General features: G+C 68.3%; 86 protein-coding genes (1 of these 86 only partly in view). 46 read left to right on the top strand and 40 right to left on the bottom strand.

From position 1 onward, the window contains the following. From AC1DYK_RS09545 to AC1DYK_RS09430, 24 genes are all read left to right on the top strand, one after another. On the top strand, nucleotides 1-216 hold a 216-nt coding region (locus AC1DYK_RS09545), incomplete at its 5' end, for an alkaline phosphatase PhoX (protein ID WP_478166054.1). Between the two features lie 636 nt (nucleotides 217-852). Beyond that, nucleotides 853-1,926, top strand: coding sequence for a sigma 54-interacting transcriptional regulator (locus AC1DYK_RS09540; protein ID WP_478166053.1), 1,074 nt, complete (start codon nucleotides 853-855; stop codon nucleotides 1,924-1,926). A gap of 308 nt (nucleotides 1,927-2,234) precedes the next feature. Next, on the top strand, nucleotides 2,235-2,534 hold the full coding sequence (locus AC1DYK_RS09535; RefSeq protein WP_478166052.1) for a hypothetical protein: 300 nt from the start codon (nucleotides 2,235-2,237) through the stop codon (nucleotides 2,532-2,534). A gap of 18 nt (nucleotides 2,535-2,552) precedes the next feature. Next, nucleotides 2,553-4,202 (top strand): phage tail sheath family protein, encoded by a 1,650-nt coding sequence (locus AC1DYK_RS09530; protein ID WP_478166051.1) that lies wholly within the window; start codon nucleotides 2,553-2,555, stop codon nucleotides 4,200-4,202. Nucleotides 4,203-4,217: 15 nt separating this feature from the next. Continuing rightward, nucleotides 4,218-4,742 (top strand): phage tail protein, encoded by a 525-nt coding sequence (locus AC1DYK_RS09525; RefSeq protein WP_478166050.1) that lies wholly within the window; start codon nucleotides 4,218-4,220, stop codon nucleotides 4,740-4,742. A gap of 23 nt (nucleotides 4,743-4,765) precedes the next feature. Next, nucleotides 4,766-5,476 (top strand): hypothetical protein, encoded by a 711-nt coding sequence (locus tag AC1DYK_RS09520; protein WP_478166049.1) that lies wholly within the window; start codon nucleotides 4,766-4,768, stop codon nucleotides 5,474-5,476. Continuing rightward, on the top strand, nucleotides 5,473-6,171 hold the full coding sequence (locus AC1DYK_RS09515) for a hypothetical protein (RefSeq protein WP_478166048.1): 699 nt from the start codon (nucleotides 5,473-5,475) through the stop codon (nucleotides 6,169-6,171). The genes AC1DYK_RS09520 and AC1DYK_RS09515 overlap by 4 nt, the downstream gene beginning before the upstream one ends. Then, complete coding sequence (locus AC1DYK_RS09510; protein WP_478166047.1) at nucleotides 6,168-7,505, top strand: Pvc16 family protein; 1,338 nt, start codon at nucleotides 6,168-6,170, stop codon at nucleotides 7,503-7,505. Before AC1DYK_RS09515 ends, AC1DYK_RS09510 begins: the two co-directional genes overlap by 4 nt. Further along, the gene (locus tag AC1DYK_RS09505; RefSeq protein ID WP_478166046.1) at nucleotides 7,502-9,424 is read left to right on the top strand and encodes an ATP-binding protein; all 1,923 of its coding nucleotides are present in this window, start codon (nucleotides 7,502-7,504) and stop codon (nucleotides 9,422-9,424) included. Before AC1DYK_RS09510 ends, AC1DYK_RS09505 begins: the two co-directional genes overlap by 4 nt. A gap of 79 nt (nucleotides 9,425-9,503) precedes the next feature. Then, on the top strand, nucleotides 9,504-9,782 hold the full coding sequence (locus tag AC1DYK_RS09500) for a hypothetical protein (RefSeq protein ID WP_478166045.1): 279 nt from the start codon (nucleotides 9,504-9,506) through the stop codon (nucleotides 9,780-9,782). Then, nucleotides 9,779-11,605 (top strand): eCIS core domain-containing protein, encoded by a 1,827-nt coding sequence (locus AC1DYK_RS09495; protein ID WP_478166044.1) that lies wholly within the window; start codon nucleotides 9,779-9,781, stop codon nucleotides 11,603-11,605. The genes AC1DYK_RS09500 and AC1DYK_RS09495 overlap by 4 nt, the downstream gene beginning before the upstream one ends. Nucleotides 11,606-11,613: 8 nt before the next feature. Then, the gene (locus tag AC1DYK_RS09490) at nucleotides 11,614-13,092 is read left to right on the top strand and encodes an eCIS core domain-containing protein (RefSeq protein WP_478166043.1); all 1,479 of its coding nucleotides are present in this window, start codon (nucleotides 11,614-11,616) and stop codon (nucleotides 13,090-13,092) included. An 11-nt stretch (nucleotides 13,093-13,103) separates the two neighbouring features. Then, nucleotides 13,104-13,226 carry a hypothetical protein gene (locus tag AC1DYK_RS09485; RefSeq protein WP_478166042.1) on the top strand — a complete coding sequence of 41 codons (123 nt, stop codon included), beginning with the start codon at nucleotides 13,104-13,106 and terminating at the stop codon, nucleotides 13,224-13,226. Nucleotides 13,227-13,236: 10 nt separating this feature from the next. Next, the gene (locus AC1DYK_RS09480) at nucleotides 13,237-14,451 is read left to right on the top strand and encodes an eCIS core domain-containing M35 family metalloendopeptidase (RefSeq protein WP_478166041.1); all 1,215 of its coding nucleotides are present in this window, start codon (nucleotides 13,237-13,239) and stop codon (nucleotides 14,449-14,451) included. Continuing rightward, nucleotides 14,448-15,107 carry a CIS tube protein gene (locus AC1DYK_RS09475; protein ID WP_478086239.1) on the top strand — a complete coding sequence of 220 codons (660 nt, stop codon included), beginning with the start codon at nucleotides 14,448-14,450 and terminating at the stop codon, nucleotides 15,105-15,107. The genes AC1DYK_RS09480 and AC1DYK_RS09475 overlap by 4 nt, the downstream gene beginning before the upstream one ends. After that, nucleotides 15,107-15,481 (top strand): LysM domain-containing protein, encoded by a 375-nt coding sequence (locus AC1DYK_RS09470; RefSeq protein ID WP_478166040.1) that lies wholly within the window; start codon nucleotides 15,107-15,109, stop codon nucleotides 15,479-15,481. The genes AC1DYK_RS09475 and AC1DYK_RS09470 overlap by 1 nt, the downstream gene beginning before the upstream one ends. Further along, nucleotides 15,471-16,610 (top strand): hypothetical protein, encoded by a 1,140-nt coding sequence (locus tag AC1DYK_RS09465; RefSeq protein WP_478166039.1) that lies wholly within the window; start codon nucleotides 15,471-15,473, stop codon nucleotides 16,608-16,610. The genes AC1DYK_RS09470 and AC1DYK_RS09465 overlap by 11 nt, the downstream gene beginning before the upstream one ends. Before the next feature lie 13 nt (nucleotides 16,611-16,623). Beyond that, nucleotides 16,624-17,133 (top strand): phage baseplate assembly protein V, encoded by a 510-nt coding sequence (locus tag AC1DYK_RS09460; RefSeq protein ID WP_214701682.1) that lies wholly within the window; start codon nucleotides 16,624-16,626, stop codon nucleotides 17,131-17,133. A 10-nt stretch (nucleotides 17,134-17,143) separates the two neighbouring features. Then, nucleotides 17,144-17,464 carry a hypothetical protein gene (locus AC1DYK_RS09455; RefSeq protein WP_478086246.1) on the top strand — a complete coding sequence of 107 codons (321 nt, stop codon included), beginning with the start codon at nucleotides 17,144-17,146 and terminating at the stop codon, nucleotides 17,462-17,464. A gap of 5 nt (nucleotides 17,465-17,469) precedes the next feature. After that, the gene (locus AC1DYK_RS09450) at nucleotides 17,470-17,835 is read left to right on the top strand and encodes a GPW/gp25 family protein (protein ID WP_478086248.1); all 366 of its coding nucleotides are present in this window, start codon (nucleotides 17,470-17,472) and stop codon (nucleotides 17,833-17,835) included. Then, complete coding sequence (locus AC1DYK_RS09445; RefSeq protein WP_478166038.1) at nucleotides 17,832-20,318, top strand: putative baseplate assembly protein; 2,487 nt, start codon at nucleotides 17,832-17,834, stop codon at nucleotides 20,316-20,318. The genes AC1DYK_RS09450 and AC1DYK_RS09445 overlap by 4 nt, the downstream gene beginning before the upstream one ends. Beyond that, nucleotides 20,315-23,284: a putative baseplate assembly protein gene (locus tag AC1DYK_RS09440; RefSeq protein WP_478166037.1), complete on the top strand. Its 2,970-nt coding sequence runs from the start codon at nucleotides 20,315-20,317 to the stop codon at nucleotides 23,282-23,284. Before AC1DYK_RS09445 ends, AC1DYK_RS09440 begins: the two co-directional genes overlap by 4 nt. A 640-nt stretch (nucleotides 23,285-23,924) precedes the next feature. Next, entirely contained in the window at nucleotides 23,925-25,511 is a 1,587-nt protein-coding gene (locus AC1DYK_RS09435) for a hypothetical protein (RefSeq protein ID WP_478166036.1), read from the top strand. 10 nt (nucleotides 25,512-25,521) lie between these two features. Then, entirely contained in the window at nucleotides 25,522-28,944 is a 3,423-nt protein-coding gene (locus AC1DYK_RS09430) for a DUF6519 domain-containing protein (RefSeq protein ID WP_478166035.1), read from the top strand. 95 nt (nucleotides 28,945-29,039) lie between these two features. Here the strand turns inward: AC1DYK_RS09430 and AC1DYK_RS09425 are convergent, their stop codons facing one another. From AC1DYK_RS09425 to urtA, 8 genes are read right to left on the bottom strand one after another with little or no spacing between them, the layout of a single operon-like run. Next, entirely contained in the window at nucleotides 29,040-30,083 is a 1,044-nt protein-coding gene (locus tag AC1DYK_RS09425; RefSeq protein ID WP_478166034.1) for an aliphatic amidase, read from the bottom strand. Between the two features lie 10 nt (nucleotides 30,084-30,093). Next, entirely contained in the window at nucleotides 30,094-30,435 is a 342-nt protein-coding gene (locus AC1DYK_RS09420; protein ID WP_478086258.1) for an FmdB family zinc ribbon protein, read from the bottom strand. A gap of 16 nt (nucleotides 30,436-30,451) precedes the next feature. Next, nucleotides 30,452-31,684 (bottom strand): formamidase, encoded by a 1,233-nt coding sequence (gene fmdA, locus AC1DYK_RS09415; protein ID WP_478156419.1) that lies wholly within the window; start codon nucleotides 31,682-31,684, stop codon nucleotides 30,452-30,454. Nucleotides 31,685-31,721: 37 nt separating this feature from the next. Further along, nucleotides 31,722-32,411 (bottom strand): urea ABC transporter ATP-binding subunit UrtE, encoded by a 690-nt coding sequence (gene urtE, locus AC1DYK_RS09410; protein WP_478086262.1) that lies wholly within the window; start codon nucleotides 32,409-32,411, stop codon nucleotides 31,722-31,724. 23 nt (nucleotides 32,412-32,434) lie between these two features. Continuing rightward, nucleotides 32,435-33,178 carry an urea ABC transporter ATP-binding protein UrtD gene (gene urtD / locus AC1DYK_RS09405; protein WP_478156420.1) on the bottom strand — a complete coding sequence of 248 codons (744 nt, stop codon included), beginning with the start codon at nucleotides 33,176-33,178 and terminating at the stop codon, nucleotides 32,435-32,437. A 13-nt stretch (nucleotides 33,179-33,191) separates the two neighbouring features. Further along, nucleotides 33,192-34,391, bottom strand: coding sequence for an urea ABC transporter permease subunit UrtC (gene urtC, locus AC1DYK_RS09400; RefSeq protein ID WP_478166033.1), 1,200 nt, complete (start codon nucleotides 34,389-34,391; stop codon nucleotides 33,192-33,194). A 46-nt stretch (nucleotides 34,392-34,437) separates the two neighbouring features. Next, nucleotides 34,438-35,352 (bottom strand): urea ABC transporter permease subunit UrtB, encoded by a 915-nt coding sequence (gene urtB / locus AC1DYK_RS09395; RefSeq protein ID WP_478085940.1) that lies wholly within the window; start codon nucleotides 35,350-35,352, stop codon nucleotides 34,438-34,440. Nucleotides 35,353-35,392: 40 nt separating this feature from the next. Continuing rightward, nucleotides 35,393-36,658, bottom strand: coding sequence for an urea ABC transporter substrate-binding protein (gene urtA / locus AC1DYK_RS09390; RefSeq protein ID WP_478166032.1), 1,266 nt, complete (start codon nucleotides 36,656-36,658; stop codon nucleotides 35,393-35,395). A gap of 253 nt (nucleotides 36,659-36,911) precedes the next feature. On the opposite strand from urtA, the gene AC1DYK_RS09385 reads away from it, so the two are divergent. Beyond that, entirely contained in the window at nucleotides 36,912-40,301 is a 3,390-nt protein-coding gene (locus AC1DYK_RS09385; protein ID WP_478166031.1) for a hybrid sensor histidine kinase/response regulator, read from the top strand. Further along, nucleotides 40,285-41,178 carry a response regulator gene (locus AC1DYK_RS09380; RefSeq protein WP_478166030.1) on the top strand — a complete coding sequence of 298 codons (894 nt, stop codon included), beginning with the start codon at nucleotides 40,285-40,287 and terminating at the stop codon, nucleotides 41,176-41,178. The genes AC1DYK_RS09385 and AC1DYK_RS09380 overlap by 17 nt, the downstream gene beginning before the upstream one ends. Nucleotides 41,179-41,273: 95 nt before the next feature. On the opposite strand, the gene AC1DYK_RS09375 is transcribed toward AC1DYK_RS09380, so the two are convergent. The 17 genes from AC1DYK_RS09375 to AC1DYK_RS09295 form a co-directional block, all read right to left on the bottom strand. Further along, nucleotides 41,274-41,441 carry a hypothetical protein gene (locus AC1DYK_RS09375; RefSeq protein ID WP_478166029.1) on the bottom strand — a complete coding sequence of 56 codons (168 nt, stop codon included), beginning with the start codon at nucleotides 41,439-41,441 and terminating at the stop codon, nucleotides 41,274-41,276. Between the two features lie 13 nt (nucleotides 41,442-41,454). Continuing rightward, a complete protein-coding gene (locus tag AC1DYK_RS09370; protein ID WP_478085948.1) occupies nucleotides 41,455-41,682 on the bottom strand; it encodes a CDGSH iron-sulfur domain-containing protein in 228 nt (75 codons plus the stop codon). A 145-nt stretch (nucleotides 41,683-41,827) separates the two neighbouring features. Further along, nucleotides 41,828-46,663 carry an NAD-glutamate dehydrogenase gene (locus AC1DYK_RS09365; protein ID WP_478166028.1) on the bottom strand — a complete coding sequence of 1,612 codons (4,836 nt, stop codon included), beginning with the start codon at nucleotides 46,661-46,663 and terminating at the stop codon, nucleotides 41,828-41,830. 126 nt (nucleotides 46,664-46,789) lie between these two features. Next, a complete protein-coding gene (locus AC1DYK_RS09360; protein WP_478166027.1) occupies nucleotides 46,790-48,424 on the bottom strand; it encodes a D-alanyl-D-alanine carboxypeptidase/D-alanyl-D-alanine-endopeptidase in 1,635 nt (544 codons plus the stop codon). A gap of 15 nt (nucleotides 48,425-48,439) precedes the next feature. Further along, nucleotides 48,440-49,654 carry a M23 family metallopeptidase gene (locus AC1DYK_RS09355; RefSeq protein ID WP_478166026.1) on the bottom strand — a complete coding sequence of 405 codons (1,215 nt, stop codon included), beginning with the start codon at nucleotides 49,652-49,654 and terminating at the stop codon, nucleotides 48,440-48,442. 12 nt (nucleotides 49,655-49,666) lie between these two features. Then, complete coding sequence (locus AC1DYK_RS09350) at nucleotides 49,667-51,226, bottom strand: D-alanyl-D-alanine carboxypeptidase (RefSeq protein ID WP_478166025.1); 1,560 nt, start codon at nucleotides 51,224-51,226, stop codon at nucleotides 49,667-49,669. Nucleotides 51,227-51,532: 306 nt separating this feature from the next. After that, entirely contained in the window at nucleotides 51,533-51,955 is a 423-nt protein-coding gene (locus AC1DYK_RS09345; protein ID WP_478166024.1) for an FHA domain-containing protein, read from the bottom strand. Nucleotides 51,956-52,182: 227 nt separating this feature from the next. Further along, the gene (locus AC1DYK_RS09340; RefSeq protein ID WP_478166023.1) at nucleotides 52,183-52,935 is read right to left on the bottom strand and encodes a glucose 1-dehydrogenase; all 753 of its coding nucleotides are present in this window, start codon (nucleotides 52,933-52,935) and stop codon (nucleotides 52,183-52,185) included. An 11-nt stretch (nucleotides 52,936-52,946) separates the two neighbouring features. Next, on the bottom strand, nucleotides 52,947-54,380 hold the full coding sequence (locus tag AC1DYK_RS09335; RefSeq protein ID WP_478166022.1) for an aldehyde dehydrogenase family protein: 1,434 nt from the start codon (nucleotides 54,378-54,380) through the stop codon (nucleotides 52,947-52,949). Nucleotides 54,381-54,391: 11 nt separating this feature from the next. Then, nucleotides 54,392-55,480: an isopenicillin N synthase family dioxygenase gene (locus AC1DYK_RS09330; protein WP_478166021.1), complete on the bottom strand. Its 1,089-nt coding sequence runs from the start codon at nucleotides 55,478-55,480 to the stop codon at nucleotides 54,392-54,394. Between the two features lie 69 nt (nucleotides 55,481-55,549). Beyond that, entirely contained in the window at nucleotides 55,550-56,797 is a 1,248-nt protein-coding gene (locus AC1DYK_RS09325) for an ABC transporter substrate-binding protein (RefSeq protein WP_478166020.1), read from the bottom strand. Nucleotides 56,798-56,860: 63 nt separating this feature from the next. Continuing rightward, on the bottom strand, nucleotides 56,861-57,196 hold the full coding sequence (locus AC1DYK_RS09320; protein ID WP_478166019.1) for a hypothetical protein: 336 nt from the start codon (nucleotides 57,194-57,196) through the stop codon (nucleotides 56,861-56,863). A 3-nt stretch (nucleotides 57,197-57,199) separates the two neighbouring features. Next, nucleotides 57,200-58,063 (bottom strand): ArgK/MeaB family GTPase, encoded by an 864-nt coding sequence (locus tag AC1DYK_RS09315; protein ID WP_478166018.1) that lies wholly within the window; start codon nucleotides 58,061-58,063, stop codon nucleotides 57,200-57,202. A gap of 134 nt (nucleotides 58,064-58,197) precedes the next feature. After that, the gene (locus AC1DYK_RS09310) at nucleotides 58,198-59,325 is read right to left on the bottom strand and encodes a CaiB/BaiF CoA transferase family protein (protein WP_478166017.1); all 1,128 of its coding nucleotides are present in this window, start codon (nucleotides 59,323-59,325) and stop codon (nucleotides 58,198-58,200) included. A 149-nt stretch (nucleotides 59,326-59,474) separates the two neighbouring features. Then, entirely contained in the window at nucleotides 59,475-59,891 is a 417-nt protein-coding gene (locus AC1DYK_RS09305; protein WP_478166016.1) for a cobalamin B12-binding domain-containing protein, read from the bottom strand. Beyond that, a complete protein-coding gene (locus AC1DYK_RS09300; RefSeq protein ID WP_478166015.1) occupies nucleotides 59,888-61,510 on the bottom strand; it encodes an acyl-CoA mutase large subunit family protein in 1,623 nt (540 codons plus the stop codon). Before AC1DYK_RS09300 ends, AC1DYK_RS09305 begins: the two co-directional genes overlap by 4 nt. Next, nucleotides 61,507-62,262, bottom strand: a complete 756-nt coding sequence (locus tag AC1DYK_RS09295; RefSeq protein WP_478166014.1) for an enoyl-CoA hydratase/isomerase family protein — start codon at nucleotides 62,260-62,262, stop codon at nucleotides 61,507-61,509. The genes AC1DYK_RS09300 and AC1DYK_RS09295 overlap by 4 nt, the downstream gene beginning before the upstream one ends. Before the next feature lie 204 nt (nucleotides 62,263-62,466). Here AC1DYK_RS09295 and AC1DYK_RS09290 point away from each other — a divergent pair, with 204 nt between their 5' ends. Next, complete coding sequence (locus tag AC1DYK_RS09290) at nucleotides 62,467-63,219, top strand: IclR family transcriptional regulator (protein WP_478166013.1); 753 nt, start codon at nucleotides 62,467-62,469, stop codon at nucleotides 63,217-63,219. Nucleotides 63,220-63,408: 189 nt separating this feature from the next. On the opposite strand, the gene AC1DYK_RS09285 is transcribed toward AC1DYK_RS09290, so the two are convergent. The 7 genes from AC1DYK_RS09285 to AC1DYK_RS09255 are packed head-to-tail and all read right to left on the bottom strand — an operon-like array spanning nucleotide 63,409 to nucleotide 70,549. After that, the gene (locus AC1DYK_RS09285; protein WP_478166012.1) at nucleotides 63,409-63,936 is read right to left on the bottom strand and encodes an N-acetyltransferase family protein; all 528 of its coding nucleotides are present in this window, start codon (nucleotides 63,934-63,936) and stop codon (nucleotides 63,409-63,411) included. 54 nt (nucleotides 63,937-63,990) lie between these two features. Beyond that, a complete protein-coding gene (locus AC1DYK_RS09280; protein ID WP_478166011.1) occupies nucleotides 63,991-64,776 on the bottom strand; it encodes an IclR family transcriptional regulator in 786 nt (261 codons plus the stop codon). Between the two features lie 13 nt (nucleotides 64,777-64,789). Further along, entirely contained in the window at nucleotides 64,790-65,977 is a 1,188-nt protein-coding gene (locus AC1DYK_RS09275) for an MFS transporter (protein WP_478166010.1), read from the bottom strand. 7 nt (nucleotides 65,978-65,984) lie between these two features. Next, on the bottom strand, nucleotides 65,985-66,968 hold the full coding sequence (locus AC1DYK_RS09270; protein ID WP_478166009.1) for a Bug family tripartite tricarboxylate transporter substrate binding protein: 984 nt from the start codon (nucleotides 66,966-66,968) through the stop codon (nucleotides 65,985-65,987). A gap of 17 nt (nucleotides 66,969-66,985) precedes the next feature. After that, complete coding sequence (locus AC1DYK_RS09265; protein WP_478166008.1) at nucleotides 66,986-68,677, bottom strand: thiamine pyrophosphate-dependent enzyme; 1,692 nt, start codon at nucleotides 68,675-68,677, stop codon at nucleotides 66,986-66,988. Next, nucleotides 68,674-68,853: a DUF2783 domain-containing protein gene (locus tag AC1DYK_RS09260; protein ID WP_478166007.1), complete on the bottom strand. Its 180-nt coding sequence runs from the start codon at nucleotides 68,851-68,853 to the stop codon at nucleotides 68,674-68,676. The genes AC1DYK_RS09265 and AC1DYK_RS09260 overlap by 4 nt, the downstream gene beginning before the upstream one ends. Then, nucleotides 68,846-70,549: an FAD-dependent monooxygenase gene (locus AC1DYK_RS09255; protein WP_478166006.1), complete on the bottom strand. Its 1,704-nt coding sequence runs from the start codon at nucleotides 70,547-70,549 to the stop codon at nucleotides 68,846-68,848. The genes AC1DYK_RS09260 and AC1DYK_RS09255 overlap by 8 nt, the downstream gene beginning before the upstream one ends. A gap of 156 nt (nucleotides 70,550-70,705) precedes the next feature. Here AC1DYK_RS09255 and AC1DYK_RS09250 point away from each other — a divergent pair, with 156 nt between their 5' ends. Continuing rightward, a complete protein-coding gene (locus AC1DYK_RS09250) occupies nucleotides 70,706-71,872 on the top strand; it encodes a homogentisate 1,2-dioxygenase (protein ID WP_478166005.1) in 1,167 nt (388 codons plus the stop codon). Beyond that, complete coding sequence (locus AC1DYK_RS09245) at nucleotides 71,869-73,035, top strand: alpha/beta hydrolase (RefSeq protein WP_478166004.1); 1,167 nt, start codon at nucleotides 71,869-71,871, stop codon at nucleotides 73,033-73,035. The genes AC1DYK_RS09250 and AC1DYK_RS09245 overlap by 4 nt, the downstream gene beginning before the upstream one ends. A gap of 46 nt (nucleotides 73,036-73,081) precedes the next feature. Here AC1DYK_RS09245 and AC1DYK_RS09240 read toward each other — a convergent pair whose 3' ends face one another. Together AC1DYK_RS09240 and trxC are read right to left on the bottom strand one after the other, a co-directional pair. After that, nucleotides 73,082-73,645, bottom strand: a complete 564-nt coding sequence (locus AC1DYK_RS09240) for a hypothetical protein (protein WP_478166003.1) — start codon at nucleotides 73,643-73,645, stop codon at nucleotides 73,082-73,084. 106 nt (nucleotides 73,646-73,751) lie between these two features. After that, the gene (gene trxC, locus AC1DYK_RS09235) at nucleotides 73,752-74,189 is read right to left on the bottom strand and encodes a thioredoxin TrxC (protein WP_478166002.1); all 438 of its coding nucleotides are present in this window, start codon (nucleotides 74,187-74,189) and stop codon (nucleotides 73,752-73,754) included. 138 nt (nucleotides 74,190-74,327) lie between these two features. Between trxC and AC1DYK_RS09230 the strand changes: the two genes are divergently transcribed. Beyond that, nucleotides 74,328-75,263, top strand: coding sequence for a hypothetical protein (locus tag AC1DYK_RS09230; RefSeq protein WP_478166001.1), 936 nt, complete (start codon nucleotides 74,328-74,330; stop codon nucleotides 75,261-75,263). Nucleotides 75,264-75,416: 153 nt separating this feature from the next. On the opposite strand, the gene AC1DYK_RS09225 is transcribed toward AC1DYK_RS09230, so the two are convergent. Then, nucleotides 75,417-76,121, bottom strand: a complete 705-nt coding sequence (locus AC1DYK_RS09225; protein WP_478166000.1) for a TetR/AcrR family transcriptional regulator — start codon at nucleotides 76,119-76,121, stop codon at nucleotides 75,417-75,419. Nucleotides 76,122-76,222: 101 nt separating this feature from the next. On the opposite strand from AC1DYK_RS09225, the gene AC1DYK_RS09220 reads away from it, so the two are divergent. The 10 genes from AC1DYK_RS09220 to AC1DYK_RS09175 all read left to right on the top strand — a co-directional run bounded on the left by AC1DYK_RS09220 (nucleotide 76,223) and on the right by AC1DYK_RS09175 (nucleotide 97,651). Further along, complete coding sequence (locus AC1DYK_RS09220) at nucleotides 76,223-78,370, top strand: alpha/beta hydrolase fold domain-containing protein (RefSeq protein ID WP_478165999.1); 2,148 nt, start codon at nucleotides 76,223-76,225, stop codon at nucleotides 78,368-78,370. After that, the gene (locus tag AC1DYK_RS09215; protein ID WP_478166056.1) at nucleotides 78,367-80,091 is read left to right on the top strand and encodes a long-chain-fatty-acid--CoA ligase; all 1,725 of its coding nucleotides are present in this window, start codon (nucleotides 78,367-78,369) and stop codon (nucleotides 80,089-80,091) included. Before AC1DYK_RS09220 ends, AC1DYK_RS09215 begins: the two co-directional genes overlap by 4 nt. Nucleotides 80,092-80,171: 80 nt before the next feature. After that, a complete protein-coding gene (locus tag AC1DYK_RS09210) occupies nucleotides 80,172-81,404 on the top strand; it encodes an ABC transporter substrate-binding protein (protein WP_478165998.1) in 1,233 nt (410 codons plus the stop codon). Nucleotides 81,405-81,810: 406 nt separating this feature from the next. Next, complete coding sequence (locus AC1DYK_RS09205) at nucleotides 81,811-83,355, top strand: TolC family protein (protein ID WP_478165997.1); 1,545 nt, start codon at nucleotides 81,811-81,813, stop codon at nucleotides 83,353-83,355. Then, nucleotides 83,355-84,134: an efflux RND transporter periplasmic adaptor subunit gene (locus AC1DYK_RS09200; protein ID WP_478165996.1), complete on the top strand. Its 780-nt coding sequence runs from the start codon at nucleotides 83,355-83,357 to the stop codon at nucleotides 84,132-84,134. Before AC1DYK_RS09205 ends, AC1DYK_RS09200 begins: the two co-directional genes overlap by 1 nt. A gap of 55 nt (nucleotides 84,135-84,189) precedes the next feature. Further along, nucleotides 84,190-90,207, top strand: coding sequence for an Ig-like domain-containing protein (locus AC1DYK_RS09195; protein ID WP_478165995.1), 6,018 nt, complete (start codon nucleotides 84,190-84,192; stop codon nucleotides 90,205-90,207). Continuing rightward, complete coding sequence (locus AC1DYK_RS09190; protein ID WP_478165994.1) at nucleotides 90,204-91,595, top strand: efflux RND transporter periplasmic adaptor subunit; 1,392 nt, start codon at nucleotides 90,204-90,206, stop codon at nucleotides 91,593-91,595. The genes AC1DYK_RS09195 and AC1DYK_RS09190 overlap by 4 nt, the downstream gene beginning before the upstream one ends. A 6-nt stretch (nucleotides 91,596-91,601) precedes the next feature. Beyond that, nucleotides 91,602-93,704 (top strand): site-2 protease family protein, encoded by a 2,103-nt coding sequence (locus tag AC1DYK_RS09185; protein WP_478165993.1) that lies wholly within the window; start codon nucleotides 91,602-91,604, stop codon nucleotides 93,702-93,704. Between the two features lie 115 nt (nucleotides 93,705-93,819). Continuing rightward, on the top strand, nucleotides 93,820-96,399 hold the full coding sequence (locus tag AC1DYK_RS09180) for an ATP-binding protein (RefSeq protein WP_478165992.1): 2,580 nt from the start codon (nucleotides 93,820-93,822) through the stop codon (nucleotides 96,397-96,399). Between the two features lie 232 nt (nucleotides 96,400-96,631). Beyond that, nucleotides 96,632-97,651, top strand: coding sequence for a helix-turn-helix domain-containing protein (locus AC1DYK_RS09175; protein WP_478165991.1), 1,020 nt, complete (start codon nucleotides 96,632-96,634; stop codon nucleotides 97,649-97,651). A gap of 125 nt (nucleotides 97,652-97,776) precedes the next feature. On the opposite strand, the gene AC1DYK_RS09170 is transcribed toward AC1DYK_RS09175, so the two are convergent. From AC1DYK_RS09170 to AC1DYK_RS09160, 3 genes are all read right to left on the bottom strand, one after another. Next, complete coding sequence (locus tag AC1DYK_RS09170) at nucleotides 97,777-98,598, bottom strand: ABC transporter permease (RefSeq protein WP_478165990.1); 822 nt, start codon at nucleotides 98,596-98,598, stop codon at nucleotides 97,777-97,779. Between the two features lies 1 nt (nucleotide 98,599). Continuing rightward, entirely contained in the window at nucleotides 98,600-99,448 is an 849-nt protein-coding gene (locus tag AC1DYK_RS09165) for an ABC transporter permease (RefSeq protein ID WP_478165989.1), read from the bottom strand. Nucleotides 99,449-99,542: 94 nt separating this feature from the next. Further along, nucleotides 99,543-100,571: an ABC transporter substrate-binding protein gene (locus AC1DYK_RS09160; protein WP_478165988.1), complete on the bottom strand. Its 1,029-nt coding sequence runs from the start codon at nucleotides 100,569-100,571 to the stop codon at nucleotides 99,543-99,545. A gap of 314 nt (nucleotides 100,572-100,885) precedes the next feature. On the opposite strand from AC1DYK_RS09160, the gene AC1DYK_RS09155 reads away from it, so the two are divergent. The 4 genes from AC1DYK_RS09155 (at nucleotide 100,886) to argE (ending at nucleotide 104,202) form a co-directional block, all read left to right on the top strand. Beyond that, the gene (locus AC1DYK_RS09155; protein ID WP_477650555.1) at nucleotides 100,886-101,299 is read left to right on the top strand and encodes a RidA family protein; all 414 of its coding nucleotides are present in this window, start codon (nucleotides 100,886-100,888) and stop codon (nucleotides 101,297-101,299) included. A 6-nt stretch (nucleotides 101,300-101,305) separates the two neighbouring features. Beyond that, nucleotides 101,306-101,977 carry a DUF1028 domain-containing protein gene (locus tag AC1DYK_RS09150; protein WP_478165987.1) on the top strand — a complete coding sequence of 224 codons (672 nt, stop codon included), beginning with the start codon at nucleotides 101,306-101,308 and terminating at the stop codon, nucleotides 101,975-101,977. A gap of 65 nt (nucleotides 101,978-102,042) precedes the next feature. Then, complete coding sequence (locus AC1DYK_RS09145; protein WP_478165986.1) at nucleotides 102,043-103,002, top strand: LysR substrate-binding domain-containing protein; 960 nt, start codon at nucleotides 102,043-102,045, stop codon at nucleotides 103,000-103,002. 42 nt (nucleotides 103,003-103,044) lie between these two features. After that, nucleotides 103,045-104,202: an acetylornithine deacetylase gene (argE, locus tag AC1DYK_RS09140; RefSeq protein ID WP_478165985.1), complete on the top strand. Its 1,158-nt coding sequence runs from the start codon at nucleotides 103,045-103,047 to the stop codon at nucleotides 104,200-104,202. Nucleotides 104,203-104,205: 3 nt separating this feature from the next. Here argE and AC1DYK_RS09135 read toward each other — a convergent pair whose 3' ends face one another. Both AC1DYK_RS09135 and AC1DYK_RS09130 read right to left on the bottom strand, forming a co-directional pair. Beyond that, nucleotides 104,206-105,348, bottom strand: a complete 1,143-nt coding sequence (locus AC1DYK_RS09135) for an alpha-hydroxy acid oxidase (RefSeq protein ID WP_478165984.1) — start codon at nucleotides 105,346-105,348, stop codon at nucleotides 104,206-104,208. Nucleotides 105,349-105,354: 6 nt separating this feature from the next. Next, nucleotides 105,355-106,605: a flavin-containing monooxygenase gene (locus tag AC1DYK_RS09130; RefSeq protein ID WP_478165983.1), complete on the bottom strand. Its 1,251-nt coding sequence runs from the start codon at nucleotides 106,603-106,605 to the stop codon at nucleotides 105,355-105,357. A 276-nt stretch (nucleotides 106,606-106,881) separates the two neighbouring features. Between AC1DYK_RS09130 and AC1DYK_RS09125 the strand changes: the two genes are divergently transcribed. Together AC1DYK_RS09125 and AC1DYK_RS09120 are read left to right on the top strand one after the other, a co-directional pair. Continuing rightward, the gene (locus tag AC1DYK_RS09125; protein WP_478166055.1) at nucleotides 106,882-108,030 is read left to right on the top strand and encodes an ABC transporter ATP-binding protein; all 1,149 of its coding nucleotides are present in this window, start codon (nucleotides 106,882-106,884) and stop codon (nucleotides 108,028-108,030) included. 50 nt (nucleotides 108,031-108,080) lie between these two features. Continuing rightward, nucleotides 108,081-108,090 carry the beginning of an NAD(P)H-quinone oxidoreductase gene (locus tag AC1DYK_RS09120; protein ID WP_478165982.1) on the top strand. 968 nt of this gene lie beyond the right edge of the window, so only the first 10 of its 978 coding nucleotides appear in the window; it begins with the start codon at nucleotides 108,081-108,083; its stop codon lies off the right edge, out of view.

Raw genomic sequence — 108,090 nt, 5'->3', positions numbered from 1 at the left:
TCCGAGGGTGCGAGCTTCGTGTTCGCGCGCCACAACGTGAACCTCAGCGCCGATCAGATTGCTTCAGCCGGCAAGATGGTCGCGCCGGGCGACTACCGCAACAGCGAGTTCTGCGGGGCCTGTTTCGATCCGGCGGGCAAGGTGCTGTTTGTGAACGTGCAGTCGCCCGGTATCACGTTCGCGATCTGGGGGCCTTGGGCACGCGGCCCGCGGTGATGTCGCTATCGGCTTGGCGCGGAGCAAGCGTGGGCTCATGCTTTTGATTGCCCATCGTTTCCGTTGTCATCGAGCCCTTCGTGGGGCAAGAACGCAAGGTCGCTTCGCATCGACCTTGCAAAGATGCGGCGAAGGCCGCGCATCGCGCAGTCGAAAGTTTTAACTTCTTCATTCGTCCGTCATGTCCGCGAGTCTGGCTGGGACGTTCATCGTTCAGCGTCTTCTCACGCCACTAGTTCGTTTGATAGATGCGCGATTCAAGCTGTCGACGGATGATGGGCGCGCTTCGTTGGATTCGCGGTGAATCGTGTCGGTGGGTCTGGTGCTGGATTCGGGATTGCAGCGAACACGATGCTGCACGGGGCAGTCAGCGCCGACGTGGTTCGCGCCACCGTGTGGGTCACGCGGCGTTGGCGGGTCCTTGCGCTACCGAGGGCGCGGGACCTTGCGCACCGGTCCGCCATGGCCATGCGAGGGAACGTAGGCGTGTGCTGTCCAAAGTCATGACATGTGGCCGACCACTCGATCCGGGAGGACGCGAACACACCACAGGCTTGTCTTGGCCCGCGAAGGATTCCGCCAATCTGTGAGCGACTCCGGGATTGGCCAGGGCAACAGATGGAGGAGGGAAACCGAATGCACACCAACAACTCTTCACGCCCGGAGACGGTAGCTTGTTCGGAAGACGAGGGGTGCAACGACGCTGGCGCGGCGCTGGCGCAGAATCTTGTCGGCCACAGCCCTCGCTTTCGCGAAGCCATGGAGCTGGTGAAGCTGTACGCTACATGGAACGCGCCGCTGCTCATCGCCGGCGAAACCGGCACCGGCAAGGAGTTGGTCGCGCGCGCCGTTCACTACCAGAGCCAGCGCCGGCACCGCCCTTTCATCCCGGTCAACTGCGCAACGCTGCCCGACACGCTGGTCGAGAGTGAGTTGTTCGGCCACACCCGCGGCGCCTTCACCGACGCCAGTCATGCGCGCCAAGGACTGGTACACCTCGCCGAGGGCGGGACGCTGTTCCTGGATGAGATGGAAGCGCTGTCGCCACGCGGACAGGGCGTGCTGCTGCGCTTCCTGCAGGACTCCAGCTACCGTGCGCTGGGCGGCAGCCAGTTGCACCACGCAGACGTGCGCATCGTCGCGGCCTCCAATGTCGACCTGCATGAGAAGGCGGCGGCACGCAGCTTCCGCGACGACCTGCTGTACCGGCTGGACGCCTTTCGCGTCAATCTGCCGCCGCTGCGCGAGCGGCTTGACGACCTGGCCCTGCTGGTGCCGCATCTGCTGGCCAAGGCGGCGCGGCAGACCAGTGGTTTGGCACGTCGTATCAGCGATCCGGGACTGGCATTGCTGCGTGCCTACGACTGGCCGGGCAATGTGCGCCAGCTGGAACACGTGCTGCTCAAGGCCCACGTGGTCTGCCAAGGGCCCGAGGTCGGGCTGGCCGACCTGCAGCGATGCGCGCCCGAACTGGCCCAGGTCGACGTCGCCGCCGTCTACGCCGACGGCACGCTTGCGCATTCGCTGCGCGCGGCCAAGCGCGCGGCAGCCGACCTGGTCGAGCGCCAATTCATCGAGGACTGGCTGTCACGCACCGCCGGCAACATCAGCGAGGCCGCGCGGTTGACTGGCATCGAACGAGCCTCGCTGAGCCGTCTTGTCAAGAAATACGGCGTCAAGGCACAAGCGCCCTCGATCGGCAGCGCTTAGGCCCGCCTCCCCTCCCCTCCCCGCTCCCGCATCCATCCACCCACCGGTGGATGGAGACTGCGTACCGCTCGCGCGCACCATGTCAACGCTCGCACACCCGTGTCGGCTCCGACACACCCCCGCGATCGCTGCGGACGACGCTCGGGGAACGGGGCGCGCAGTGGCCCCGAGGCTCGACGAAGCCTGTGCTTTCGAATGCACAGCGACGTCAACGCCCTCGCAACAAAGCCCAATCAAATCAAGTACTTGCACTCGCGACGCGGATGGCACGCTTGCTGCAAGCAGCAGCGCGTGGGGGGTGCTCTCGGATGGCCCGGCGCAACGACATCGATGCGGTGACGGAAGCGATCGCAGACCTGCGCCGCTACATGCGTGCGCATCCGCAGGCCTGCGACACGATCGCGGGCATCGCAGCCTGGTGGTTGCAGCCGCGGATGGTGTGGTCTTCGCCCGATGTCGTCGGTGCGGCACTGGCCGCACTGGTGGGCAATGGTGAGGTCGAGTGCGTCTGCGGTCCGGACGGCCAGACGGTGTACCGCGCCGCCCGCCCGGCGGGCGGGCAGCGAGGGATTGCAGGTGGAGCCACCAGGCTCTTGATCGTCAATTGATGATGAATTGGGGGATGTATGCCCAGTGCCCTGAGTTACCCAGGCGTCTACGTGGAGGAAGTGCCCAGCGGCGTGCGCACCCTGACCGGTGTGGCCACGTCGATCACGGCCTTCGTCGGCCGGGCCGCCTCCGGCCCCACCGGCGAACCCGTGATGCTGACGAGCTTCGCCGACTACGAGCGCCGGTTCGGCGGCCTGGTCGCGGACTGTCCCATGTCCTATGCGGTGCGCGACTTCTACCTGAACGGCGGCGCGCTGGCGCTGGTGGTGCGGGTCGTCGGCACGGCGGCTCCGCCTGCGCCACCCGGGCCACCGCCCCCGCCGGCGCCAGCCCCAGCCCCAGCCCCAGCACCAGCCCCAGCACCAGCACCAGCTGCGGCTGCAACCCTCACGCTGCCCACGGGCCTGACGCTCACGGCCGCCAGCGTGGGCGCCTGGGGAAAGCGACTCTCGGCCAAGGTGGACTACGACACCGACAGCCTGTCTGGAACCGACACCACGCGCTTCAACCTGATCCTGCGCTTCCAGCCGCGGCAGGACCGCGACGAATACGTGTTCGAGACCATCGGCTCGGTCTCCACGACGCTCGCCAACCCGCGCTACCTGCCGCTGGTGCTGGAGCGCGAATCCACGCTGGTGCGGGCGCTGGGCGCGGTGCCGGCMGCGCGCCCGAGCCCCACGCCCGACTGGGTGGTTGCCACCGGCGGCGAAGACGGGCCGCCACTGCGCGCCGACGACGTGCTGGGCAGCGCTGCGAGCCGCACCGGCATCCACGCGCTGGCCAATGTCGACCTGTTCAACCTGCTGGTGATCCCGCCACTGGCGCGTGACACCTCTGCCCTGCCGTCCACCTACACCCCGGTGCCGGCCAACGTCTGGCAGGGCGCGCTCGCGATGTGCGTGGAACGCCGCGCGATGCTGATCGTCGACCCGGATCCCGCCTGGGGCGCCTCCGCGGCCAGCGCTGTTTCCAACGCACAGGCCGGCCGCAACGCGCTCGGCTTCAGCGGCACGGCCCCACGCAACGCGGCGCTGTACTACCCGTGCCTGCGCATGGTGGACCCGCTGCGCGACAACCGCGTCGACACCTTCATGCCCAGCGGCGCGGTGGCCGGCATCATGGCGCGCACCGACGTCGCACGCGGCGTCTGGAAGGCACCGGCCGGGCTCGATGCCGGGCTCAACGGCGTGCAGGACCTGCAGGTCAACCTGAACGACCTGCAGAACGGCCAGCTCAACCCGCTGGGCATCAACTGCCTGCGCTCCATGGGCGTGAACGGCCGCGTGGTGTGGGGCGCGCGCACTTTGCGCGGTGCCGATGCCAGCGCGGACGAATACAAGTACGTGCCGGTCCGGCGGCTCGCGCTCTTCCTCGAAGAAAGCCTGTACCGCGGCACGCAGTGGGTGGTGTTCGAGCCCAACGACGAGCCGCTGTGGGCGCAGGTGCGCCTCAACCTCGGCGCCTTCATGCAGGGCCTGTTCCGCCAGGGCGCATTCCAGGGCGCCTCGGCACGCGACGCCTACTTCGTCAAGTGCGACAGCCAGACGACCACGCAGGCCGATATCAACCTGGGCGTGCTGAACGTGATCGTCGGCTTCGCGCCGCTCAAGCCCGCCGAGTTCGTCGTCATCAAGATCCAGCAGATGGCCGGCCAGATTCCAACCTGATCGAGGAAGAACGACATGGCACAGTTCAGCGTCAACGCCACCCGCTTCGACCCCTACAAGAACTTCAAATTCCGCGTCAAGTGGGACGGCCGCTACGTGGCCGGCATCTCCAAGGTCGGCGCGCTCAAGCGCAGCACCGAGCCGGTGGAGCACCGCGAGGGCGGCGATCCGTCGTCCACGCGCAAGTCGCCGGGCCGCACCAAGTTCGAGGCCATCACGTTGGAGCGCGGCGTCACCCACGACGTCGAGTTCGAGCGCTGGGCCAACAAGGTCTGGAACTTCGGCTCCGGGCTGGGTGCCGAGGTGTCGTTGGCCAACTTCCGCAAGGACCTGATCATCGAGGTCTACAACGAGGCCGGCCAGCTCGTCATCGCCTACAAGGTTTTCCGCTGCTGGGTGTCGGAGTACCAGGCGCTGCCGGACCTGGACGCGAACGCCAACGCCGTCGCGATCCAGACCCTGAAGCTCGAGAACGAGGGCTGGGAGCGCGACTATGACGTGGTCGAGCCGGCCGAGCCCACCTTCAACGAACCCGCCTGAGCGAACCCGACCAAAGGGTGGCGATGCGCGCGCTGGCCGGCTCCGAACTGCTGTCGCTGTGGGAGCGCGGCGCCAGCCGCCATGCCCTGGACCGCAGCGCGCTGCTGGCAGCCGCTGCCCGGCCCGACTGGCCTGCCGATGGCATCGTCGACCTGCCGTTGGGCGAGGTCAACGCCAGTCTGCTGGCGCTGCGTGCGGCCTGCTTCGGCCCGCAGATCGACGGACATGCCGACTGCCCGCGTTGCGGCCAACGGCTGGCGTTTGCGCTGGATACGCGCGAGTTGCTTGCATCCGTCCCTGACAGCGATTCGACCTCGTGCGACGTCGAGGTCGCCGGCTTGCGCCTGCGTGCGCCCAGCCTGCGCGACCTGGCGGCCGTGGCGGCCGAGGCGGATGCCGAACGCGCCGCGCGCCAGTTGCTGGCGCGCTGCACCTTGGCCGGCGATGCCGCGCAGGTGGACGATGCGATGCTGCAGGCCGTCGAAGAACGGCTGGATGCGTTGGACCCGCAGGCCGATTTGGCGCTGGCCCTGCAGTGCGTGGCCTGCGGCCATGCGGACCTGGTGCAGGTGGACGCCGGCCAGCTGCTGTGGGACGAGATCGAGGTGCGCGCGCAGGTGCTGCTGCACGAGGTGCATCAGTTGGCCAGCGCCTACGGTTGGAGCGAGGCGCAGATCCTGGCGCTGACGCCGGCGCGACGGGCCAGTTACCTGGCCATGGTGGGGGCTGCATGACGGGCCTGCTGCACCGCCTGGCCGCACGCGCCGCCGGCACGGGCTGGACAGTGCGATCGGACGTGCGCCTGCCGTTCGGTGCGGCCGGCTTGGAACTGGCGCAGGACCAGGCACCCCCGCTGGTGGATGCGGCTGCGCCCGAAAGCCGCGCGCGAGGTCGGCTTCGACCCGAATCGGCCGTTTCCGCCGCAGCCGTCCCACGACAAGCCGTGGCGCCACGCGCGCAAATCCCGGTCGTCGCAGCTGAACCCGGGCGGCCGCAGCTGCCTCAGGCCCATCAGTCCCCGTCGCCGCTCATGCCGGCGGCGACGGCACCGCCGAGGCATGCGCCCGACGCGTCCGCTGTTGCGGGCAAGGGCTCGGGCATCCCGTCCCTCGCGCTCCTCCACACGCCCGCGCGCGCGCAGTCACCGCCGCCCCGGTCCCACCACGAAGACCCTGCGCCGCTGTTGCCGACCCGGCCGAGCACCGCAGGCCACGCAGCGCCCCTGGCCCAGACCGTGCGGAGCCCGGCGGCCTTCGCCCTCCGGCCGGCACCGCAGGCCGGCGCCAACCAAGAGACCGAAGTCCACATCCACATCGGCCGCATCGACGTGACGGCTCTGCACGAAGCGCCCCGACCCAAGGCCCGGCCGCGCGAGCGCACCCAGCCGGTGTCGCTCGACGCCTACCTCGCCGCGAGGAGCAAGCCATGAGCACGGCCCTGGCCATCGCCGGCGTCAGCGCCGTGCTGCGCGACCTGCTCAACGACGGGCTGGTCAACCGCAACGTCACCGGCGTGCTGGGCTCCAGCGTCACCGTCAGCCTGCTGGCGCCCGACCGCGTGGTGCCCACCGGTGGCTCCGAGGCCTCGCAGCTCAACCTGTTCCTGTATGGCGTGGCGCCCAACAGCGGGTGGCGCAACGAGGCCCTGCCCTCGCGCGATGGCGCCGGCCGCGCACGTCTCACGAACCCACCGCTGGCGCTGGATCTGCACTACCTGCTCTCGGCCTACAGCGCGGGCGAGCTGCATGCCGAGATCCTGCTGGGCTATGCCATGCAGCTGCTGCACGAGATGCCGGTGCTCACGCGCGAGGCCATCCGCACGGCGCTCAACCCTTCGCCCGCCACCGGCGCCACCTTGCCGCCGGCGCTGCGCGCGCTGTCCGACTCGGGCCTGGCCGAACAGGTGGAACTCATCAAGATCACGCCGCAGCACCTGAACAACGAAGAGATGTCCAAGCTCTGGACCGCGACACAAAGCCATCTGCGCCCCAGCATGGCCTACAGCGCCTCGGTGGTGCTGATCCAGGCCCAGCGCCCGGCGCGCACGCCGCTGCCAGTGCTCACGCGCGGCCACATCGACGCGGGCACTGGACGCGAGACCGGCATCGCGGTGCAGTCGAGCCTGCGGCCCAGCGTGCCGGTGCTCGTGAGTGCCGTGCCGCCATTGGGCCAGCCGGTGGCGGCCATCGGCGACACCGTGGCGCTTTCGGGCAGCCTGCTGGACGGCAGCCAGCGCGAAGCCTGGCTGCGCAACGACCGCTTCGACATCACACGGATGCTGCCGGTGTTGGCCGAGGCGCCCGACCGCCCCGCCGCGACCGTGGCCGCCTTTTCGCTGGCCGGCCAGCAGGCCGAGCTGCCGGCCGGCGTGTACCGCGTGAGCGTGCGCCTGACCAGGCCCGATGCGCAGAACGAGGACCGGCTGCACGAGTCCCACCCGCTGCTGCTGACACTGGCGCCTCGCATCACCAACCTGCCGCAGACCGTGGCGCGCGCGGGCAACGGCTCGGCCAGCGTCACGATCCAGTTCACGCCGGACCTGCACGCAGGCCAGCGTGCTGTCCTGGTGCTGGGCGCGGCCGAAGTCCCGCCGCAAACGGCCGGTGCCACACCGAATTCGCTGGTCTTCGTGATCCCCAACGCGGCCGTCGGCGTGCACCTGGCGCGGCTGCGCATCGACGACATCGACAGTCCCATCATCGACATGGACTTCGAGCCGCCGGAGTTGCCACGCTTTCTGGACCGCACCGTGGAGATCACGTGAACGCACCCGACCGCCTCTTCGACTGGAGCGGCGCCAACCAGCGCGTGCTGGTGGCGGAGTTCGCGCGGCTGGCGGCCCTGCTGGGCGAAGGCACACAGGATGCGGTCGAGGCCGAAGCCGCCGCGCTGCGCGCTGCCATGCCGGTACCGGCCGCGATCGACACGCTGTGCTCGCTGTTCGGGCTCAGCGCGTTCGAGCGCGACCTGCTGCTGCTGGTGGCCGGCGTCGAGATGGACGCACGCATCGCCGCGCTGTGCGCCGAGGGCAACGGCCAGACGCATCGTCCCTGGGCCAGCTTCGGGTTGGCGCTGGCCGTGCTGCCGCAGCCCCACTGGAGCGCCATCGCGCCGCACGAAGCGCTGCGCCGCTGGCGCCTGTTGGAGATCGACGAAACCACCGGCATCAGCGGCGGACGGCTTCGCATGGACGAGCGCGTGCTGCACTTCATCGCCGGGCTGAACGCCCTGGACCATCGTTTGAACGCGCTGCTTCAGCCGCCGCCGCCTGCAGGCGTCATGGGGCGGGACCAAAGGGCCGCGGTCGCGCAATTGCTGGCCCGGTTGCGCGGCACCGCCGGCCGCCTGCCCGCCGTCGTGCTCGACGGCGACGATGCCGCCGGCCAGCTTGACGTGGCCGTCGCCGTCGCCGCCGGACTGGGCGCCGGCCTGTACCGGCTGCGCACGGTGGACCTGCCCGTGGCCGCCGCCGAGCAGGCGGCCTTCACCACGCTGTGGTCGCGCGAAGCCGCGCTGCTGGGCTGCGGCCTGTTGATCCACTGCGAGGAGCGCGAGGCACTGGGGGCCGTGACGCGCCTGCTGGAACGGATGGACGGCCTCGTCTTCGTCATCGGACACGAGTTGGCGCTGGACGGCACGCCGCAGTGGCGCTACCACATCGCGCGACCCGAAGCCCCTGAACGCCTGCAGCTATGGCAGACCGCACTGGCCGGCAAGGCTGCGGCGCTGGGCACGGTGGTCGACACGCTGGCCACCCAGTACCGGCTCGGCGCGCGCCGCATCGAGCAGATTGCCGCGCAGGCACGCGGCGACGATCCGGCTGCCGACGCCGCCGCGCTGCACGAGGCCAGCCGAGGCCCCGCCCATGGCATGCCCGGCCTGGCCCAGCGCATCGATGCGCGGGCGCGCGGGTCCGACCTGGTGCTGCCCGAGGCCCAGCAGGCCGTGCTGCGCCAGATCGCCAGCCACGCGCGCCACCGGCTCACGGTGCATCACCAATGGGGCTTCGCCGCCCAGGGCGCGCGCGGGCTGGGCATCGCCACGCTGTTCTGGGGCGACAGTGGCACCGGCAAGACGCTGGCCGCCGAAGTCATCGCCTCCGAACTCGGCCTGGCGCTCTACCGCATCGACCTGTCGGCCGTGGTCAGCAAGTACATCGGCGAGACCGAGAAGAACCTGCGCCAAGTCTTCGACGCCGCCGAGGAAGCCGGCGCGATTCTGCTGTTCGACGAGGCCGACGCGCTGTTCGGCAAGCGCAGCGAGGTGAAGGACAGCCATGACCGCTACGCCAACATCGAGGTCAGCTACCTGCTGCAGCGCATGGAGGCCTATGGCGGCCTGGCGATCCTGACGACCAACCACAAGGCGGCGCTGGACAGCGCGTTCCAGCGCCGGCTGCGCTTCGTCGTGCACTTCCCCTTCCCGGACCAGGCGCAGCGCGAGGGCATCTGGCGGGCCGTGTTCCCGGCCGGCGCACCGCTGGACGCGGACATCGACTTCACCAAGCTGGCGCGGCTGAACGTGGCCGGCGGGACCATCCGGAACATCGCGCTGGCGGCTGCCTTCCTGGCCGCCGAGGCCGGCACGCCCATCGGCATGGCCACGCTGCTGCAGGCCGCGCAACTGGATGCGGCCAAGCGCGACAAGCCGTATTCGGATGCGGAAACGCGGGGGTGGGCATGAGAGCGTTCCCCCACCTGGGCAGCAGTCGACCGTCGGGCGGCACGGCCTGCAACCCCTGGGCGGCGCCCGAGGTGTGGCCATGAGGCGCATCGTGCTGCACATCGACCGGCTGGTGCTGCGCGGGGTGGACCGCGGCGACGCCGCCGCCGTCTCCGCCGCGCTGCAGGCCGAACTGCAGAGCCTGCTGGGTCCGGGCGGCGCCGGCACGCTGGCCACGCAGCGCGGCATGGACGCGCTGCAGGCCGGCCGGGTGCACCTGCCGCAGGGCGCGGATGCACCTGCCCTGGGCCGGGCGGTCGCCGCGCGCGTCGCGGGCGTGCCCGGTCCGGCCAAGCCGCCGGGCGGAGGCCCCTCATGAACACGGCCCTCGCACTCGCCGCACCGCAGGCCCAGCCGCGCCGGCGCGCTGTGCTCCAGCGCAAGTGCGCCTGCGGCCAGGCGGCCTCCAACCTGGGGCCGAAGTGCGAGGACTGCCAGCGTCGCCAGTTGTTCGGCATCGGGCCCGCGGCCCTTCCCGACGCGGGCGCACCAGGCGATTTCGGGCCGGGGCAGCCGCTGGACGGCACGACGCGCCGCTTCTTCGAAAGCCGCTTCGGCCACGGCTTCGGCGACGTGCGCATTCATGCCGGCGACAGCGCCGCGGCCACGGCCCGCGCGCAGAACGCCCACGCCTTCGCCAGCGGGGGCGACATCGTGTTCGCGCGCGGCCGCTACGACCCGGCTTCGCCCGCCGGCCAACGCCTGCTGGCGCACGAGCTGACCCATGTGGTGCAGCAGCGCACGGCGCTGGCCGCGGCCACGCCATCAGGCGACGCGGACGCGGCCGAGCAGGAGGCCGAATACAACGCCGCGCGGCTGCACACGGCCCAGCCCCTGTTCGCCGTGCAGCGCGCGCCGGCGCTGGCGCGGCAGGCGGCCGGCGCAACCACCGTCACGGTGGACGCACCGACGGGGCCGCCCGGCTGCACGCTGGACCAGCACCATGCCATCGAACCCGCGGTGCATGGCGCTCAGAGCCGGCTGCAGCGCACGCTGAACCGGCTGGATGCCTACATCGCCGTTCCGACCGATGCCGCCAACCAGGCGGTGGCCGCCGCGCTGACGCGGCATTTCCGACGCGCAGACCCCGCACTGGCGGGCACGGTGCGCCAACGCATCGCCGGCATCCGCACCGACATGGTCACGCGCGATCCCTTCCCGGTCGAATGCCACGACGCCGGCGACGCCTCCTGCGCCAACAGCGGCGCCTACGTGCGCAACGACAGCGAACTGGTGTTCTGCCCCGCGTTCTTCACCGGCAGTCTGCCCTGGCGCATCAAGGCGCTGACACACGAGATGGCGCATGCGCTGGCCGGACTGGACATCAGCGACCGCGCCTACCGCAACGACCGCTTGCTGCCGCAGTTGACCACGGCCGAGGCGCTGGACAATGCCGAGTCCTACACGATGTTCGTGAGCGAAGTCGATAGCGGGCGCCCGGTGCAGGGCGCGCCACCGCAGGACCGGACCGAGGACTGCTCGCGCCGCAATGCGCCGCTGGTGCGCCAGGCCATCGCGCGCGCGCAGCGCTGGAACCGCGACGCCGAGGTCATCGCCAACGACCCGGACCAGGCCATGCTGAACGCCAGCGCGCCGTTCTTCACCACGCACCTGGGCAATGCCACGCCGGCCACGCGCAACACGGCGCGGCGCGTGCTCGGCAGCATGGTGGTGCGCCTGCGCTCCAGCCTGGACGTGCGCTGCGACAACACACCCGCAGCCGAATGTGGTGCCAGCCGGCATGCCTACAAGGGCGCGACCACCAGTGCCGGCGAAGGCGCGCTCACGGGCATGGGCATCGGCGCGGGGGTCGGCCTGGCCGGCGGCTTGGCCGGCGCCATCGGCCTGTGGGCCACCGGCGCCGGAGCCCTGGCCGGCCTCGGCGTGCTGGCGCTGGGTGGCCTGATCGGCATGGCCCTGGGCGCGGCGATCGGCGCCATCGTCGGCGCGGCGACCGCGCGCGACCAGATCCGCCTGTGCCCCAGCTGGGCCGGACTGCCCAGCATGGAAGATCGCACCGAGGCGCTGCTGGCCGCGGCCTACGAGACCTATGGTGGCCTGGACGCTGCCCAGGCGGCCCGCCACGCGGCGTTCGCGCGGGCCGTGCACCAGAACTGGTGGCCGGCGCCGCCGGCCATCTGAGACCCGCCATGGACACGCGCCGCCAACTCCTGCCCGCCAGCCGCACCGACGTGGCGCATGGGGCCATGCGTCCGCAGGCTGCCCGCCCGACCGAAGAGGCCGGAGTGCCCCTGCCGGCACCGCTGCGCGAAGGCGCGCAACGGCGCTTCGGCGCGGACTTCAGCGCCGTGCGCATCCATGCCGGCCCCGGCGCGGCCGCCTCGGCCCAGGCGATGGGTGCGGCCGCCTACACGCTCGGTCGCGACATCGTCTTCGGCGCCGGCCGCTGGCAACCGCAACACGCGGCCGGCCAGCGCCTGCTGGCACACGAACTGGCGCATGTGCTGCAGCAGTCGCGCGGCGGCCCCGCCACGGGCGACGCCGAGGCCCGCGCCGCTGGCGCGGCCGACCAGTTGCTGCAGGGGCGCTCCGTGGCGGCCCACGGCCTGGGCGGCGCGCCGCCGGCGCCGCAGGCCCAACCCGAGGCCGCGGCCGACGCCTTCTCGCCGGTCGAGAGCGCGCCCTTGCCGCTGTCCGGCGTGCTGCCGCAGACGCTGACCGCCGTGGCGCTCGAGCTCGGCGAGCCCCTCACCAAGGACAACCCCAAGCTCGCGCAGATCGCCGCCGCCAGCCACGCCCAGCCCGAGGCGCGCGTGCGGCTTTCGGCCAGCCTGACCGAGGGCAGCCAGAGCAGCAGCGCGCGCCAGGACAGCGAGCGCGCGCAATTGAACAGCCGCATGCGCCAGGTGCGCGACGCACTGCGCCAGTTGGGCGTGGACACGGCCAGCGTGGACCTGGAGTCGGCCACTGCGTTCTCGGCCTCGGCCCGTAGCCAGGTCGAGGTGGCGGTGCGCAAGAGCGGCGCGCGGCTCGTGCCCTTGCGGCCGCCCGACCCCGGCATCGGGCCCGAGCTGCCGCCCGAACAGCCGGCCGCCGGCCCGTCGCTGAATCTCGATTTCGAATTCGGCCCCGTCAAGGTGTCGCTGCCCAAGGAGGTGCGCGCCAAGCTGCCGTTCGCGCTGCGCAAGGGCTACAAGCTCACGCTCGACCTGTCGTACGAGGTGCCGGCCAAGTTCGGCCTGCAGATCATGCTGGACGGTCTGCCCCACGTTCGCGTGGGACTCAAGGGCGGGGCCGAGGTCGAACCCAAGAGCGGCGCGGCCGTGGCCTCTGGCGGCCTCGTGATCGAGACCAGATCCACCATCTGCAACGCCGCAGATCCCGGCGAGACGCGCGAGAAGATCAAGACGGCCGGCGAGAAGCTCAACAAGGCCGCGCGCGAGTTCGAGACCGCGGTGCCGGACGACAAGCTAGGCAAGGCGATCGACATTGCCAGCGCCATCGGCGAGATCTACGGCGCCGTGGAGGAGGCCAAGGCCAGGTGCAAGCAGGTGCCGCGCGTCAGCGTGGAGTTCGGCGCCAGGAAGGTGCTGGCCCCGGGCGACGAGACCGACCCCACCAAGCGGCCGTCGGACTACGTCGGCGGCACCTTCACCTGGCATTTCTGAGCGCATCACCCATGAAAACCGTCAATGCCAAGTTCCCGCAGCCCGACGTGTTCTTCGGCGTCTCGGACGACCTGGCCGAGTCGGCCGGGTCCAAGGCCGAAGCGCTCAAGGTCGTCTCCGCCCTCAAGCCCTGAAAGGCGCGCCATGCCACTGCACCGCCCTGCCTCCCGCAAGCCAGCGTCCCGGTCCCCAGGACCGGCCCTGCGCCTGCAGCGAAAGTGCGCCTGCGGCGCCGCGGCCGGGCTGGCCGGCAGCTGCCCGGACTGCGCGCGCAAGAAGATCCTGGGGCTGCAGACCCAGCTGGTCGTCGGCGCTGCCGACGATGTCTACGAGCGCGAGGCGGACCGTGTGGCGCAGCAGGTGCGGGTCGGTCCGGCCTCGCCTGGCGTGGACGGCCGGGCGACGCCGCGAATCCAGCGCCTGAGCGCGGCGCCCGACGCCGGTGCCATGGAGACACCGGTCAGCGTGGACGAGACGCTGGCCGCGCCCGGCAGCGCGCTGGAACCCGGCCTGCGCCAGGACATGGAAGGGCGCCTCGGCCACGACTTCTCGCAAGTGCGCGTGCATGCGGACGCACGTGCCGACGCCTCGGCGCGCGAGGTGCAGGCCAATGCCTACACCGCAGGCCGGCACATCGCGTTCGCGGCCGGGCGCTACGCGCCGCAGACCGCCGAAGGACGGGGCCTGCTGGCGCACGAGCTGACCCACGTGGTGCAGCAGGCGGGCGGGCAGGCCCAGGGGCTGCAGCGCGACACGAAGGACAAGACGCCGCCACCGGCCAAGATCGTGCCGCCGGTGGAACCGAACAAGACGCAGAAGAAGCTGATCGACGACGCCCGCCGTGCCGCCGCGATCCGCACGCAGCGCGCCCTGTTCCGCGCCAGCGGCGTCGAGGGCACCGAGGCGCTCATGGAAGCCAAGGCGCTGGCGCGCATCAAGTTCGACTGGGCCGACCCCAACATGGAGCAGATCAGCGACGTGCTGCGCGGCATGGGCGGTGGTGTCGGCACGGCCGACATCAAGGTGGCCGGCCCGGGCGATCCGGAATGCGGTACCCGCGCGGGCTATGTGCGCGGCTTTCGCCAGCCCATCGTGCTGTGCGCGGCCTTCTTCGCCAAGGGCACCACGGACGAGAGCCGCATCCGCACCCTGATCCACGAGATGGCGCACTTGCAGCGCGTCGGCAACGCCGACGGCACGGAAAGCTACTTCCCCATCTTCGACTGCGAGTCGCCCGGCGTCTTCGAATCGGCCGACGCGTGGGCCAACTACGTCCACTGCCTGTCGGGCGAAAAGCCCGATGCCAATGTCGTGCCGCGCTCCAAGCCCGGCGGCGCCAAGCCTGGGAAGAAGAAATGACCGGCTTCTCCAACTCCCCCCAACTCATCAAGGGCGGCCTGGTCCTGATCGACCCCGAGTCGGCCAAGGTGCAGCGCGTGATCTCGCTGCAATACAACGCCGATTCGCTGACCCGCAAGCTGCAGGCCCAGACCACCGGCGGCGACGCTGCCGACCGCGCCGAGCCCACGCGCTTCAAGGGCCCGCCGGTGGAGACCATCAGCTTCGAAGCCGACATCGACGCCACCGACCAGCTCGAGTTCCCGGACCAGAACGCCAGCACCATTGCCCATGGCATCGCGCCCCAGCTCGCGGTGCTGGAGTCGCTGCTGTCTCCGGGCTCGACCCAGTTGCAGCGGGTGGACAGCCAGGCCAACTCCGGCACGCTGGAGATTGCGCCCATGCTGGCGCCGCTGATCCTCTTCGTCTGGGGCAAGAGCCGCATCGTGCCGGTGAAGCTGGCCGACTTCTCGATCACCGAGGAAGCCTTCGACCCCGCACTCAACCCGATCCGCGCCAAGGTCTCGTTCAGCCTGCGCGTGCTGTCGGTGGACGACCTGGGCTTCTCGTCCAAGGGCGGGTCGCTGTTCATGACCTATCTGCAGGGCAAGGAGAAGCTGGCGGCCAAGGTGCAGCCAGTGTCGTTCTCCACGCTCGGCATTGGAGGAATCTCGTGATGGTCGATCCGATCCAGGCCTTCATGCAGGCCAACGGCCTGGCGCAACCGGCCTTCGCGCCCGACAGCCGCTACCACGGCCTGCCGCTCGCGCAGACCACCTTGGCGGATGGCCGCGAGGTGGTGTTCGTCACGCGCCGCTTCCTGCCGCCGCCGGAGAACTTCGCGCGCCTGGCCACCGCCACCGTCGTGGCCGGCGACCGGCTCGACACCCTGGCCGCGCAGCACCTGGGCGCGGCCGAGCAGCACTGGCGCCTGGCCGACGCCAACGGTGCGATGCTGCCCGAGGCGCTGGTGGCCGAGGTCGGCCGCCTGCTGGCCATCACCTTGCCCGAGGGCGTACCTGCCCTGGGCGGAGCGGGAGATGTTCGCTAAGGGCATCCAGCTCACCCTGATGATCGGCCCGATCGTGCCGGTCCCGGTGCCGCGCGTGGTGACCGACGCGCTCGAAAGCGTGGAGGTGCGCACCGCCACCGGCAGCGCGAGCGGCTTTCGGCTCACCTTTTCGATCACCGCGCGTTCCGAGCTGAACACCATCTTCCTCTTGGCCGGCGTCAACTCGACGCCCGTCACGCCGGCGCTGCGCGTGCTGCTGGTGGTCACGCTCAACGGCCAGCCGCAGCCGCTGTTCGACGGCGTGATGACCAACGTGCAGCTGGAGCCCGGCGGCCAGGGCCAGCCCGGCAGCCTGGTCGTGACCGGCGAGGACCTGACCAAGGCGATGGACAAGCAGGACTGGAGCGGCCTGCCCTTCCCCGCCGTGCCGGTGGAAGGGCGCGTGGCGCTGCTGTGCGCCAAGTACACGCCCTTCGGTTTGATCCCCATGATCATCCCGGTGCTCTTCCCCGACGTGCAGATCCCGATTGACAAGATTCCGGCGCAGCAGGGCACCGACCTGGCCTATATCCAGGAACTGGCGCGCCAGGTGGGCTACGTGTTCTACGTCGAGCCGGGCCCGACGCCGGGCACCAACATCGCCTACTTCGGGCCCGAACTGAAGATCGGCGTGCCGCAGCCGGCGCTGAACGTGGACATGGACGCGCTGACGAACGTCGAATCGCTCAGCTTCAGCTTCGATCCCGAGAAGGGCGTGCTGCCCATCGTGTTCATCCAGAACCAGCTCACCCGCGTCCCCATCCCGATTCCGATTCCCAACCTGAACCCGTTGCAGCCGCCGCTGGGCGCGCTGCCCACCTCGCTTTCCAACATCAAGTTCATGAAGGACACGGCCAAGATGAGCCCGATGCGGGCGATCTCGGCCGGCCTCGCGGAAGCCGCCAAGTCGCAGGACTCGGTGAGCGGCAGCGGCACGCTGGACGTGCTGCGCTACGGCCGGCCACTCAAGGCGCGCGGCCTGGTCGGCGTGCGCGGCGTGGGCATCGCCTACGACGGGCTGTACTACGTGAACAGCGTCACCAGCACCCTGAAGCGCGGCGAGTTCAAGCAGCGCTTCGAACTCACGCGCAACGGGCTGGTGTCGATCACCCCCAAGGTCCCCGTCTGAAGGAGCAGCGAAAGTGCCCGAGAAGTTCTACGGCAAGTACCGCGGCATGGTGCTCAACAACATCGACCCGATGCAGATGGGCCGGCTGATGGTGCAGGTGCCCGACGTCGGCGGCGTGATGCCGTCCACCTGGGCCATGCCCTGCGTGCCGGTGGCCGGCATCCAGAACGGCATGTTCGCGCTGCCGATGATCGGCTCGGGCGTGTGGATCGAGTACGAGCAGGGCGACATCGACCACCCGATCTGGGTCGGCTGCTTCTGGGGCAGCGCAGCCGAGGTGCCGGCGCTGGCGCGGCTGACGCCACCGGCCGTGCAGGCCATCACCATGCAGACGCCGCTGCAGAACGGCCTGACCATCAGCGACCTGCCCGGCCCCAGCGGCGGGATCATGCTCAAGAGCGCGACCGGTGCCACGCTGATCGTCAACGACACCGGCATCTACATCCAGAACGGCAAGGGCGCGTCCATCGTGATGACCGGTCCCACGGTCACGATCAACGCCGGCGCCCTCACCATCGTCTAGGCGCAACACCATGTCCGGCCCCCTCCTCCACCTCGGCGCCACCGTGCTGTGCGCGCATGGCGGCCAGGCCACGCCCAGCGCGCCGGTGCCGCGGGTGCTGGTTTCGGGACAGCCGGTGACGACGCAGGCCGCGCCCTACCTGGTGGCCGGCTGCGCCTTCTCGCCGCCGCAGGGCAACGGGCCCTGCGTGACGGCGCAATGGATCGTGGCGGCCACCCGGGTCTTCGCCGCCGGCCAGCCGGTGCTGCTGATGAGCAGCCAGGCCATCTGCGCGCCCACCGGCACGCCCTTGATGCCGGTGGCGGCGCAGACCCGTGTCATAGGGATGTGAACACCATGGACACCGACATCGGCTTTCCCCTGCGCATCGACGGCCGCGGCCGCAGCGCGACCGTCTCGCGCGAGGCGCACCTGCGCGACCTGATCGAGCAGCTCCTTTTCACCGTGCCAGGTGAGCGCGTGAACCGGCCGGACTTCGGCTGCGGCCTCATGCAGCTCGTGTTCGCGCCCAACAGCCCCGAGCTCGCCGCGACGGTGCAGGCACTGGTGCACGGCGCACTGCAGCAGTGGCTGGGCCACCTGATGCGCATCGACGAGGTCAGCGCCGAGAGCGAGGACGCGACCCTGTCGGTGACGGTGCGCTACACGGTGCTGGAGACGCAGCAGAGCGGTCAGGCGCAGTTCAGGCGGGAGGCCCCATGAACAGCCAGTACCTGTGCAGCAACCCCGGCCGCATCGCCGCCCTGCGCGAGGCCGCGCTGGCGAACCCGCCGCGCGCCTTCAACGGCATCGAGTACCTGGAAGTGGTGCACGGCGAACCGCGGCTGATGCTGCACTTCGTGCACGACCTGGCCTTCGCGCCGGCCGCGCCGCTCGCGGCCACCAACATCGAGATCCGCGGCGGCGTGCGGGTGCGCAACCCGCAGGCGATCGGCGTGTCGGCCAGCGGCGACGTGCTGACGGTGGAGCTGGACGACATCGGCGACTTTTCGCGCTACCAGTTGCGGCTGGTCGCCTCGGCCGGCTCCGACGCGCCGCCGGCCGGCATCGACCCTGCCCTGGCGCAGATCGCCTTCGGCTTCAAGGTCGACTGCCCCAGCGACTTCGACTGCCGCGTGGAAGACGACTGCGCGCCGGTCCAGCAACGCGCACCCGACATCGACTACCTGGCACGCGACTACCAGAGCTTCCGCCGCCTGGTGCTGGACCGGCTTTCGGCGCTGATGCCCCACTGGAAGGAACGCAGCCCGGCCGACCTGATGGTCACGCTGTCCGAGGCGCTGGCCTTCCGCGCCGACGAGATCGCCTACTTCCAGGACGCGGTCGCCACCGAGGCCTACCTGGGCACCGCGCGCCAGCGCGTCTCGGTGCGGCGGCACGCGCGCCTGCTGGACTACGCGGTGCACGAGGGCTGCAATGCGCGCGCCTGGGTGGCCTTCGAGGTCGACATCGCTGCTGCTGCCGACGGCCAGACGCTCGCGGCCTGCGACAGCACCACCGGCCTGGACGGCACCCTGCTGCTGACCCGCGCGCAGGGCGCGCCCCGGCGGCTGGGTTCTCCCGCCAGCGCGCAGGCGCTGGTCGCGGCCGGTGCGCAAGCCTTCGAGCTGCTGACACCGCTGAGGCTGTTCAGCGCCCACAACGACCTGCGCTTCTACACCTGGAGCGACGAGGCCTGCTGCCTGCCGAGCGGCGCCACGCGCGCCTTCCTCATCGACGACCCGGCGAACCGGCTGCGCCTGCGCGCGGGCGACCTGCTGCTGCTGGAGGCACGCGCCGGCACCACCAACGGCCTGCCGCAGGATGCCGACGCGCAGCAGCGCCACGTGGTCCGCATCACGCGGGTCGACCCCGAGGCGGACAAGGATCGCGCTCCCTCTGCGCAGCCGCGGCGCGACCCGGTCACCGAACAGCCGTTGGTCGAGGTGCACTGGCACGCCGAGGACGCATTGCCCTTCGACCTGTGCCTGTCGAAGGTCATCGATGGCGTGCTGGTGCGCGACATGGCGGGCGCCTGCGCCAACATCGCGCTGGCCGACCACGGCTACAGCGCAACACGCCCCGAGCCCCTGGTGCCGGTGCCCGGCGGCCGCGTGCCGCGCTATCGGCTGGCGCAGCCGACGCTGCTGCCGTGGACGCGCCAGGGCCTGGTGCGCAACGCCAGCGGCGAGGCGATGCTGGTGGACCCGTCCACCAGCGCCACCGCCGCCCTGCGGCGCGACCTGGCGGACACGCGCGAGGCAGTGCTCGTGGCCAGCGACGGCGACGACCGCCGTTGGAACGCACGCCGCGACCTGCTGCAAAGCGGCTCCCATGCCCCGGAGTTCGTGGCCGAGACCGAGGCCGACGGCCAGGTGCTGCTGCGCTTCGGCGACGGCGTGAACGGCCTGCGTCCCGGCGCGGCCGAGGCCCTGTCGGCGCGGGTGCGCACCGGCAACGGCAGCGCCGGCAACGTGGGCGCCGATGCGATCGCCCATGTGCTGTGCCCCTTCGACGGCATCGCGCGGGTGCGCAACCCGCTGCCGGCCAGCGGCGGCGTGGACCCGGTGGCGCTGGCGCGCGCGCGCATGGACGCGCCGCAGGCCTTCCGGCGCCAGGAGCGCGCAGTGACGGCCGAGGACTATGCCGAGGTCGCCATGCGCGACGGCCGCGTGCAGCGCGCCGTCGCCACGCGCCGCTGGACCGGGAGCTGGCACACCATGTTCATCACCGTCGACCGGCGCGGCGCCGAGGGCATGGACCCCGCCTTCGAGGACAGCCTGAGCGCCTTCATCGACCGCTACCGCCTGGCCGGCCACGACGTGGAGATCGACGCCCCGGCCTACGTGGCGCTGGACATCGCGCTGCATGTCTGCACCCGGCCCGGCTACTTCCCGGCCGATGTGCAGCGCCGCCTGCTGCAGGTGTTCGCCACCACGCCCGGTGGCTTCTTCCACCCCGACCGCTTCAGCTTCGGCGAGCCGGTCTACCTGAGCGCCGTGATCGCCGCGGCGATGGCTGTGCAGGGCGTCTCGCACGTGGAGCCGCTGCGCTTCCAGCGCCTGGGCCGGCTGCCGGACGGCGAGATCGACGCCGGCCGCATCGCGACGGCACGGCTGGAGATCGCGCGCCTGGACAACGACCCCAACGCGCCCGAGCACGGCCGCATCCAGTTCGAGGTGCATGCGGCGGAGGAAACAAGATGAGCAGCGAAGACCTCCCCCTCGACGGCTGCCACTGCTGCGAAGGCCAGGCCGAGCCCGGCACCATCTACAACGCGCCGGGACTGCCCGCGCTGGCCTGGCGCATCGACAGCCAGCCCGGCTTCTACCAGCGCATGCTGGCCCGCCTGCCGCTGTGGGGGCTGCCCGGTCAGCTGGCGACCGCGCCGCGGCCCCTGGGCCAGCTTCGCACCCGCGAGCCCGACGACGCGGCCATCGCGCTGGTCGATGCCTCGGCCTGCGTGGCCGACGTGCTGACCTTCTACCAGGAGCGCATCGCCAACGAGGGGTTCCTCCGCACCGCCACTGAACGCCGCTCGGTGCTGGAGCTCGCGCGTGCCGTCGGCTACGAGCTGCGGCCCGGCGTCGCCGCCAGCGTGCACCTGGTCTTCACGGTGGAAGACGCGCCCGGCGCGCCGGGCGTGTGCACCATCGCGGCCGGCGCGCCGGTGCAGAGCGTGCCGCCGCAGGGCAAGCTGCCGCAGGTCTTCGAGACCGGCGAGCCGATCGTCGCGCGCGCCGAATGGAACGCATTGCGCCCGCGCCAGACCCGGCCGGCCGACCTCGCCGTGTTGGGCCCCGACGGCGCGCTGCGCCTGGCCCTGCTCTACCCCGCCGGCAGCCTGCCGGCCGATACCATCGGCCTGCATCCGGATCTCTCCAGCGGCAACCTGTACCGGCTCGACCCGGACCTGCCCGTGGAGCCGCGGGTGGACGCCCAGGAAGTGGCCCGCATCTACCTGTCCGACCAGGCCAGCGGCGTGCAGGCCGGCGAACTGCTGCTCTTCGTCGGCAAGAAGGGGCTGGAGCTGAAGCACCTGGTGCTGCGCGCGCTGGAGGTCGAGGACGAACCGGCCCTGCGCCGCGTACGCGTGGCGCTGGAGCCGCTGCCCGACCCGAAGACGCCCGCGGCGCCGCCGATGCTCGTCTGGCTGGTGCCCACCGTGTCGATGTTCTACGGCGGCTACGCGCAGGCGCAGGTCGAAACCGTGCCTTTCACCACCACCGACCTGGGCCCCGCCATCACCAGCAAGAGCTGGAAGGAGAACGAGCTGCAGGCCATGATCGCGATCCAGGGCTGGAGCACCACGCAGCTCGTCCAGACCATCACGGCCAGCGTCCAGCCCCCGGCCAAGCCGAAGTCGCCCGAGGCCGGCGCCTTCAGCTTTGCGCAGCGGCTGGGCTTCTTCGGGCACAACGCGCCCAAGTGGGGCTCGCTGCCGAAGATCAATCTCCGCGATCCGGACATCTACAAGGACGGCTGGGACGACCAGGATCCGATCACCTCCCCCACCGGCACGCTGGACGCCAGCCGCAGCATCTGGACCGACTCGCAGGGCAACCCCAACATGGAGAGCCTGGTCCTGCCGCCCTGTCACGCGCTGCTGGAGCGCCCGGTGCCCAAGCTCGCGCCCGGCAGCTGGATGGTCTTCGACGCCCCCAGCGAGAAGGCCACGGCCTATGCCTTGTTCGATGCGCGCGAAGTCTCGCGCGCCGACTACGGCCTGTCGGCCCGCGCCACCGCGCTGCGGCTGGCCGACAGCAGCGGCCAGCCGATGGCGGAGGCGCCGGAAGAGGCCTTCCTGTTCCGCGACACCACGGCCCACGTCGTCAGCCGGCGCCAGCCCCTGGCCGAGTTGCCGATCGAGACCCCGGTGGAGCGCGACAACAAGCGCATCGAGCTGTCGACCATGGTGCTGGGTCTGACGCGCGGCCAGCCCCTGGCCTTCGTCGGCCCGCGGGCCGACCTGCCCGGCGTGGATGCGGCCGAGATCGCGCTGCTGGACGAAGTGGAGCACAGCGCCGGCCGCAGCACGCTGGTGCTGCAGAAGGCGCTGGCATACAGCTATCAGCGCGAGAGGCTGCAGATCCACGCCAACGTGGTCCGCGCCACGCACGGCGAGAGCGTGCAGGAGGTGCTGGGCAACGGCGACGCGAAGGAGAGCTTCCAGCGCTTCATGCTGCGCAAGCCGCCGACCACGCACTTGACGGCCGCCTCGGCCAGCGGCGTGAAGAGCACACTGGAACTGCGCGTGAACGGCCTGCTGTGGACCGAACGCCCCTCGCTGTACGGTGCCGCGCCCGACGAGCATGTGTTCACCACGCGCATCGACAACGAGGCGCGCATGAAGGTCCTGTTCGGCGACGGCCGCAGCGGCGCGCGCCTGCCCAGCGGCCAGATGAACGTGCAGGCGCGCTACCGCAGCGGCATCGGCCCCGACGGCGAGGTGGCGTCGGGCACGCTGACCATGCTGCGCGCCATGCCGCTGGGCCTGCGCGGCGTGAGCAACCCGCTGCCGGCCAGCGGCGCCCAGAGGCCCGAGAAGCTGGAGGACGCACGCCGCAATGCGCCGCTGACGCTGCTGGCCTTCGAGCGCGTGGTCTCGCTGTCGGACTACCAGGACTTTGCGCGCGCCTTCCCGGGCATCGGCAAGGCGCGCGCCGACCTGGTGTGGGTCAACGGCAGCTCGCGCGTGCTGCTCTCGGTGGCCGGCGCCACCGGCGGCGTGCCGGGCGAGGAGGTGATGGACAACCTGCAGAAGGCCATTGCCAGCCTGTCCGACCCCTCGCAGGCCTTCGTGCTGGGCGCCTCGGTGCTGCGCTACTTCCGCTGCACCGCACGCGTGTCGATCGACCCACGCCACGAGGCCGACACGGTGCTCGCGGCCTGCAGGGCGAAGCTGCAAGGCGCATTCGGCTTCGACGCGCGAGACCTGGCGCAATCGGTCACCGCCGCCGAGTTGCTCGCACTGCTGCACCAGGTCCCGGGCGTGGTGGCAGTGGACCTGGAGGTGCTGCAGCCCTACGGCGAAGCCGCGGCCGCCGCCGGCAACGGGCAGTTCGTGCCGGCCTTCGGCGCGCGCTGGGACCCGGTGGACATGGCGATGCGGCCGGCCGAACTGATGCTGCTGAACCCCGCGGCACTCGAACTCGTGAAGGCCACGCTATGAGTCTCCTCACCCCCGAACGGCTCTACCAGCTGCTGCCGGTCATCCACCGCCTGCGCGACGCCGAGCGCGGTGCGCCGCTGCGGGCGCTGCTGGCCGTGATCGAAAGCGAACTCGAGGCGGTGGAGGCCGACACCGCGCGCCTGTACGACAACTGGTTCATCGAGACCTGCGACGAATGGACCGTGCCCTACATCGGCGACCTGCTGGGCGCGCGGCCGATCCGTCCGGTGCCCTCGGCCGGCGTCAGCACGCGCGCCTGGGTCGCCAACACCATCGCCTACCGCCGCCGCAAGGGCACGGCGCTGGTGCTGGAGCAACTGGCGCGCGATGTCACCGGCTGGCCCGCAGCGGCGGTGGAGTTCTTCCAGCGACTGGGCACCACCCAGCACATGAACCACGTGCGCCGCGCGCCCACCGCCACGGCCTGCGTGCGCGACGCCGCGGCGGCCGAGCTGGCGCAGGCCTCGGCCGGCGCCTTCGACCCCTTTGCCCACACGCTGGAGGTGCGCAACGCCGACACGCGTGGCGGCCGCTTCAACATCCCCAACGTGGGCCTGGCGCGCCGGCCGACTTCATCAGCGCACGCGAGGCGCAATCAGGTGGCTGGTGGCACATGCACCCGGCGGGCGTGGACGCACCGGTGTTCAACCGCCCGCCCACCGAGACCGGCAGCGGCGCCATCACCCAGGCTGCGCGCGAGGAACACACCCCGGCCCCGCTGCGCCCGCTGGCACTGCATGCCGAGCTCGTGCGGCTGCGCACCGAACAGGCCGAGCCGGCGCCGCGCTTCATGACCGAGCGCGATCCGGTGCTGCGCTGCTTCGTGCGGCTCGCCGGCGAGACGCTGCCGGTGGAGGTGCCGCGCGAGGACATCTGCATCTGCGAGATCCCCGACACCGTGGAACTGGCCCAGCCCACGCCGCGCGTGCCGGCGCTGGACCTGCTGCGCGGACGCATCGCGTTCCCGGCCGCGCTGGACGTGAAGGAAGTGTGGCTGCATGCGACCCATGCCAGCGTGGCCGACATCGGCGGCGGTCCCTACGATCGCGGCGCCGCACTGCGCGCGGCCAGCCGCGCGGCCGACGAAAGCCGAAGCGGCTTCTTCGACCCGCAGGTCTGGCAGGTGGGCGTGTCGCACCTGCTGCCCGCGGGCGGCATGCTGTTCCCCACCCTGCGTGCCGCCGTCCAGGCCTGGAATGACGAGCCGGCGGGGCGCACCGGCGTCATCGTGGTGATGGACAGCCTGACGGAGATCGACGACGACCCGCTGGAAATCCGGATCCCCGAAGCCTCGCAACTGCTGGTGGTCGCCGGCCAATGGCCGCTGCAGCCCATCCCCGACGCGCCGCCCGGCAGCATGGCGCGCGTGGCCGGCCGCTTCGAGGCCCGGCAGGTGCGCGCGCATTGGCAGGGCCTGCTGAAGGTGAGCGGTACCGCCGACGCCGACGCGTCCGACCCGGGCGCGCTGTTCCTGCACGGGCTGCTGCTGCAGGGGCCCCTGCAGGTGTCCGGCCGCCTGGGCCAGCTGGAGCTGGCGCACTGCACGCTGCTGCCCGACACGGTGCAGGGCACGCAGCACCTGCAGGTGGGCGTCGACAGCCCGCGCCTGCAATTGCGGCTGCTGCAAAGCCTTTGCGCACCGGTCACCGTGGCCGGCCCGGTGCGCGGGGTGGAGGTGGCCGACAGCATCGTCGGCCTGGGCCTCGCCGACGGCGCTTCGGCCCCGGCGCTGGACGCGCCCGAGGCCGCGCTGGACCTGCAACGCACCAGCTTCTTCGGCGGCGTCAACGCGCTGTCGCTCAATGCCAGCGACTGCATCTTCGACGCACCGGTGCTCGCCGAGCGTCGCCAGGTGGGCTGCGTGCGCTTTTGCTACGTGCCCCCTTCCTCGCAGGTGCCGCGGCGCTACCGCTGCCAGCCGCAGCTCGAGAGCGAGACGCGCATCGCCGACCTGCCCGCCAACGCCACGACCGCCGAAAAGGACGCGGTTCGCGCCGAGGTCGAGGCTACGGTGCGGCCGCTCTTCGTCTCGCGCCGCTACGGCGACCCGGCGCTGGGCCAACTGGAACTGCGCTGCGCGGCGCAGATTCGCACCGGCGCGGCCAGCGGCGCAGAGATGGGCGCCTACGAACACCTGCAGCAGCCGCAGCGCGAGGCCAACCTGCGCGATGCACTGACCGAATACCTGCGCCTGGGCCTGGCCGCCAGCGTGCATTTCGCCAATTGAGGAGGACACCATGAAAGCCGATCTCTCCCGCGAGACCTTCGAGCCCGGCGCGCACTACACCGCCGTGCGCATGCAGCAAGGCCGCGTGATCACCGATGCGGATTTCAACGAGGAAGGCGACATCACCCGCCGCCGTGCCGAGTCGCTGGCCGAGGACGTCATCGGCCAGAGCGGCGCGCCGGCCGAGAACGCCGGCTTCGCGCTGTCGGCCGGCATGGTCGCGCTGGCGGTGCATGCAGCCGATGCCAACAGCGTGTGGATCGCCGGCGAAGACGGCGTGCTGCTGGTCAGCACCAATGGCGGCGCGGCCTGGACCGTGGCCGCCACCGGCAGCACGCGGCACCTGCGTGCCATTGCGCGCGCCGCCAACACCGGCTGGGCCGTGGGCGACGGCGGCACCGTGCTGCGCACCAGCAACGCTGGCAGCACCTGGACCGTGCAGAACGCCGGCAGCCTGCAGCATTTGCGCGGCGTCGCGGTCTTCGATGCCCAGCACGCCTGGGCCGTGGGCGACGGCGGCCTGGTGCTGCGCACCGTGGACGGCGGCGCCAACTGGACGCGCCACGCCAGCGGCGTTCAGCGCCTCTACGCCGCGGCCTTCGCCAACGCGCAGGAAGGCCTGGCCGTGGGGCCTGGCGGCGCGATCGTGCGCAGCAGCAACGGCGGCGCGGGATGGACCCGCGTGCAAAGCGGCAGCAGCGCCACCTTGCGCGCGGTGTCGCTCGCCGGTGGCCAGGCCTGGGCGGTGGGCGACGGCGGCACCGTGCTGCGCAGCGCCGACGGCGGCGCGACCTGGACGACCGCCACCAGCGGCAGCACCTCGCGGCTGCGCGCGGTGCGCTTTCGCGACGCCAACAATGGCTGGATCGCTGGCGAGGACGGCGCGCTGCTGGTCACCACCAATGGCGGCGCCACCTGGACCGCGCAGACCGTGGCCGGCGGTCCGGCACTGGCTGGCCTGTCGGTGGCCGGCACGGAGCAGCCCTGGCTGGTCGGCGGTGGCCAGGCCTGGCGCGTGCAAGCCACCGGCGCCGGTGCGCCTGCGGCGCTGCCGGCGGCGAGCCTGCGCATCGGCGCGGGCCGCTACTACGTGCAGGGCCAGCTCTGCGAATGGGAGCAGGCCGCCTCGCTGGCCAACCAGCCCGACGGCGGCGTGCCGGCACGGCTGCCGGCCGGCACGCACCTGGTCTACCTGCGCGCCTGGCAACGCCATGTGAGTGCGCTGGAGGACCCGGGCATCCGCGAAGTGGCACTGGGCGGCCCCGACACCGCCACCCGCGCGCAGCAGGTGGCGCAAGTGCGCACGCTGGCGCTGCCGGTCCCGGCCAACAACGCACCCTGGCACTGCGGCGCCGACGTGGCCGCCTGGAACGCCCTCACCGCCCCGCCCGCCGCCCGGCTGGCCGCGCAGGCCGAGCCCGAACTGGCGTCCACCGGCGTCTGCGAGATCGCCGCCACGGCCGGCTACCGCCGGCTGGAGAACCAGCTCTACCGCGTGGAAATCCACTCGGTGGACGCGGCGGGCGCCGCCACATTCAAGTGGTCGCGCGAGAACGGCTCGGTCAGCTATGCGGTGCAGGAGATCAGCATCGACGCCAACCGCACCACGATTCGCCTGGCGGCACGCGGGCGCGATGCCAACCTGGACCTCACCCTGCACGACCGCGTGGAACTGGTCGACGACGAGGCCGAGCTGCAGGGCCGCGCCGGACAACTCTTCGACTACCTGCAAGACGGCGACGATGCGCTGGAACTGGTGCTGGATGGCGTGCCCACCGGCACGCTGGGCCAGGACCCGGCGCGCCACCCCGTGCTGCGCCGCTGGGACCACACGCCCGCCGTGGCCGGCGAGCACGCGCTGGCGGTGGAGGAAGGCGACTGGATCACGCTGGAGGATGGCGTGCAGATCCGCTTCGCACCCGGCGGCAGCTACCGGCCGGGCGACTACTGGCAGATCCCGGCGCGCACCGCGACGGCCGACGTGGAATGGCCGCGCGACAGCGACGGCGAACCCGTCGCCGAGCCGCCGGCCGGCGTGCGTGACGGCTGGGCGCGGCTCGGCCTGGTGACGGTGGACGCCAACGGCCTGGTCACGGCCATCACCGACTGCCGCGACCTGTTCCCGCCGCTCACGAAAATGACGCAACTGCTCTACGCAGGCGGCGACGGCCAGAACACCACGCCCGGCGGCGCGCTGCCCGAGCCGCTGCGTGTGCGCGTGATGCGCGGCGCGCTGCCCGTGCCCGGCGCGCGCGTGCGCTTCACGGTCGAGGCCGGGGCCGGCAGCGTGGGCAACCCGCCGGCCAGCGGCTTCGACGCCACCTGCAACGCCCAGGGCCTGGCCGAATGCCCCTGGCGGCTGGGCACGCCGCAGAACCAGCGCGTCCGTGCGCATCTGCTGACCAGCGGCGGCAGCCCGGTGGCCGAGCAGGTGCTGGTGTTCGCGGCCACCGCCACGACGCCGCCCACGGCCGGGGGCGGCGGTTGCGAGGTCACGATCGGCAAGGGGGGCGACTTCCCCGAACTCAGCAGCGAACTGCTGGAGAAGTTGCTGGCCGCGCGGCCCTCGCTGTGCATCTGCTTCCTGCCAGGCACGCACCGACTGGAGGCCGGCCTGACGCTGGATGCGCCCTCCACGCAGCCGGTGCGGCGCCTGTCGTTGCACGGCTGCGGCCCCACCGCGGTGATCGTGGCCGCCGCCCCGATCGCCCTGGCCGGCCTGGCCGCGCTGGAACTGCGCGATCTGCATTTGCAGCTCAGCGAGCGCGGCATGATCGCGTTGACCAACAACACCCAGGTCGAGCTGGACGGCGTGAACGTGGTCGGCAAGAACGACAGCCCACTGCCCTGGCTGGCCGTCGGCAGCACGCGCGTGCTGCGCATGCGCGGCTGCACGCTGCCGGCGGCGGTACGGGCGGCCGCGGTGTTCCAGGACATCACCGGCCTGTGCGAGATCACGCACTGCCAGTTCGCGGGCGACGTCGCGTTCTACGGCATTCCCGACCCCGAGGTGCCGCGCGACGCGCTGCTGCGCGCGCTGCAGCCCGGTGATTTCGAGGTCCAGCCCGGCGTCGGCCAACTGGTGTTCGCGAGCAACCTGCTGACGCGGCTGACGATGGGCATCGAAACCATCAAGCTGCTCACCGCGAAGCGGGCCCGCGGCCTGTTCCAGACGGTGGTGCTGCAGGGCAACACCTTCACGGCCGACATGGTGCTGTGCGCCGGGAACTTCATGAGCGTCAGCGGCAACCACTTCACCGCCACCCAACCGCGCTCCAGCACCTACGGCATGCTGATCGCGCGCCGCGCCGCCGCAAGCAGCAACGTCGGCGAGCTGTTCGGCGACAACGCGACACTGTGGTTCCTGGTGACCAAGGGCGAGTTCCGCGGCGCGGCGAACATGGTGTTCACGATTCCGCAGTCGCTGTCTTAGGGGTCGGCAAGCCTTTGATTTTCTTGGGACTGCCGTTCGCTTTCACCCCTACCAGGGCTCCTGCGTAATGCGCCAGGATTCGAGCGGATCCGGCATCAGCGGTGCACGCCGGCCGTGTCTTCGTTCGGGATGCCCACGATCGGCGCCTCCGCGGTGCCGACGGTGCTGCGGGTAAAGGACTCGACCATCTCGCGCGTGCCCTGTGGATCGGCGATCCACTTGGCATAGAAGTCGTAGGGGCAGTCGGCCACGCCCTTGTCGCCCTCGCGGGAGTTGATCAATCCGGTGTAGCCGCGGTGAACCAGCTTGAAGAGGTGGTTCTCCGACTGGCCGTGCTTGCGGAAGTCGCGGATCAGGCTCTTGCTGAGCGCCGCGTACTGGATACCCATTTCCTCCTCGCCGCATTCGCCGAGCGTGCGGCCGTCGAAGCCGATGATCGCCGAGTGGCCGAAATACGAATAGACGCCGTCGAAGCCCGCCGCGTTGGCGACCGCCACATAGGTGTTGTTGGCGAAGGCCATTGCCTTGCTGATGAGGATCTGCTGCTCCTTCGCCGGGTACATGTAGCCCTGGCAGCGCACGATCAGCTCGGCGCCCTTCATCGCGCAGTCGCGCCAGATCTCGGGATAGTTGCCGTCGTCGCAGATGATGAGGCTGATCTTGAGCCCCTTCGGCCCGTCGCTCACATAGGTGCAGTTGCCCGGATACCAGCCCTCGATCGGCACCCAGGGCATGATCTTGCGGTACTTCTGCACGATCTCGCCCTGGTCGTTCATGAGGATGAGCGTGTTGTAGGGCGCCTTGTTCGGATGCTCCTCGTGGCGCTCGCCGGTGAGGGAGAACACGCCCCACACCTTCGCCTTGCGACAGGCCTCGGCGAAGATCTCGGTCTCGGCGCCGGGCACGGTGGCGGCGTTCTCGTACATCTCGGCGCTGTCGTACATGATGCCGTGGGTGCTGTACTCGGGAAAGATCACGAGGTCGAGGCCAGGAAGTCCGGACTTCATGCCGACCACCATCTTCGCGATCGCACGCGCGTTGTCGAGCACCTCGGCACGCGAGTGCAGGCGCGGCATCTTGTAGTTGACGACCGCGACACCTACGGTGTCCTTGCTGCTCGAGATATCTCCATGAATCATGGTGCTGCTCCTAGTGGCTGATCATCCAGGGCCGTTTGGTCGGAAAGGTCTTGGCACCGTTGGGCGCGGTCACCGTCGCGCCACGCTTGGCGCCACTGCAGCAGCCGCAGCCCGAGGGATGCCTGAGCCGCGCGTAGTCGCCCGAGCGCTTCGGCTCGTGCGCCGCACGCTCGTTGACCGCGATGGCGCGGCGCGTGCCGTCGGCCATGAGCGCCAGGCGTGGTGCGCCCGACATCACGCGCGGCGAGGCGCCGCCGCAATCCGGGCAGTCCGCCGGCAGGTCGCGCTGGCTCACGCTGCGCAGTGCATCGAAGCCGCCGCAGTCGTCGCACCGGTAGTCGTAGGTCGGCATGCTGCTCGCGCTCCGGTCAGGCAAGGTCGGGCGACAGCGGCATGTCGATCTTGCCGTCGATGAACCTGGTCGGCCCGTTGGCGTTCGGATTGATGTCGAAGTCGAAGATCTGCGTCGGCAGCCAGAGCGTGGCGCAGGCATTCGGGATGTCGACCACGCCACTGATGTGGCCCTGCACCGGTGCGGTGCCGAGGATCGAATAGGCCTGTGCGCCGGAATAGCCGAACTTCTTCAGGTACTCGATCGCGTTCAGGCATGCCTGGCGGTAGGCCACGTGCACGTCAAGGTAGTACTGCTTGCCCGCCTCGTCCACCGAGATGCCCTCGAAGATGATGTAGTCGTTGTAGTGCGGCGTGATCGGGCTCGGCTTGAAGATCGGGTTCTTGATGCCGTACTTGGCCATGCCGCCCTTGATGAGCGTGACTTTCATGTGCACCCAGCCCGCCATCTCGATGGCGCCGCAGAAGGTGATCTCGCCATCGCCCTGGCTGAAGTGCAGGTCGCCCACCGACAGGCCGGCGCCGTCGACGTAGACCGGGAAGAAAACCTTGGAGCCGCGCGAGAGATCCTTGATGTCGCAGTTGCCGCCGTGCTCGCGCGGCGGCACGGTGCGTGCGCCCTCTGCGGCTGCCTTGGCCCTGGCCTCGCCGGTCATCTTTCCCATATGGGCGGTGCCGGCCGAAGGCGGATTCGCCAGACCGGGCACGCGATCCGGGTCGGTCGCGATGAAGTCGATCTCGCGCTTGTTCCACATGTCGAGCATCGCCCTGTCGGGCAGGCAGCCGATCAGGCCGGGATGGATCAGTCCCGCGAAGTTGACGCCCGGAATGTGGCGCGAACTGGTGAACATGCCCTTGAAGTCCCAGATCGATTTCTGCGCCTCGGGAAAATGATCGGTGAGGAAGCCGCCGCCGTTCTTCTTCGAGAAGAAGCCATTGAAGCCCCACAGGCTGTCCTGCTTGGCGCCGATGTCCAGGAGGTCGACCACCAGCAGGTCGCCCGGCTCGGCCCCCTTCACGCCGACCGGGCCCGACAGGTAGTGCACCGTGGTCAGGTCGATGTCGCGCACGTCGTCGGCGCTGTCGTTGTTCTTGATGAAGCCGCCGGTCCAGTCGAAGGTCTCGAGGATGAAGTCGTCGCCCGGGTTCACCCAGCAGGCCATCGGGATGTCCGGGTGCCAGCGGTTGTGGATCATCTCGTTCTCGGTCGGCGATTTGGTCAGGTCGACCTTGATCAGCGTGTCGGTCATTTGCAATGGCTCCTGGGGTGGTTGTCGAAAGGGGAGTTCAAACGGAGAGATAGGCCTTGATGTGGTTCACGTCGGTCTTGTCGCGCGCGGTCTCGTGCACGAAGATCCCGCCCTCGATCACGAACAGGCGGTCGGCAACGTCCAGCGCGAAGCTCAGCACCTGCTCCGACACCACGATCGTGATCTCGCGCAGCTTGCGGATCTCGTTCAGCGCCTTCGCGATGTCCTTGATGATCGAAGGCTGGATGCCCTCGGTAGGCTCGTCGAGCAGCAGCACCTTGGGGTCGGTCACGAGCGCACGCGCGATCGCCAACTGCTGCTGCTGGCCGCCCGACAGGTTGCCGCCCTTGCGGCGCTTCATGTCGAACAGCACCGGGAAGAGCGCGTAGATTTCCTCGGGAATGCGGCGCGTCTTCGAGTTCTCCAGGCCGGTCTGGATGTTCTCCTCCACCGTCAGGGTCGGGAAGATCATGCGGCCCTGCGGCACGTAGGCAATGCCCTTGGCGACCCGTACGAAGCTTTCGTCGCGCGAGACGTCGCGGCCGGCAACGCTGATGCTGCCGCTCTTGATCGGCAGCACGCCCATCAGGCTCTTGAACAGCGTGGTCTTGCCCATGCCGTTGCGGCCCATGATGGCGATGGTCTCGTTCCTGCGCGCCTGGAACGAAATGCCGTGCAGCGCCTCGCTCTGGCCGTAAGAGGTGTAGAGGTCCTTGACCTCCAGCATGGCTGTGCTCATGTCATTTGCTCCTAGTGGCCGAGGTAGACGTCGATCACGCGCTCGTCGGCCTGCACCTGATCCATCGGCCCTTCGGCCAGGATCTTTCCCTGGTGCATGACCGTGACCTTGTGCGCGATGCGCTTGACGAATTCCATGTCGTGCTCGATCACGATCACCGACCGGCCCTGGCAGATGCGCTGCAGCAGGTCAGCGGTGAGCTCGCGTTCGCGCGCGCTCATGCCGGCGATCGGTTCGTCGAGCATGAGCAACTCAGGCTCCTGCATCAGGAGCATGCCGATTTCCAGCCACTGCTTCTGGCCGTGGCTGAGCAGGCCGGCCTCGGTGTCGAGCTTGTCGGACAGGTGAATGTCGGCCGCGACCGCGTCGACCCTGGACCTCACCTCGTCCGTGCACTTGAAGCCGAGCGCGCCCATGACCGATCGCCCGGCCGGAAACGACACCTCCAGGTTCTGGAACACGCTGAGGTTTTCGTAGATGGAGGGCGTCTGGAACTTGCGGCCGATCCCCAGTCGCACGCGGCGGTATTCGGCCATCCTCGTGAGCTCGGTGTTCTTGAACTTGATGCTGCCGGCACTCGCGCGGGTCTTGCCGCAGATCAGGTCGAGCAGCGTGGTCTTGCCGGCGCCGTTCGGGCCGATGATCACGCGCAGCTCGTTCTTGTCGATGTACAGCGTCAGCGCATCGATCGCCTTGAAGCCGTCGAAGGAGACGGTCAGGTCCTCGACCGCGAGTGCGAAGTCGGTGTTGCTCATGGGTGCTTTCCGGTCAGGCGCGCTGGCTGCTCACGCCATCGGGCAGGGATGGCTCCTCGGCGGCCTGGGGCATCGCCTTGACGACGGGGAGCTCCGCCTCGGGTGTCGCGGCCGGCGCCTGGCCCTTGCGGGCGGCCATGTGCCGCTTCCACCGGGGCACCACATGCTCTTCCCAGACGCCGGCCAACCCCATCGGAAAGGCCATCGTCACGCCAATGAAGAGCGCGGCCATCAGGAACAGCCACAGGTCGGGAAAGCTCTCCGAGAAATAGGTCTTCCCGGCGTTCACCAGCAGCGTGCCGTACACCGCGCCGACCAGGCTCATGCGTCCCCCGACCGCCGCGAAGATGACCATCTCGACCGAGGGCACGATGCCCACGAAGCTCGGCGACATGAAGCCCACCTGCAGCGAAAAGAGCGCGCCGCCGATGCCGGAGAGCGCAGCCGCGAGGCAGAAGACGAAGACCTTGAAATTGGCCACGTCGTAGCCCGAGAAGCGCACCCGGTCTTCCTTGTCGCGCATGGCGAGCAGGAGCGTCCCGGCCTTGCCGATCTGGATCCAGCGGCAAAGGAAGATGCTGCCGATCAGCAACGCCACGCAGATGTAATAGAGGAGGTACTTGGCGCTGTCGGTGCGGGTGTCCCAGCCAGCCAGCGTCTTCAGGTCGGTCATGCCGTTGACGCCGCCGGTGTACCCCTGCTGGCCGATGATCAGCACCGTGAGGATCAGCGCCACCGCCTGCGTGATGATCGCGAAATAGACGCCGCCCACGCGCCGCTTGAACATCGCGAAGCTGATGATCCAGGCCAGCAGCGTCGGCACCGCCACCACCGCGAAGAGAGCGAACGGCAGGTACTTGAAAGGCACCCACAGCCACGGCAGCTCGGTCAGCTGGTTCCAGTCCATGAAGTCCGGAATCCCGGGCGTCGACTGGATCCTGGTCGTGACCGGATCGGAGGCTTCCAGTTTGAGGAACATCGCCATCGCATAGCCGCCGAGTCCGAAGAAGATGCCCTGCCCCAGGCTCAGCACGCCGCCGTAGCCCCAGACCATCACCAGGCCGACGGCGACGAAGGCATAGGTCAGGTACTTGCCGATCAGGTTGAGGCGGAAGATGTCGAGCGTCAGCGGCAGCACGACCGCGAGCAGCACCGTGAGAAGCAGCACGCTGGCGAGCTGGTAGCGCCTGATCCAGGCTTGCAGGGCAATCATTGGAAACTCCGTGGCAGGTTGTTTCGTGGCTTCTTCAGCGAATGCATCAACGCCGCACCTTGCTGGCGAACAGGCCCTGCGGCCGCATCATCAGGATCAGGACGATCAGCGACAGGGTGAGCACCTTGGCCATCGAGCCGGCCATGAAGAACTCGGTCACCGACTGCGTCTGCGCGATGCCGAAAGCCGACACCACAGTGCCGAGCAGGCTGGCCGCGCCGCCGAAGGTGACGACCAGGAAGGAGTCGACGATGTAGAGCTGGCCGGAGGTCGGACCGGTCGAGCCGATGGTCGTGAAGGCAGCGCCGGCCACGCCGGCCACGCCGCAGCCGATCGCGAAAGTGAGCCGGTCGGTGCGCTTGGTGTCGATGCCGGTGGCATTCGCCATCACGCGATTCGCCACCGTGGCGCGCACCCGCAGCCCCCAGCGGCTCTTGTTGAGGGCGATCAGCATGCCGACGGTGACCACCGTGGTCAGGACCAGCACGAACATGCCGTTGATCGGTATGTCCAGCCCCGGCGCCGGCGCCCAGGAGCCCAGCAGCCACTCGGGCAGAACCGGGCTTACCTCTTTCGGACCGATGAAGGTGCGGAACATCTGCTGCATCGCCAGGCTCACGCCCCAGGTCGCGAGCAGCGTGTCGAGCGGGCGCTTGTAGAGGTGCCGGATGAGCCCCCACTCCACCAGCCAGCCGGCGACGAAGGCGAAGAAGAAGGCCAGCAGCACCGCGACCGGAAAGTAGTACGGCAGCAGCGTCGGCGCGTTCTTCTCCACGATCGTCGAACCGAGGTAGATCGTGTAGGCGCCGATGGTCATGAACTCGCCATGGGCCATGTTGATGACGCCCATCTGGCCGAAGATGAGCGCCAGGCCCAGGCCCATCAGCAGCAGCACCGCGAACAGGCTCAGTCCCGCGAAGCCCTGCATCAGGCCGATGTTCATCAGGTCGGTGAAACTCATGGACGATCTCCGGTGGCGAACGACGCTGCTGCTGGCCTGCTTACTGGTAGCCCTTGGGGAACGGGTCCGGCCTGATCAACTCGGGCGACTCCGATACGACCTTGAAGCTGCCGTCGAGCTGGCCCTGGGCGATGCGCGACTTGCTCCACAGGTGATGGTTCTCGTCGAGCTTCACATAGCCCTCGGGCGCCATCTTGAGTTCGATGCCGGGCGACGCCGCGACCACCTTGTCGACGTCGAAGCTCTTGGCCTTCTCGACCGCTGCCTTCCACAGCCACGGGCCCAGGTAGCCGGCCTGCGTGACGTCGCCGATCACCGCGTCCTTGCCATACTTGGCCTTGAAGGCGGCGACGAATTTCTTGTTGTTTTCGTTGTCCAGGCTCTGGAAGTACTTCATCGACGAATAGAAGCCGGCGAAGTTCTCGCCGCCGACGCCTGTCATCTCGTCCTCGGTCACCGCCAGCGTCACCAGCAGCTGCTTGTCGCCGGTGATGCCGGCCGCCTTCAGAGCCTTGTAGAAGGCCACGTTGGAGCCGCCTACCACCGCGGCGAAGATGCAGTCGGGCTTCTGCAGCTTGATCTTGTTCATCAGCGAGCCGAAGTTGGTGCTGCCCAGCGGGTAATACTCCTCGCCGACGACCTTGCCCTTCTGGAAGTTCTCGATGTGCTTGCGCGCGATCTTCATCGAGGTGCGCGGCCAGATGTAGTCGGACCCGATCAGGAAGTAGGTCTTGGCCTTCTTCTCGTTCTTGGCCCAGTCCAGGCTGTAGATGATCTGCTGGGTGGCTTCCTGTCCGGTGTAGAACACGTTGTGCGACTGCTCCAGGCCTTCATAGAAGGTCGGGTAGTACAGCAGGCCGTTCTCCTTCTCGAACACCGGCAGCACCGCCTTGCGCGAGGCCGAGGTCCAGCAGCCGAAGACCGCCGCGCAATGGTCGTTGATGAGCAGCTTCTTGGCCTTCTCGGCGAAGGTCGGCCAGTCGGAGGCGCCGTCTTCCTTGATGACCTTGATCTTGCGTCCGAGGATGCCGCCCATCGCGTTGATCTGGTCGATCGCGAGCTGCTCGGCCTGGATCGAGCCGGTCTCGCTGATCGCCATCGTGCCGGTGGACGAGTGCAGCTGGCCGACGGTCACCTCGGTGTCGGTCACCGCGAGCTTGGTCGTGTTCACCGAGGCGGTCGGCTGGCCGAAGCTCAGGCCGCTCAGGCCCAGCGCCGGCAGCGCGGCGGCGCCCTGCAGCAGTCGGCGGCGGCGCATTGCGATGCGCTCGGGCGAATCGAGCGAAGGTTCTTGGTCGCGGGACATGGCGGAATCTCCAGGCTGGGTTGAAAAAAAAAGAGACAAACCGGTGACGCCATGCACCATCTCTGTGCGGCGCATCGCTTCACCATGGACTGGACTCTAGGAAGGGCGGGCCCCGAACCGAATACGTCAATCAACGTAGCTGCCCGCGGCGCGCGGCCTGCGAGACTGGGCGGCCGTTTCCTTCATCCGCGGAACGGACAAGGAGCGCTTCTTGCAGAGACATCGGCAAACACCCTTCCTGAAAGAATGGAACATGCCGCCCGTCACCGGTCAGAAGATCTTTCGCATCCGCCGCGACTACAACACCTGGGTCGCCAACGAGACGCTCGAGGACTACGCGCTGCGCTATACGCCGCGCAGCTTTCGCAAGTGGTCGGAATTCCGGGTCGCCAACACCGCCTTCGGTGCCACCTCCTTCCTGGCGCTGGAAGCGATCGGCGGCGCCATCGCGCTGAGCTACGGTTTCTCGAATGCGTTGTGGGCGATCCTGGTGGTCGGGCTGGTCACGTTCCTGACCGGCCTGCCGATCTGCTACTACGCGGCCAAGTACGGCGTCGACATGGACCTGCTCACGCGCGGCGCGGGCTTTGGCTACCTGGGCTCAACGCTCACCTCGCTCATCTACGCCAGCTTCACCTTCATCTTCTTCGCGCTGGAGGCCGCCATCCTCGCATTGGCGCTGCAGATGTACTTCGACTGGCCGCTGGCAGCCTGCTACCTGGTGTCGTCGATCGTCATCATCCCGCTGGTGATGCGCGGCATCACGATGATCTCGACGCTGCAACTGTGGACGCAGCCGATCTGGCTGATGCTCTTCGTGCTGCCGTATGCGGCGGTGCTGCTGCGCAATCCGCAGGCCTTCTCCGACTTCACCGGGCTGATTGGCCGGATCTCCGGAAACAACAGCTTCGATCCGTTGATGTTCGGCGCCGGCGCCACCGTCGCCTTCTCCCTGGTGGTGCAGATCGGCGAGCAGGTGGACTACCTGCGCTTCCTGCCGGAGAAGACGGCGGCCAACCGCCGCCGCTGGTGGACCGCGGTGCTGGTTGCCGGGCCGGGCTGGATCGTGCCCGGCATGCTGAAGATGATGGGCGGTGCCTTCCTGGCTTTCCTGGCGTTGCAGCACGAGATCCGGCCCGAGCACGCGATCGAACCCACCCACATGTACCTCGCCGGTTTCGGCTATGTCTTCTCGGACCCGGCCTGGGTGCTGGCCATCACGACGCTGTTCGTCGTCGTCTCGCAGCTCAAGATCAACCTGACCAATGCCTATGCCGGCTCGCTGGCCTGGTCGAACTTCTTCGCCCGCCTCACGCACAGCCATCCGGGCCGCGTGGTCTGGCTGGTGTTCAACGTGCTGATCGCGATCCTGCTGATGACGCTGGGGGTGTTCACCGCGCTGGAAAAGGTGCTGGGCCTCTACAGCAACATCGCGATCGCCTGGGTCGGCGCGCTGGTGGCCGACCTGGTCATCAACAAACCGCTCGGCTGGAGTCCGCGCTCGATCGAATTCAAGCGGGCGCATCTCTACGACATCAATCCGGTCGGGCTGGTGTCGATGGTGGTCGCGGCCGCGATCGCGATCGTCGCCTACGCCGGGATGCTCGGACCCTGGGCCGAAGCCTTCTCGCCCTTTGTCGCGCTCCTGACCGCGATGGTGGTGTCGCCGCTGCTCGCCTGGCGCACCAAGGGCCGCTACTATCTGGCGCGCAAGGACCTGACCCACTGGACGCCGGGGCAACTGGTGCGCTGCGCGGTCTGCGACAACACCTTCGAGTCGGAGGACATGGCGCACTGCCCGGCCTACAGCGCGCCGATCTGCTCGCTGTGCTGCACGCTGGAATCGCGTTGCCACGATGCCTGCAAGACCGGCTCCCGGGCCTCGGAGCAGATCAGCGGCTGGCTGAAGGCGCTGCTGCCGCCGGCGCTGGCGCTGCGCATCAACTTCCGCGTCGCCCACTACCTGCTGATCGCGACCTCCCTGGTGGCGCTGCTCGCCACGGTGATGGGCATCGTCTACGCGCAGGAAGGCCTGCTCGATCCGAATGCGGCGGACCGCTTCCTGCAGGCGCCCTTCCTCAAGGTGTTCGCGCTGCTGTCGCTGGTGACCGCGGTCGCCGCGTGGTGGATCGTGCTGGGCAGCGAGAGCCGCAAGATGGCGCAGGAGGAGTCCAATCGCCACAACCACCTGCTGACGCTGGAGATCGAGGCCCATCGCCGCACCGATGCAGCCCTGCAAAGCGCCAAGGAAGCCGCCGAAGCCGCCAACCAGGCGAAGACGCGCTACGTCGCCGGCATGGCGCACGAACTGCGCACGCCGCTCAACAGCATCATGGGCTACTCGCAGATCCTGCTGAAGAACGAAGCACCGGCGCGGCCGCCGCGCGAGGCGCTGCAGACCATCCACAAGAGCGGCGAGCACATGCTCGGCCTGATCGACGGCCTGCTTGACCTGGCGCGCATCGAGGCCGGGCGGCTGCAGCTCGAGCCGATGCCGCTCGCACTGCCGGAGTTCCTTGACGAGGTGGTGCGAATGGTCCGGCCGCAGGCCGAAAGCAAGGGCCTGGCCTTCGTGTATTCGGAGAGCGGACGCGTTCCGGCCTGGGTGCAGGCCGATGGCAAGCGGCTGCGGCAGATCCTCATCAACCTGCTGAGCAACGGCGTGCGCTTCACCGACGCCGGCACGGTCACGTTGCATGTCGATGCGCGGCGCGAGGTGCTGCGCTTCGATGTCGTCGACACCGGCATCGGCGTCGCGCCGCAGGACCACCAGCGCATCTTCCTTCCCTTCGAGCGCGGCGCCGCCGGCCGGCGCCATGGGGGCGACCCGGGAACCGGCCTGGGCCTGACCATCACCGGCCTGCTCACTTCGTTGATGGGAGGCGAGCTGCGGCTGGCCGAGACGTCCGCCAAGGGCAGCACCTTCAGCGTGCGGCTCTACCTGAACGAGGTCGCCGACCCGGGCCCGCAGGCCGAGCCGCTGCGCGCGATCTCCGGCTACTTCGGCCCGCGCCGCACGCTGCTGGTGGTCGACGACCAACCCGTGCAGCGCCAGATGCTGGCCGGCATGCTGATGCCGCTGGGCTTCGACGTGCGCGAGGCGGCCAGCGGCACCGAGTGCCTCGACAGCCTGCGCGAGCATGTGCCCTCGGCCATCCTGCTCGATCTCAGCATGGACGACATGGACGGCTGGGAGACGGCGCTGCGGGTGCGCTCGGCCGGCTTCGCGCTGCCGATCATCATCGTCTCGGCCAATGTCTTCGAGAACCAGGCCGAGCGGCTGCGCCTCACTGAATGCCAGGCCTTCATCGGCAAGCCGGTGATCGAGTCGGAGCTGATCACCACGCTCGAGCGCCATCTGGGCCTCGAATGGCTGCAGCAGGGCCAGGCGCCGAGCCGTGCCCGGGCCGCGCAGTCCGGACCGCTCGAACTGCTCGCCCTGCCGGAGGACGACCGGCTCGAACTCATGCGCCTGGTGCAGATGGGCCACGTGCGCGGTCTACAGCAGGCGCTCGACCGCATCGCGGCAAGGCGCCCCGAACTGGCCGCCACCTGCAGCCATCTGCGCGGCATGCTGGCGCGCTTCGAACTCGACAACTTCAAGCACGCACTTTCAGAGGAGAACGATGTCTCCATCCCTTGAGTCCGAACGGCCGGTGGTGCTGGTCGTCGACGACGCGCCGAGCAGCCTCGGCATGTTGTGCGACACGCTGGAGGCCAGCGGCTACACGGTGCTCGTCGCCGCCGACGGTGAATCGGCGCTGCAACGGCTCGAATTCGTGGTGCCGGACGCGATCCTGCTGGACGGAATGATGCCTGGTCTGTCGGGCTTCGAGACCTGTCGACGCATCAAGGCCGACCCGGCGCTCGCGCACATTCCGGTGCTGTTCATGACCGGCCTGTCCGAGACGCAGGACGTGGTCGAGGGCTTTGCCAGTGGCGGCGTCGACTACGTGGTGAAGCCGATCCGGGCTCAGGAAGTCCTGGCGCGGCTGCATACCCATGCACGCAATGCGCGCATCAGCCGCATGGCGCGCGATGCGGTCGACGTGGCCGGCATGGGCGTGATCTTCGTCGATGCGCATGGGCGCCTCGCCTGGCGGTCGCCGCAGGCCGAGGCGTGGCTGCGCGCGATCGGCGAGCCGGGCGAGCCTGGCCACCTGCCGCCGGCGCTTGAAGCGGTACCGACCGATGGCGGCACGATGGTCGTGGGCCTCGCGGACGGCCGGCAGTTGTCGATTCGCAACCTCGGCGCTGCGGCCCTGGGCGAGACCATGCTGCTGATGGCGCTGCATCGCGAAGGACCCTCTGCGTCGTCGCGCCTGACCGAGGCCGCACTGACGCCGCGAGAGACCGAGGTGCTGTCATGGCTGGCCAAGGGGAAGACCAACCGCGACATCGGTGAGATCCTCGGCACCAGTCCCCGTACCGTGAACAAGCACCTCGAACACATCTTCGAGAAGCTCGGCGTGGAAACGCGCTCTGCCGCCGCAGCGCTGGCGAGCGGGCATCTGGTCTAGATTTCGTGCACCGGACCGTGACACGTCAATCACTGATTGCGCTGCCCGAGACCATGGCGCTGTCCGGCCAGGCCCGCTATTCCCCAATCACCGGATCACCGGATCACCCGGTCAGCCAGCAGCGCAATGCCTTCCTGACCTGGCGCCACCTCGGCGACGGAGCCTGTCAGGTCGCCGGGCTGCGGCGCCGCCTGGCCTGAGCGCGTCACCCGGACTTCGATCGTCAGCGTCAATCTTGCACGGCGCGCGGTGAACAGGGCCATCGATGCGATCGATCTATTCGCTCGGCGTGCGGATGTTGGGGAACGCATCCGCGAGTTCGTTTCGACCGACGTCGGCGTCGTACCAGCACAGCGTCCCCTCGGGCTCGTCGCGCGTCTTCTTGTGGGTGCCGTCGCAGAAGGGCTGCGTCGCCGACAGGCCGCAGCCGCAGATGTACTTCGTCTCGTCGCCGAAAGTCACCGGATAGGGCTTGCTGCGCGTACGCATGACCAGTCTCGCCATGATGGGCCTCCATCAGATTCGAAGCAGCCGTGCGGTCAACTCGGGTGACCGCGCCAGTCAGGATGCTGCCACCACCGGGGCACGGTTGCGCTGCCTCGCGGGAACAACCCCGCCCCCAACGTAGACGGGAGACAACTGCGGCCGGCTAACCCAGGGCCCGCAATTCCCGCAGCGCGACCGACAGCATCGCCGCGTCGGGCACGGCCACGGCGCGCAGTTCCCCCATCAGTTTCGCGGCACGCTCGAGCGCCCGGCCATTCTCGGCCTGCCACGACTCGACCCGGGCGGCCGGCGATTCGCCCTCGCCGCCCCCCCCAAGCACCGCGGCGGTGATCGAGCCTTGCAGGCCCGACAGGTCGTCGAGCATCGCGCCCTTGGCGAGCATCTGCCAATGCTGGTCGGCCGGCAATGCGGCGATCCGATCGCGCAGCCATGGCATGCCGAGCCGGTTGGCAAGGTCGAAGTAGATCGCCGCGACCAGGGCGACCGGCCACCTGGCACTGCCGGCGATTTCGGCGATGTCGAGCGTGGCGTACAGCGAATCGAAGGTGACGACGCGCTCGGCCAGTTCGCGCGGCACGCCGCCGGCCACGTAGTGAGCGACCGCCGCATCGACGCGGGCGCGCTCATCGGCATCCAGCAGTTCGGTCAGCCGCGCAGACAGCGCGTCGACATTCGGCATGAAGTGCTCGATGGTCGCCGCCATGTCTTCCTTCAGGCGCCGTGAGCGCAGGAACCACTTGGTACCGCGTTCCAGTTGCCGGCTGGTGTCGATGAGCAGGTTCGACTGCACGGCGTCGTCGACGCGGTTGTCGAGCGCCTCGATGGACAGCCACAGCGGCACCATGCCGAAGATCTCGCGGCTCATCAGGTAGGCGCGCACGACCTCGAACGCGCGGGCGCCGGTGGTCTCGACCAGGCGATGCACGAAGGTGCTGCCCACGCGGTTGATCATGCTGTTGGTCACGTGGGTGGCGATGATCTCGCGCCGCAGCGGATGCTTGGGCATGTAGGCCGAGAACCGGTCTTTCAGCAGGGTCGGGAAGTAGCGCTCGAGCGCAGTCGCGACCCAGGCGTCGTCCGGCAGCGGCGAGGCCAGCAGGTCGTCGTAGAGCCAGATCTTGCTGTAGGCGAGCACGACGGCGCGCTCGGGACTGGTCAGTCCCTGGCCCTGGGCGCGCCGCTCGGCCAGCTCTTCGTCGGACGGCAGGTACTCGATGGCGCGGTTCAGGCGCCCGGCTTTCTCGAGGAACTGCATGAAGCGGGTCTGCGCATCGAGCAACTGCGGCGCGATGCGCCCGGTGACGGACAGCACCTGCGTCTGGAAGATGTTGTCGCGCAGCACCAGCGCGGCCACGTCGTCGGTCATCTCCGGCAACAGCGCGTTGCGCTGCTTCTCGGTGAGCTCGCCTTCGGCGATGGGCAGGCCGACCAGGATCTTGATGTTGACCTCGTGATCGGAGGTGTCCACTCCGGCCGAGTTGTCGATCGCGTCGGTGTTGATGCGCCCGCCCGCCAGCGCGAACTCGATCCGGCCCAGTTGCGTGCAGCCGAGGTTGCCGCCTTCCGCGAGCACCTTGCAGCGCAGCTCCCTGCCGTTCACGCGCAGGGCGTCGTTGGCGCGGTCGCCCACCTGCGCGTGGCTCTCGCTCGACGCCTTCACGTAGGTGCCGATGCCGCCGTTGTAGATCAGGTCGACCGGGGCCTTGAGGATGGCGTTGACCAGCTCGGTCGGCGTGAGCGCCTCGGCTGCGAGCCCCAGCATCTGCCTGACCTGGGGCGTGAGCGGAATCGACTTGGCGCTGCGCGCATGGATCCCGCCGCCCTCGGAGATCAGCGCCGCATCGTAGTCGGCCCAGGACGAACGCGGCAGCTTGAACAGACGCTCGCGCTCGGCGAAGCTCCTGGCCACGTCGGGGCTCGGGTCGAGAAAGATGTGGCGGTGGTCGAAGGCCGCCACGAGCCGGATGTGCTCCGACAGCAGCATGCCGTTGCCGAACACGTCGCCCGACATGTCGCCGATGCCGGCGACCATGAACTCGGTCGTCTGGGTATCGATGCCCATCTCGCGGAAGTGCCGCTTCACCGATTCCCAGGCGCCGCGCGCGGTGATCCCCATGGCCTTGTGGTCGTAACCCACCGAGCCGCCGGAGGCGAAGGCGTCGCCGAGCCAGAAGCCGTATTCCTTGCTGATGCCGTTGGCGTAGTCGCTGAACGTGGCCGTGCCCTTGTCGGCGGCGACCACCAGGTACGGGTCGTCGTCGTCATGGCGCCTGACATTCTGTGGCGGCTCGATCGCCCCGGCGACGCGGTTGTCCGTGATGTCGAGCAGTCCGCGCAGGTAGTCCTGGTAGCAGGCCACGCCTTCGCGCAGGTAGGCGTCGCGATCGCTCGGCGCAGGGGCCTGCTTGAGCACGAAGCCGCCCTTGGAGCCGACCGGCACGATCACGGTGTTCTTGACCATCTGCGCCTTCACGAGGCCCAGGACCTCGGTGCGGAAGTCTTCCGGCCGATCGGACCAGCGCAGCCCGCCGCGCGCCACGCGGCCGCCGCGCAGATGCACGCCTTCGAAGCGCGTCGAATAGACGAAGATCTCGAACATCGGCTTCGGCGCCGGCAGGTCCGGCACCTTGGCCGAATCGAACTTGAACGACAGGAAGCCGCGCCGCCGGTCCGCCGCGTCGCGGCGCCAGAAGTTGGTCCGCGTGGTGGCCAGGATCAGCGCGAGGTATTGGCGCAGCACCCGGTCTTCCGACAGATTGGCCACGTCCTCGAGCGCGGTCTCGATCTCGCGCACCTTCTCGCCCGCAGGGCCTTCGCCGCCGGCCGCCCGCGCGGGATCGAAGCGCAGCTTGAACAGCTCGACCAGCGCGCGTGCAATTCGCCCGTTCGCCGCGAGCGTGCCCTCGATGAACGACTGCGACAGCGCGAAGCCGATCTGCCGCATGTACTTCGCGTAGGCGCGCAACACGACGATCTCGTGCGCCGGCAGGCGCGCTGCGAGCACCAGGCGGTTGAAGTCGTCGTTCTCGACCGCACCGGAAGACACGGCACCGAAGGCCTCCTCGAACACCGGCCGCAACGCATCGACCTCGGCGTCGGCGTCGGCGGCGCCGAGCACGCTCTGCAATCCGAAGTCGTGGATCCAGATCGGCGCCCCGCCCTCCGGCGCGAGCCGGTGCGGGTGCTCGTCGAGCACCTTCATTCCCAGGTGTTCGAGCATCGGCAGGCTGGCCGACAGGACCAGCGGCCCGCCGCGCTGCAGCACCTTGAAGCGCAAGGTGCCGGGCGGCGCTTCCAGCGGCCGGTAGAGGTTCATGCCGAGCGGTTGCGCATCGGTCAAGCGCTCCATCAGCTCGATGTCGTGCACCGCGGCCCGCGCCGCGAACTCGTCGCGGTAGCCGGCCGGGAAGGCGCCGCCGAACCGGCGCAGGAGAACGCTTCCGCGTGCTTCGCCGGTCGCCTCGGTCAGTGCGGACTTCAAGTCGTCGTCCCAGCGCCGGGCCGCGGCGGTCAGGCGCTGCTCGAGTTCGCGCACATCGAAGGCCGGGATGCTGCCGGGCTTGGTGCGCACCACGAACTGGATGCGTGCCAGCACCGACTCCGAGAGGTGCACGTTGAACTCCGAAGTGGTGCCGTTGAAGGCCTGCATGAGGATCGTTTGCCACTTCTGGCGCAGCTCGGTCGTGTAGTTCTCGCGCGGCGCGTAGATCATGCACGCGACGAAACGCTCGAACGGGTCGCGCCGCACGAACAGGCGAAAGCGCTGGCGTTCGCCCAGGTGGAGGATGCCCATGGCCGTGTGCAGCAGCTCGTCGGCATTGGTCTGGAACAGCTCGTCGCGCGGATAGGTCTCGAGGATGTTGGCGAGCGCCTTGCCGGAGTGGCTGCCGCTCGCCAGGCCGGCGCGCCCGACCACGTCGGCCACCTTCCGGCGCAGCAGCGGAATCTCGCTCGGGTTGGCGCTGTAGGCCGTGGAGGTGAAGAGGCCGAGGAAGCGGTCCTCGCCGCACACACGACCCTCGGCGTCGAAGCGCTTGATGCCGATGTAGTCCAGGTAGCCGGGCCGGTGCACGGTGGAGCGAGAGGTCGACTTGGTGACCACCAGCAGTTCCGGCCGGCGCGCGTGGGCGCGCACCTCGGGCGGCAGCGCGGCGAAGGCGGCCGCGACGTCCTTGGCGGCCTCACGCAGGATGCCCATGCTCGATTCCGGCACGATCCGGAGCGCGTCCTCGCCTTCGACGGTCTCCAGCTCGTGGCTGCGGTGGCCCAGGAAGGTGAAGTGATCGTCGGTCAGCCAACGCAGGAAGGCCAATCCCTCGGCGAGTTCCTGCGGCGGGATCGGCGGCGCGCGTTCTTCGAGGCCTTGCGCGATCGCCAGCACGCGCTCCTGCATCTGTTGCCAGTCCGTCACCGCCAGCCGCACGTCGCCGAGCACGCGCGTCAGGTCGGCCGCCAGCGCCTCGAGGCGGCTCGCGTCCGCCACGCGATCCACCTCGACGTGGATGAAGGACTCGCGGCAGGCGTCGGGCGCTGAAGGATCCGCCGCCAGGCCCTGAAGGATGCCGTCGCCATCGCGCCTCACGGCCACCAGGGGATGGATGATCAGGTGCAGCGTGAGTCCATGGCGGTTGACTTCCATCGTCACCGAGTCGACGAGAAACGGCATGTCGTCGTTGACGATCTCGATCAGGGTGTGGGTCGACTGCCAGCCGTGCTCCGCGATCGTCGGGTTGATCACGCGAAGCCGTGCCCGCCCCGGCTCGCGCTTGCGTGCAAAGTTCCAATGCGACAGTGCGGCGCCATAGAGGTCCGCCACCTGGCGTTCATCCAGGTCTTCCGGGTCGACCTGGCCGAAATACTGCCGGGCGAAGGCGGCCAGCAGTTCCGCAGGATCGCCCGCGACCTTGGTGCGGATCAGTTGAACCACCTCGTCCAGGCGCTCGACTCTGCGCCCGGCCTCGGTTGCATCGATCTCCATGCTTGTCTCCTTGCCGGCCTTCGTTCGGGTGGGCCTGGTCCGGCTCAAGGCCACGGGATATTCAAAACACTGTGGACGCGCTGGTTCAAAAAGGCAAGCGCATTGTGAGGGGCCGGCGGGCAGCCGTCAGTGGAGCTTCCAGAGCAACGCGGAAATGGTCCCGACATCCTGGAAGACCGGCAGGATCTCGTCGACGCCCGAGATCACGCCGACGTCGTTGACGGCCAGCGTGAAGGCCAGGCGCCGTCCACTCTTCGTGTCGATGTAGCCGGCGAGCGATTGCGCCTTGAGGACGGGCCCTTGCGCAGAGCCGTCGACGAAGGTGCCTGTCTTGGCATGCACCTGGCCCTTGGCGCCGGCGAGCGTGGGATCGTTTTCGAAGTCGGTCACGAACGACAGCGAGCCGTCGATGCCCAGCCGCGGGTTGGCATCGAGGAACTCCGGGAAACTGGGCCGCTGCCGCATGCGTGCCAGCAAGGTGGTGACGGCCTCGTTGGTGGCGGTGGTGTAGCCGCCGCCGCTGCCGTCGACGAAATGCAGGGCGTCGGCCGGGATGCCGAACTGCGTCGCCAGCGTGGCCGATTCGGCCACCTGCGACGCGGCGAGCGTGGTGGCGCCCTGGGCCAGGCCGAACAGCATCAGGCTCATGTCGGCGCCGAGGTTGTAGCTGACCTTCAGGATGTGCCTGGCGAAGTCCTTGTAGGGATGGGAAACCAGTTCCGCGACGCGGCGCGCGCCGGCGTAGGCATCGCGCGCCGGCAGCGCCTGCACGGGATTCGGCGCGACGGCGGCGGCGGCGACGCCGACGCCCGCGCGCGACAGGGCTTCGATGAACACGGTGCGCGCGTAGGTCGACGGCTGCGTGATGCGGAAGGTGCGGATCAGCGGAAAACTGCCCGTGAGCGGCGGGACGAAGTCGGCCGGCAGCGTGCCGGCCACACGGCCGGTGCATGACGCGGCCCCGATGCACGACGGCAGTTCGGGGTCGAGTCGGAGGTCGAGCGCGCTGCCCGCCGCACCGACGGCCAGGCTGGACTGGACGCCGAACGCGGCCGACTTCGGCCGCCAGTCGAGCCCGGCCTGCTTGTCGACGATGACGTCGACCACGTCGTCATTGACGAACATCGGGCTGACCTTGAATTCGTCCCGGAAGTTGAAGTGCTCGAACAGGCGGTCGTCGATGATCACCTCGCCCGTGACCTGCTCGATCCCCGAGGCCGCGACCTGCGCGGCGAGCTGGTCGAAGCCGGCGAGCGGGTTGGGCGCGGTGAGCGTCGCGTTGCCCAGCGCATTCGCCTCGTTGTGGTCCTGGTTGCTGATGGCGAAGCTGCCGTCCGGGTTGGTGCGCCCGCCCATCGCGAGGTCGCCGCTCGCGACCATGATCAGGTCGCCGTGGAGCACGCCGGCGGCGTCGACGCTGCCGCGGCTGTAGACCGGCGTGCGAAACACGTGGCCTGGCCCCAGCGTTTCGAGTGCGAGGGCGACCGAGAAGAGCTTGCGCACCGAACCGATCAGGATGGGCCGCCCCGAGTTGTAGTCGTGGATGACGCGGCCGCTGTCGGCGTCGATCACGCGCAAGGCCCAGAGTGCATGGCGGTAGGCCGGTTTCTGGAAGATCCGCGTGATCTCGTCGGGCACGGGTTGCGCAGACGTTGCGAGCGGCAACGCGATGCCGCTGCCGCCGCCACCGCCGCAGCTGCCCAGCATGGACAGCGCCAGGACGACGCCCACGATGCGGAAATGGACTCGAGACAATTTCATGGGCTGTGCGATTGGCTAGGAAGGAAAATCGACGATCCACAGATCGAGCGGCAACTCGTTCTGGCGTGCACCCGGCAGCGGCACCGCTTCGACCGGGATCGGCTTGCCGTCGATGATGGCCTGATCGAAGGCCGCGGTGGAGACGCCCCGCTGGGCTGCGCTGAAGCCCTGCAGCAGGTAGGGAAGCCCGTTCGAAGCCAGCGGGTTGGGACCGTCGACGACATGGAAATGCAGGTGCGGCTCCGACGAATTGCCGGAGGTTCCAACCTCTCCGAGCAGTTGTCCCGCACGCACCGACTCCCCCGCTCGCACCCGCACCGACCCCGGCTTCATGTGCGCGAACAGCGCGAAGCTGCCGCCGCCCAGGTCCATCACGACATGGTTGCCGTCGGCCTGCTCGATCGGAATCGAAGGCGGCAACGCGCCCGGCGGCGTGTCGGGCAGGCCGTCCAGCGCCGTGACGACGCGTCCGTCCGCGACGGCGTAGATCGGCTTGCCATAGATGATGTAGCTGGCCGGGAGTTTGGGGTCGCCGACATGGATGCGGCCCTGCTCGTCGAGCTGCTCCCAGTCGATGGCGAATCGCTGGGCCGTGAAGAGCTGGCCGTTGAGCGGAAGCGTCGCTCGCACATGGCGCACCGAGTCGCAGCAGCCGTCGCCGGCGATGTACCTCGCGCCGCGCAGCGGGGCGCCGAGCACCAGGGCGGTCGGCGCCGCCAGCTGGATGCGCCCGGCCGTCTCGACGATCGGCGTCTGGTCGATCGACGCCGAGACCCGGTGGGCCAGCGTCGCCGGTATCGCCGCCTGGCCGTTGAAGCTCACATGCATGTAGACCAGGCCGACTTGCGACGGGCCGAGGCTGCCCTTCACCGCGGCCTTGTCGCGCACCACCAGACGCTGCGCGATGTCCGCGGCCGCGAGCGTTGCCACGACGCTGCCGCTGCTTGCGTCCAGGACGTCCAGTCCCTGGATCGCCACGTTGTCGCCGGTGAAGTTGGTCAGTTCGAGCTCGTACACCACGTGGAAGAGTCCGTCGGAGCCCTTCACCGGCACGGGCGCATTCGCGATGCGCATCGTGACGGGCGTGACTTGGGTCGCCGGCGCGCCGGAAGTCGACTGCGCATTGACCAGCGAGCCCAGCAGCGCGGAGAACTGCGACGACGACCCGCCGCCTCCGCAGGCGACGAGCACGACGACGGCCAAGGCGCACAGCCAGGTCAGGTGTTTCATGGATTCACGCTTTCAGTTCTGGTTGTAGATGACACCGGCGATCTGCGCTTCGTCTTCGAACACCTCGAGCGAATCGGCGATCGCGGTGAGCGGCCCCGCGTCATTGACGAACAGCGCGAAGGACAGCGTGCGGCCGCTCTTGGCGTCGATGTAGCCCGCCATGCTGATGGCCACGATCTTGCCGTCCTCGATGGTGGCCCCGCTCTTCACGGCGATGTGTTCCTTGCCCGCCACCTCCTTGCCGATGCTCGCGAGCGATCCGTCGATTCCCAGCAGGGGCAGCGCGCTGCGATACGCCGGGTAGCCGGCGCGCATGCGCATGGCGCTGATCAGCCTGGCCGTGGTGCGGGCCGAGGCACGGCTGTCCGGGGTTCCGCTGCCGTTGGTCGGGAAGTCGAAGCCGGCCGGGTCCAAGCCGATGGCGCCGGTGAGCAGCTTGCGCTCCGCGGCCAGAGCGGTCGCCACCGTTCGCTGCCCCTGCGACAGCCCGACCTGCATCAGGCTCATGTTCGCGCCCGTATTGAGACTGACCTTGAGGATCAGCCTGGCGTACTCCGAATAGGCCGGAGACACGAAATTGGCCACGCGCGACTCCGCCGCATAGAAGCGGGACGGTGGCAATCTGCTGGCCGGGTTGACGGCCACGGCGGGCGCGGCCACCGTCACGCCGGCGCGCGCCAGGGCGTCGATGAAGGCGATGCGCGCGAAGGAAGGCGGGTCCTCGACCCGCAGGATTCCGACATAGGTGGAACCGCCGACGAGCGGCGCCTGATAGCCCAGCGGAATGGTCGCCGGCGCCAGGCCGCTCGCGCTCGAGATCGTGCCGGTGCAGCCCGGGCTTCCGAGGCAGCCGAGACTGAAGCTGTCGAGCGTCGCCGCGGAGACTTCGATGTCGACCGCCGACCCGGCGCTCCCGGTGACGGGGCTGCCGGCCATCGAGAAGCCGCGGGTCCTGGGCCGCCAGTCAAGCAGCGCGGGATTCCCTGCCTGTGCGCCGGCTGCGAGCGTGACGTCGATGAGGTTCTCGTTGAGGCTCATGGGGGAGATCAGCACGTTGCCGTTCGGCACGCGGAAACTGTCGAACAGGCGGTCGTCGACCACCACGTCGCCGTCCACGCGCTGGATGCCGGCGGCCCGCACCTGGCGTGCGAGTTCATTGATGCCGGCCAGCGGGTCTTCCGGTGTCAGTCCCGAGGCGCGAAAGGCGTGCGCCTCGTTGTGGTCGAAGTCCGTGTAGGCCAGGGTGCCGTCCGCCTTGGCGCGGCCGCCGAAGGTGAGATCGCCGGACGCAACCAGCACGAGATCGCCCGCCAGAACACCTCCCCCCACGGGTCCGGTTCGATACACGGGCGTCTCGAAGCGATGGTCGGCGCCGATCGTGTCGAGCGCCATCCCCACGGAGAACAGCTTGCGCACCGATCCCGTGAACGAGAGGCGGTCGGGGTCCAGCGCGTAGACCAGTTCACCGGTCCTTGCATCCATCACGACCAGGCTCCACTTCGATTGCGCGTCGGTGTAGCGCGGCTTGGCCATGATCTCGGCGATGGCCGGCGGCAGGGGCTTCCCGGTCACCAGGTTCGCCCCTCCGTCCGAGGAGCCGCCCCCGCAGGCCGCAAGCAGGAGCGGGCATAGCAAGGAAGCGACGACAGCGCGAGAAAGTCGCAGCGACACGGACGGCCTTTCTGTTCTTGTTGGATGGCCCGGTTTCAAGCCTCGGCCGCCAGTGCACCTTCAGGCTTCGTGGAACGAAGGCTGAAGGGCAGGCGATGGTAACGGCTTCGTCACATATTTGCGACCGCGCCGGATCGCAAGCCAGGCGGGCGAGCGCGCTCGATTCAACTCATTTCACCGGCGTGATGTCGCCGCCGGCGGGAGCATTCAAAGCTTGCCGCGCTCGCTGCGAGGCGCGTCCGGCACGGTCGGTGCGTCCGAAGAGGACCGTTCCCGCTCCAGGTTCACGAGCAGCCCGTGCATGGTCAGCATGCGCAAGGCCTCGATCTGCGTGAACTCCTGGTTGGTGGCGACGAACCGCATCTCGTAGCTGCCGAGGCGGATCGCGTCACCGTGAGCCAGAACCTGGCTCTCGATCCGGACGTCGTTCACGAACGTCCCGTTTCGGCTGCCGAGATCCGTGATCGTGACGAACGCCTGCTCGACGTCGATGACCGCGTGGTCGCGGCTCGCCTGTGCGGAGTCGACGATCACCTCGTTGCCGGTGCCGCGCCCTACCCTGTTGTTGTGAGGATGGAGCTGGACCTGCCGGGTCTCTCCGGCGGCGGTCATCATGATGAGCATGGGCATGGCGAAGCCTCAAGCCATGCGGCTTCGGCAGCCAGCGCAGACGCTGTCCGACGCGCGGGTCCGCAGTGGTACCTGTCGGACATCGGGAACATGCTTGGGAAGCAGCAGCAGGATTCGGGGGATGCTTTTCATGAATGGGCTGGTGCTCGGCGCCCCCGATGATACGCACAGGCAGGAGGCCGAGCGTTCCGGTCACCTATACCTGCCCAAAGCTCATCGCTGTGCCCTCAGATGGAACGCCCGCCGTCCACCGGCATCTCGACGCCGGTCAGGAAGCGAGCCTCCTCAGTGGCCAGGAACAGCGCCACGTTCGCCACGTCGGCCGGGTCGCACATCCTTCCGAGCGGAATCGTCGAGACGAAGCGAGCCCGGTTCTCGGCGGTGTCCGCCACGCCCATGAAATCCTGAAGAAGGCCCGTGGGCGCCATGACCGGGGAAATGAGATTGACGCGAATGCCATCGGGCGCCAGTTCGACGGCCATCGACTTCGTCATGACCTTCACCGCGCCCTTCGAGCTGTTGTACCAGGTCAGGCCGGGACGCGGGCGGATACCGCCGACCGATCCCACGTTGATGATCACGCCGTCCTTCTTTTCCTTCATCAGCGGGACCACCGCGCGCGTCATGTGATAGATCGACTTGACGTTGACGGCGAACACGCGATCGAAGGTTTCCTCGTCGACATCCAGCATCGACTGGTTGCGGTGCGTGGTGCCCGCGTTGTTGACCACGATATCGGGAACACCGAAGCGCTCCACGCAATGGCGAACCATGGCTTGCACCTGGTCGAAGCGGCTCACGTCGCAAGCCACGGCGCTCACGTTGTCGCCCAATCCCGCGGCGATCCCCCGGGCGGCCTCCAGGTTGATGTCGGCAAGGACGACGCTGGCGTTCTCTTTGGCATAGGCCCGGGCGATCGCGGCGCCGAAGCCGCTGCCTGCGCCGGTGACGATCGCGATCTTCTTGTTCAATCTGGACATGGTGGATTTCCTTATTCGTAGTGCTGGACAATGGTCTTGGTGGTGCTCATCTCTTCGAGGGCAAGAAGGCCTTTCTCGCGGCCATAGCCGCTTTTCTTGACGCCTCCGAACGGCAGCTCGACCCCACCGCCCGCGCCGTAGCAGTTGATGAAGACCTGGCCGCTGGCGATGCGCTGCGCCAGGCGCGCCTGACGGCTTCCGTTCTCCGTCCAGATGCCGGCGACGAGACCGTAATCGGTGGCGTTGGCCAACTGCACCGCATCTTCTTCGTCCGTGAACGGCATGACCGACAGCACCGGGCCGAACACCTCCTGGCAAGCCAGGCGGTGCCCGCGAGGGACGGGTCCGAAGAGCACGGGCTTGACGAAGTAGCCCTCGCCTGGAACGCCTGGCGCCAGGCTGCCTTCGGCCAGCTTCGGAACTCCCATGGCGACCGCCTCGGCGATGAACGAGCTCACCTTGTCGTGTTGCCTGGCGTTGATCATCGGTCCGCAATCCAGATCCATCTCCGGCGTCCCGACCTTCAGCGCCTGGAAGCTGGCCGCGATCGTCGCGACGAACCGGTCGTAGATGCTCGCCTGGACAAGCAGGCGGCTGCCGGCCGAGCAGGTCTGGCCGGCATTCTGGACGATGGCCCGGACGATGATGGGTGCCGCCTTGGCCAGGTCCGCATCGTCGAAAACGATCTGCGGCGATTTGCCCCCGAGCTCGAGAACGCACGGGACATGGTGGCGCGCCGTGGATTGCTGCACCTGGACACCGACCTCCGGCGAGCCGGTGAACGTCGCGAAGTTGATGCCCGGATGCGAAGTCAGCGCCGCGCCGGCCTCGGCGCCATAGCCGGTCACGATGTTCAGGGCGCCGGGGGGCAGCCCCGCCTGCATCGCGAACTCGGCGAGCTTCAGGGCGCTCAGGCAGGCGTCCTCGGAGGGCTTGACCACCGCCGCGTTCCCCATGGCCAGTGCGGGAGCGAGCGTGCGCCCCATCATCTGCGCGGGATAGTTCCACGGGATGATGTGAGCCGTGACGCCGTGCGGAATGCGAACCACGCTCACGTTGTAGCCGCCCAGGTAGGGAATGGTCTGGCCGTGGATCTTGTCGGCAGCGCCGCCATAGAACTCGAAATAGCGCGCCACCGCCTTGGCGTCCGCGCGGGCCACGGACATGGGCTTGCCGGTATCGCGGGCCTCCACCTCGGCCAGTTCCTCGGCATGGTCCAGGATGATCTGCCCGAGGCGCTGCATGATGCGGCCGCGCTCCGTCGCCGTCAGGCGCCCCCAAGGGCCTTGCAGCGCACGGCGCGCTGCCGCGACCGCCAGGTCGACATCCGCGGACCGGCCTCGTGCGATCTTCGCGAACGCCTGTCCGCTGCACGGATCGATGACGTCGATGGTTTCGCCATCGACCGCATCGACCCATTGCCCGTCGATCAACAACTTGCTCACGCGATGCTCCTTCACTTCGAGCCGGCCCCTGCCGGCTCGACCTCGCTCATGAACTTGGGATCGTTGTAGTGGTAGAGATCGTCCAGGTAGGGAACGAAGAAGTCGTAGAAGGAACGCGAGTCGTACTTCGCCTTCTCGCCCGGCTTCACGCACGCCGGGATCGGCCCGACGTTGGCGTCGTCATCGGGGTAGAAGAAGAAGGTCAGCGCATAGCGCTTGGTCGGCGGATTGACGACCCGGTGCGGCGTGGCGATGAACCGGTCGTTGGACAGGCGATTGAGGACCTGCCCGGTGTTCACGATCAGGGCGTCTTTGACGTAGCTGACCTTGAGCCATTCCTTCGACGGCGTCATCACCTGCAGCCCGGGCACCGGCGTCATCGGCAGCAGCGTCAGGAAGCTGCCGTCGGAATGCGGAGCCAGCGCATATTGGCCTTCTTCCATCTTCTCTTCAGGATGGTAGTAGGCGCAGCGCTGATAATACTCCGGCGCCTTGAACATGCTGTCGAAGTAGTCGGCAGGCAACCCCAGCGCCCGCGCATAGATCGGCAGCAGCTTGAGCGAGAGCTTCTCCATCGAGGTCTGGTAGTCGAACAGCGTCTTCTTGAACTCGGGAAGACTCTCGGGCCATTGGTTCAGCCCGCGGTGCCGGACATTGGCAAGCACCTTCGGGTCCTCGGCGGTGCGGTTCCTCATGAACAGCCAGGCGGCATTGGTGTCCTTCTTGGTGTTGACCGCGATCTTCTCCGCGATGGCGGTCGATTTCAGGATCGAGGACTTGGGCGGCAGATAGCCCTGGTGGTGGAATCCGACCCGGTGCCTGAGTTTCTCCTCCATCGAAATATCGAAGAGCTTCGCGGTCTGGCGGAATGACTCGTCGATCAGGGACTGCGGAATGCCGTGGTTGACGATCGCGAAGAAGCCCAGGTTCTCCTGGATGCACTTCACGTCCGCCCCCAGTTGCTCGAGCGCGCCAGGCACGCCCGCCAGATAGGGCCCGACGTCGAGGATCGGCAATTCCTTGCCATCCGCAATGCAAGCCCGAACGCTCGCGGAAGCAGCCACTTTGTTGTCGATCTCCGCGCTCGCTGATGTCGTCATGATTCATGTCTCCTAAATGGTAGTTACCGAAAAACAATCTGCTCGTCGAACTCTCGAATGGAGCTCCCGTCAGTTCCACAACTTGCACTTGGATTCCGCCTTGGAAGCGAAGGCCTGATCGCCCGGGATCATCTGCACCTGCTTGTAGTAGTCCCAGGGTCCCTTGGAGGCGGCAGGGCTCTTGATCTCCATGAGTCGAAGATCGTGGACCATGCGTCCGTCCGGCCGGATATAGCCATTCTGGGCGTACATGTCGTTGATCTTCTCCTTTCTCATCTGCGTCATCACTTCGTCGGCCTCGTCCGACCCCAGCTGCTTGACCGAATTCAGATAGTGAAGCGCCGCGGAGTAGCTGGCCGCCTGCATGCTGGTGGGCTTCTTCTTCATCTTTTCCTGAAAACGGTCGGCCCACTTCCTCGTTTTCTCGTCCGAATCCCAGTACCACGCTTCGGTCAGGTTGATGCCGCTGGTCAGCTTGAGTCCCAGGGCATGCACGTCGGTGATGAACAGCATGAGCCCGGCGATCTTCATCGACTTGGAAATACCGAATTCACTCGCGGCCTTGATCGAGTTGACCGTGTCTCCTCCGCCATTCGCCAGTCCCAGTACTTCTGCCCCGGAGGCTTTGGCCTGCAGCAGGAACGACGAAAAATCGGAGGCCGACAGAGGATGGCGAACGCTGCCGAGCACCTTGCCGCCGTTGGCATTGATGACCTGCGTGGTTTCCCTTTCCAGGGACTCGCCGAAGGCGTAGTCGACCGTCAGGAAATACCAGGTCTTGCCGCCCTGCTTGGTCATCGCCGTGCCGGTTCCGCGGGCCAGGGCCACCGTGTCGTAGAGGTAGTGGACCGTGTAGGGAGAGCACTCCTCGTTGGTCAGCTGGGCTGCGACGCCGCCTGTCACCATCACGATCTTTTTCTTTTCGGCGGCCACCTTGGCAATGGCAAGGCTGGTTCCCGAACTGGGGCCGCTGATGATCATGTCCACGCCCTGCGTGTCGAACCACTCGCGCGCCGTGGTCGCGGCGATGTCGGGCTTGGCGGAATGATTGGCCGTCACGATCTCGATCTTCTTGCCATTGATCGTGCCGCCGACGTCCGCGATCGCCATCTTCACGGCCTCGGTGATTCCGTTCCCGCCCATGTCGGAATAGATGCCGGACATGTCGGCGAGGACGCCGATCTTCACGACGTCGTCATTGATCTTCGACCATGCCGGCGCGCTGGCCGCGATGGACATCAGAGCCACCGCCGCAGCGATGCGGCTTCGTGAGCCCGAGATTTTTTTCAAGAAGGCGTTGCTGGAAGAATTTCTCATTGTTGTCTCCTGTTGTTCGATTCACACGATCCTTGCCCATCGGCCGCCCGGCCGACGGTGCGCTCACCGGGGGGCCGGCGGCCCCGGGCCCGAGCCCCCCGCTGCGTGCTGCGCGACGACGTTGCGCCGCAGCGTCTGGAGCATCCGCAACTGCTCGGGATCCGCCATGGTGCTGGCGACGTTCTGGCAGTAGTCCCACAGCGTCTCGTCGACGCGGGCCTCGAGGCGGACCGCATCGACCAGGCGCAGGATGGCCAGGCGGTCATGCCTGAGCTTGACGCTGCGCTGGACCAGGGAAAGCGCGGCAGCGCGGGCATCGAGCGCCTGCGTCTGCGAGGCCTGCGCATGGGCGCCGTGGCGCAGGGTTCTTTTCAGCGACTTGATCAGAGCGCGCGACATGGCTCAGTCCACCTGCGTGCCGGAATTGCGGACCACCGCAGCCAGTACCCGCGCCAGCTGCTCCTGCAGCGGGGCTTCGAAAAAGACGTCCTCCTGACCGGCGATCGCCTCCGCGACGCGCATCTCCAGAAGCCGCCGGAGCCGGTAGCGGACCCGTTGGGCGCGAAGCCGCTGGTAGCGTTGCGGGTCGGCGCTGCGCCACGCCTGGTGGCGGTCGATCGCTTCCGACAGGGCACTGATCGAGCCCGGCTGCGACGCCGAGGCCAGCAAAATCGGCGCCCGCCACGCGCCCTCGGGGCGTTGGGTCACGGCCGCGATGCGCTGGATGTCGGTGGCCATTCGTTGCGCCCCCGGCAGGTCCGACTTGTTGACCACGAAGATGTCGGCCATCTCCATGATCCCGGCCTTCATGGCCTGCACCGTGTCGCCGCTCTCGGGCAGCAGCACGAGAACCAGCGTGTCGACCTGTGCACGCACCGCGTACTCGGCCTGGCCGATGCCGACCGTTTCGAGCAGGACTTCGTCGAAGCCGAACTCGTCCATGATGTCCAGCATCTCGGGCAGGTTGTCGGCGAGGCCGTCGCAGGTGCGGCGCGAGCCGAGCGAGCGGATGTAGAGGTCCCCGACGCCGGTCAGGTCGTCCATGCGAACGCGGTCGCCCAGGATCGCACCCCCGCTCTTCGGGCTGCTCGGATCGACGGCCAGCACGCCCAGCCGGCCTTTCGGCCTGCGTTCGAGCGCCAGGTGCCCGACCAGCGTGCTCTTGCCGGCACCCGGTGCCCCGGTGACGCCGATCCGGCGGGCAGCGTGCGCCGGGCGCTCGCGCGGCGCCGCCTCCGCCMGCGCCGCCGTGCTCGCGTTGGCCATGCGCGTCAGCGCGCGGCTCAGCGCCCATCGATCCAGCGGCGGCGCGGCGCTTCCTGGCCCCCACGCTCGGCACTCCGTGTCCTCGCTGCCCCCCGAGGGGGTGCGAGCTTGCTTGGGGCGGCCCGGCGCGGCGCTCACAAGGCGACCCTCCCCAGCACTTCGTCGCCGTGCTCGTCCAGCAGGGGCGGCAAGCCGTAGCTCGGCGAGAAGCCCTGGAAGCGGATCGGGCTGGCCACCGCCTGCAGCGGCAGGCTGCCGTCGCCCAAGGACACGACCAGCGAGCGCGCGGCGGCGATGTCGCTGCGCAGGGCGGCATTGAGCGTGCCGACCTCGGCCACCACCACGCCCAGCGGGCTCAGGCGGCGCACCCATTCGGCCGCGGAGGCCTGGCGCAGCACGCCGGCGATCGCGCCGATGACTTCGGCCCGATGCGCGCGCCTCCCGGCCATGGTCGCGAACTTCCGGTCCACGACCCACTCCGGACGCCCGATCTCCCCGCAGAAGGTCTTCCAGAACTTGTCGTGGGTGATGAACAGGGTGAGCCACCCCTCGGCCGTCGCGAAGATCTGCGCCGGGACGACGTAGGGGTGCGACGAATCCGCCAGCCGCTCGATGATCTCGCCGGCGTTGAGCGCGGCACCCGCGAGGTAGTTGAGCTGCGAGAGCATCACGTCGTACATCGCGACGTCGACCTGGCCGCCCTGGCCCTGCACGATCTTGGCCAGCAACCCCACCGCGGCCACCAGCCCCGCCGAGTTGTCGACCGCGGAGTAGCCGGCCTTGGTGGGCGGCGCCTCGGGGTCGCCGGTCAGCGCCATCACGCCCGTCATCGCCTGAATGACGTAGTCGTAGGCCGGGTTGTCCGCATACGGCCCGTCGAGGCCGTAACCCGTCAGGGCCACGCAGACCAGGCGCTCGTTCCATTCCCGAAGCGCGTCGTAGGTGAGGCCGAGCTTGCGGATCGCCGAGGGCCGCAGGTTCGTCACGAGCGCATGCGAGGTCTCGACGATGCGGCCCAGCGCCGCGCGCCCCTCGTCGCTGGCCAGGTCGAGCACGACACTCTTCTTGTTGCGGTTGAGGCTCGCGAAGTAGGCGTTGTGCGGCCCCACGAAGTGGGGGCTGACGGTGCGGCCGATGTCGCCCTCGGGCGTCTCGATCTTGATGACTTCGGCGCCCATGTCGGCCAGCATCAGGCCGCAATAGGGCCCGGCCAGCATGTGGCCGACCTCCACGATCCGGATTCCCGCGAGCGGCGCGTTCATCGGAGCACCTTCGTGCTTCGCACTGCGGTGCGAGCTTGCTTGGGAGCGGCCCGGCGCGGCGCTCATTCCAGCCCCCACGCTCGGCACTTCGTGTCCTCGCTGCCCCCCAAGGGGGTGCGAGCTTGCTTGGGAGCGGCCCGGCGCGGCGCTCATCCGAGACTCTTCGCCAGCGAGCGGACGACGACGTCCAGGGGCATGTCGGCGGTGAAGATCGCCGTGACGCCGAGGTCGCGCAGGTAGGGCTGGTCTTCGGCCGGGATGGTGCCGCCGACGAAGACCTTCACGTCGTGCGCCCTGAGTTCGCGCAGCTGCGCGATGACTTCGGCGACGAGCTCCTTGTGGCTGCCCGACAGGATGCTCAGGCCCACCGCGTCGACGCCCTCGTCCACCGCCACCTGCGCGATCTGCAGCGGACTGCGACGCAGGCCGGTGTAGATCACCTCCGCGCCGGCGTTGCGCAGCGTCAGCGCGATGATCTTGGCGCCGATGTCGTGACCGTCGAGACCGGGCTTGCCGATCAGTATCCGCTTCGCCGCCAGCGCGGCGGAGGTCTGTTGCGCACTCATAGGTTCACCGGTTCCTTGAATTCGCCCCATTGCTCTTTCAGGCGCGCCACCATTTCGCCGACGGTGGCGTAGGCGTGGCAGCACTCGACGAGGTAGGGCATGATGTTGACGTTGTCCTTGGCCGCCGCCGCGGACAGCCCGGCCAGCGAGCGGTCGACCTCCGACTGCCGGCGCGTGTCGAGCACCCGTTGGAATTTTTCGAGCGCGCGCTGGGCCACGGTCGGGTCGAGCGTGAACACCTCGCCCACCTTGATTTCCTCGTCCGCCTTCTTGAAGTGGTTCTGGCCGACGATCACGTTGCGGCCCGAATCGGTGTCGAGCTTGCGCTCGAGTCCGCGCTCGGCGAGCCGCAGCTGGATCCATCCGTCCTCGATGGCCCGGACCACGCCGCCGTAGGCATCGATCTCGCCCATCACCTGAGTGATCTGCTGCTCCATCCGGTCGGTGTGCTGCTCCAGGAAGTAGCTGCCGCCCAGGGGATCGACCGTGCGCCCGATGCCGCTCTCGAAGGCGATGATCTGCTGCGTGCGCACGGCCAGCTCGGCCGAGGACTCGGTGGGAATCTGGAAGGCCTCGTCGAACGCGCAGGTGAAGATGGACTGCGCGCCGCCCAGCACCGCCGCCATCGTTTCCACCGCCACGCGCACGACGTTGTTGTAGGGCTGCGGCGCGACCAGCGACGAGCCGCCGCAGACCACGCCGAAGCGGAAGTGCTGGGCCTTCGGATCCTGGACGCCGTAGCGTTCCTTCATCAGGCGCGCCCACAGTCGCCGGCCGGCACGGAACTTGGCGATCTCGTCGAAGAAGTCCATGTGGACGTAGAAGAAGAAGGACAGGCGCTTGGCGAACTTCTCCACGTCGCCGCCGCGGGCCTGCAACTCGTCCACGTAGGCCAGGCCGTTGGCCAGGGTGTAGGCCATCTCCTCGGCCGCCGTCGCGCCGGCGTCGCGCACATGGGCGCCCGCGATGCTGATCGGATTGAAGCGCGGCGACACGTCGTTGGAATAGAGAATCGAGTCCGCGATCAGGCGCATCGACGGGCGCACCGGGAAGATCCAGGTACCGCGCGCGACGTACTCCTTCAGGATGTCGTTCTGGATCGTTCCGGTCAGCTTGCTACGCGGAACATTCTGCTTGTCGGCCACGGCCAGGTACATCGCATAGACGATGGCGGCCGTCCCGTTGATGGTGAACGAGGTCGATATCTTCGACAGGTCGAGGCCCTTGAACAGGATCTCCGCCTCGCTCAGGTTGGACAGCGACACGCCGACCTTGCCGATCTCCGGCCGCGCCATCGGGTGGACCGGATCCAGGCCGCACTGGGTGGGCAGGTCGAGCGCCACCGACAGGCCCGTCTGCCCTTTTTCCAGCAGGAACTTGTAGCGCTCGTTGGATTCCTCGGCGGTGCCGAAGCCCGAGTACTGGCGGATGGTCCAGAGGCGCCCCTGATACCCGTCCGGGAAGATCCCGCGCGTGAAGGGGTACTCTCCGGCCGCGCCGATGTGGTCGGCCTGCACGGCCTCTGCGCCGACGCTGGTCGGAACTTCGATGCCGCTCGGGCTGACGGGGCGCAGCTGGGGCTCCAGGTCGGGCACCGCCGGATCGACGCCGCCGCTCATTTCGCGCTCCTGGCAAGAAACTTGTCCGACGCACGCCAGTGATCGTCATGCAGCCAGGTCTTCAGCACCTGCTGCCGCTCGACGGCGCGGCGGGCCTCGTAGGAAGCACCCTGGCGCCAGGCCGCGGTCTGCGCCTTGATGCCGCGCAGCACCTGGGGTGCACACGCGAGCAGCGGTTCCAGGAAGACCTGGACGTCCTCGCCTGCCGGACCGTCCGAGACCACCACATCGGCCAGGCCCCACTGCAGCGCCAGCGGCGCGTCGACGAGCTCGCACCGGCTCATCATTCGCATCGCCCGGGCGCCGCCCACCAGCTGGCACAGGTCCGGCCCGCCTCCCCACGCCGACGAGATCGCCAGCCGCGCCTGGATGAAGCCGATGCGGGCGTGTTTCGCCTGCATCCGCATGTCGCACGCCAGGGCCAGCTCGGCGCCGCCGCCAATGGCGTCTCCGTTCAGGTACGCCAGCACCGGTACCGGGCATGCGCGCACCGCATCGAGTGCCGCGCGCGACTGCTCGGCCATGTCGATGGTCGAAGGCTCGTCGCGCACGCCGGCCAGTTCGACGAGGTCGCCGCCGGCGGCGAAGAACCGGTCACCGGCTCCGCTCAGGACGATGAAGCGCGCGTCCGGCCGGGCGCCGGCCGCGGCCACGGCCCGTCCCAGCTCGGAGAGCACCCCCCGGGCGAGCGCGTTGTGCTTGTGCGGCCGGTCGATCGTGATCCACACGACGCCACCGGCACGTTCCTCCACTGCGATGTCCTTGCTTGTTTGCACGCTGTCTGGTCTCCGTCGAGTTGTTGCGTGCTGATGCTATGAACCGACATGTTCTAGAACAAGAACCAATGTTCAGCATTACGAACATAATGGGGCGGCGAGAGAAAAACGGGGCGGATTGATCCGATTTGTTCAACGGGCCGAACTTCGGCCCTGCAGACGTTCATGGAAGGAAGCGCGATGTCCGGTGTGACAGTGACTGCAATCGAGAGGGTGATCGACATCTTCGAGGCGTTCCAGGCGAGCCAGCGGCCGCTGTCGCTGACCGACCTGTCGGAGGCGGTCGGCATTCCCAAGAGCACCTGCCATGCCATCGTCTCGACGCTGACGGCACGCGGCTACCTGTACACGCTCAACCGGCCGCGCGCGCTCTATCCGACCAAGCGCATGTACGACGTGGCGCGCGACATCCTCGCGAAGGATCCCTTCATCGAACATGCCACGCCGGTGCTGGAGCGGCTGCGCGACGCGACCCGCGAAACCGTGATCCTCGGCAAGCGCCAGGCGGAATCGGTGATCTACCTGCAAGTCATCGAAGGGCTTCACTCGATCCGCTATTCGGCCAAGCCCGGCGAGTTCAAGCCGCTGCATTCGAGCTCCATCGGCAAGGCCTTGCTGGGAAGCCTCAAGGAGCCCGAGTTGCGCACCTGGCTGGAAGGCCGGCAGTTGGCCCCCATCACCTCCGCCACGAAAACCGAGCACGAGGCATTGATCCAGGACATCCTGGAAAGCCGAAAAATCGGCTACTTCGTGACGCGAGGCGAGAACGTGAGCGACGTGTGGGCGGTCGCGACCTTTCTCACGATCAACAACGAAACGCTGGCCGTTGCCGTCGCCGGGCCGAGACACCGGATCGAGGGCAACGTGGCCGAATGCGCCAACCTGCTGGTAGCGACTTGCAGCTTCTTGTCGCGACAACTGGTGCGCGCTTAGTCAGGCAGCGGAGTGATCTTTCGACGAAGAGCGATGAGGCCATCGGAAACGTCACTTCCAGGCCGGGCTGCCTCGAAGGTCGAAGACGGCATTCACGTTTCGTTCGCGATCTTCACATCGCCCGATTGGAGGACTCGCTGGATGCAGCCGTGCGCTCGTCGACTTGGTCGCTATCCGGTTCGCTGAGGGTCACGGCGCGGGAGTGGCATCGGGATCCGTGCGCGAATCGATCTTGAGCTGAAGGAAGGCGAGATCCAGCCAGCTGCCGAACTTGGTGCCGACCTCCTTGAGCAGGCCGACTTCCTCGAAGCCGAGCTTCTTGTGCAGCTCGATGGAACCCGCATTCTTCGCCTCGATGCCCGCCACCATGACATGCTTGCCGAGGGCGCGCGCGCGCTCGATCAAGGCCACCATCAAGGCCCGGCCGATGCCCGCACCGCGACAGTCGCGGCGCACGTACACGGAGTGCTCCACGGTATGGCGGTAGCCGTCGAAGGCGCGCCAGTCGCCGAAAGAGGCGTAGCCCGCCACCGCGCCGAGCGCATCCTCCGCGACCAGGACCGGGTAGCCGACGCGCTGACGGTCGGCGAGCCAGGCGGCGCGATTGGCAGCGTCGACGGTCTTCTCGTTCCAGATCGCCGTGGTGTTGACCACGGCATCGTTGTAGATGGCGGCGATGCCGTCGATGTCGCCCGGGCCGGCGTCACGTACGTGCATGATGAACTCCAGTCAAAGTCGAACTCGAGGTGCCTGCGGACGGCATGGCGCGCATCAGTCGACCGCCCCGATTTCCTTGGCGATCACGCGCACCGTTTCCATCATCCGGGGGGCGATCTTGTCCACCATCATCTCCCGGGGCAGCAGGTAACCCGGCCCGCCGCAGCTGACGACGTAGAGTTCGCCGCGCGGACCTGCCAGCGTCGTGCCCAGCGCATGGATGTCGCGGTGCCAATCGCCGAAAGAGCTGCAGTAGCCCTTCTGCGCGTACTCCTGCATCGCCGCATCCAGGCGCGTGCTCACGCTGCTCCAGTCGGCGCCGGCGTTCCGCCGGATGTCATCCAGCAGCGCCTCCCGAGGCGGCCCCTCGAGCGCGGCCAGATAGGCGCGGCCGACGGCCGAGGTGGCCATGTCCATGCGCATGCCGACATCGAGGCGCGACAGGATCACCGCGGAATGCGGTCGGATGGAGTCGATCAGCACGATCTCGAGCCCGTCGCGCACGCCCAGGTGCACCGCCGCGCCCGCGAACTCGGCCAGTTCGGCCAGGTACAGCCGGGCGTGGCTGCGCAGGTCGAAATTGCGCAGGTAGGCGTTGCTCAGGTTCAGCAGTTCGGCCCCCAGGCTGAAGCGCTCGCTGTCGGCGGATTGCCGCAGGTAGCCGGCACCCACGAGGGTGGCCGCGATGCGCGATACGGTGGCCTTGGGAATGCCGGTGGCGCCGGCCAGTTCGCGGTTGCTCAGCGGCGCGCTGGCCTGCGACACCACCCGCAGCACGGCCAGGCCGCGCGCCAAGGCGCTGACTTCGTCCTTGGGCTGGGTGGGCGTGCTGTTCGTCATGGAGTCCCTCATTTTAAGGACGCAGCGCAGCGCCCTCCCCGGGTTCGACCGTTGCTCTGGGCACCACGATGCGGCGCACCACCACCGCGCCCAGCGCCAGCACGCCCACGGCCACTGCGATGAGGAATGCGGCGAAGCCCGCCGAGCGTATCAAGGGCGCAGCCAGCAGCGGACCGAGGCCCTGTCCCGCGAACAGGCCGCAGGCGAACAGGGCCATGGCCGAGCCTCGCGCCGCGGGTGCGAGCTCCGTCGCCTCGGTCTGCAGCCAGTTGTGGATCATGTAGAAGCCGATCCCCGCAACCAGCATCAGCGCCGCGCAGAGCCACCACGCCGTCGCGAACGCCATGGCGGCGTAGCCGCCTGCCGCGGCCACGGCGCCGAACAGGCACATGCGGCGCACGCCCAGCGCAGCAATCAGCTGGCGGACCATCACGCCGTAGATCAAGCCGCCGACGCCGAAGGCGCCAAGCACCAGCCCGGCCCGGCTGGCTATCGATTCGGCAAGCTCGGGCGCACGCGCCAGCAGCAAGGCGCCCGCGAAGGGGAAGAGGCTGAAAAAGAGCAGTCCTTCGGCCAGCACGCAGGCATAGATCCAGAGCGCCTTGGGATTCTCGAAGACCCGGCCATACAGCGCGGCGGCCGAGAGCCGCGTGCCGCCGGCCGCGTGCGGCACCGCCGGCATCCGCAGCAGGGCCAGCGAAGCCGCCGCCGCCAGTGCCGCCGCGATGACCAGCGGGCTGCGCCAGCCCAGGGCGTCGTGAACCAGTCCCGACACCACCGATCCGAGCATCTGCCCGCCGATGATGGCCAGCAGCATGCGCCCGATCATCGCCTGGCGTTCCGCCATGCCGTAGCGCTCGCCCATGGCGGCCAGCACCAGCGGAATCAGGCCGCCCGCGAAGGCGCCCGCGAGGATGCGCGTGACCAGCAGCAGCGCAAACGTTGTCGCGAAGGCGCCGAGGATCAGCGCCAGCGCCATCGCGACGCCGCAGACCTTCATGCAATTCAGTTTGCCGAAGCGGTCGCCCAGCGGACCCAGGAACAACTGCGCGAGGGCATACGGGAGGGCATAGGCGGGATTCAGCCAGGCCGCCGTGGCGACATCGACCGACAGGTGCTGCGCCACCGGCAGGACGATCGGGTCGGTCACGCGCATGGCGAACCCGCTCGCAAGACTGGCCACCGCGAAGGCGAGGAACATGCGCTGCCTATTCCATCCGGATGCCGAGCTTGCGGATCACCACGCCCCACTGATCGGAATCCTCTTTCATCATCCGGGCGTGCTCCGCAGGGGTCGAGGTCGCCATGGTGGAGCCGCCCCGCACGAACAGCTCGGTGACTTCGGGCGTGCGCGCGGTCTTCATGATCGCCGCGTTGAGCTTGTCGACGATCTCGGTGGGCGTGCCGGCCGGCGCGAAGAACTGCTCGAGGCCGGGCAGGTCGATGCCGGACACGCCGGCTTCGGTGAGGGTGGGCACCTCGGGAATCGACGGCAGCCGTTCCTTGTCGGCGACGCCCAGGATCTTCACCAACCCGCCCTTGGCGTTGGCGATGGCGGTCGACGGGCCGTCGAAGACCAGCTGGATCTGTCCGCCGAGCAGGTCGCGCACGGCTTCCGTGCTGCCCTTGTAGGGCACGTGGACGATGTCGATCCCCGCATTGGCCTTGAGCAGTTCGCCGTTGATGTGGCCCGACGAGCCGATCCCGTAGGAGCCGTAGTTCACCTTGCCGGGGTTGGCCTTGGCGTAGGCGATCATCTCCTTCAGCGTGCTGTACGGCGCGTCCTTCGTGGCGACCAGGATGGTGCGGGTGCGCGACACCACGCCCACCGGCGCCATGTCCTTGAAGACGTCGAACGGCGGCTTGGCGTACAGGTGCGGCAGCTGGCTGGTCGTGACCGTGATGGTGTAGAGCAGCGTGTAGCCGTCCGCCGGCGAGCGCATCAGCTCGCGCACCGCGATGGCGGTGGATGCACCGGGCTTGTTCTCGACGACGACGGGCGTCCCCAATTCTTGCGACAGGCGGTTCGCGATGGCGCGCGCCTGGATGTCCGAGGAGCCGCCGGGCGCCAGCGGCGTGATGATGCGGATCACTTTCCCCTTCTGCGGGAAAACCTCCGCAGCTCCGGCCGACAGGGGGAGCAGCCCGATGGACAGGCAGAGCGTGGCGAGAAGGCGCGCGGCTTTTTTCATGGGTTGTCTCTTTCGTTTCAGGCAGGTTGACCCAGAGGGTTGGGATCGGCGGGCGCATGGCCCCGAATCAGGTGCCAGGGACTGGGGAAGTCGCCGGTCGTCGCCTCGATCAGCGCCGGCCGGCGGGCAGCGACGGCGTCCGCCAGTGCGCCGGCCAGGGCGGCCGGTGTGTCCACCCGCAGGCTGTCCACGCCGAAGGCCCGGGCCAGCATCATGAAATCGGGATTGGTCAGTTCGGTCGCGTAGTCGCGCCCGAACTGCTTGCGCTGCAGCAGGCGCACATTGCCGAAGGCCTCGTTGTTGAACACGATCACCACCACCGGCAGCCGATAGCGTCGCGCGGTCGCCAGTTCCTGCAGCGTCCAGCCGAACCCGCCGTCGCCGGCGATCGCCACCACGACCCGGTCGGGATGCGCCACGGCAACGCCCAGGGCGGTGCAGTAGGCGTGTCCCAGGGTGCCCTGGTAGCCGGCGCCGATGAAGGTGCCCGGCGCGTGCACCGGATAGCCCAGGTGCGCCGGATAGCCCACCTGCGTCAGGTCGCTGACCAGGAAGCCATCGTCGGGAATGGCCTTGCGCAAGGCCTGCAGCCATTCGCGCTGCGGCGCGATGTCGCCCAGCTGCCCCTCGGTCCAGGCCCGCAGCGCCTGCACCTCGCGCGTGCGGTCCGGCGGCGGCCCCTGCCGCGCATCGAGCGCGGCGTCGAGCGCGTCGACCGCGGCGCGGGCGTCGGCATGGATGGCGACGGCCGGCTGCCGGGGGGCGCCCAGGTCGTGCGGATCCGCATTGACCAGGATCAGCTGCGCGTCGGACCGCAGGCGCGGGGGTGCGCCCTGCGGATCGATGAATCGGCTGCCCACGCTGAGCACCACGTCGGCATGCGGCAGCAAGGCGCGCGACGCCAGCCAGGTCAAGGCCATCGGATGGCGCGACGACAGCGCGCCCGTGCCGTTCTCCGTCACCAGCACCGGGATCTGCAGCCGCTGCGCCAGCCGCGCCAGAGACGCCGATGCCGCCGCGGCCACGATCCCGCCGCCGGCGACGATCACCGGGCAACGCGCGCCACGCAGCAGCCGGGCGGCGCGCTCGATCAGGACCGGGTCGCAGGCGCTGCGGGCGGGCTCGGGCGCGACCGGGGCCAGCGTCACCTCGTCCGCGCGCTGCAGGACGTCCTGCGGCAGTTCGACCCCCACCGGCCGCGGCCGGCCCTCGCGCAGCTGCGCCATGGCGCTGCGCACCACCCGCGGCACGGCCTTGGGCGAGTCGGCCAGGCCGTGCCACTTGACCAGGCTCCTGAGGATGCCCGACTGGTCGGGCAGCTCATGCAGCACGCCGAGGCCGCGGCCGATCCGATCGGACGGAATCTGCGCGGCCAGGAACAGCATGCGCGAGCTGCAGGCATAGCCGGTCGCCAGTCCGGCCAGCGCGTTGAGCATGCCGGGACCGGGCACCACCATGCTCACGCCGGTGCGTCCGCTGGAGCGTGCATAGCCGTCCGCCATGTAGCTGGTGGCCTGCTCGTGCCGCGGCACGAACAGACGCAGCGTGTCCTGCATGCCCGCCAGGGCATCCACGGCCCAGTCGAGCTGCACGCCCGGCACGCCGAAGATGTCGCGCACGCCTTCGCTGGCCAACTGCTGCGCCAGGGCCTCGCCGCCGGTCATCCGCGAGGCCGACGCCTGCGCATCCGCTGCGTTGGGGAGGGTCATGAAGGTTCCTGTTCCAGGGCCGAATCGATGGCGCGGTGAACGGCCGCGGCGTCGCCGACCTGCTTCATCAGCAGCAGCGTCAGGCGCGCCAGAACGGCGGGCGTCTGTGCTTCGCCGGCGTCGGTGAGTGCATAGCAAAGCCGGGTGTAGACGTCGTCGAGTTCCTGGTCAGACATGGCATTCCTCCTGCGTCGCCGCCAGCGCGTGATCGATCGCCAGGGCCAGCGCGTCGCCGTCGGCGCGCCGCCAGCGGCCCATGACATGGCCGTCCGGGCGCACCAGGTACAGGCTGCCCGGCTGCGCGCCATAGAGTGGGAACAGGCGCCCCGTGGCGTCCACTGCGACGCCGGCGCGCCGGCCGCCACGGGCGATCACGCCGGCCTTGAAGGGGATGCGCCGCGCGATGCCGTCGAAGGCCCGGGCCAGCGCCTCGGGCAGCTCGCCGTCCTCGCTGAAATAGAGCGCGGTGAAGTGCGGCCCCAGCAGGTCCGTCAGGAAGCCGGCCCGCCCGTCGGTTTCGAGCGGACACTCCCGCAGGATGTCGCCGGGTGCCGGCCCCGCCTCGAAGGCCGCGGACGCTTCGGCGTCGGCGTTCAGCGGCGACAGGTACAGCGGGATCGCCGCATGCTGGCGCGGATTCATCAGGCTCGTGATCCACGGATGGCGCTGGCTCAGCGACAGGACCGCGTCGCGCATCAGGCGGAACGGCGCCGACGGCGGCGCCATGAACTCCGCGCCCTTGGATGCGAAGCGATGGTTCTCGCGCGCGGCATGCACGCGTTCGATGCTGTAGCTCTCCAGCAGGCCTGGCCCGGCCAGCCCCTTCAGCACGAAGGCGAGCTTCCAAGCCAGGTTGTGCGTGTCGTCGATGGCCGAATTCATGCCGCGCACGCCGAAGATGGGCACGAGGTGCGCCGCGTCTCCCGCGAACAGCACGCGCCCATGCAGGTAGCTGTCGAGGGTCAGCGCGCTGGCGCGGTACAGGCTCATCCATACCGGCTTCCACGGGCGATCGACACCCATCATTTTCAGGTGCCGGTCGACCTGGGCGAACACGCGCTCGGGCTGCGTCTCTTCGGTTTCGTCGTCCTTGTCGCCGAGCTGATAGTCGAAGCGCAGCATGTTGCCGGGCTTCTTGTACATCAGCAGCGTGCCGCCCGGCTTCGACGGCGGGTCGAACCAGCAGCGGCGCCCGACCGGCAGGCCTTCGGTGTCGATGCGGATGTCGATGATGACGTAGCGTCCCTCATGGCGCTTGCCCTCCATCCGCAGGTCCATCAGTTCCCGCACCGTGCTGCGCCCGCCGTCGCAGGCCACCACCCAGTCGGCGTCGATCGCATAGTCGCCCCGCGGCGTTTCGACCTCGAGCCGCGCACCGCCCTCGCCTTGCCGCAGCGCCTTCACGCGGGTCTGCCAGCGGATGTCGATCAGGCCGCGGCGTTCGCAGGCTTCGTTCGCCATGCAGTGTTCGATGTAGTTCTGCAGGTGGCTGATGGCGGGAGGGTATTTCTGGTTGGCGTCGTGCGGCATGTCGAAGCGGAACACTTCCTTGTCGCCGTAGTAGGTCCAGCCGGTGGTCCAGCCATGGCCGGTTCGCATCACTTCGTCGATGACGCCCAGCTGCTGCAGGATTTCCAGCGTGCGGCGGGTGAAGGCGCCGGCCCTGCTGCCGCTGCACACCGTGTCGTCGGCTTCCAGCACCACCACCGGGATGCCGTGGTTGGCCAGGCCCAGCGCCAGGGCCAGGCCGGTCGGGCCGCCGCCGGCAATGACCACCGGGTGCCGCACGGCATCGCGCCCGTCCACGAGGTCTGCCGGCAGGCGCGCCTCGTGATGCTGGTATTCGAAGTACTCGTCAAAGGTGATTTCCATCGCGGAGCTTTGGGTGGCAAGGTTCGGAGGCGATGGTATTTTGGAACATGATTTCATTTTATTAACGCAAACCCGAATGGATGCGCGCCGCCGAACGCCCTACGCTTCGCCACAAAAATGAAACATCGTCCTGTTTTTAAAAAGAGGTGACGGCGCATGCCCTATTTCATGCAACTCGGGGACATTCCCCGCAAGCGCTTCTCGCAGCACCGGCGCGATGACGGCAGGCTGTATGCGGCGGAGGTGATGGGCGAGGAAGGCTTTTCCTCCAACATGTCCCTGCTCTACCACCGCGCCACGCCGTCGGCCGTCGTGCAGGCCAGCGAGGCTGCTTGGCGGGCGCCCGACCTGGTCGACAACCATCCGCTGCTGCCGCGCCTGCTCGGCACCCGCGCGCTCCAGGAGGCCGGCGACATGGTCGGACAGCGCCACCTGCTGTGCGGCAACGGCGACGTGCTGGTGTCGTTCGCGGTGGCCGACCGGCCGTCGCCGCTGTACCGCAACGCCACCGGAGACGAGTTGCTCTTCGTGCACGACGGCGCGGCCCGGCTCGAAACGGTCTTCGGTGCGCTGGAGGTGGGACAGGGCGACTACGTCGTCATCCCCAAGGGAACCACGCACCGCTGGCTGCCGCAGGGCGGCCAGGCGCTGCGCGCGCTGGTGTTCGAGACCGACGGCCACATCCGCCCGCCCAAGCGCTACCTGACCGCGCAAGGCCAGTACAACCAGGAAGCGCCCTACTCCGAACTCGACCTGCGCCGCCCGTCGGAGCCGCTGCTGTGCGAAGGCACCGACGTCGAGGTGCTGGTCAAGACCCGCGCCGGGCTGACCCGGTACATCTACCAGACCCACCCTTTCGACGTGGTGGGCTGGTTCGGCTGCAACTACCCTCACGCGCTGAACATCGCCGACTTCTCGCCGATCACGGGCAGCTTCCATCGGCCCCCGCCGGTGCACCAGGTGTTCGAGTCGCGCAATTGCGTGTTCTGCAATTTCGTGCCGCGCATGATGGACTACGACCCACGGGCGATGCCGATCCCGTCGTACCACCAGAACGTGGATTCGGATGAGTTGATCTTCTACGCCGAAGGCAACTTCTTCAGCCGCAAAGGCAGCGGCGTGGAGCGCGGCGCACTGTCCCTGCACCCCGCGGGCCACATCCACGGCCCCCAGCCGGCGGCCTACGAAGGCGGGGCCTCGCGCGTCGGGCAGCGCACCGAGGAATTCGCCGTCATGCTCGACACCTTCAAGCCCCTGCGGCTCGGGCGCGCCGCGCTCGATGCAGCCCGGCCGGACTACTACCAGTCATGGAACGCGCGTTGAACACCACCACCCACCCGACCCGCGGCCCCGAACTGCTGGCCGTCCCGATGCAGAGCGCGGGCGGCATGGATGTGCAGTCCGGCGTGGCGCGACGCGCCGGACTGCTGTGGTGCACCCGCCATCGCGCCGCGGGCATCGACGGCCCGCTGGCCGACACCGCGGTCGTGGTGGTGCATCCCTCCTCCAATTTCATGGGCCACTACGCGCTGGCGACGCTGGCCGAATGCGGCGTCGACGCGGTGGGCATGACCACGCGCTACATCGGCAACGAAGCCATGCTGCTGCTGGAACACTGCGTGGTCGACATCGGCTCCGTGATCCGCCACTTGCGCACCCAGGGCTACCGCCGCGTGATCCTGGTCGGCAATTCGGGCGGCGGCGGCCTGGTCGCGCTCTATCAGAACCAGGCCGAACAGCCGACGATCAAGGCGCCGCCCGCGGGCGGCCCGCCCGACCTGACACGGGCCGACCTGCCGCCCGCGGACGGCATCATCATGCTGATGGCGCACCCCGGGCGCAGCATCGTGCTGACCGAGAAGCTGGATCCGGCGGTGCTCGACGAGGCCGATCCGTTCCGGCGCGACCCGACGCTGGACATGTTCAATCCGGCCAACGGCCCGCCGTACACGGCTGGTTTCCTGGCGCGCTATCGCGCCGCCCAGGTGGCGCGCAACGAGCGCATCACGCAGTGGGCCCTCGACCGCCTGGACGATCTGAAGGACAAGACCCAGGGACGGGTCGACGACCTGCCTTTCACGGTGCACGCCACGATGGCCGATCCGCGCAACCTCGACCTGTCGCTCGACCCGTCGGACCGCGCCGCGACCACCCAGTGGGGCGATCCGTTCGTCGCCAACCTGATCCCGGCGTCCATCGGCCACTACACCAGCCTGCGCTCCTGGCTCTCGCAATGGAGCACGCGCTGCTCCAACGGCGACGGTCCCGAGCGCCTGCGGACGGTCAAGGCGCCGGTGCACGTCATCTACGGCACGGCCGACCCGGGCTGCTATCCGGGGCATGCCAGGATGCTGTACGACGCGGTGCCGCATGCGAACAAGGTGCTGACGCCGATCCAGGGCGCCAGGCACTACCTGTTCGACCAGCCGGCACAGAAGCAGGAATGCGTCCGGCTCATCGTCGATTGGGCACGGACGCTGCCGTGATGCGGCGGCGCCCTCGGCGGGCAGCGGCGGCGGTGTGTGGCGGCGCTCAACGGTCCCTGCGCAACAGCTGGCGCAAGGTCGGCCTGGGCGTCGCTGCGGCCGCCTCCTCCGCTGCCTGCCGTTCCCGGTAGGCCGCGCGCTGGGTCCGCAGCACGACGGAGAGCGCGGCGATGCTCGCCTCGTCGTAGTGCCAGACCCCCGTCACGGCGAAATGGCCGGCCTGTCCCGCGTGCGGCTTGGGAGTGACTTGAACGTTCGCCGTGCCGATGCTCTGCAGGATCTCCGCCCGGGCGCTGGCCAGCGTGGCTTGCCGCCCTTCGAAGCCCTCGATGTCGCGGCTCAGCTCGATGCCGATGGCGTGGATCGACGGATAGCGCTCGGCGATGAAAGTCACCACCTCGGCGAGCACCAGTTTCGGCAATGCCTTGGCGCGGAAGTCGGCGGCGTCGGTGCTGACGAAGTTCTCGATCCGCACCGCGTCGCCGTCCGGGCTCGGGGTGACGGACTGGACGCGTCCGATCAGGGCGCTGCCGTCGTGCACCTCGATCCGCTCGCCGAGCACGTAGGGCCGCCCATCCGGGCCGGTCAGGTGCAAGCGCTCAAAAGTCATGAATGAAGGTGGCGGGGAGATGCAGGAATGTACTTGGACGCAGAGCGGCTCGCGCGGCGCCCGGGTCCCCGGCTGTCGCCTGCGGCACTCGCCGCGGGGCGCCGGCTCAGCGCGCGTGCGCTTCGGCCCAGCGGACGATGTCCGCCGCGCCCATCGCGCCGGCCTGGCGCGCCACCTCGCGGCCGCCCTTGAACAGCGCGAGCGTGGGAATGCTGCGGATACCGAAGCGCGTCCCGAGCGCAGGAACCGCCTCGGTGTCGACCTTGGCGAGGCGCATGCGCGGTTCGAGCCGGGCCGCCGCCTGCTCGAAGCCGGGCGCCATCTGGCGGCACGGACCGCACCACGGCGCCCAGAAGTCGACCAGCAGCGGAATCTCGCTGCGCGCCACGTGGCGATCGAAGGCGGCCTCGTCCAGCGCCGTGGAGCGGCCGGCGAACAGCGGCTGGTGGCAGCTGCCGCAGTCGGGGGCGCTGCCGAGCTGCTCGGTGCGGACGCGGTTCGTGGTGTGGCAATGCGGGCACACGATGTGCAGCGTGTCGGTCATGGATTCTCCGTGGGCGGACGGTCTCGTTCCTGGGACCTGGGGTCGCGTCACGCGAATGCAAGAAGACCGCGACCGTGGGCGTGGCCCCGGTCCGCGGGATCCTGAAATAATAAACACTTCGTTACAGGAGTCTTATTCGTGAATTTGAGAACCTCTTCGACCGGTTTCGCGGTTCTGGCCGCCCTTTCCGTCCTGGCCGCAGGCTGCGCGCAGACCCAGAGCCAGCCCCAGGCGGCTGCCGCGCCGGCGCCCGAGCCCGTGCCGGTCGCCGCACCGGCGCCGGTCAAGCCCGAAGTGCCGAGCACCGGAAAGACGAGCTACGACCAGGTCGTGAAGGCCGTGCGCGCGGCCCGCGGCGACGAGGCCAAGCTCGAAAAGGCGCTGATCGGCAAGGACCTGAGCGCCCGGGTTGCCAAGGTCAAGGGCGCGGGCGACGACTTCGCGGTCCGGCCGGCCGACCCGGTGCGGTTCCAGTGCGACGGGGAATCCTTCGCCGGCGGGCAGATCTCGTCGCGCATCGTGGGCGTCGAATGGTCCGCCGACACCAAGCGGGCGCTGCTGAAGGTCGATCGCTGCGGCCCGCCCGAGGCGGTGGCGAGCGCGCCGGCGCCCAAGGCGGCACCCGCCGCCGCTGCGGCGGTTGCTGCTCCCGCAGCCGCGGCCCCTGCTGCCGTTCCTGCCGCCCGCGGCCCCGCGAAGCCCGGCATGGACGCCCAGGGCAACGTGATCGACTCCACCAAGATCGAGTCCGGCAGCGGCCGGACCGTGAAGGGCATGAACGACTATGAAGGCGAGATCACCGGCAACCCGGCGCCGAACTCGAAGTTCACCAGGCTGCAGATCGGCATGAGCCTGAAGCAGGTGACCGACCTCGTGGGCGAGCCGACGGATTCGGGCGCCTACGTCACCGGCAAGGCCTTCATTCCCTTCTACTTCGGCGGCGACCGCACCCGCATCGAACTGGCCTACAAGGGCCAGGGACGCCTGATCTTTGCCGGCGGCAACCTCGGCAACATCTCGGGCGGCAACCTGACCTGGATCATTCACAACGCGAACGACAGCGGCTACCGCTGAAGTCAGGGGCGCGGTGTGCCCGCGGCGGGGCTGCGTGGCGCACTGGCGTTACGAAAGCCACCCAGGCTTTGATTTTCAGACACGACCTCGAAGGATCGGCCGAACTCCGGTCGCGTTGAGCCCGATCCGCGTGCCCGGCGACTGCGAAAGGCCTCAGGCAGTGGAATCCCCGGACTTCGAGGACCGTCGCGCGAGGCGCCGGCCGGCACCGGGCACCAGGGGCGCCGCCAGCGTCGCCAACGTGACCGCGGACGGCGCGACCTCGAGCGTCGCCTGCAGCGTATCGATCACGTTGGCGACGCTGTGCGTCGGTTCCCAGAAGCGATTCGGAGCCTCCGAATCCAGCGCGGCTTCCCACGCGGCCCAGATGGCGCTGCCATAGATGCCCACGAGCGACAAGCGCTGTTCGAGGATCGGCGGCGGCAGCCGAGGCAACTGCTGCGCGAGGTGCGCGAGGCAACGCCGGTAGCCCGTGTTCCAGGTATCTCCAACCGCTTCGCGCAGGAACACACGGTCGGTCAATTGCAGATTCGCGATCATGCGGATGTAGGTGCGGTGCCCCGACTTCTCGCTCAGCTCGAGAAGCGGGAACGCCAGCGCCTCGATGAGGGAACGAATCGAAAGCGCCTTTTCGGCCTCCATCCGGTCCAGCATCTCCTGGCGCCGGGCATCGATGAATCGGGCACCGTCAAGCACCAGTTCCTTGAGCAGGTCCTGCTTCGATCCGAAGTGGTAGTGCAACGACGCATTGTTGCGCTGGCCGGCCGCTGAAACGATCTCCTGAACCGTCACGCCGTCCACACCGCGCAACGCGAAGAGACGCTGCGCGGCCTCCTTGAGTCGCGCACGCGTCTCCATGCCATCAGCTCTCAGGGTTTTCACTGGTCCGACCTTTATTTAAGCTGGTTAACTTAGTTAAATTATTTGACTTAATTATCCGACTGAAGGGGTGCTTGGGCATGCGAGTGATTATTGTGGGAGCGGGCATTGGTGGACTTTGCGCTGCGCTGGCGCTGAGGCACCACGGCATCGACGTGCAGGTTCTGGAGCAGGCGACGGCGCTGTCGGAGGTCGGCGCCGGCATCCAGCTCGCGAGCAATGGCACGCTGGTGCTGCGCGAACTGGGATTGGAAGCGGCCCTGGCGGCCGTCGGCACCCAGCCGGATGCCTACGACTACCGCGACCTCGCGACGGGCCGCCAGCTCTACCTGGCACCGCTGGGACCGGAGGCTGCCGCACGCTACGGCGCGCCGATGTACAACGTGCATCGCGCCGATCTGATCGAGATCCTCTCCGGCGCGCTGCCCGCCGGGGTGGTACGCCTCGGCGTGAAGGTCGCCGGCATCGGACAGGACGCCGATCGCGCATGGGTGGACCTGGGTGACGGCGAGCGTCTGGAGGCCGATGTCGTGGTGGGCGCCGACGGCATCCACTCGGCCGTGCGCACCGCGCTGCGCGGGCCCGAGAAGACCCAGTTCGCCAACATCCTCATGTGGCGCTCGCTCATTCCCGCCGACAAGCTGGAAGGGTTGCGCCTGCCCGTGCGCGGCAACAACTGGTTCGGCCCGGGACGCACGGTGATTTCGTACTGGGTGCGTCCGGACCTCTACAGCATCCTCGCCTCGGTACCGGCGACGGAGGTGCAGCGAGAGTCCTGGACCGACAGCGGCGACATCGAGGAACTGCAGCGTTCGTTCCACGGGGCCGAGCCGACCGTCAGCAAGCTCTTCGAGCAGATCGAGACGAGCTTCATCACGGGCATGTACTACCGTGATCCCATCGAGCGCTGGACCACGGGGCGGATCACGCTGCTCGGCGACGCGGCGCACGCGATGGTGCCGTTCCTCGCGCAAGGCGCCTGCCAGTCGATCGAGGACGCGTGGACGCTGGCCGTGACCCTGGCACGTGCGGGCGGCAGCGGTGCCGCTGAACGGCTGCAGGAGTACGAGAGCCGCCGCCGGCCCCGCACGACGCGCGTCCAGGCGGGCGCCCGGGCCATCGTCAAGATGGTGCACGAGTCCGACCCGGAGCGCGCGAAGGCCCGCGACGGTCGCTGGAAGGGCTTGGCGCGCATCGATCCGTTGGCCGAGACCTCGTGGGGATTCGTCTGGGGCCACAACGAGTTGCTGGCGGCCCAACGGCCGCCGGGCGATGTGGTGGGCGTGGCGGCGGCGCGCGAAGGCAAGCGGATGCAGCGGCCCGAGAGTCAGCGCGCCTTCGATCTCTGGAAAGGGACGTTCACACCCGAAGACGTGGCGCGTGGCCATGACGGCATGCGCGAGGCCTACGACCGGATGCTGCTCAGCCATTTTCCCGTGCCTGCCTACGCATGCGTCGAAGAGATCGAGCTTCGCGGCGTTCGGACCTTCCGGGTCACGGCGACGGACGCACCGCTGGACGGCCCTGTCGTGCTGCATTTTCACGGCGGGGCGTACGTGCTCGGATCGGCCCGCAGCTCCCTGGAGTACGCGCACCGGCTCTCCGCGGCGGTCGGCGGCGTCTGCCATACGGTCGACTACCGGCTCGCGCCCGAGCATCCCTATCCCGCCGCCATCGACGATGCCCTGGAGGCCTATCGCGGCCTGCTGGCCAGCGGCGTGCCCGCGCATCGCGTTCTCCTGAGCGGTGAATCGTCGGGCGGCGGCCTGGCACTCGCCCTGGCGATCGCGATCCGCGGTGCGGGGCTCGCGGCGCCCGCCGGGGTGTTCGCAGTCTGTCCGTTCGTCGACCTGACGCTCAGCGGCCCCAGCGTGCAGGCCCATTCGGGCGACGATCCGGCGGCGCACAAGGATTCTTTGAGCCTCCTCGCCGCCTCCTATTTCCAGGGCCACGAGCCGACCGATCCCCTCGTATCGCCCCTTTACGGCGATCTGCGAGGCCTGCCGCCGGTCTACCTCGCGGCCACGCACGGCGAGGTGCTGTTGAGCGACACCACACGCTTCGCGGACAAGGCGCAGGCGCACGGCGTCCACACCACGTTGCGGCTGATCGAGGACTCCGTGCACGTATTCACGCTGTTCCCCTTCCTGCCCGAGACCCGCCAGGTGCTGGCCGAACTGACGACATGGGGCAAGGAACGCCTGGCATGCGCGAAGGCGATCCGATGAACGAGGCGCTCGGTGCCACGACAGGCGGCACGCCCGCGCATTGGCCGCGCCACCTGCCGTCGCGGCTCACGGTACCGGCCACGACGCTGTGGTTCAACCTCGAGGTGTCTGCGGCCCGTTACCCCGACAAGCCCGCGTACCTGTTCTTCGGGCGCGCGCTGACCTATGCGGCGTTGCGCCAGCAGGCACTGTCCGTGGCGGGCTGGCTCCAGGCGAAGGGGGTCAAAAAGGGTGACCGGGTGCTGCTGCAGATGCAAAACTGCCCGCAGTTCGTGACGGCCTACTACGCCATCCTGCGCGCCGACGCCGTGGTCGTTCCGGTCAGCCCGATGAACACCGTCGAGGAACTGGGGCACTATCTCGAGGATTCGCAGGCCGCTGCCGCCATCTGCACGGCCGACGTGGCCGCGACGCTGTGCGCAGCGATCCGCGGCCTGACTCCAGGTGCCGAGGGTGCTGCGCCCGCCGTGCTCGCGACCCGCTATGTCGATGCGCTCCCGACGTCGACGGAAGGACGCAAGGAGATCCCCCGTGACCTGGAAGCCCTCCTCCTGACCGAGCACGCGCTGCCGGCGGGTTGTTCGCGGTGGCTCGATGTGCTCGCCCAGTCGATCGCGCCACGGCCCCAGGAGGCCGGCGCGTCCGACATGGCCATGCTGCCCTACACCTCGGGCACCACCGGGCGCCCCAAGGGCTGCATCCACACGCATGACACCTTGATGCCGAATGCGCTGGCGGGCGCCCTGTGGCCGCAGATGAGCGCGTCCTCGTGCATGCTCGCGGCGCTCCCGATGTTCCACATCACGGGCCTCGTCTTCGGCGTGTTGAGCAATGTCTACCTGGGCGCGACCGCCGTCGTGATGCCCCGATGGAACAGGGAACTGGCGGGTCGGTGGATTGCCGAGCACGGCATCACCCACTTCGCCTGCATACCGACCATGGTGATCGACATGTTCGCCAGCCCGAACTACCGGAGCTTCGGCCTGGGCTCCCTGTGCAATCTCATCGGCGGCGGCTCGGCGATGCCGCAAGCGGTGGCGCAACGGCTGAAGGAAGAGTTCGACATCGACTTCGCGGAAGGCTACGGCCTCACCGAGACGGCGGCCATGGCGTTGATCAACCCGATCGAACGCGCGAAGCTGCAATGCCTGGGAATCCCCATCTTCGGCAACGACGTACGGATCGTCGACCCCGATTCGGGCGTCGAACTCCCTCCCGGCCAGGCGGGTGAAATCGTTCTGCGCGGCGCCACCGTGTTCCGGGGCTACTGGCGGCAGCCCGAGGCCAGTGCGCAATCCTTCATGGACATCGGCGGACGGTCGTTCTTTCGAACCGGCGACATCGGCTACCAGGACGATGAAGGCTACTTCTTCGTCACCGACCGGTTGAAACGGATGATCAACGCCAGCGGCTTCAAGGTCTGGCCGGCCGAAGTCGAGGCGTTGCTGTACCGCCATCCCGGCGTTCAGGAGGCCTGCGTCGTCGGCGTGCCGGACGACTACCGCGGCGAGAACGTCAAGGCGGTCGTGGTGCCGCGCCCAGGCATCGAGTCCCGGCCGACCGGCGACGACCTCATTGCCTGGGCCAAGACGCAGATGGCGGCCTACAAGGTGCCGCGCGTCGTCGATTTCGTCAGCGAGCTGCCCAAGTCCGCATCGGGCAAGGTGCTCTGGCGCGAAGTCCAGCGACAGCACGCCACATCGGCTTCGGAGCAGCGCTAGCGCAGCTGTCAGTCCCAGGGCCATGGGCAGCACGCGCTGCCACTCCTTCCACACACGTCACTCGATTGAAAGACCTCGCCATGTCATTTCGCAACCCTCTCCGACTTCGCCTTCTCGCTGCTGCGGTAGCGGCCGTCTTCCAGCTCACCTCCCATGCCGCGACGCCCCAGGTGTCCGACGCTGTGGTCAAGATCGGCGTGCTGACGGACATGAGCGGCATCTTCTCCGAACTCGCCGGTCGTGGCTCGGTCATCGCCACGCAAATGGCGATCGAGGACTTCAAGGCCGAGGCCAGGCCGGGCTTCAACATCGACATGGTGTTCGCCGACCACCAGAACAAGGCCGACATCGGCGCCAACAAGGCACGGGAGTGGTACGACACGCAGCAGGTCGACATGGTGGTGGACGCGATCAACTCCGCCGTCGCCATCGCCGCCTCCAACGTGACGCGGGAGAAGCGCCGCCTGCTGATGGTGACGGGTGCCGGCAGCATGCGCCTGACCAACGAAGACTGCTCGCGCCACACCATCAGCTACACCTGGGACACCTACTCCACGTCCAGGCCGCAGGCCACCGCCGTGACGAAGGGCGGCGCACGGGACTGGTACTTCCTCACGGTGGACTACGCGCTCGGTCAATCCATCGAAGAGGATGGTCTGGCCGCGGTCAAGGCCGCTGGCGGCCGGGTGGTGGGGAGCGCACGCCATCCGATCGGCACGCCTGATTTCTCGTCGTTCATGCTGCAGGCCCAGGCCTCGAAGGCGCAAGCCGTCGGCATCGCGAGCGCTGGCGGCGACCTGATCAACGCCATCAAGGCGGCGCGGGAGTTCGGCCTCACGAAGAACCAGACCCTGGTTCCCCTGTCCGGGTCGATCACCGACGTGCACGCGCTCGGGCTGCAGGCGGCGCAGGGCCTCTTTCTCACCGAGGCCTTCTATTGGGATTTGAACGAAAAGACACGGGCCTGGAGCCATCGCTTCTTCGCGAAGCACAAGCGGATGCCGAACCTGATCCATGCAGGAACCTATTCCGCCGTGCAAAGCTATCTGCGGGCCGTTCAGGCGGCGGGAACCGATGAAGCGAGCGCGGTCCGCAAGCAGTTGGGCGAATCCCGGATCAACGACGTGTTCGCCAGCAACGGCCGCGTTCGCGAGGATGGGCGCATGGTGCACGACATGTACCTGATGCAGGTCAAGAAGCCCTCCGAATCGAAGTATCCGTGGGACTACTTCCACGTGAAGGCCGTGATCCCGGGCGACCAGGCATTCCAGCCGCTGAGCGAATCGCGGTGCAGCCTCGTGAAGGGCTCCTGAGCGGCATCATCTCGAAACGCGCGAGCTCACCACGAGACTCAAGGGCTTCGCCGCGGTCAGCGCGGCCGGTCGATGCTCCTGCGCGAAGAGCATCGACAACTTTTAGTTACAATAAAAAGCAACAGAATCGCTCGATCGCATTCCGGGTGACGGACATGCGTCTTGCTCTTTTCCGAAGCACGTGGCCCACCTGGTGGGTCGCCTGATCCCACCAAGCAATCAACTCGATACCCATGGCGAAGTAGTTCGGTTCAGCGGACACCCATTGCCTGGTTCGCGGCGGTGCTTGCACAGCCTGCCGAACCCGTCGGCACGAGGCGCCCTGCTCCCGCTCGCACCCCGGGCACACCGCTCTTCCTGAGCGGCAGCGTGACCGCCGCGCGATCCAGAGATGACATCCCCCTCCATGCACAACTTTCAACACACACATCGCGGTCTTCATTGGGCTGCTGTTCTCGGCGTCGCCGGCGTGCTGACGCTGAGCGGCTGCGCGTCCTTCAACGTGGAGACCGCCCAGCTTTCGTCGCAGGAAATACGTACGACGCTGCAGCAGGACAAGGTCGCGCTGCAGCGCGATGTCGAGCCGCTGGCCGGTCCGCTGACCCTGGATGGCGCCGTGGCCCGCGCCATCAAGTACAACGCCGACCGCCGCTACCGGGCCATGGAGGAAGCCGTGGCACTGGGCACTTTCGAGGCCGGCAAGTTCGACATGCTGCCCAAGCTGATCGCCGCGGCCGGCTACCGCGATCGCAACAATGACCTGATCACCCGCAGCATCGATTTCGTCACCGGCAAGCCGTCGCTGGCCAATCCGTACATCTCCTCCAGCCGCGAGGCGACGCTCAGCGAATTCGGCATTTCGTGGAGCTTGCTCGACTTCGGCCAGAGCTACTTCGCCGCGCGCCAGAACGCCGACCGCGTCATGATCGCCGGCGAGCGCCGCCGCAAGGCGCTGCACAACCTGGTCCTGGACGTGCGTACGGCCTACTGGCGGGTCGTCGCCGCACAAAAGCTGATGCCCTTGCTGCGCACGACCATCGCCGATTCGGAGCAGGCGCTCAAGGATGCCCGCAGGGCCGAAGACGACCGCATTCGCTCGCCCCTGGAACCGCTGCGCTACCAGCGGCAGCTGCTGGAGAACCTGCGCCTGCTGGAAACCATCGAGCAGGAACTGTCGACCGCGCGGGTCGAACTGGCGACCTTGACCGCCTTGCCGCTGGCCACCGACTACACCGTGGTCGAGCCGCCCAGTGAAGTGAATACCGTCTGGCTCGAACAGCCGCTGGACAAGATGGAAGAGACGGTGCTGCTTCGCAATCCCGAGTTGCGCGAAGGCATCTACAACGCCCGCATCGCCCAGCAGGAAACGCGGCGCGCCCTGCTCAAGCTGTTCCCCGGCCTGTCCTTCAACTACAGCGCCAGGCACAGCACGGACCCATTCCTGATCAACCAGAGCTGGAACGAGGTCGGCGCGCAGATCTCGTTCAACTTGCTGGGATTGCTGGCGGCGCCGGCGCAGATGCGCCTGGCCGACGCTGGCGTCGCGCTGGCCGACCAGCGCCGCATGGCCATGCAGATGGCGGTGCTCAGCCAATTGCACATCGCCCGCCTGCAATACGCCAACACCGCCCGGCAGTACGAACGCTCCGACGCCATCGCCCAGGTCGACGGCCGCATCGCGCAGCATGTCTCCAACCAGGCCGATGCCCAGAAACAGTCCGCTCTGGACCGGATCTCGCAGCAAAGCACGTCGGTGCTGTCGCAGTTGCGCCGCTACCAGGCGCTGTCGAATGCGCAGGCGGCCGCCTCGCGGCTGCAAGCCACGCTGGGCATGGAGCCCGCCATCGACGCCTCGTCCACCATGCCGCTGGCCGCGCTGACCGAGGCGGTCGCCACGTCCCTGCAAAGCTGGAACCAGGGCCGGCTGCCGGAGCTCGCGGGAGCCCACTGATGCGCGTGTCACCGAGCCCCCGCCTCTGCCGCTCACTGGCCTGCGCGCTGGCCGTTCTCTCCCCAGGCATTCAGGCGGCCACGCCGGAACCCGCGGGCGGTTCGGCGCTGGAAACGCGCGAGGTCCGAGCCCAGCTGGCGCCGCGCCGCTACACCACGCTGGCCGCCGAGATCGGCGCCAAGATCAACCGCCTGCCGCTGGCCGAGGGCGCGGCCTTCAAGCAAGGGCAGATGCTGGTGCAGTTCGACTGCCAGCTGCAGCAAGCGCAGCTCGCCAAGGCCCAGGCCGCGCAGATGGCGGCCGATACCGCCTGGCGCGGCAATCAGAAGCTGGCCGAGCTCAACTCGGTCGGCAGGATCGAACTCGACACCTCGAAGGCGGAGATGCTCAAGGCGCAGGCCGAGGTCTCGGCCAATCGTGCGCTGATCGGCAAATGCCAGATCGCGGCGCCGTTTTCCGGCCGCATCGCCGAGCAGAAGGCGCGCGAGCAGCAGTACGTGCAGCCGGGCCAGGCATTGATGGAAATCCTCGACGACAGCCAGCTGGAACTGGAGTTCATCGTTCCATCGCGCTGGCTCGCCTGGGTCCGCAATGGCACCGCCTTCAACGTCAACATCGACGAGACCGGCAAGACCTACCCGGCCAAGGTGCAGCGCATCGGCGCCCGCGTCGATCCGGTCAGCCAGTCGGTCAAGCTGAGTGCGGTCATCGACGGCCGCTTCAGCGAACTGGCCGCCGGCATGAGCGGCAAGGTCCTGATGACGCCGCCGCAGCGCTAGTTCCTCACCACCTCTCAGGTCGGTTGCACCAGCCGCCTCACCCCGGAAGCCCGCCATGAACCCGTCGATCTCCCCTCTGCGTCTGCCCGCCGGTGCCCTCGGCAGCCGCCGTGCGCTGCGCCCGGCGTCGCAACTGCTCGCGCTGGAACAGCGCTTCATGTTCGACGGCGCCGTGGCCGACGCCGCCCATGCCGCCCAGGACAGCGCAGCGCCGCCCGTGCCGCCGGCGGTACAGGTGCGCGCCGCCGAACCGGCCAGGGATGACGGCAGGAAGGAGGTGGTGGTGGTCGACACCTCGCTGGCCAACTACAAGAGCCTGGAAGCGGGCGTGCGCGACGGCGTCGGCATCGTCGAATTCGACGGCAGCCGCGACGGCCTGGCGCAGATCGCGCGATGGGCCGCCACCCAGAGCGGGCTGGACGCGATCCACATCCTGTCGCACGGCTCGGAGGGCATGGTCAATCTCGGCAGCAAGGCGCTGACCGAGTCGTCGCTGGCCTCGGCCGCAACGCAGGCCGAACTGGCCGAGCTGGGCCGCGCGCTGAGCGCCGACGGCGACCTGCTGCTGTATGGCTGCGACATCGCCGCCGGCAGCGGCGCCCGATTGCTGGACGGCATCGCCCAGGCCACCGGCGCCGACGTCGCCGCCTCGACCGACCTGACCGGCGCGGCCCGCCTCGGCGGCGACTGGACGCTGGAGGCGCACAGCGGGACCGTCGAGGCCCGCGAACTGGCGCTGACGCAGTACGACGGGGCGCTGACGGTGGTGCCCTTCGTCTTCGGTGTCGACGGCTCCGACTTCCCCCAGGTAACCAGCATCGTCAAAAGCGTATCGGGCAAGACCATCACGTTCGCCGGCCCGGAGATGTACATCTACCAATACGGCCAGCCGGACGACGGCCTCTACCCGTATGCCGCCGACGGCAGTAGTGGCGTGCGCCTCACCGTCGCAATTCAGGCCGGCTACAGCTTCGACATCAGCTCGTTCGGGGCCCAGGCCTATGCCGGCTCGCTCACGTTCACGGTCACCTGGGCCGACGGCACCGTCTCCAGCTTCAACCAGAGCGGTATCAACGCCGGCGGCGTGTTGAGCACGGTCTCCGGTTTCAACAGCCCGCTCAACGACATGCGCAGCGTCACGATCACCTCGGTCGACTATGCGACCTTCCAGAATTTCAACATCACCGACGTCAAGCTGCTGCCGCCGGTCACCACGGTCACGACCGCCGGCCTGTCGGCCGACACCGGCACCAGCAGCTTCGACTTCATCACCCGCACCGCGGCGCAGACCATCACCGGCTCGCTGTCCGCCAACCTGGCCGTCGGCGAGCGGGTCGAAGTGTCCTACGACAACGGCGTCACGTGGAGCGATGCCACCACCTACGCCGTGGGCTCCAGCGCATGGAGCACCAGCACCACGCTGGCCGGCAGCAACATGTTCGTGGCGCGCGTGAGCAACGCCGACACCTCCAGCACCGCCTACACCCACGCCTACACGCTGGACACGGTGGCGCCGACCACCAGCTTCAGCAACATGGCGCTGTCGGCCGACACCGGGTCCAGCAGCAGCGACTTCATCACCAAGACCGCGTCCCAGACCCTCACCGCGACGCTCAGCGGCGCGCCGGCCGCCGGCGACATCGTCTACGGCTCGGTCAACGGCGGCGCCACCTGGACCGACATCACCAGCAAGGTCTCGGGCACTACGCTGAGTTGGAACGGCGCCACGCTGAGCGCCGGCAGCAGTTCCCTCATGTTCAAGGTCAGCGACGCCGCCGGCAACGACAGCGCCCTCAGCTTCCAGAACTACACGCTCGACACCACCGCGCCCACCACCAGCGTGGCCACCGCCACGTTCTCCAACGACAGCGGCACCTCGTCGACCGACTTCATCACCAACGCCGCGTCGCAGACCGTCAGCGGCACCCTGTCGGCCAACCTGGCCGCCGGCGAGCGCGTCTACGTCTCGCTCAACAACGGCGCCACCTGGGCCGTCGCCAGCGCCACCGTCGGCCAGAACACCTGGTCGCTGGGCGGCGTCACGCTGACGGCCAGCAGCACGCTCAGGGTCAAGGTCAGCGACACCGCCGGCAACGACGGCGCCGTGCGGTCGCAGGCCTATGTCTACGACAGCACGGCGCCGACCACCACCTTCGGCGGCCTGGCGCTGTCGGCCGACACCGGCGCCAGCGGCACCGACTTCATCACCAAGACCGCCAGCCAGACCCTCAGTGCGACGCTGAGCGGCGCACTGGCCGGTGGCGACATCCTGTACGGCTCGCTCGACAATGGTTCCACCTGGACCGACATCACCAGCAAGGTCAGCGGCACCGCGCTGAGCTGGAACGGCGTCACGCTGGCCGGCAGCGACACGCTGCAGCTGAAGGTGATCGACGCCGCCGGCAACCAGGGCAGCGTGCGCAGCCAGGCCTATGTGCTCGACACCGGCAGCCCGGCCACGCCCGGCACGCCGGTGCTGGCCACCGCCAGCGACACCGGCCCGTCCAGCGCCGACGGCCTCACCGCCGACGCCACGCCGACCCTGAGCGGCACGGCCGAGAACGGCAGCACCGTCTCGCTGTACGACGGCGCCACGCTGATCGGCACCGTCATCGCCGGCGCCGGCGGCTGGACCTACACCACCGGCGCGCTGAGCGAGGGCAGCCATACCTTCACCGCGGTGTCGACGGACACCGCCGGCAACGTCTCGGCCGCCTCCGCCGGGCTGACCCTCACCGTCGACACCACCGCGCCCACTGTCGCCTCGGTCGACGTACCGGCCAACGGCACCTACTACAGCGGCGGCGTGCTGGACTTCACGGTCCGCTTCGACGAAGCCGTCACGGTCGACGCCTCGGGCGGCACGCCGCGCATCGCCATCGTGGTCGGCGCCACCACCCGCTACGCCGACTACGTGTCCGGTTCGGGCACCAGCGCGCTGGTGTTCCGCTACACCGTGCAAAACGGCGACATGGACGCCAACGGCATCACGGTCGGCGCGCTGTCGCCCAACGGCGGCAGCCTGAAGGACGGCGCCGGCAACGACGCCACGACCACCCTCAACAGCGTCGGCGGCACGGCCGGCGTCAATGTCGACGGCTCGCAGCCGAGCATCACCGGCGTCAGCGCCAGCACCGCCGACGGCGCCTATGGCAGTGGCCAGACCCTCACCATCACCGTCACTTTCTCCAGCGCGGTCACGGTCGACACCAGCGGCGGCACGCCGACGCTGGCGCTCGCCGGCGGCGGCAGCGCCACCTACACCGGCGGCTCGGGCAGCGGCACGCTGACCTTCAGCTACACCGTCGGCGCCGGCCAGAACAGCGCCGACCTCGACTACAGCTCGACCGGCGCGCTGGCGCTCAACGGCGCCACCATCATCGACGCCGGCGGCGCCCACCAGGCCGCCTCGGTCACGCTGGCCACGCCGGGCACTGCCGGTTCTCTCGGCGCCAGCAAGGACATCGTCATCGACACCACGGCGCCGACCAACACCGTGGCCGGCGCCGCCTTCTCGGCCGACACCGGCAGGTCCGGCAGCGACTTCATCACGAACACCGCGGCGCAGACCGTGAGCGGCACGCTGGCGTCCAACCTGGCGGCCGGCGAGAGCGTCTACGTCTCGCTCGACAACGGCAGCACCTGGACCCTCGCCGCCGCCTCGGCCGGCGCCAACACCTGGTCGCTGGCCGGCCAGACGCTGACCGGCAGCGGCACGCTCAAGGTCCGCGTCGGCGATGCCGCCGGCAACCACGGCGCCGCCTACGCGCAAGCCTATGTGCTCGACACCACCGCGCCCGCGATCGGCTTCGGCAACGTGGCGCTGTCGGCCGACACCGGCGCCAGCAGCACCGACCTTGTCACCAATACCGCGGCCCAGACCCTCACCGCCACGCTCAGCGCGGCGCCGGCGGCCGGCGACATCGTCTACGGCTCGCTCGACAATGGCGCCACCTGGACCGACATCACCGGCAAGCTCAGCGGCACCACGCTGAGCTGGACCGGCGTCACGCTGGCGGCCAGCAACACGCTGATGCTCCGCGTCACCGACGCGGCCGGCAACAACGGCGCCGCCACCAGCCGGGCCTACACCCTCGATACCACGGCGCCCACCACCGCCGTCGCCAGCGTGGCCTTTTCCAACGACAGCGGCGCCTCGGCGAGCGACTTCATCACCCATGTCGCGGCGCAGACCCTCAGCGGCACGCTGTCGGCCAACCTGGCCGCCGGTGAAACGGTCTACGTCTCGCTCGACAACGGCAGCACCTGGACCGCAGCCACCACCACGGTCGGCGCCAATACCTGGACGCTGGCCGGCCAGACGCTGAGCGCCAGCAGCACGCTGCGGGTCAAGGTCAGCGATGCGGCAGGCAACGATGGCGCCGTCCTGTCGCAGGCCTACGTGCTCGACACGACGGGGCCCGCGATCGGCTTCGGCAACGTGACGCTGTCGGCCGACACCGGCACCAGCAACAGCGACTTCATCACCCGGACGGCCGCCCAGACTCTCACGGCGACCCTCAGCGCCGCGCCGGCCGCCGGCGACGTCGTCTACGGCTCGCTCGACGGCGGCAACACCTGGACCGACATCACCAGCAAGGTCTCGGGCACCACGCTGACATGGAACGGTGTCACGCTGGCCGGCAGCAACACGCTGATGCTCCGGGTCAGCGACGACCTGGGCAACCACGGCGCCGCCTATTCGCGTGCCTACGTGGTCGACGCCACCGCGCCCACGACCAGCTTCGGCAACCTGGCGCTGTCGGCCGACACAGGCGCCAGCAACAGCGACTTCATCACCCACACCGCCGCCCAGACCCTCGGCGCCACGCTCGGCGCGCCGCTGGCGGCCGGCGACATCGTCTATGGCTCGCTGGACAACGGGGCCACCTGGGCCGACATCACCCGCATGGTCAACGGCACCACGTTGAGCTGGAGTGGCGTCACGCTCGTCGGCAGCAACACGCTGATGCTCAAGGTCGTCGACGCCGCCGGCAACGAGGGCACCGCCACCAGCAGGGTCTACACGCTCGACACGGCGCCCCCCACCACGACGGTGACCTCGGCCGCGCGGGCCGACAACGACAGCGTCAGCGGCCTCCTGTCGGCGCCGCTGGCCGCCGGCGAATCGGTCGCGGCGTCGCTCGACGGCGGCGTCACCTGGGTGCTCGCCACGATCGGCGCCGACGGCAGCAGCTGGTCGCTTGCCAACGCAGGCGCCGGCCCATTGAAGGTGCAGGTGCGCGATGCCGCGGGCAACGCCAGCGCGACCCTGACCGTCGAGGCCAGTGCGCCGCCAGCGCCGCCAGCGCCGCCGCCGCAAATTCCGCCAGCGCCGCAGGCCGAGCTCCAGATCACGCCGGCGATTCCCATTCCGCAAGACGACAGACCCCAGGTGCAGTCGACGTCGCCCGAAGCATCCGACGGTGGCACGGCGGCGCCGTGGCCGGGCTTCTGGGTGAGCAGCCTCGACGGCGGCTTGTCCGCACTCGATTCGGCTTCCCTCTCCGCTTGGGGCCCGGGACCGAGCTTCGCGCCCAGGCTGGCACAGCCGGCGGTCGACGGCGGCTTCCAGTTCCTGGTCCGGCCCGACTTGCTGGGCCGTGGCGATGCACTGATTGCCAACCACCCGATCGCCGACCTCGACGTGCGCAGTGGCGGCCGGATCTCGCTGCAGTTGCCGGCCGACACCTTCGCCCATGCCGGCGAGAGCGCGGCGATCCAGCTGAGCGCGGTGTCGGTGGACGGCACGCCATTGCCGGGCTGGCTCAAGTTCGATGCCCGCACGGCGCGCTTCGAAGGCACGCCGCCACTCGGCTTCGAAGGCACGCTCACATTCAAGGTGGTGGCGCGCGATGCCCAGGGGCGCGAGGCGGTGCAGGTCTTCAAGATCACCATCACCAGGGAGGGCCCGGGCGCCAAGGTCGCGCATGCCGAATGGCGGCCCGAACTCGCAGAACAACCGGCCGGCCGTGCGAGCCTGAGCGATCAACTGCGTGCCGCGCGCGGTGGCGCCGCCGAGCGCCTGGCGGCGCTGTCGCGGAGTGCGGCGGCGGCGAGATGGCGGGCATGATCCACGGCGCACCAGCCCATCCGCTACTCAAACTGCTCGAACTGGCCCAGCGCGCCCGCGCTGCGGGCAGCGGCAACGAACTCGCCTTTCTGGCGGTCAACGACAGCCGCGTGCTGGCGCCGTATCGCCAGGCCGCGCTGTGGTTCGGCGCCGACGGCGTGCACACGCTCTCCGGCGTGGTGGCGGTCGAAGCCAATGCGCCGTATGCACAGTGGCTCGACCGGTTGTGCCGCGCGCTGGCCGCGCACCACGAAGCCGGCGGCGCGCTCGCGGTCGAACCCGCGCAACTGCCGGTAGCCGTCACTGCTGAATGGGACGAGTGGCTGCCTGCCTTCGCCACATGGGTGCCGCTGCGGAGCTTGCACCACCCCGTCGAGGGGCAAGCCGACGGTGCAGCCGACCCGGCCGGCCTGCTGCTGGCCGGCGATGCACCCTTGGCGCCCGAGCAATTGGCGCTGCTCGATGAATGGATGGACATCTGGCAGCACGCCTGGCGCGCCATGCACCGACGCTCGCGCTGGTCCGTGGCCGCGCTGCCGGCGCGGCTGCGCGGCTGGTGGAGCGGCGGACCGCAAGGCCAGCGCTGGCGCCGCCGTCTCGCCGTGGGCCTGGCGCTTCTGGCCGTGCTGCTGTGCCCGGTGCGCCTGACGGTGCTGGCACCGGGCGAACTGGTGCCGGCCAATCCGGCCACCATCCGCGCCCCGCTGGACGGCGTGATTGCCGATTTCGCGGTCCGCCCCAACCAGGTGGTGGCGGCCGGCGAGGCGCTGTTCTCCTTCGACCAGGCGCCGATCGGCAGCCGCCTGACCGTGGCGCGTGAAGCGCTGGGCACCGCGCAAGCGGAATACCGGCAAGCGGCGCAGATGGTGCTGAACGATCCGCGCGCCAATGCGCAACTGGCCACGCTGCTCGGCAAGATCGCGGAGAAGCAGGCCCAGGCCGGTTTCCTCGAGGGCCAGGCCCAGCGCTCGCGCGTGCTGGCGCCGCAGGCGGGCATCGTGCTGTTCGACGACCCGTCGGAGTGGATCGGCCGCCCGGTGCAGACGGGCGAGCGCATCATGCAGGTGGCGTCGGCCAGCGATGTCGAAATCGAAGCCTGGGTGCCGATCGGCGACGCCATCCCCGTGGCCGACCAGGCGCCGCTGAACCTGTACCTGGCGGCATCGCCGCTGTCGCCGGTGTCGGGCACGCTGCGCTACATGAGCCACCGCGCCACGCCTCGCCCGGATGGCAGCTACGCCTACCGCGTGCGCGCCAGGCTCGATGCCCCCACCGACCAGCGCATCGGTCTCAAGGGCACGGCCAAGCTGGCCGGGGCGCGCGTGCCGCTGATCTACTGGATATTGCGGCGTCCGCTCGCCAGCATTCGCCAGTTCCTTGCCGTCTGAGGCCGGATGCAGGCGGCCCTACCCACCCTGCGCCAGGAGCTCGCCATCGGCGCCGGTCCGCGGCTGGCCGACGGCCAGCCCAGCTGGACGCTGCACGACCCGGTGCGCAACCTGTTCTTCCAGCTGGATTGGCCCAGCTTCGAAATGCTCAGCCGCTGGGACTTGCGCGATCCGCAGGCGGTGCTCGCCGAGATCAACCGCGACACCGCATTGCAGGTCGATCGCGAAGCGCTCGATCGCCTGACGGCCTTCCTGCGCGAACAGCAATTGCTCCAGCCGGCGAGCGGTTCGGCCGCCGCGCTGGCCGCCCAGCGCGACAAGCAGCGCGGCAATTGGCAGCAATGGCTGCTGCACAACTACCTGTTCTTTCGGATCCCGCTGCTGCGGCCCGACCGCTGGCTGAGCTGGCTGCAACCGCGGCTGGCGTTCCTGTTCGGTCCCACGTTCCGGCTCCTGACCATCGTCGCCGGCGTGCTCGGACTGGCCGGCGTCTACCGCGATTGGGACCGCTTCTCCGCCACGCTGATGGACACGCTGAGCTGGAACGGCGCGCTCCTGTACGGCGCCGCCATCGTGTTCGCCAAGACCTGCCATGAAATGGGCCACGCGCTCACCGCCAAGCGCTACGGCTGCCGGGTGCCGACCATGGGGCTGGCGTTCCTGGTGCTGTGGCCGGTGGCCTATACCGACACCAACGAAGTGTGGAAGCTGGCGCGCCGCGGGCAGCGGCTGGCGGTCGCCAGTGCCGGCATCGTCACCGAACTGGGCATCGCCATCTGGGCGACGCTGGCCTGGACCTGGCTGCCGGAAGGCGGACCCAAGCAGGTCGCCTTCCTGCTTTCGACCACCACCTGGATCACCACGCTGGCCATCAACGCCAGCCCCTTCATGCGCTTCGACGGCTACTACATGCTGTCGGACTGCCTGGGCTTGCCCAACCTGCACAGCCGCGCCTTCGCACTGGCCCGCTGGGACTTGCGCGAACGCCTGTTCGCGCTTGGCGAGCCGGCGCCGGAAGCCTTCCCGCGCGGCCGCCAGACCGGCCTGATCCTGTTCGCCTGGGCGGTCTGGATCTATCGGCTGGTGCTGTTCCTCGGCATCGCGGCGCTGGTCTATCACTTCTTCATCAAGGCGGTCGGCATCGTCCTGTTCGTCGTCGAGATGGGATGGTTCGTCGCGCTGCCCGTGTGGCGCGAACTGCAGGCGTGGCGCACACGCTGGCCCGCACTGCGCCGCAGCCGCCGCGCCCGCCGCAGCGCCTTGCTGGCGGCGCTGCTGGTGTTCATCTTTTTCTTGCCGTGGCCGGATCGCGTCCACACCTCCGGCCTGTTGCAGCCGCAGACCCGGCTGGCCCTCTACGCCCCGGCGCACGCCGTGCTGGACGCACTGCCCGTGGCCAACGGACAGGCGGTGCCGCCGGGCCAGCCACTGCTGCGCCTGTCTTCCGCGGAGTTGGACCTGCGCGCCCGCGAGGCCGGTACACGCCAGGACCTGCTGGCCTGGCAATCGGCGGCTTCCGGCCTCGATGCGGCCGGTCGCAAGGATTGGCTGGTCCTCAACGACCAATTGGCTTTCGCCAATGCCGAGCAGGCGGCCGTCGGCACCGACCTGCAACGGTATCGCCCGGTCGCCCCCTTTGCCGGCGTGATGGTCGATGTCGATCCCGACCTGCGTCCCGGCGAATGGCTCAAGAGCCAGGAATACCTGGGCTCGCTGGTGGCGACCGACCGATGGCAGGTCGTGAGCTATGTGGACGAGGAGGCGGTGCGCCGCATCGCCCGTGGCGACCGCGCGCTGTTCATCGCCGACGGCCTCGCCGGACCGGCGCTGCGGCTGACCGTGGCCAGCATCGACCGCGACGCCAGCCGCACGCTGGGCGAGCCGGAGTTGGCATCGCTGTTCGGTGGCGACGTGCTGGTGCGCGAGAAGAACGGCACGCTGTATCCGGAACACGCCGTGTACCGCGTGGTGCTGGACGCCGGCCAGGCCCTGCCTGCCAACACCCCGGCGTGGCGCGGCCGCGTCGCGATCGCCGGGCAGTGGGAGGTGCCGGCGATGCGCTTCCTGCGCAACGCGGCTTCGGTGGCTTGGCGCGAGGCTGGGTTCTAGCGGGCTGCTGAAGGATCAGGCGCGTCTCCTGCGGACCCCTCGGTTCTGGCATGCTACGCCCGTCGCAGACATCGCCATGGAGGACAATTCGGCTCGTCCTGGCCGCGAAGCGCGCATGATTCTCCACTTCTCCAATCACGTCCTGGACCTTCGCGAGCGGCGATTGATGCGCGACGGCATCGAGCTGCCGCTGCGCGCGCGCTCGTTCGACCTCCTGATCGCGCTCGCCAAGCGGGCCGGCCGACTGGTCACGAAGGACGAGTTGCTGGAGCTGGTCTGGCGCGGCGTGGTGGTCGAGGAGAACAACATCGCGGCGCAGATCGTGGTTCTGCGCAAGGCGCTCGGCGCCGAGTTGATCGCCACGGTGGCGGGCCGCGGCTATCGTTTCACCGCCGAAGTGCGGCAGGAGTCGTCGCCGGGCGCGCGCGTGGCGCCGCTCGAGACGGCCGCGCCGCCAAGCCTGCCGGCCCATGCCGTGATCGAGCCGGCGACGGGATCGCGGCACGGCAACCTGCCTGCACGGTTGCCGCCGCTGTATGGCCGCGAAGCCGACCTCGCACGCCTGGGCGCGCTGCTGGACGAGCATTCCATCGTGTCGCTGGTGGCCACCGGCGGCGTGGGCAAGACGCACCTCGCGCGGACCTTGGCCGGCAGTCTGCGCCCGTCGTTCGCCGACGGCGTGTGGTGTGTCGAGCTGGCCTCGCACAGCGACGGCGACTTCATCGGCCACGAGGTGGCGCATGTGCTCGGCTTTCAAGTCCCGTTCGGACGCGCGGCCGTCGATGTCGTGGTCGACGTGCTGCGCACGCAGCGATCCCTGCTGCTGCTCGACAATTGCGAGCACCTGCTGCCTGCGGTGGCCGGGCTGGTGAAGGCGATCCATGAGGCCGCCCCACAGGTGCGCATTCTGGTGACCAGCCAGCAGCCGCTGGGTCTGCGCGGCGAGTATGTCTACCGCCTCGGCACGCTGGCGTTGCCGCAGGCGCCCGGGCTCGGAGCCGCTCGCGACAGCGGCGCCGTGCAACTGCTGGTGCATCGCATCCAGACCGTGGTCGACGGGTTCTCGTTGAGCGCCGCCAATGCGATGCGGCTGGCGGCGGTGTGCCGGCACCTGGACGGCATTCCGCTGGCACTCGAATTTGCGGCCGCCCGGGTGCCCGTGCTGGGGCTCGATGGGCTGCTGGCGCGGCTGGATGCGCGCTTCAAGGTGCTGACCGCCAGCTCGCCGCACGGGTTGCATCGCCACCAGACCCTGCTCGCAGCACTCGAATTCAGCCATGGATTGCTTCGGCCCGACGAGCAGGCCGTGTTCCGCCGCATCGGCGTCTTCCAGGGCAGCTTTTCCGCCGACGCTGCACAGGAGGTGGCATCCGACGAGTCCATCGACCCGTGGGCGGTGCTCGATCACCTTGGCGCGTTGATCGACAAGTCGCTTCTGCTCGCCGACGGGGGTGATCGGTCCCGGCTGCGGCTGCTGGAAACGACGCGAGCCTACGCATTGAATCGCCTGGCCGAGGCCGGCGAGACGGCCGACTGGCAACAGCGGCATGCGCGCACCACCGCCGCCTTGATCGCTCGCTCCGCGGACGACTATTGGCTGCTCTCGGACGACGAATTGCGCGAACGCTACGGCCCCGAGCACGCCAACATGCGTGCGGCGATGGAATGGGCGCTTGCGCATGACGGCGAACTGGCGATCGAGATCGCCGGCAATGCCTGTGCCCTGTGGCGCGAGGCTTGGTCGTTGCAGCCGGAAGGCGCGCGCTACTGCGAGGCAGCGCTCAAGCACGTCGGCGATCGAACCCCGGCGCAGGCTGCCGGCCGATTGCACTTCGCGCTGGGCTGGATGTTGATCTGGTCGCACCAGCAGCGCGGTCGGGCGGCGGCGTTGCGCGCCGCGCAGCTGCTGCGCCAGACCGACGACCGGGCCACGCTGGGCATGACGCTGCTGCTGCTCATCCCTGGCACCACGCCGCCGGACGCGCATCAGGAGGCTGTGCTTCGGGAGCTGCACCTCCTGTACGACAAAGACGCGCCGCCGCGTGTCCAGGCGGCCTGCGTCAGTGCCTTCGCGCGATTCGCAATGGGCAGTCGGCAGTGGGAAGAGGCCAGTCGTCTTTACTCCGAAGCTCGCGCGCTGCTGGTCCGCAGCGGTTCGGTGCAATGGGAAGGCGTGCTGTCCTGGACCATGGCCGGTATCGCGCTGACGCGCGGCATTCACGACTTCGCCGCCGACACGCTGCGCGATGCCGCGCTGCGATTGGAGGCAGCGCCGACGCACGGCATCTTCCTGGCGTTCTGCCTCGGCACCTTGGCGACCGCCCACCTGCTGCGGGGCGATGTGCCGGCCGCGCGGGCCGCACTGGCGCGCGCGGCGCCGCTGATCGCGCACTTCGATCTTGGCAGCCGCTACGCCGGCACGGCGGCCTGGCTGGCCATCGAGGAAGGCCGATGGCAGGCCGCCGCGCGCCTGCTGGGGTACTACAGTCGCGCGGCCGAGGCCTCTGGCGTCGACGCGGAGGAGCCGGCGGAAGTGAGGGCGCGCGAGCGCGTTGCCTCCGCGTTGGCGGGGTGCGCCGACGCCCCGTCGATCGCGGCCTGGACGCTCGAAGGGCGGACGCTTTCAACCATGGCCGCGTACGAGCTGGCGATGGCACACGATTCACCTGCCGCCCTGCGACAACTGCCCAACTGATCGGCCCCAGTCCGGTCCGCGCGTCGAGTGCCCACGCGAGCACGTCGCGCGCTTGAACCTGGCGGCGCCCCCTCGATGCGCATGAAATCTTCATGAAATCGGCGCCTGTTGCCGCTGCGCCGCGTTTCATCCCGGCTTCATGACAGGCTGGGCAGCAGCAGCGACAGTTCAGGCTCTTTACCGGAGCTCGGCCCATGATCCTTGTCAGCAGCGCGAAGGGGCTGCAGCGGCGATGGCTGTCTTGACCGCGAACGAAGGCATCGGTGCGAGGGATGCTTCGCTTGCAGCCGCGCGGCGCCTGTTCACGGCCGATGGCCCGGCGGACGCAGTCAGCGTCAGCGACTTGTCGACCCGCATCCTGGCGTCGATGAACCAGGAAATCGTGTCGGACCCGGCGGAGGGCGGCCGCGGCATCCTTTTTTGCGAGGACGCCAAGGGATGGGTCGGGCACTGCGAGGTGCCGGCTTCCGAGATGCGCTCGACCGTGCCGCTGGCGAGCGCGCCGCGCGAGGCCGACGTCTGCATCTGGCTGATCGAACGCGGCCATCTCACCATCGAGCAGAACAACGGCATCCACGCCAGCTTCGGGCCGGGCGCCCTGTTGCTGTGCGATGTCGCGAAGCCGTTGCGGGGGCGCTGGGATCGCTCACGATTCGCCTTTGTCCGGCTCTCCCGGCCGCGACTCATGCGGGTGCTGGGAGCCGCGCCCGGCCCGCGAGGGCGCTCGGTCGAGACGCTCGAACGCATGGCGCTGGCACCGTTCCTCGGCTCTCAGCTCGCCATGCTGGCGAACCATGGCGCCGCACTGCCCGCGGCGGAGCTCGACACCGTGCTCGGCGGCATCTTCCAGACCACCGAAGCCTTGCTCAAGGCGGCGCTCGCGCCGGGGTTCGACCACAGGAGCGCCGGACCGGTGGCCGAGCGCTTGCAGGCGGTGCACCGGTACATCCAGCGCAACCTGCATCGGCAGGACCTCGACGTTGCCGATATCGCGCGTGGCACCAGCATCTCGCGCGCACAGCTCTATCGGTTATTCGCATCGCAGGACAAGAGCGTGCATGGCACGCTGCGCGAGGAACGCCTCGTGAAGAGCCTGGGCTACCTCCAGCAGGCGGAAAGCGGCCAGCTCAGCATTGGCGCCATCGCCTATGCCTGCGGGTTCTCGGACCAGGCCGTGTTCAGCAAGCTCTTTCGCCAGCGCTTCGCGAGGACGCCGCGCGAGGCGCGGGCGTCGGTGCGCGTGCAGGGGTAGTTGGCAAGGCCTTGCGCAAGGTTGTGCGCAAGACCCTGAAGGTCAAACCCAAAGGACGATAGCGAGAGACCTCGTATTGAACGGCCGAGTCGGCTACGTCAGTCCGATAGTTCACGCGCACCGCACTAATGGCTGTCCTCGATGTTGAGGATCTTCCCCAAGCCCAGAAAATAGTTGGCAAACGCAAGCAGAGCTGCCGTCACCGCGATGTAGACAGCGGAGAGCGCCGCCAGGGTCGGGTCGGCAAACTCCCGAACGTAGTTGTACATGGCCACCGGCAGCGTCTGCGTGTCCTGTGTCGTCACGAAAAGCGATGCCGTGAATTCGCTGAACGACATGATGGCGGCGAACAGCCATCCGCCGAAGAGTCCCGGAGCCAGAAGCGGAACCGTGACCGTAAAGAGCACTTTCACCGGCGACGCGCCCAGACTGGCCGCCGCCTGTTCAAGCCGTTCGTCCAGGTTCTCCATGGAAACATAGACGCTCCTGAGCACAAAAGGCAGCACCAGCATGACGTGGCACAGGATGACGATGCCGTATCCACGTTGCACCGAGGTCTGCGACACCAGGATGAGCAGGCCCAGCCCCAACGTGAAATGCGGCACCACCAGCGGCGAATGCAGGATTGCGAGGAGGAGCTGCTTGCCACTGAATTCCAACCGCTTCACGGCGATGGAAAGACAGGTCCCGATCACCAAAGCCAGGAAAGAAGACCATCCGGTGACGACCATGCTTGAGCGAAATCCTTCCTGGAAATCCGGATAGCTGAACACCCGCGCAAACCACTTGAGCGAATACGCTTCAGGCGGAAAAGCAAGGATCGCTTTTTCGTTGAATGCGGCGATCGTCACCACCACCACCGGCAACAAGACGAATGCAAGCAGGATGGCGATCAGCAGCGGCCCGGCCACACGCAGCGGCAGAGGCAGGGAACTTCGGATCTTCATTTCAGTGTCCTCCAACGGCCTTCAGGCGCTTCGTCAAGAGTCCCAAGGCAAAGAGCGCCGCGGTCGTCATCAGCAGCCCCATCACACTCAGGCTGGCTGCCAGCGGAAAATTCATGGAGGAAAATCCGAGTTGGTAGACCAGGGTCGAAACCGTGGGAACGCGGCCTCCGCCGATCATCTGAGGCGTCGCAAAAGCACTGAAAGTCCAGGCAAAGGCGGTCGTGATGCTGGCCAGAATGCCCGGCATTGAAAGAGGCAGCGTGACCGTGACGAAAGTCTTGACGGGGCCCGCGCCCAGGCTTTGCGCGGCCTTCTCGTAGTCGCGGTTGATGTGCGAGATCGCCGTAGCGAGCATCAGGACCACCACGGGAATCGTCACGTGCACCAGCGCGACGAGCACGCCCAAGTGGGTGAACATGAGTTCGAATGGCCATTCGATCAGGCCGAGCTTTCGCAAGGTGCCGTTGATGAAGCCGTTGCTGCCCAGGACGGCGATCCACGAGTAGGTCCGGACGATTTCACCCAGAAACAGCGGCGTGATCGAAACGATCAGGATGAAGGATTTGAGAGCCCGGTTCTTCACACGAACCAGGGCGTAGGCCAGGGGATAGGCGGCGACAAGCGAGAAAACCGTCGTCTCCACGCTCAGCAACAAGGTATTGGCGAACGCATCGAGATAAATCGATTTGCCCATGCCGGAGAAGTTGGCGAAGGTCAGCCCGCCGACATCCAGTGAGCCAGGGACAAACGCCCGGAGGCTGAACTGGAACACCGCGGCCAGGGACACGGTGATCCCCACCGCAACTATCACGGCTGGGGATACCAACCAGGCCCGTAGATCGGAGCGCATTCCTAAACCTTATTCCAGAGACTTGATCGGCCAGGGAGGATTCCTGCGGCCCAACGGCGCAAGAGCCCTCCCCCTTGATGAACTCCCAACGGGGTCAGTTCATGATGTTTTCGGTGAACCACTTGCGCCACTCTGCAGTCTTCTCGGCGCGCAGCTTGTTGTCGATGACGATGGTCTGGCTGTCCCACTGTGCCTTGGTGGTGAACACGCCAGGCAGCTTGGCGTCTTCGGCCGAAACCGTCGCGTTGTCGACGACCGGGCTGGCCTTCTTCGAAGCCACGATCTTCGACTGCACTTCGGGCGACAGCGCAATGTTCAGGAACTTGTGGGCCAGGTCAGTCTTGGTACTGCCCTTCATGATGGCCATGGTGTCAACGCCAAGCACCGCGCCTTCCTTGGGCATGACCACCTTGATCGGCACGCCCTGGCTGGCCATGTGGTATGCGTTCATCGAGAGAATGACCTCTACGGGCGTTTCCCCGGTGGCGATCAGTTGCTGCGCATTGGCGTCGTTGGTATAGAAGGCCTTGAAGTTGGGCTTGAGCGCCTTGAGTTTGTCCTGACCCTTTTCCCAGGACTTGGTATCCCCGCCCGACAGCATGGCGGAAACCGCAATCAAATGGCTCGGGTCGAAGTCAGGGGCGCTGATCTTGCCTTTCAGGGCCGGATTCCACAGGTCATTCCAGCTTTCGAATTTGACGCTGGGCGGCAGCAGGTCGGCGCGATAGCCGATGGAATACACATAAGCCCAGCTGCCGATGTGGTACGGGCTGATCTTGGCGCGGTCGACCAGGCGGTTGGCGTTCGGGATCTTGCTGTTGTCGAGCTGCTCGAACAGGTCGCTGTTGACGTAGAGCCAGCCGACATGCGAGGTCGTGAACGTGATGTCGCTTTCGGGCTTGGAGGCGAGCTTGGCCTTGTTCAAGCGGTCGATGGTGCCGCCGGTCACGTACTTCACCGGCACGCCGGTTTGTTTGGTGAACTCCTTGCCGATGTTCTCGTCGATGAGGTCGCGAAAACTGCCGCCCCATGTGCTCACGACCAGGGCGTTGTCCTGCGAATAGGCCGATGTGGCGGCCAGCGTGGCGGAAAGCATGCACAGTGTCAAAAGCTTGCGAATCATTGAAAACCCTCAAATTGAAAAGTTGAACGTTGGTCGGAGCTGCCATCCGTCGGTGAGTCGCCTGGAGATGCAAGCATTGCGCCAGCACCCTGTCCACTCACTTCAGCGACCGGATGATGTGGAACTCGCGACCTGCGGCCAAGTCGCCTTTTACTTAGAGGTGCCTCAACTTTCCCGATGGGCGGGCGTCGGCGGCCAAGGCTCGGAAATTCCTAAACGGTCGCCCGGAAAAAACAAATGGCACCGATGGCCGGCGCCGATGACCATTGCCATTCCCGGCCTCGCCGACATTCCCGTCATCCGCCGCCAGCAACATGAAACACACCCGCATTCGCCCTTTCAATACCAAGGTCACGTACCCGGAACAGAAGCTCGACAACGACCTGTGCCAGGCCGTCGTCGCCCGAGGCAGCACCGTCTTCCTGCGCGGGCAGATCGGACAGAACCTCGAAACGTCCGAGAGCGTCTGCATCGGCGATGTCAGCGGTCAGGCGGAGCAGGCCATGGCGAACATCGCGATGCTGCTCAAGGAGGCCGGCGGCGAACTCCAGGACATCTGCAAGATCACGATCTACATCGTCGATCCGCGTTACCGCGAGGCCGTATATCTCGTCGTGGGCCGCTGGCTGAAGGGGGTTTTCCCGGTATCGACAGGCATCGTGGTGTCTGCCCTGGCCCGTCCGGAATGGCTGGTGGAAATCGATGCCACCGCCATGATCCCCGACTGAGCCCCCATGACGTTCTCCATCATCGCGCGCTGCCCCGCCACCGGGCAGTTCGGTGCCGCCGTGGCCTCGTCCTCCCCCGCGGTCGCCGCGCGCTGCATCCGCGGCCGCACGCACGTGGGCGCCGCCGCCAGCCAGAACATCACCGATCCGGATCTGGGCCCGCTCGCCCTGGACCTGCTCGCCAGCGGACTGACGCCGGCGCAAGCGCTGGCCGAGTTGCAAAAGCGTCCCTTCATCGACTACCGACAGGTGATGGCTATCGATGCGTCGAACCCGCCGGTGGTTTTCACCGGGGCCAAGGCGCTCGGCACTCTGGCCAGCGTGGTCGGCACGCATGCTGCCTGCGCCGGCAACATGCTGCTCACACGCGAGGTGCCCCAGGCGATGCTCTCGGCATTCGAGAGCGCCGAAGGCCCGCTGGCCGAACGCCTGATGCAGGCCATGCTCGCCGGCCAGGCGGCCGGTGGCGAGGAAGGCCCTGTGCATTCGGCTGGCCTGCTGGTCTACGCGGACCAGAATTGGCCCATCGTGGATCTGCGGCTGGATTGGGTGGAGCTCCACCCGGTGCAGGCCCTCTACGCCACCTGGAAGGTCTACGAACCGCAACTGCAGGCCTACATCACGCGGGCGCTCGATCCGCGCGCCGCCCCCAGCTTCGGGGTGCCTGGAGACCTCTGAAGGGCCGCCGGTACACTGGACCGTTTGCGCCCCGCGCCGATCCACGGCTTCTTCTCTACCTCGACATGCTCAATCGCGTTTCCTTGCGTCAGATGGAGTATTTCGTCGCCACCGCGAAATACGGCAGCATCGCCGCTGCGTCGACACAGATCCATATCTCCTCGCCCTCGATCTCCGCGGCCATTGCGCATCTCGAGTCCGAACTGAACGTGCAGTTGTTCGTCCGCCATCCTTCCAAGGGACTGGGGCTGACCACCATCGGCACCCTGGTGCTGCGACAGTGCGAAGATGTGCTCGACCAGTCCTCCCGCCTGTATGAAATCGCCTCGGATTCGAGCGATGTCATGCAGGGTGCCTTGCGGGTGGGTAGCTTCCAGTCGCTCACCGCCATGATCGCGCCGGAGGTCATCTTCGGATTTTCCCGAGCGTTCGAGAAGGTCGGAGTGGAGATGGTCGAAGGCGACCAGGTGGTCTTGATGAACAAGCTCCGTGCGCTCGAGATCGACCTGGCGATCACCTACGACCTGCACCTGGGTGACGACATCGAGTTCGAAACCCTGGCGACGCTGCCGCCATATGTGCTGGTGAGCGAGCTGCATCCGTTGGCGCAGGAGAAGGCCGTCACGTTCGAGGAGCTGGCAGCCCAGCCCTACGTGCTGCTGGATCTGCCAATGAGCCGGGAGTATTTCACCTCGCTTTTCGCCAGGGCCGGCGTCACGCCGAACATCGTGGCGCGCTCGCGGTCCGAGGAAGTGGTGCGGTCCATGGTGGCCAACGGCATCGGGTATGCGCTGTTCAACGTGCGGCCCAAATCGAACCAGGCGCTCGACGGCAAACGCATGGTGCGTGTGCGTCTGGCCGGCACCCATCGCCCGATGCAGCTTGGCCTGGCAACGTACAAGCCGATGAAGCAGTCGCGATTGACCCGCGTCTTCATGGAGCGCTGCCGCGCCTATATCTCCGACCAGTACATCCCCGGCATGAGCGCTGCGAGTTTCTTCGACCCCCACATCACGGCCCCCTGAAGCGCCCAACGCATCGCCATGGATCAAGCAAGTTCTGCAAGCATGTCCAGCATCTCGCTGCTGGAAACCCTGATTGCCTTCCCCTCGGTTTCCCTGAAGCCGAACATCGGTCTCATCCACAAGGTGCAGGAGATCCTGACGGAAGCCGGCATCGAATCGACTCTTGCGCCGGACCCACAGGACGCCAGCAGGACCAACCTGTTCGCCACGGTGGGTCCGCAAGGCGTTCCAGGTGTCCTGCTCTCCGGGCACACCGACGTGGTGCCCGTGGACGGCCAGCCCTGGACCTCGCCGCCCTTCGAAGCCACGCACAAGGACGGCCGCATCTACGGACGCGGCTCGGCCGACATGAAGGGCTTCGTCGCCTGCGCAATCACCGCCATGGTGGCTGCGGCCCGGCGACCGCTGAAGCGGCCCCTGCAACTGGCCCTGTCCTTCGACGAAGAGATCGGCTGCGTCGGCGTGCGCCACCTGCTGCGCCGACTCGAGAACAACCTCCCCGCCCCGTACCTTTGCATCGTCGGCGAGCCCACCCTGATGCGTATTGGAACCGGCCACAAAGGCAAGTCCGCCTATCGGGCGGTCTGCTGCGGCCAGGCCGGCCATTCCGGCTTGGCGCCCAATTTCATCAACGCAGTCCACATGGCGAGCGACCTCGTCGCGTCGATACGCGACGTGCAGCGTGAACTGTCTGAATCCGGCCCTCGCGAGCATGGCTACGGCGTGCCCTACTCCACGGTCCACGTCGGCGTGATCCACGGCGGCCGGGCCCTGAACATCGTGCCCAGCGAATGCGAGCTCAGCTTCGAGATTCGCCATGTCTCGCAAGACCAGCCCGAGGAGATCCTGGCCCGCGTGCTCCAACGCCTGGTCGACCGCGTGGCGGCCGATGCGGTGCATCCCGAGGCCCCCTTGCCGAACATCCAGCTGACCAACAGCTATCCCAGCCTGAGCACGCCCGAGGATTCACGGGCCGTCGGCTTGCTCAGCGCCTTGCTGCCCCCCGGCACGCCCTGCACCAAAGTCGACTACGGAACCGAGGGCGGCTTGTTCAAGCAAAGCTGGCGCGAAACCCCGGTTCTGATCTGCGGCCCCGGCAGCATCGAGGTGGCGCACAAGGCCGACGAATACGTGGAACTGTCGCAGATCGAAGCCTGCGACCGGATGCTGGCCGGCCTCGTCGACTTCCTCTGCCAGTAAGCCTCAGCGCATGCGCAGGATTCCGCGGTCGACCCCGCGGATATCCGTCTTGCCGCAGAAGGCCATGGAGAGATCGAGTTCGTTCTGGATGAGGTGCAAGGCAGTGGCAACGCCTTTCTCTCCCAGGGCGCCCAGGCCGTACATCATGGCGCGGCCGATATAGGTGCCGCGCGCCCCGAGCGCGATCGCCTTCAACACATCCTGCCCCGAGCGGATGCCGCCATCCATATGAACCTCCACCCGGTGTCCGACGGCCTCCACGGTGCGTGGCAAGGTGGAGATCGAAGAGGAGGCGCCGTCCAGCTGCCGCCCGCCATGGTTGGACACCACGATGGCATCGGCTCCGCTTTCCACCGCCAGCCGCGCATCCTCGGGATCCTGGATGCCCTTGACGATCAGCTTGCCGTTCCAGCGCCTCTTGATCCATTCGATGTCTTGCCAGGACAGGCGCGGATCGAACTGATCCCGGGTCCACTCCACCAGCGAGCCGATGTTGTCCACGCCTTTCGCGTGCCCGACGATGTTGCCGAAATAGCGATGCCGGGTGCCCAGCATGTTCCAGCACCAGCGCGGCTTGCTCGCCAGGTTCACGAGGTTGCGCAGGGTTGGCCGAGGGGGCGTGGACAGGCCGTTCTTCTTGTCCTTGTGCCGCTGTCCGAAGACCTGCAGGTCCATGGTGACCACGAGCGCGGAACAGTTGGCGTTCCTGGCCCTCTCGATCAGGCCTTCCACGAACGTCCGGTCGCGCAGCACATAGAGCTGAAACCAGAACGGATGGCGACCGGTCGCCTCGGCCACCGCCTCGATCGGGCAGATGCTCATGGTCGACAAGCTGAACGGTATGCCGAACTTCTGCGCCGCGCGCGCCGCCAGGATTTCACCATCGGCATGCTGCATGCCGGCCAGACCGGTGGGCGCGATCGCCACCGGCATGCGGACCGGCTGGCCCACCATGGTGCTGGCGGTGCTGCGATCGGTGATGTCCACCGCCACGCGCTGGCGAAACTCGATCTTCCCGAAATCCTCTTCGTTGGCACGGTAGGTGTATTCGGTCCAAGAGCCGCCATCCACGTAGTCGTAGAACATCCGAGGCACACGTTTCCTCGCCAGGCGGCGCAGGTCTTCGATGCAGGTGATCTCGGCCATGCAGGCTCAGGGTTTGCCGTATGACATGTACCCGTCCTGGATCGCGATATGGTCGGCGATGTATTTCGCGTCGTGCCACACGCCATAGATGAAGGATGACGCGCGGTTGACCAGGTTCGGCAATCCCAGGAAATAGATGCCGCTCTCGGCGGAAATGCCCCGCTTGTGAAAAGGCGCGCCCTTTTCATCGAAGGCATTCACCTTCAGCCAGCTGTAGTCGAACGCGAATCCGGTCGCCCAGAGAATGGTCGTGATGCCGGCCTTTTCGAGATCCAGGCTCATGATCGGTTCCTTGAGACAGTCCGGATCCGGCAGCAGCTCCCAGGCTTCGGGCTCCGGCGCAAAGGGCAAGCCGTTCTGCTCGATATAGGCATCCGCTTCGCGCAACACATCGAAGTACGCCTGGTCGCCTTCTGCGACATTCCTGGCCAGGCCTTCTTCGAACGCGATGACGCCGTCCTGGTAGGTCTTGGTCAGGCCCACCAGCGTCACGCCCATGTGCGCAAGGCGGCGAAAATCGACCGTCTTGCCACCCTCGTAGCCGCTGACGGCGAACGCGACGTGCTGCTTCTTGGGCTTGATCTTGACCTCATCCCACAGGCCCAGGGCACCCAGCCACCAGCAGTAGTCGCGGCCACGATAGGAACGCGGCGGGCGGTAGTGCTCGCCCACCGAGAGATAGACCGTCTTGCCCGCCTTTCGCAGTTCCTCGGCAATCTGCGAGCCGGAGGCACCCGCACCCACGACCAGCACGGCGCCTTCTCGCAACTGGCCCGGGTTCTTGTACGCCGAGGAATGCAACTGCTGAATCCTGTCGGTTTCGGGAACGATCTTCGGATAGGCCGGAATCTGAAAAGGACCGGTGGCCGAAACGACATTGGTCGCTTCGATGACACCCTCGGAGGTCGTCACCTTGAAGCCCGGGCGACCCACGTTGCGCTCCACCTGCTTGACCTCGACACCGGTGCGCACGGGCGCCTTCAGCATGGCGGCGTAGTCCTCGAAGTATTGCGCCACGCGCTCTTTCGGCGGAAATGACTCCGGCGAGACATCGTCGAACTTCAGTCCTGGAAAACGGTCATGCCAGGCGGGGCCATTCGCTACCAGGGAGTCCCAACGCTCCGAACGCCAACGTTCCGCGATCCGACTGCGCTCGAGCACCACATGGGGCACACCCATCTGCGAAAGGTGCTCACTCATCGAAATGCCCGCCTGACCAGCGCCGACCACCAAGGTATTGATTTTTTCCACTGACATTTGAGGTTCCTAAAGAAAATCGCCACTGATGCACGTCGCCAGGCAGCCTGGAGACACCAGCCATCGATGCAGGCGAGTCTGAAGAAGCACGCCGCATTTGAGAATCACGTTTTTCGGATTCAGGGCTTAGGAAAAAGCAAAGCGCTGCGCGCAAGGCCCTCGAAAGGCTCTCGCAATGGCCTGTGCCCCGCGGCCATCGAGGCCTTTCGTTTTTCCGAGGGGCCGCATCAATTTCGGCAAAGACCCGGTCGCGGACCGATGACTTATCGTTCGGGCATGAAAGTAGTCCACTCCGACCCTGCAGCGCAGCCCAGCCTTTCGCATCCGCAGGCCGACACAGCCGTCAGCCTGGAAGGCGTGGTCAAGAAGTACCACGACCAGACCGTGTTGCACGAGGTCTCGCTGAAGATCAAGCGTGGGGAATTCCTGACCCTGCTGGGTCCGTCGGGCTGCGGCAAGACGACGCTGCTCAACCTGATCGCGGGCTTTGCCGAGGCCGACAGCGGCGAGATCTTCATCGAGGGCCAGCCGGTGACCAGCGAACCGCCGCACAAGCGGCAGATCGGCATCGTCTTCCAGAACTACGCGCTCTTTCCGCATATGACCGTAGAGCGCAACATCGGCTATGGCCTGCGGATGCGGGGCGTGCCCAAGGACGAGGTGGCCCAGCGCGTCAAGGAAGCGATGGCCATGGTCAAGCTCACGGGCCTCGGGCACCGCAAGCCGCGCGAACTCTCCGGCGGCCAGCAGCAACGTGTGGCGCTGGCGCGCGCACTGATCATCCAGCCCAAGGTGCTGCTGCTCGACGAGCCCTTCTCGGCCCTGGACAAGAGCTTGCGCGGCTCGATGCAGGTCGAGATCCGCGAGATCCAGCGCCGCCTGGGCCTGACCACGGTCTTCGTCACCCACGACCAGGGCGAGGCGCTCGCCATGTCGGACCGCATCGCCGTGATGTCGGCCGGTGTCATCCGCCAGATCGCATCGCCAGCCGACCTGTACCGGAATCCGCAAGACCCGTTCGTGGCGTCCTTTCTGGGCGACGTGAACATCCTGCCGGCCCACTACCACGGCAGGACCGCCCACGAGATCCAGCTGCGCCTGGGCTCCGGCTATCTCAGCCTTCCGCAGGCTCGATTGGTCGATGCATCGCACGAAGGCGAGAGGCTGGACGTCTACGTCCGCCCGGAACACATCCTGCTGGAGGGTCTGCATGCCGGTTCGGTCCTGAGCGGCACGGTGATCCACCACGTCTTCCAAGGTGACCACATCAATACCTTCATTGATGTAGATGTTCCGATGACGGCCCGCCAGGTTGTCACGGTGCGCAGTGCAGGCCTTGGCGCCATGCAGCATTGGCCCGTCGGCTCGGTCGCCGGGCTGGCGCTTCTCGATGAGGGCATCAGCGTTTTCAGCTCCCGAAAGTAAAAGGCAAAGCAGACCCCATGACCGAAACCAGAACCTCCCTTCCGAGTTCAATGAGCGCCA

It is taken from the genome of Variovorax sp. P2_H12, from assembly GCF_056403395.1.
The sequence above is the reverse complement of the archived record's forward strand: the minus strand, read 5'-3'. Positions and strand labels throughout refer to the sequence as shown.

Coding starts and splice junctions, on each gene's coding strand:
- AC1DYK_RS09365 (WP_478166028.1), bottom strand. CDS start 46,663: ATGGAGATCGATGCAACCGAGGCCGGGCGCAGAGTCGAGCGCCTGGAC.
- AC1DYK_RS09470 (WP_478166040.1), top strand. CDS start 15,107: ATGGTCGATCCGATCCAGGCCTTCATGCAGGCCAACGGCCTGGCGCAA.
- AC1DYK_RS09445 (WP_478166038.1), top strand. CDS start 17,832: ATGAACAGCCAGTACCTGTGCAGCAACCCCGGCCGCATCGCCGCCCTG.
- AC1DYK_RS09150 (WP_478165987.1), top strand. CDS start 101,306: ATGACGTTCTCCATCATCGCGCGCTGCCCCGCCACCGGGCAGTTCGGT.
- AC1DYK_RS09380 (WP_478166030.1), top strand. CDS start 40,285: ATGTCTCCATCCCTTGAGTCCGAACGGCCGGTGGTGCTGGTCGTCGAC.
- AC1DYK_RS09250 (WP_478166005.1), top strand. CDS start 70,706: ATGCCCTATTTCATGCAACTCGGGGACATTCCCCGCAAGCGCTTCTCG.
- AC1DYK_RS09220 (WP_478165999.1), top strand. CDS start 76,223: ATGCGAGTGATTATTGTGGGAGCGGGCATTGGTGGACTTTGCGCTGCG.
- AC1DYK_RS09125 (WP_478166055.1), top strand. CDS start 106,882: ATGAAAGTAGTCCACTCCGACCCTGCAGCGCAGCCCAGCCTTTCGCAT.
- urtB (WP_478085940.1), bottom strand. CDS start 35,352: ATGAGTTTCACCGACCTGATGAACATCGGCCTGATGCAGGGCTTCGCG.
- AC1DYK_RS09535 (WP_478166052.1), top strand. CDS start 2,235: ATGGCCCGGCGCAACGACATCGATGCGGTGACGGAAGCGATCGCAGAC.
- AC1DYK_RS09510 (WP_478166047.1), top strand. CDS start 6,168: ATGAGCACGGCCCTGGCCATCGCCGGCGTCAGCGCCGTGCTGCGCGAC.
- AC1DYK_RS09525 (WP_478166050.1), top strand. CDS start 4,218: ATGGCACAGTTCAGCGTCAACGCCACCCGCTTCGACCCCTACAAGAAC.
- AC1DYK_RS09485 (WP_478166042.1), top strand. CDS start 13,104: ATGAAAACCGTCAATGCCAAGTTCCCGCAGCCCGACGTGTTCTTCGGC.
- AC1DYK_RS09500 (WP_478166045.1), top strand. CDS start 9,504: ATGAGGCGCATCGTGCTGCACATCGACCGGCTGGTGCTGCGCGGGGTG.
- AC1DYK_RS09200 (WP_478165996.1), top strand. CDS start 83,355: ATGCGCGTGTCACCGAGCCCCCGCCTCTGCCGCTCACTGGCCTGCGCG.
- AC1DYK_RS09425 (WP_478166034.1), bottom strand. CDS start 30,083: ATGATTCATGGAGATATCTCGAGCAGCAAGGACACCGTAGGTGTCGCG.
- AC1DYK_RS09420 (WP_478086258.1), bottom strand. CDS start 30,435: ATGCCGACCTACGACTACCGGTGCGACGACTGCGGCGGCTTCGATGCA.
- AC1DYK_RS09160 (WP_478165988.1), bottom strand. CDS start 100,571: ATGATTCGCAAGCTTTTGACACTGTGCATGCTTTCCGCCACGCTGGCC.
- AC1DYK_RS09225 (WP_478166000.1), bottom strand. CDS start 76,121: ATGGAGACGCGTGCGCGACTCAAGGAGGCCGCGCAGCGTCTCTTCGCG.
- AC1DYK_RS09515 (WP_478166048.1), top strand. CDS start 5,473: ATGACGGGCCTGCTGCACCGCCTGGCCGCACGCGCCGCCGGCACGGGC.
- urtD (WP_478156420.1), bottom strand. CDS start 33,178: ATGAGCAACACCGACTTCGCACTCGCGGTCGAGGACCTGACCGTCTCC.
- AC1DYK_RS09300 (WP_478166015.1), bottom strand. CDS start 61,510: ATGAGCGGCGGCGTCGATCCGGCGGTGCCCGACCTGGAGCCCCAGCTG.
- AC1DYK_RS09165 (WP_478165989.1), bottom strand. CDS start 99,448: ATGCGCTCCGATCTACGGGCCTGGTTGGTATCCCCAGCCGTGATAGTT.
- AC1DYK_RS09320 (WP_478166019.1), bottom strand. CDS start 57,196: ATGTCGCGCGCTCTGATCAAGTCGCTGAAAAGAACCCTGCGCCACGGC.
- AC1DYK_RS09305 (WP_478166016.1), bottom strand. CDS start 59,891: ATGAGTGCGCAACAGACCTCCGCCGCGCTGGCGGCGAAGCGGATACTG.
- urtC (WP_478166033.1), bottom strand. CDS start 34,391: ATGATTGCCCTGCAAGCCTGGATCAGGCGCTACCAGCTCGCCAGCGTG.
- AC1DYK_RS09135 (WP_478165984.1), bottom strand. CDS start 105,348: ATGGCCGAGATCACCTGCATCGAAGACCTGCGCCGCCTGGCGAGGAAA.
- AC1DYK_RS09260 (WP_478166007.1), bottom strand. CDS start 68,853: ATGTCTGACCAGGAACTCGACGACGTCTACACCCGGCTTTGCTATGCA.
- AC1DYK_RS09490 (WP_478166043.1), top strand. CDS start 11,614: ATGGACACGCGCCGCCAACTCCTGCCCGCCAGCCGCACCGACGTGGCG.
- fmdA (WP_478156419.1), bottom strand. CDS start 31,684: ATGACCGACACGCTGATCAAGGTCGACCTGACCAAATCGCCGACCGAG.
- AC1DYK_RS09190 (WP_478165994.1), top strand. CDS start 90,204: ATGATCCACGGCGCACCAGCCCATCCGCTACTCAAACTGCTCGAACTG.
- AC1DYK_RS09155 (WP_477650555.1), top strand. CDS start 100,886: ATGAAACACACCCGCATTCGCCCTTTCAATACCAAGGTCACGTACCCG.
- urtA (WP_478166032.1), bottom strand. CDS start 36,658: ATGTCCCGCGACCAAGAACCTTCGCTCGATTCGCCCGAGCGCATCGCA.
- AC1DYK_RS09145 (WP_478165986.1), top strand. CDS start 102,043: ATGCTCAATCGCGTTTCCTTGCGTCAGATGGAGTATTTCGTCGCCACC.
- AC1DYK_RS09170 (WP_478165990.1), bottom strand. CDS start 98,598: ATGAAGATCCGAAGTTCCCTGCCTCTGCCGCTGCGTGTGGCCGGGCCG.
- AC1DYK_RS09195 (WP_478165995.1), top strand. CDS start 84,190: ATGAACCCGTCGATCTCCCCTCTGCGTCTGCCCGCCGGTGCCCTCGGC.
- AC1DYK_RS09215 (WP_478166056.1), top strand. CDS start 78,367: ATGAACGAGGCGCTCGGTGCCACGACAGGCGGCACGCCCGCGCATTGG.
- AC1DYK_RS09205 (WP_478165997.1), top strand. CDS start 81,811: ATGCACAACTTTCAACACACACATCGCGGTCTTCATTGGGCTGCTGTT.
- AC1DYK_RS09285 (WP_478166012.1), bottom strand. CDS start 63,936: ATGCACGTACGTGACGCCGGCCCGGGCGACATCGACGGCATCGCCGCC.
- AC1DYK_RS09430 (WP_478166035.1), top strand. CDS start 25,522: ATGAAAGCCGATCTCTCCCGCGAGACCTTCGAGCCCGGCGCGCACTAC.
- AC1DYK_RS09370 (WP_478085948.1), bottom strand. CDS start 41,682: ATGGCGAGACTGGTCATGCGTACGCGCAGCAAGCCCTATCCGGTGACT.
- trxC (WP_478166002.1), bottom strand. CDS start 74,189: ATGACCGACACGCTGCACATCGTGTGCCCGCATTGCCACACCACGAAC.
- AC1DYK_RS09360 (WP_478166027.1), bottom strand. CDS start 48,424: ATGAAATTGTCTCGAGTCCATTTCCGCATCGTGGGCGTCGTCCTGGCG.
- AC1DYK_RS09520 (WP_478166049.1), top strand. CDS start 4,766: ATGCGCGCGCTGGCCGGCTCCGAACTGCTGTCGCTGTGGGAGCGCGGC.
- urtE (WP_478086262.1), bottom strand. CDS start 32,411: ATGCTGGAGGTCAAGGACCTCTACACCTCTTACGGCCAGAGCGAGGCG.
- AC1DYK_RS09240 (WP_478166003.1), bottom strand. CDS start 73,645: ATGACTTTTGAGCGCTTGCACCTGACCGGCCCGGATGGGCGGCCCTAC.
- AC1DYK_RS09540 (WP_478166053.1), top strand. CDS start 853: ATGCACACCAACAACTCTTCACGCCCGGAGACGGTAGCTTGTTCGGAA.
- AC1DYK_RS09280 (WP_478166011.1), bottom strand. CDS start 64,776: ATGACGAACAGCACGCCCACCCAGCCCAAGGACGAAGTCAGCGCCTTG.
- AC1DYK_RS09450 (WP_478086248.1), top strand. CDS start 17,470: ATGGACACCGACATCGGCTTTCCCCTGCGCATCGACGGCCGCGGCCGC.
- AC1DYK_RS09275 (WP_478166010.1), bottom strand. CDS start 65,977: ATGTTCCTCGCCTTCGCGGTGGCCAGTCTTGCGAGCGGGTTCGCCATG.
- AC1DYK_RS09455 (WP_478086246.1), top strand. CDS start 17,144: ATGTCCGGCCCCCTCCTCCACCTCGGCGCCACCGTGCTGTGCGCGCAT.
- AC1DYK_RS09310 (WP_478166017.1), bottom strand. CDS start 59,325: ATGAACGCGCCGCTCGCGGGAATCCGGATCGTGGAGGTCGGCCACATG.
- AC1DYK_RS09210 (WP_478165998.1), top strand. CDS start 80,172: ATGTCATTTCGCAACCCTCTCCGACTTCGCCTTCTCGCTGCTGCGGTA.
- AC1DYK_RS09465 (WP_478166039.1), top strand. CDS start 15,471: ATGTTCGCTAAGGGCATCCAGCTCACCCTGATGATCGGCCCGATCGTG.
- AC1DYK_RS09375 (WP_478166029.1), bottom strand. CDS start 41,441: ATGGCCCTGTTCACCGCGCGCCGTGCAAGATTGACGCTGACGATCGAA.
- AC1DYK_RS09495 (WP_478166044.1), top strand. CDS start 9,779: ATGAACACGGCCCTCGCACTCGCCGCACCGCAGGCCCAGCCGCGCCGG.
- AC1DYK_RS09180 (WP_478165992.1), top strand. CDS start 93,820: ATGATTCTCCACTTCTCCAATCACGTCCTGGACCTTCGCGAGCGGCGA.
- AC1DYK_RS09290 (WP_478166013.1), top strand. CDS start 62,467: ATGTCCGGTGTGACAGTGACTGCAATCGAGAGGGTGATCGACATCTTC.
- AC1DYK_RS09130 (WP_478165983.1), bottom strand. CDS start 106,605: ATGTCAGTGGAAAAAATCAATACCTTGGTGGTCGGCGCTGGTCAGGCG.
- AC1DYK_RS09340 (WP_478166023.1), bottom strand. CDS start 52,935: ATGTCCAGATTGAACAAGAAGATCGCGATCGTCACCGGCGCAGGCAGC.
- AC1DYK_RS09265 (WP_478166008.1), bottom strand. CDS start 68,677: ATGACCCTCCCCAACGCAGCGGATGCGCAGGCGTCGGCCTCGCGGATG.
- AC1DYK_RS09480 (WP_478166041.1), top strand. CDS start 13,237: ATGCCACTGCACCGCCCTGCCTCCCGCAAGCCAGCGTCCCGGTCCCCA.
- AC1DYK_RS09345 (WP_478166024.1), bottom strand. CDS start 51,955: ATGCCCATGCTCATCATGATGACCGCCGCCGGAGAGACCCGGCAGGTC.
- AC1DYK_RS09440 (WP_478166037.1), top strand. CDS start 20,315: ATGAGCAGCGAAGACCTCCCCCTCGACGGCTGCCACTGCTGCGAAGGC.
- AC1DYK_RS09475 (WP_478086239.1), top strand. CDS start 14,448: ATGACCGGCTTCTCCAACTCCCCCCAACTCATCAAGGGCGGCCTGGTC.
- AC1DYK_RS09270 (WP_478166009.1), bottom strand. CDS start 66,968: ATGAAAAAAGCCGCGCGCCTTCTCGCCACGCTCTGCCTGTCCATCGGG.
- AC1DYK_RS09325 (WP_478166020.1), bottom strand. CDS start 56,797: ATGAGAAATTCTTCCAGCAACGCCTTCTTGAAAAAAATCTCGGGCTCA.
- AC1DYK_RS09185 (WP_478165993.1), top strand. CDS start 91,602: ATGCAGGCGGCCCTACCCACCCTGCGCCAGGAGCTCGCCATCGGCGCC.
- argE (WP_478165985.1), top strand. CDS start 103,045: ATGTCCAGCATCTCGCTGCTGGAAACCCTGATTGCCTTCCCCTCGGTT.
- AC1DYK_RS09385 (WP_478166031.1), top strand. CDS start 36,912: ATGCCGCCCGTCACCGGTCAGAAGATCTTTCGCATCCGCCGCGACTAC.
- AC1DYK_RS09355 (WP_478166026.1), bottom strand. CDS start 49,654: ATGAAACACCTGACCTGGCTGTGCGCCTTGGCCGTCGTCGTGCTCGTC.
- AC1DYK_RS09330 (WP_478166021.1), bottom strand. CDS start 55,480: ATGACGACATCAGCGAGCGCGGAGATCGACAACAAAGTGGCTGCTTCC.
- AC1DYK_RS09255 (WP_478166006.1), bottom strand. CDS start 70,549: ATGGAAATCACCTTTGACGAGTACTTCGAATACCAGCATCACGAGGCG.
- AC1DYK_RS09175 (WP_478165991.1), top strand. CDS start 96,632: ATGGCTGTCTTGACCGCGAACGAAGGCATCGGTGCGAGGGATGCTTCG.